Origin of the sequence: Aquimarina sp. U1-2 (genome assembly GCF_017897595.1) — a bacterium.
Lineage (GTDB): Bacteria > Bacteroidota > Bacteroidia > Flavobacteriales > Flavobacteriaceae > Aquimarina.
Window position 1 is genome coordinate 461,372 of the sequence record NZ_JAGKIK010000001.1, and the last position, 115,343, is coordinate 576,714.

At 36.2% G+C, this 115,343-nt stretch carries 91 protein-coding genes (2 of these 91 running past the window's edge); 53 read left to right on the forward strand and 38 right to left on the reverse strand.

From position 1 onward, the window contains the following. Positions 1–226, reverse strand: the 5' portion of a protein-coding gene (gene rpsL / locus J8281_RS02020; RefSeq protein WP_024770883.1) for a 30S ribosomal protein S12. 149 nt of this gene lie to the left of the window's left edge; the window shows 226 of its 375 coding nt (coding positions 1–226); the start codon lies at positions 224–226; its stop codon lies off the left edge, out of view. 431 nt (positions 227–657) lie between these two features. Here rpsL and J8281_RS02025 point away from each other — a divergent pair, with 431 nt between their 5' ends. The 7 genes from J8281_RS02025 (at position 658) to rlmB (ending at position 14,211) form a co-directional block, all read left to right on the forward strand. Then, positions 658–3,924, forward strand: a complete 3,267-nt coding sequence (locus J8281_RS02025) for a SusC/RagA family TonB-linked outer membrane protein (RefSeq protein ID WP_210195906.1) — start codon at positions 658–660, stop codon at positions 3,922–3,924. Between the two features lie 21 nt (positions 3,925–3,945). After that, positions 3,946–5,664: a SusD/RagB family nutrient-binding outer membrane lipoprotein gene (locus J8281_RS02030; RefSeq protein WP_210195907.1), complete on the forward strand. Its 1,719-nt coding sequence runs from the start codon at positions 3,946–3,948 to the stop codon at positions 5,662–5,664. 47 nt (positions 5,665–5,711) lie between these two features. After that, positions 5,712–6,761, forward strand: coding sequence for a hypothetical protein (locus J8281_RS02035; protein ID WP_210195908.1), 1,050 nt, complete (start codon positions 5,712–5,714; stop codon positions 6,759–6,761). Between the two features lie 520 nt (positions 6,762–7,281). Beyond that, a complete protein-coding gene (locus tag J8281_RS02040) occupies positions 7,282–10,458 on the forward strand; it encodes a SusC/RagA family TonB-linked outer membrane protein (RefSeq protein WP_210195909.1) in 3,177 nt (1,058 codons plus the stop codon). Positions 10,459–10,468: 10 nt separating this feature from the next. Further along, entirely contained in the window at positions 10,469–11,860 is a 1,392-nt protein-coding gene (locus tag J8281_RS02045; RefSeq protein ID WP_210195910.1) for a SusD/RagB family nutrient-binding outer membrane lipoprotein, read from the forward strand. A gap of 60 nt (positions 11,861–11,920) precedes the next feature. Further along, positions 11,921–13,168 (forward strand): hypothetical protein, encoded by a 1,248-nt coding sequence (locus tag J8281_RS02050; RefSeq protein ID WP_210195911.1) that lies wholly within the window; start codon positions 11,921–11,923, stop codon positions 13,166–13,168. 308 nt (positions 13,169–13,476) lie between these two features. Further along, positions 13,477–14,211, forward strand: coding sequence for a 23S rRNA (guanosine(2251)-2'-O)-methyltransferase RlmB (gene rlmB / locus J8281_RS02055; RefSeq protein WP_210195912.1), 735 nt, complete (start codon positions 13,477–13,479; stop codon positions 14,209–14,211). Positions 14,212–14,221: 10 nt separating this feature from the next. Here rlmB and J8281_RS02060 read toward each other — a convergent pair whose 3' ends face one another. Further along, positions 14,222–14,968: a rhomboid family intramembrane serine protease gene (locus tag J8281_RS02060; RefSeq protein ID WP_210195913.1), complete on the reverse strand. Its 747-nt coding sequence runs from the start codon at positions 14,966–14,968 to the stop codon at positions 14,222–14,224. Positions 14,969–15,115: 147 nt separating this feature from the next. On the opposite strand from J8281_RS02060, the gene J8281_RS02065 reads away from it, so the two are divergent. Next, positions 15,116–16,399 carry a replication-associated recombination protein A gene (locus J8281_RS02065; RefSeq protein ID WP_210195914.1) on the forward strand — a complete coding sequence of 428 codons (1,284 nt, stop codon included), beginning with the start codon at positions 15,116–15,118 and terminating at the stop codon, positions 16,397–16,399. A 15-nt stretch (positions 16,400–16,414) separates the two neighbouring features. On the opposite strand, the gene J8281_RS02070 is transcribed toward J8281_RS02065, so the two are convergent. From J8281_RS02070 to radC, 6 genes are all read right to left on the reverse strand, one after another. After that, positions 16,415–17,251: a hypothetical protein gene (locus J8281_RS02070; RefSeq protein ID WP_210195915.1), complete on the reverse strand. Its 837-nt coding sequence runs from the start codon at positions 17,249–17,251 to the stop codon at positions 16,415–16,417. 6 nt (positions 17,252–17,257) lie between these two features. Then, positions 17,258–18,664: a DUF5723 family protein gene (locus J8281_RS02075; protein WP_210195916.1), complete on the reverse strand. Its 1,407-nt coding sequence runs from the start codon at positions 18,662–18,664 to the stop codon at positions 17,258–17,260. 132 nt (positions 18,665–18,796) lie between these two features. Beyond that, positions 18,797–19,372, reverse strand: a complete 576-nt coding sequence (locus J8281_RS02080) for a hypothetical protein (RefSeq protein WP_210195917.1) — start codon at positions 19,370–19,372, stop codon at positions 18,797–18,799. A gap of 42 nt (positions 19,373–19,414) precedes the next feature. Next, entirely contained in the window at positions 19,415–20,101 is a 687-nt protein-coding gene (locus J8281_RS02085; protein ID WP_210195918.1) for a YjjG family noncanonical pyrimidine nucleotidase, read from the reverse strand. Beyond that, complete coding sequence (locus tag J8281_RS02090; RefSeq protein WP_210195919.1) at positions 20,094–21,398, reverse strand: hypothetical protein; 1,305 nt, start codon at positions 21,396–21,398, stop codon at positions 20,094–20,096. The genes J8281_RS02085 and J8281_RS02090 overlap by 8 nt, the downstream gene beginning before the upstream one ends. Positions 21,399–21,410: 12 nt before the next feature. Then, positions 21,411–22,109 carry a DNA repair protein RadC gene (radC, locus tag J8281_RS02095; protein WP_210195920.1) on the reverse strand — a complete coding sequence of 233 codons (699 nt, stop codon included), beginning with the start codon at positions 22,107–22,109 and terminating at the stop codon, positions 21,411–21,413. 228 nt (positions 22,110–22,337) lie between these two features. On the opposite strand from radC, the gene J8281_RS02100 reads away from it, so the two are divergent. The 3 genes from J8281_RS02100 (at position 22,338) to J8281_RS02110 (ending at position 23,923) form a co-directional block, all read left to right on the forward strand. Continuing rightward, entirely contained in the window at positions 22,338–22,781 is a 444-nt protein-coding gene (locus J8281_RS02100) for a hypothetical protein (RefSeq protein ID WP_210195921.1), read from the forward strand. 95 nt (positions 22,782–22,876) lie between these two features. After that, a complete protein-coding gene (locus tag J8281_RS02105) occupies positions 22,877–23,320 on the forward strand; it encodes a DUF1569 domain-containing protein (protein WP_210195922.1) in 444 nt (147 codons plus the stop codon). A 3-nt stretch (positions 23,321–23,323) separates the two neighbouring features. Continuing rightward, positions 23,324–23,923 carry an FMN-binding negative transcriptional regulator gene (locus J8281_RS02110; RefSeq protein WP_210195923.1) on the forward strand — a complete coding sequence of 200 codons (600 nt, stop codon included), beginning with the start codon at positions 23,324–23,326 and terminating at the stop codon, positions 23,921–23,923. A gap of 13 nt (positions 23,924–23,936) precedes the next feature. On the opposite strand, the gene murC is transcribed toward J8281_RS02110, so the two are convergent. Further along, positions 23,937–25,289 (reverse strand): UDP-N-acetylmuramate--L-alanine ligase, encoded by a 1,353-nt coding sequence (gene murC / locus J8281_RS02115; protein WP_210196077.1) that lies wholly within the window; start codon positions 25,287–25,289, stop codon positions 23,937–23,939. A 592-nt stretch (positions 25,290–25,881) separates the two neighbouring features. On the opposite strand from murC, the gene J8281_RS02120 reads away from it, so the two are divergent. Beyond that, positions 25,882–31,950, forward strand: a complete 6,069-nt coding sequence (locus J8281_RS02120) for an alpha-2-macroglobulin (RefSeq protein WP_210195924.1) — start codon at positions 25,882–25,884, stop codon at positions 31,948–31,950. A 387-nt stretch (positions 31,951–32,337) separates the two neighbouring features. On the opposite strand, the gene J8281_RS02125 is transcribed toward J8281_RS02120, so the two are convergent. Beyond that, positions 32,338–32,931, reverse strand: coding sequence for a fasciclin domain-containing protein (locus J8281_RS02125; RefSeq protein WP_210195925.1), 594 nt, complete (start codon positions 32,929–32,931; stop codon positions 32,338–32,340). Positions 32,932–33,156: 225 nt separating this feature from the next. Between J8281_RS02125 and J8281_RS02130 the strand changes: the two genes are divergently transcribed. Further along, positions 33,157–33,477, forward strand: coding sequence for a GNAT family N-acetyltransferase (locus tag J8281_RS02130; RefSeq protein WP_210195926.1), 321 nt, complete (start codon positions 33,157–33,159; stop codon positions 33,475–33,477). Position 33,478: 1 nt separating this feature from the next. On the opposite strand, the gene obgE is transcribed toward J8281_RS02130, so the two are convergent. Then, on the reverse strand, positions 33,479–34,477 hold the full coding sequence (gene obgE / locus J8281_RS02135) for a GTPase ObgE (RefSeq protein WP_210196078.1): 999 nt from the start codon (positions 34,475–34,477) through the stop codon (positions 33,479–33,481). 175 nt (positions 34,478–34,652) lie between these two features. Next, a complete protein-coding gene (locus J8281_RS02140) occupies positions 34,653–35,759 on the reverse strand; it encodes an adenylate kinase (protein WP_210195927.1) in 1,107 nt (368 codons plus the stop codon). A 156-nt stretch (positions 35,760–35,915) separates the two neighbouring features. Between J8281_RS02140 and J8281_RS02145 the strand changes: the two genes are divergently transcribed. The 3 genes from J8281_RS02145 to J8281_RS02155 all read left to right on the forward strand — a co-directional run bounded on the left by J8281_RS02145 (position 35,916) and on the right by J8281_RS02155 (position 40,234). Beyond that, the gene (locus tag J8281_RS02145; protein ID WP_210195928.1) at positions 35,916–37,073 is read left to right on the forward strand and encodes a 5-(carboxyamino)imidazole ribonucleotide synthase; all 1,158 of its coding nucleotides are present in this window, start codon (positions 35,916–35,918) and stop codon (positions 37,071–37,073) included. A 131-nt stretch (positions 37,074–37,204) separates the two neighbouring features. Next, positions 37,205–37,690 carry a 5-(carboxyamino)imidazole ribonucleotide mutase gene (purE, locus tag J8281_RS02150; RefSeq protein ID WP_210195929.1) on the forward strand — a complete coding sequence of 162 codons (486 nt, stop codon included), beginning with the start codon at positions 37,205–37,207 and terminating at the stop codon, positions 37,688–37,690. 522 nt (positions 37,691–38,212) lie between these two features. Continuing rightward, positions 38,213–40,234 (forward strand): M3 family metallopeptidase, encoded by a 2,022-nt coding sequence (locus J8281_RS02155; RefSeq protein ID WP_210195930.1) that lies wholly within the window; start codon positions 38,213–38,215, stop codon positions 40,232–40,234. 377 nt (positions 40,235–40,611) lie between these two features. Here J8281_RS02155 and J8281_RS02160 read toward each other — a convergent pair whose 3' ends face one another. Next, complete coding sequence (locus J8281_RS02160) at positions 40,612–43,143, reverse strand: M20/M25/M40 family metallo-hydrolase (RefSeq protein WP_210195931.1); 2,532 nt, start codon at positions 43,141–43,143, stop codon at positions 40,612–40,614. 261 nt (positions 43,144–43,404) lie between these two features. Here J8281_RS02160 and J8281_RS02165 point away from each other — a divergent pair, with 261 nt between their 5' ends. The 6 genes from J8281_RS02165 to J8281_RS02190 all read left to right on the forward strand — a co-directional run bounded on the left by J8281_RS02165 (position 43,405) and on the right by J8281_RS02190 (position 46,818). Then, the gene (locus J8281_RS02165; RefSeq protein WP_210195932.1) at positions 43,405–43,908 is read left to right on the forward strand and encodes a GbsR/MarR family transcriptional regulator; all 504 of its coding nucleotides are present in this window, start codon (positions 43,405–43,407) and stop codon (positions 43,906–43,908) included. 170 nt (positions 43,909–44,078) lie between these two features. After that, the gene (locus tag J8281_RS02170) at positions 44,079–44,522 is read left to right on the forward strand and encodes a hypothetical protein (RefSeq protein ID WP_210195933.1); all 444 of its coding nucleotides are present in this window, start codon (positions 44,079–44,081) and stop codon (positions 44,520–44,522) included. 5 nt (positions 44,523–44,527) lie between these two features. After that, on the forward strand, positions 44,528–45,409 hold the full coding sequence (locus J8281_RS02175; protein ID WP_210195934.1) for a cyclopropane-fatty-acyl-phospholipid synthase family protein: 882 nt from the start codon (positions 44,528–44,530) through the stop codon (positions 45,407–45,409). 4 nt (positions 45,410–45,413) lie between these two features. Further along, entirely contained in the window at positions 45,414–45,680 is a 267-nt protein-coding gene (locus J8281_RS02180; protein ID WP_210195935.1) for a hypothetical protein, read from the forward strand. A gap of 304 nt (positions 45,681–45,984) precedes the next feature. Continuing rightward, complete coding sequence (locus J8281_RS02185; protein WP_210195936.1) at positions 45,985–46,539, forward strand: sigma-70 family RNA polymerase sigma factor; 555 nt, start codon at positions 45,985–45,987, stop codon at positions 46,537–46,539. A 9-nt stretch (positions 46,540–46,548) separates the two neighbouring features. Beyond that, complete coding sequence (locus J8281_RS02190) at positions 46,549–46,818, forward strand: hypothetical protein (RefSeq protein WP_210195937.1); 270 nt, start codon at positions 46,549–46,551, stop codon at positions 46,816–46,818. A 68-nt stretch (positions 46,819–46,886) separates the two neighbouring features. Here J8281_RS02190 and J8281_RS02195 read toward each other — a convergent pair whose 3' ends face one another. Next, a complete protein-coding gene (locus tag J8281_RS02195) occupies positions 46,887–47,714 on the reverse strand; it encodes a hypothetical protein (protein ID WP_210195938.1) in 828 nt (275 codons plus the stop codon). Between the two features lie 135 nt (positions 47,715–47,849). Between J8281_RS02195 and gcvP the strand changes: the two genes are divergently transcribed. The 3 genes from gcvP (at position 47,850) to J8281_RS02210 (ending at position 52,651) form a co-directional block, all read left to right on the forward strand. Continuing rightward, on the forward strand, positions 47,850–50,705 hold the full coding sequence (gcvP, locus tag J8281_RS02200) for an aminomethyl-transferring glycine dehydrogenase (protein ID WP_210195939.1): 2,856 nt from the start codon (positions 47,850–47,852) through the stop codon (positions 50,703–50,705). Positions 50,706–51,146: 441 nt separating this feature from the next. Further along, complete coding sequence (locus J8281_RS02205; protein WP_210195940.1) at positions 51,147–51,671, forward strand: methyltransferase; 525 nt, start codon at positions 51,147–51,149, stop codon at positions 51,669–51,671. A 119-nt stretch (positions 51,672–51,790) separates the two neighbouring features. Next, positions 51,791–52,651: a glycosyltransferase family 2 protein gene (locus J8281_RS02210; protein ID WP_210195941.1), complete on the forward strand. Its 861-nt coding sequence runs from the start codon at positions 51,791–51,793 to the stop codon at positions 52,649–52,651. Here J8281_RS02210 and pafA read toward each other — a convergent pair. Then, positions 52,631–54,271 (reverse strand): alkaline phosphatase PafA, encoded by a 1,641-nt coding sequence (gene pafA, locus J8281_RS02215; protein WP_246848936.1) that lies wholly within the window; start codon positions 54,269–54,271, stop codon positions 52,631–52,633. The two genes, J8281_RS02210 and pafA, sit on opposite strands and share 21 nt — an antisense overlap. Positions 54,272–54,384: 113 nt before the next feature. Between pafA and J8281_RS02220 the strand changes: the two genes are divergently transcribed. Next, positions 54,385–55,122, forward strand: coding sequence for an ABC transporter permease (locus J8281_RS02220; protein ID WP_210195943.1), 738 nt, complete (start codon positions 54,385–54,387; stop codon positions 55,120–55,122). Next, positions 55,122–55,886: an ABC transporter ATP-binding protein gene (locus J8281_RS02225; protein WP_210195944.1), complete on the forward strand. Its 765-nt coding sequence runs from the start codon at positions 55,122–55,124 to the stop codon at positions 55,884–55,886. The genes J8281_RS02220 and J8281_RS02225 overlap by 1 nt, the downstream gene beginning before the upstream one ends. A gap of 220 nt (positions 55,887–56,106) precedes the next feature. Here the strand turns inward: J8281_RS02225 and J8281_RS02230 are convergent, their stop codons facing one another. From J8281_RS02230 to J8281_RS02260, 7 genes are all read right to left on the reverse strand, one after another. Continuing rightward, positions 56,107–57,438, reverse strand: a complete 1,332-nt coding sequence (locus J8281_RS02230) for a dicarboxylate/amino acid:cation symporter (RefSeq protein ID WP_371812568.1) — start codon at positions 57,436–57,438, stop codon at positions 56,107–56,109. 337 nt (positions 57,439–57,775) lie between these two features. Then, the gene (locus tag J8281_RS02235; RefSeq protein WP_210195945.1) at positions 57,776–58,417 is read right to left on the reverse strand and encodes a hypothetical protein; all 642 of its coding nucleotides are present in this window, start codon (positions 58,415–58,417) and stop codon (positions 57,776–57,778) included. Beyond that, positions 58,401–59,132 carry a hypothetical protein gene (locus J8281_RS02240; protein ID WP_210195946.1) on the reverse strand — a complete coding sequence of 244 codons (732 nt, stop codon included), beginning with the start codon at positions 59,130–59,132 and terminating at the stop codon, positions 58,401–58,403. Before J8281_RS02240 ends, J8281_RS02235 begins: the two co-directional genes overlap by 17 nt. Before the next feature lie 134 nt (positions 59,133–59,266). Continuing rightward, positions 59,267–59,872, reverse strand: a complete 606-nt coding sequence (locus J8281_RS02245; RefSeq protein WP_210195947.1) for a DinB family protein — start codon at positions 59,870–59,872, stop codon at positions 59,267–59,269. Between the two features lie 560 nt (positions 59,873–60,432). After that, the gene (locus tag J8281_RS02250; protein ID WP_210195948.1) at positions 60,433–61,875 is read right to left on the reverse strand and encodes a DUF389 domain-containing protein; all 1,443 of its coding nucleotides are present in this window, start codon (positions 61,873–61,875) and stop codon (positions 60,433–60,435) included. A 5-nt stretch (positions 61,876–61,880) separates the two neighbouring features. Next, entirely contained in the window at positions 61,881–62,960 is a 1,080-nt protein-coding gene (locus tag J8281_RS02255; RefSeq protein WP_210195949.1) for a mannose-1-phosphate guanylyltransferase, read from the reverse strand. After that, a complete protein-coding gene (locus J8281_RS02260) occupies positions 62,960–63,556 on the reverse strand; it encodes a SprT-like domain-containing protein (protein WP_210195950.1) in 597 nt (198 codons plus the stop codon). The genes J8281_RS02255 and J8281_RS02260 overlap by 1 nt, the downstream gene beginning before the upstream one ends. Before the next feature lie 315 nt (positions 63,557–63,871). On the opposite strand from J8281_RS02260, the gene J8281_RS02265 reads away from it, so the two are divergent. Further along, positions 63,872–64,261 (forward strand): hypothetical protein, encoded by a 390-nt coding sequence (locus tag J8281_RS02265; RefSeq protein WP_210195951.1) that lies wholly within the window; start codon positions 63,872–63,874, stop codon positions 64,259–64,261. Between the two features lie 21 nt (positions 64,262–64,282). Here J8281_RS02265 and J8281_RS02270 read toward each other — a convergent pair whose 3' ends face one another. From J8281_RS02270 to porV, 6 genes are all read right to left on the reverse strand, one after another. Continuing rightward, complete coding sequence (locus J8281_RS02270) at positions 64,283–64,963, reverse strand: SDR family oxidoreductase (protein WP_210195952.1); 681 nt, start codon at positions 64,961–64,963, stop codon at positions 64,283–64,285. Between the two features lie 32 nt (positions 64,964–64,995). Next, on the reverse strand, positions 64,996–65,967 hold the full coding sequence (locus J8281_RS02275) for a M20/M25/M40 family metallo-hydrolase (RefSeq protein WP_210195953.1): 972 nt from the start codon (positions 65,965–65,967) through the stop codon (positions 64,996–64,998). 193 nt (positions 65,968–66,160) lie between these two features. Beyond that, positions 66,161–67,804 (reverse strand): pyruvate dehydrogenase complex dihydrolipoamide acetyltransferase, encoded by a 1,644-nt coding sequence (locus J8281_RS02280; protein ID WP_210195954.1) that lies wholly within the window; start codon positions 67,802–67,804, stop codon positions 66,161–66,163. A 6-nt stretch (positions 67,805–67,810) separates the two neighbouring features. After that, positions 67,811–68,809: a pyruvate dehydrogenase (acetyl-transferring) E1 component subunit alpha gene (gene pdhA / locus J8281_RS02285; RefSeq protein WP_210195955.1), complete on the reverse strand. Its 999-nt coding sequence runs from the start codon at positions 68,807–68,809 to the stop codon at positions 67,811–67,813. A 149-nt stretch (positions 68,810–68,958) separates the two neighbouring features. Then, positions 68,959–69,441, reverse strand: coding sequence for a cytidine deaminase (locus tag J8281_RS02290; RefSeq protein ID WP_210195956.1), 483 nt, complete (start codon positions 69,439–69,441; stop codon positions 68,959–68,961). A gap of 180 nt (positions 69,442–69,621) precedes the next feature. Beyond that, positions 69,622–70,785 carry a type IX secretion system outer membrane channel protein PorV gene (porV, locus tag J8281_RS02295; RefSeq protein ID WP_210195957.1) on the reverse strand — a complete coding sequence of 388 codons (1,164 nt, stop codon included), beginning with the start codon at positions 70,783–70,785 and terminating at the stop codon, positions 69,622–69,624. Positions 70,786–71,221: 436 nt separating this feature from the next. On the opposite strand from porV, the gene gldJ reads away from it, so the two are divergent. Together gldJ and murF are read left to right on the forward strand one after the other, a co-directional pair. Further along, a complete protein-coding gene (gene gldJ / locus J8281_RS02300) occupies positions 71,222–72,898 on the forward strand; it encodes a gliding motility lipoprotein GldJ (RefSeq protein ID WP_210195958.1) in 1,677 nt (558 codons plus the stop codon). 184 nt (positions 72,899–73,082) lie between these two features. Beyond that, the gene (murF, locus tag J8281_RS02305; RefSeq protein WP_210195959.1) at positions 73,083–74,372 is read left to right on the forward strand and encodes a UDP-N-acetylmuramoyl-tripeptide--D-alanyl-D-alanine ligase; all 1,290 of its coding nucleotides are present in this window, start codon (positions 73,083–73,085) and stop codon (positions 74,370–74,372) included. 6 nt (positions 74,373–74,378) lie between these two features. Here murF and J8281_RS02310 read toward each other — a convergent pair whose 3' ends face one another. The 6 genes from J8281_RS02310 to J8281_RS02335 all read right to left on the reverse strand — a co-directional run bounded on the left by J8281_RS02310 (position 74,379) and on the right by J8281_RS02335 (position 82,358). Continuing rightward, positions 74,379–75,494: a GNAT family N-acetyltransferase gene (locus J8281_RS02310; protein ID WP_210195960.1), complete on the reverse strand. Its 1,116-nt coding sequence runs from the start codon at positions 75,492–75,494 to the stop codon at positions 74,379–74,381. Positions 75,495–75,641: 147 nt separating this feature from the next. Continuing rightward, positions 75,642–76,655, reverse strand: a complete 1,014-nt coding sequence (locus J8281_RS02315) for a polysaccharide deacetylase family protein (RefSeq protein WP_210195961.1) — start codon at positions 76,653–76,655, stop codon at positions 75,642–75,644. A 576-nt stretch (positions 76,656–77,231) separates the two neighbouring features. Further along, positions 77,232–77,450: a hypothetical protein gene (locus J8281_RS02320; RefSeq protein ID WP_210195962.1), complete on the reverse strand. Its 219-nt coding sequence runs from the start codon at positions 77,448–77,450 to the stop codon at positions 77,232–77,234. 351 nt (positions 77,451–77,801) lie between these two features. Next, a complete protein-coding gene (locus J8281_RS02325; RefSeq protein WP_210195963.1) occupies positions 77,802–78,182 on the reverse strand; it encodes a hypothetical protein in 381 nt (126 codons plus the stop codon). A gap of 11 nt (positions 78,183–78,193) precedes the next feature. Then, positions 78,194–81,886, reverse strand: coding sequence for a hypothetical protein (locus J8281_RS02330; RefSeq protein ID WP_210195964.1), 3,693 nt, complete (start codon positions 81,884–81,886; stop codon positions 78,194–78,196). A 40-nt stretch (positions 81,887–81,926) separates the two neighbouring features. Then, positions 81,927–82,358, reverse strand: coding sequence for an organic hydroperoxide resistance protein (locus tag J8281_RS02335; RefSeq protein ID WP_210195965.1), 432 nt, complete (start codon positions 82,356–82,358; stop codon positions 81,927–81,929). Positions 82,359–82,693: 335 nt separating this feature from the next. Between J8281_RS02335 and J8281_RS02340 the strand changes: the two genes are divergently transcribed. The 16 genes from J8281_RS02340 to J8281_RS02415 all read left to right on the forward strand — a co-directional run bounded on the left by J8281_RS02340 (position 82,694) and on the right by J8281_RS02415 (position 99,098). Beyond that, positions 82,694–84,079 carry an OFA family MFS transporter gene (locus J8281_RS02340; RefSeq protein ID WP_210195966.1) on the forward strand — a complete coding sequence of 462 codons (1,386 nt, stop codon included), beginning with the start codon at positions 82,694–82,696 and terminating at the stop codon, positions 84,077–84,079. Between the two features lie 5 nt (positions 84,080–84,084). Beyond that, positions 84,085–85,428 carry a porin gene (locus tag J8281_RS02345; protein ID WP_210195967.1) on the forward strand — a complete coding sequence of 448 codons (1,344 nt, stop codon included), beginning with the start codon at positions 84,085–84,087 and terminating at the stop codon, positions 85,426–85,428. Between the two features lie 135 nt (positions 85,429–85,563). Next, positions 85,564–86,508: a formate dehydrogenase accessory sulfurtransferase FdhD gene (gene fdhD, locus J8281_RS02350; protein WP_210195968.1), complete on the forward strand. Its 945-nt coding sequence runs from the start codon at positions 85,564–85,566 to the stop codon at positions 86,506–86,508. Positions 86,509–86,528: 20 nt separating this feature from the next. Continuing rightward, entirely contained in the window at positions 86,529–86,930 is a 402-nt protein-coding gene (locus tag J8281_RS02355; RefSeq protein ID WP_210195969.1) for a hypothetical protein, read from the forward strand. Beyond that, complete coding sequence (locus tag J8281_RS02360) at positions 86,927–89,254, forward strand: FdhF/YdeP family oxidoreductase (protein ID WP_210195970.1); 2,328 nt, start codon at positions 86,927–86,929, stop codon at positions 89,252–89,254. The genes J8281_RS02355 and J8281_RS02360 overlap by 4 nt, the downstream gene beginning before the upstream one ends. 351 nt (positions 89,255–89,605) lie before the next feature. Then, complete coding sequence (locus tag J8281_RS02365; protein ID WP_210195971.1) at positions 89,606–90,193, forward strand: hypothetical protein; 588 nt, start codon at positions 89,606–89,608, stop codon at positions 90,191–90,193. A 464-nt stretch (positions 90,194–90,657) separates the two neighbouring features. Next, positions 90,658–91,089 (forward strand): ester cyclase, encoded by a 432-nt coding sequence (locus tag J8281_RS02370; RefSeq protein WP_210195972.1) that lies wholly within the window; start codon positions 90,658–90,660, stop codon positions 91,087–91,089. 337 nt (positions 91,090–91,426) lie between these two features. Beyond that, on the forward strand, positions 91,427–91,849 hold the full coding sequence (locus tag J8281_RS02375; protein ID WP_210195973.1) for an ester cyclase: 423 nt from the start codon (positions 91,427–91,429) through the stop codon (positions 91,847–91,849). 151 nt (positions 91,850–92,000) lie between these two features. Next, positions 92,001–92,612: a TetR/AcrR family transcriptional regulator gene (locus tag J8281_RS02380; RefSeq protein ID WP_210195974.1), complete on the forward strand. Its 612-nt coding sequence runs from the start codon at positions 92,001–92,003 to the stop codon at positions 92,610–92,612. An 81-nt stretch (positions 92,613–92,693) separates the two neighbouring features. Beyond that, positions 92,694–93,950: a TolC family protein gene (locus J8281_RS02385; RefSeq protein ID WP_210195975.1), complete on the forward strand. Its 1,257-nt coding sequence runs from the start codon at positions 92,694–92,696 to the stop codon at positions 93,948–93,950. Further along, a complete protein-coding gene (locus J8281_RS02390; RefSeq protein ID WP_210195976.1) occupies positions 93,950–94,861 on the forward strand; it encodes an HlyD family secretion protein in 912 nt (303 codons plus the stop codon). Before J8281_RS02385 ends, J8281_RS02390 begins: the two co-directional genes overlap by 1 nt. Next, entirely contained in the window at positions 94,861–95,778 is a 918-nt protein-coding gene (locus J8281_RS02395) for an ABC transporter ATP-binding protein (protein ID WP_210195977.1), read from the forward strand. Before J8281_RS02390 ends, J8281_RS02395 begins: the two co-directional genes overlap by 1 nt. 5 nt (positions 95,779–95,783) lie before the next feature. Continuing rightward, on the forward strand, positions 95,784–96,542 hold the full coding sequence (locus J8281_RS02400) for an ABC transporter ATP-binding protein (protein WP_210195978.1): 759 nt from the start codon (positions 95,784–95,786) through the stop codon (positions 96,540–96,542). After that, positions 96,539–96,832: a hypothetical protein gene (locus J8281_RS02405; RefSeq protein ID WP_210195979.1), complete on the forward strand. Its 294-nt coding sequence runs from the start codon at positions 96,539–96,541 to the stop codon at positions 96,830–96,832. Before J8281_RS02400 ends, J8281_RS02405 begins: the two co-directional genes overlap by 4 nt. A gap of 50 nt (positions 96,833–96,882) precedes the next feature. After that, entirely contained in the window at positions 96,883–97,989 is a 1,107-nt protein-coding gene (locus tag J8281_RS02410) for an ABC transporter permease (protein WP_210195980.1), read from the forward strand. Further along, positions 97,986–99,098, forward strand: coding sequence for an ABC transporter permease (locus tag J8281_RS02415; RefSeq protein WP_210195981.1), 1,113 nt, complete (start codon positions 97,986–97,988; stop codon positions 99,096–99,098). The genes J8281_RS02410 and J8281_RS02415 overlap by 4 nt, the downstream gene beginning before the upstream one ends. A gap of 360 nt (positions 99,099–99,458) precedes the next feature. Here the strand turns inward: J8281_RS02415 and J8281_RS02420 are convergent, their stop codons facing one another. From J8281_RS02420 to J8281_RS02435, 4 genes are all read right to left on the reverse strand, one after another. Then, positions 99,459–100,442, reverse strand: coding sequence for a type II toxin-antitoxin system HipA family toxin (locus J8281_RS02420; protein WP_210195982.1), 984 nt, complete (start codon positions 100,440–100,442; stop codon positions 99,459–99,461). Continuing rightward, a complete protein-coding gene (locus tag J8281_RS02425) occupies positions 100,439–100,768 on the reverse strand; it encodes a HipA N-terminal domain-containing protein (RefSeq protein WP_210195983.1) in 330 nt (109 codons plus the stop codon). Before J8281_RS02425 ends, J8281_RS02420 begins: the two co-directional genes overlap by 4 nt. Then, entirely contained in the window at positions 100,765–101,061 is a 297-nt protein-coding gene (locus tag J8281_RS02430) for a helix-turn-helix domain-containing protein (RefSeq protein WP_246848938.1), read from the reverse strand. The genes J8281_RS02425 and J8281_RS02430 overlap by 4 nt, the downstream gene beginning before the upstream one ends. A gap of 82 nt (positions 101,062–101,143) precedes the next feature. Then, positions 101,144–107,095 carry a sigma 54-interacting transcriptional regulator gene (locus tag J8281_RS02435; protein ID WP_210195984.1) on the reverse strand — a complete coding sequence of 1,984 codons (5,952 nt, stop codon included), beginning with the start codon at positions 107,093–107,095 and terminating at the stop codon, positions 101,144–101,146. 100 nt (positions 107,096–107,195) lie between these two features. Between J8281_RS02435 and J8281_RS02440 the strand changes: the two genes are divergently transcribed. The 7 genes from J8281_RS02440 to J8281_RS02470 form a co-directional block, all read left to right on the forward strand. Beyond that, positions 107,196–108,599 (forward strand): TIGR00366 family protein, encoded by a 1,404-nt coding sequence (locus tag J8281_RS02440; RefSeq protein ID WP_210195985.1) that lies wholly within the window; start codon positions 107,196–107,198, stop codon positions 108,597–108,599. Positions 108,600–108,898: 299 nt separating this feature from the next. Next, entirely contained in the window at positions 108,899–109,855 is a 957-nt protein-coding gene (locus J8281_RS02445) for an AraC family transcriptional regulator (RefSeq protein WP_210195986.1), read from the forward strand. 362 nt (positions 109,856–110,217) lie between these two features. Next, positions 110,218–110,640 carry a hypothetical protein gene (locus J8281_RS02450; RefSeq protein WP_210195987.1) on the forward strand — a complete coding sequence of 141 codons (423 nt, stop codon included), beginning with the start codon at positions 110,218–110,220 and terminating at the stop codon, positions 110,638–110,640. A 10-nt stretch (positions 110,641–110,650) separates the two neighbouring features. Continuing rightward, complete coding sequence (locus J8281_RS02455; protein ID WP_210195988.1) at positions 110,651–111,829, forward strand: efflux RND transporter periplasmic adaptor subunit; 1,179 nt, start codon at positions 110,651–110,653, stop codon at positions 111,827–111,829. A 6-nt stretch (positions 111,830–111,835) separates the two neighbouring features. Then, on the forward strand, positions 111,836–112,204 hold the full coding sequence (locus J8281_RS02460) for a hypothetical protein (RefSeq protein WP_210195989.1): 369 nt from the start codon (positions 111,836–111,838) through the stop codon (positions 112,202–112,204). A 145-nt stretch (positions 112,205–112,349) separates the two neighbouring features. Next, entirely contained in the window at positions 112,350–113,573 is a 1,224-nt protein-coding gene (locus J8281_RS02465; protein WP_210195990.1) for an efflux RND transporter periplasmic adaptor subunit, read from the forward strand. A 68-nt stretch (positions 113,574–113,641) separates the two neighbouring features. Continuing rightward, positions 113,642–115,343: the 5' portion of an efflux RND transporter permease subunit gene (locus J8281_RS02470; RefSeq protein ID WP_210195991.1), read on the forward strand. It continues 1,484 nt past the right edge of the window; 1,702 of the gene's 3,186 nt are visible here — the first part of the coding sequence; the start codon lies at positions 113,642–113,644; its stop codon lies beyond the right edge, outside the window.

The following is a 115,343-nucleotide window of genomic DNA, read 5'->3' on the forward strand; positions in this document are numbered from 1 at the left end:
CTTGGAGGTTGTGACCTTCGCCACCGATGTAAGCGTTTACTTCTTTACCATTAGTTAACCTAACTCTGGCTACTTTACGCATAGCTGAATTTGGCTTCTTAGGTGTAGTAGTATAAACACGCGTACAAACACCGCGACGTTGCGGGCACGAATCCAAAGCAGCCGATTTACTCTTCTTAGTTATTTTGGCTCTACCTTTTCTTACTAATTGTGAAATTGTTGGCATAATTTGCTTTACACTATTATTAAATTTTAAATATCCCTTCTAAAAGGGCTGCAAAGGTAGAATTTTTTTTCAGTAAATCAAATACTAAGAAATTAATTTTCAAATAGATTTAAATTGTTTGATAATACCAGGGTATTTTTATAAAGATTCAAATACACACAAGTTTAGGGTTACATTGATTGATAAAAATTCAAAATTTGAGAAGCCAGAAGCCGATCAGTCGACTTCGAGAAGATGTCATCCTTACCATATCTAAAATCATATTCTCAGTTTATTTCATCTTATTTTAAGAAAATAACATTACACTATTAAATTATATTAATTTAACACATCTATTAGTTAATAAATGTTAAAATAATCAAAATTATCATGTGATGTTTCATATTTATTATCAATTTTATACTCAACAAATTATATAAACACACAAATCAATGAATGTAACAAGAATGCAAATTCTAATACTATTCCTAGTATTAGTCGTGCAAGTTTCATTTGCACAAGAAAAAACGATCACAGGTAAAATTACTGATGAACAAGGCTCACCGCTTCCTGGTGTAAATGTTGTAACAAAAGGAACAAACTCAGGAACTCAATCTGATTTTGACGGACTTTATAGTTTGCAAGCTTCAGCAGGAAGTGTAATAGTCTTTAGTTACTTAGGATTCGATACTAAAGAGGTAACTATTGGAGACAATACAACTATTGATGTGCAACTTGATGCTTCGACCTCAGAACTCGAGGAAGTTATCGTAACAGCCCAAGGAATAAAACGTGAAAAACAAGCGCTTGGATATGCAGTAGCCGAGGTCAAAGATGAGCAACTAGAGCAACGAGCCGAAGGTGACATTGGTCGTGTTTTGTTTGGCAAAGCATCTGGTGTTAACATTACGCAACAAAATGGTCTATCTGGTTCTGGAACCAATATTGTAATTAGAGGTCTAAGTTCTTTTAGCGGAAGCAATCAACCGCTGTTTATTGTTGATGGTGTTCCTTTTAGCAGTGATACCAACTCGCAAGGGGCAAACGATGGGAATGATCAAAATGACTTTGTAGACGGAAACTCGGGGTCCAGTCGCTTTCTTGATCTTGATCCTAACAGTATCGAAAGCGTGAATGTTTTAAAAGGACTTGCGGCGGCAACCCTGTATGGTACCGCAGGTAGAAATGGTGTCATTTTAATTACTACCAAAAACGGCTCTTCTGGCAGTGCCATTAAGAAAAATGAGGTCACCATAACTTCTTCTTTCTTTTTTAATGAAATTGCCTCATTACCTGATTATCAAGATCAATACGGTAATGGATTTGATCAGGCTTTTGGTTGGTTCTTTAGTAACTGGGGACCCAGCTTTGAAAGAGATGGGGTTGCCGGATGGGGTAATGGAATAGATGCCCGGCCTAATGTAGGTTTTGATGAAAATGGAACACTAGCACACCCCTACAGCACAGCAGCAGCAGCTACAGGCATCCCTTCAGATTTTCCTGAATTCGCAGGTGCACGCTACGAATGGAGACCCTATGACAGTGTAGAGAACTTTTTCAGAACCGGGGCTGTGTCTAATACCGCTATTAACTTTAGAGGTACTACACCTGATAATACACTAAGCTACAATGCTAATTATAGTTACCTTGAAGATGAGGGGTTCACCCCGGGAAACACATTAAGAAGAAATACGCTTGGGTTTGGTGGACGAGCTGTACTTTCAAATAAAATTACCATCTCAAATACGCTAAACTATTCAAAAACAGATTTTAGGACTCCGCCTGTTTCAGCAAGTAATGGTAATGGAGCATTCGGAACAGGATCTTCTGTATTTGGAGAACTGTTTTTCACACCAAGAAGTGTCGACCTGTTAGGGCTACCTTTTCAAAGTCCGGTTGATGGTCGAAGCGTTTATTACAGACAGAATAATAGCATTCAGCATCCATTATGGACAGTTGCTAATGCATTAAATAGACAAACTACAAATCGAGTTTTTGGAAACGGAACATTACAATATGATTTTTCTGAAAACTTAAACCTGGTGTATCGCTTTGGACTTGATAACTATACTGAAGCTAATATAAATCAGCAAAATCGAGGAGGTGTTAGCGATGATGCTGCACTTCGTAGTGGTATTTATCAAACCTGGACCAACATCAACACCATTTATGACCATAACTTTATACTGAATGGAGATTTTGACCTGACTGATAACATTGGAATGACCTTTAACCTTGGAGCTACGAGCAGAAGAGAACTTTTTGAACGTAATGGAGTAGCTAGTAGTGATCAACAGGTATTCGGCTTTTTTAGACATGTGAATTTTGCTAATCAGGATGAAATCGAATTCAAGCAAGAAAGAAATATCGTTGGTTTATATGGGCAAGCTGATTTCGATTACAAGAGAATGCTATATGTAACCCTAGCTGGAAGAAACGATTGGGTATCCAATTTAAGTACCGAGAATAGGTCTATTTTTTATCCAAGCGCCAGTTTATCTTTTTTACCAACCACGGCTATCCCCGGCTTGAAATCTGAAAATGGAATCAATTATCTTAAGTTTAGAGGGGGATATGGTACTTCTGCCAATTTCCCTAGTGGTTATCCTATTGCAGCTACTTTGGATATAGAAACACAATATTTCCAGGATTCTGATACAGGAAGAGATATAGTAACCAACTCTATCCCTTCGCGACTAGAAAACCCCAATTTAAAACCCGAAAGGCTTAATGAGCTAGAATTTGGTATAGAGTCAAGATTTTTTAGAAATAGAGTAAGTCTCAACGTTTCCTATTACAACAGGACTACTCAAGATCTAATAGTTGACCGTCCGCTAGATCCTTCAACGGGGGCTACTATTAAAAGTGAGAATATAGGAGAAATAGAAAGCGATGGTATCGAAATAGATCTGGGTGTCGATATATTAAAATCACTTGAAAGTGATGGATTCTTTTGGAATACCAGTATCAATTTTACCGCAAATGAAGCGATCGTTAAAGATCTTGGAGCAGATACAGACATTATAGTGTATTCTGGTTTTTCAAACCTTGGTAATGCTGCTATAGAAGGTGAACCATTAGGTGTAATCGTAGGAAGTAGAATCCAGAGAGATGATGAAGGTAATTTTTTAGTTAACGATGCAGGAAATTATAGAGAAGAAGAAGGTACTTTTATCATCGGTGATCCTAATCCTGATTATTTATTAAATGTATCAAATTCGTTTTCATTCAAAAATTTTAACCTCAACTTCCTATTTACTTTTGTGAAAGGAGGCGATATCTATTCTAGAACGGTTTCTACATTACTAGGTCGCGGATTAACAACAGATACGGTAGACAGAGAAAATACATTTATCCTACCTGGAGTTCGCGATGACGGATCGCCTAATAACATACAAATTAATAACTCAACCTTCTATTTTACAAATGTACTGTTCGGACCCGATGAATTAGGAGTTTTTGATGGTACGGTATTAAGACTACAAGAACTTTCTTTGGGCTATAGTTTGCCTGCAAAATTTTTAGACAACACCCCTTTTGGAGCACTTAGCTTAAATCTTACCGGATACAATCTATGGTTTAACGCTTTTAATATTCCCGATGGAACAAATTTTGACCCCAACGTAACCGGAACCGGTGTAGGTAATGGTAGAGGATTCGATTTTCTTAACGGACCAAGTTCAAGAAGATATGGTATGAGTATTAAAGCATCTTTCTAAAAAAAATTAATCATGACGACAATGAAATTGAATATAAATAAACATCTTTTGACGTTTATCCTAATGATAAGCTTGCTTCTTACTTCTTGCGAGACTACAGAGTTGGACCTTACTAAAAACCCTAATGATTTAGAACAAAACCAGTCGAATCCTGATCTGTTTTTAAATTCGATCCAGATAGATTTTGGTAAAGTTGTAGAGCGTTTTGGTGCCATCGGAGGACAAGTTACTCGTATTGACAATATGAATGGAAGGGATTATGAAAATGTATATGCTCCCGCAGAATTTAATGACGTATGGAGTGGATCCTATCAGTCCACAGGACTTTCTTTTGCCGATCAAAACGGTCATAACCAAACATTTAATGGGATTTTAGCCGATGTTCGAGCGCTTGAACCTATTGCCGTAGAGAATGAGTTATATCAACATCTGGCCATAGCACAAGTTATCGAAGCCTACATTATCGTAACACTTGTAGATTTTTTTGGAGATATTCCTTATACTGAAGCTCTTCAGCGAAATGATAATTTAAATCCTAGAGCCGATGACGGATCAATAGTATACGATGCTGCTTTAGATTTACTTGATGAGGCCATTATAAATTTTGAAAGAGATGCCTCAGCCCAACCCGAGAATGATTTTTATTATAGAAAAGATTGGCAAAAATGGATTAAACTTGCAAATACAATTAAAATGAAAATTTATTTGCAAAAAAGATTAGTAGATCAAGAAGCATTAACGAGATTCAATGAAATCGTTAACACCAATAATTACATCCAGACTTCAGATGAAGATTTCCAGTTTTCCTGGGGTACTAATGAAATTCAGCCAGACAATCGTCACCCAAGGTATGCCAATAACTTTGAAGCCGATGGCGCAGATGAATATATGTCGAATTGGTTGATGAATTTAATGTCTACCTCTAATGATCCTAGAATTCGATACTATTATTATAGACAAACTAACGTTGTTCCCGGGGCTGAAACTGCACCGAATGAAGAAACATTAAGTTGTTCTCTCGAAAGTGCTCCACAACATTATATCGACGGTAATTTTACTTTCTGTTACTTAAATAATGGATACTGGGGTCGTGATCATGGAGATGATGATGGAATCCCACCAGATGGTTTTCTTCGAACTACCTTTGGAGTCTATCCCGCCGCTGGTCGTTTTGATGATAGCAGCTTTCAAGGAACCTCTCAAGGAGATGGAGGTCAAGGACAAGGCATTACTCCTATCCTATTATCATCGTGGGTTGATTTCATGTTGGCAGAAGTAGCAATGCAACAAATGAACGATGGAGCCGCATTAAGTGCTTTACAAAACGGAATTACAAAATCAATTAATAAGGTAAGAACGTTTGGAGTGCTCGATAATAGCGCAAACCTATCCTTTGAACCAGACAATACACAGATTTCTACTTTTATAAACAATGTAACCAATGATTTTGCGGCAGCAACCACACCAGAAGAGAAATGGAATGTTATTGCCGAGCAATACTGGGTTGCACTTTTCGGAAATGGAATTGATGCTTATAACTTTTATAGAAGAACGGGGTATCCAACGACCTTACAACCCAATATAGAACCTTATCCTGCTACCGGGGATTTTATAAGATCCTTCCCTTATCCGGCAGATTTAACAACAAATAATTCTTCTGTTGGTCCAAAACCTAACCAAACACAAAAAGTATTTTGGGATAACAATCCCGATTCACCAGCTTTTCCCATAGCCAATTAATTTTACTATGGAAAGATAAAGACATTGAAGTTTTAAAAGACACGATTATGAAAAAAATGATTAAAAGCTTAAACCTGATCATACTTATCGGTTGCATAGTAAGCTGCTCTAGTGATGATAAAACAGTAGATATCATATTAGACCAAGTTACTAGCGGTGGTGTTTTAAGAACCATAGACATCGATAATAATATGATATACAATAACCTCACCACACAATTTGAAGAGGATGCCAATTACATACTTACCATAGAAGAGCAGGATAAAGAAGGCGGTGAGTTACTTAAAGAAGTTGATATTTTTGTTAGTTTTATAGACAACACCAGAGTCGACACGAATGGTGATAACAAAATAGATGAAAATGATGTTAATCTTACCACCGAAGAAGCATTATTTAAAACATTGACACCATCAGATTTTCAACCTGGCGAAAGAGGTGTTCCTATATCCATCATAACGTTTACCGCGGAAGAACTGATCGCATTTACTGAAGTTGCCGAAGGTAGTATCCAAGGAAAAGATGATTTTAAACTTAGATTTGCACTCGAATTAACAGATGGAAGAACATTTTCTGTAGATGATGCCAACGGTAATGTGTCTGGGGGGTCATATTTTTCTTCGCCATACACCTATCGAACGACTATAGGCTGTACCATTACCGAAACGCTGGCAGGAACTTATGATTACGAGGTTATTTCATTAACATCGGCTCCCGGAGGGCTAAGCAATTGTAGCGAAACTACTTTTCCTACTGGACAAGTAACTTGGTCTGAAACTGATGACAGGGGCAAATACAAAACTACTGATATAAGCTTTGGACAATTTAACAACTGTTACACTGAGACTTTTGAAAGAATAGATTTTTCTGACGGTAGTGTAGTTTGGGATTGTACAAAATTAATCGCTGATGGTGAAATTGTTGCTGAACAAGACAACGGTGATGAAAAAGAATTTACTTATGTCTATACAATTACAGAAATATCAGAAGCAAATATCACCTTAGATTTCAGTAATTCTGAAGGAGACAGAGGGACAGTAGTGCTTACAAGACCAGATAATAAAATTTGGCCTGAACTTTTTGAAGCACAAGAAGATTAAACCCGGTTTATGCATTAGAATTTCGTTATGAGGTTTGAAAATGCACGACAAAGCACTGTTTTGGGCGAGATGTAGCGTTGGAAGAGTGTTTTCTAAGTTTCAGCATAGCATCGCTACGGTGAAACTTAAAAATACAACGTAGTGCTTGGTTTTGCAGCAGTTTAAAGCCGTAATAGATTTTCTAATGCATAAAGCGGGTTAAACTCCTAATCACAGATAATTACTTCATATTTTTTATGTTGAGGCTTCCTTGTGGAAGCCTCACTCATTCTAGCCATATTTGTAAATTAAAATCCTGCTCGATCGTATTCTAAGTTCTTAAGAAGTGCTTCATAATGTGACACTTACTCCATAAAAAAAACATAACAAAACTTGTCTACACCCCACCAGCATAACCTTAGCAAAGACTTTAAATTTGCGCGTTTGATAAGGGATACTCTCTAAATTTTAATACTAAAAAGTTGTTTAATAAAGATATTATTATGATTTTTGGAACTGGCTAATTCAAATAAATTGTAAAATGAGAACAAAGTTTAGTGGAATTTTAACGCTATTACTAGCGTTTGTTGTGCAATTCACTTTTGCACAAGAAAAAACAATTTCAGGAACTGTAACCGACGATAAAGGGTTACCTCTTCCTGGAGTTAATGTTGTTGTAAAAAATACAGCAAGCGGTACACAGACCGATTTTGATGGTAATTATACCATTCAAGCGAACCGAGGTGCTGTACTATCTTTTAGTTATGTTGGTTTCGAAACACGTGACGTAGCAGTTGGAGATGGAGACTCCATCAATATACAGCTTGCTGCTTCAGCTTCCGAATTAGAGGAGGTAGTAGTTACGGCACAAGGAATCAAATCGAAACCGAAATCTCTAAGTTATGCAATAGCTACTGTGGGAGATGATGAAATTGAAAATACCGGAGAGGTTAACGTCGTCAGTGCTTTAACCGCCAAAGCTCCCGGGGTTTCTGTAGTTACTTCTTCTGGTTCTGTTGGTGCTTCGGCGAATATTAGAATTCGCGGTAATACTTCTATCGTCAGAAATAATTCTCCATTATTTATTGTAGATGGTGTTCCTATTGACAATTCTAGTGTGGGTAATGAAACTAACGGTGTTGACCAATCAAACCGAGCAATAGATATCAATCAAAATGATATAGAAAGTATTTCTATCTTGAAAGGTATAGCTGCTCAGACACTTTATGGTTTGCGAGCTGCTAACGGTGTTGTTATTATTAACACTAAAAAAGGAAGAACTGGCGCTCCAACAGTTTCAGTGAATACAACAGTACAAATGAGTGAGATCACTCAGGTTCCTGATCTTCAAAGAGAATTCGCTCAAGGTAATAATGGTGTTTATTCAGGCCCAGAATCGTTTAATGGAAATAGCTGGGGTCCTAGAATTTCTACACTCGAGTATGATGGCGACACTTCCTATCCCTATCATAGATTCGGGCGTTTAGTTCCGGTAGGAGAAGGTAATGGTCGTGCTGCAGAGAGTTATGATCATTATGATTTTTTCGTAAAAGGTCTACTTACAGATTTAAATGTGTCTGTTAGAGGTGGGACAGAAACCGTTCGTTATTATATTTCTGGTGGTAAACTAGATCAAACCGGTGTAGCACCTACTGAAAGTTTCGGGAAAAAATCATTTAGAGCAGATATCACTGCAGATCTTTCTGAGAAATTTGAAATTTCTGCAAGTGGTTCTTATGTAAATTCTGGAGGACAAAGAGTGCAGAGAGGTTCTAATATTTCAGGGATAATGCTCGGACTGTTAAGAACGACACCTACATTTGATAATGGCAACGGACTAACGGGAAGAAATGCTGTTGGAGTAACCGATGTTTATGAATTAGAAGATGGTTCACAAAGAAGTTATAGAGCAGGTGTGTATGATAATCCATATTGGACGGTCTCAAAAAATCCAGCTACTGATGATGTTAATAGATTTACAGGTCGTTTATCGTTTGAGTATAGGCCTACAGACTGGTTGACCTTACAAGGTAGATATGCTTATGATAGATATAGTGATATTCGTAAGAGAGGAATAGACGTTAATTCTGCTGCTAATAGAGCAGGTAGTGTATTTGACGATAATATTTTTAATGAAGATATTACAACTAACTTCCTTGCACTTTTTAATAAAGATATTTCCGAATCTATCACTTTTAATGGTTTAATAGGTTACGAAAATTACTCTAGTGATTATTTAAGAAGAAACGTAGAAGGTATAGGACTTACAATTCCAGGATTCTTTGATATATCAAATACATCAAATCAAGTAAATAGTAATCCAACTTTTTTCTATTCTCGAAGAAAGAAAACTGATGCGGTTTTCGGAGAAGCTAAGTTCGGAATTAACGATATGTTATTTGTAACAGGTCGTGTAAGAAACGATTGGTCCTCAACTTTACCAGAAAACAATAACGATTTCCTATCATACAGTATTGGTGGTAGTTTTGTATTTAGTGAATTAATAGAAAGTGACGTGTTTAATTATGGTAAATTAAGAGCATCCTACGGTAAAACTGGTAATGATGCAGATATTTATGCAACACGAACTTTTTTCCAAGCTGGTAGTGCAGGTGGAGATGGATTCATAGGTAATCTTGTAAATCAATTCCCTGCATTCGGAGTGGTTTCATTGGAAAGAGGTGCGGCATCAGGTAGTAGTGAGCTAACTCCCGAAGAAACAACCGAATTTGAGATTGGTGGTGAACTAAAGTTTTTCAATTCTAGAGTTGGTTTAGATATTACATATTACGATAAAGAAACTACTGGAGTAATTTTTCCAGTTGATGTAGCTCCTTCTACTGGTTTCAATGGCCGTAATTCCAACGTAGGGGTGATTGATAATTATGGTTTCGAAGTGGCGGCTAATTTCACTCCCATTCAAACTGATAATTTTTCATGGGATGTGAACCTAAATTGGACTACCTTTGAAAACGATGTAATAGAATTAGCTCCAGGTGTTGAGTCATTCACATTAGAAGGATTTACATCAGTGTCATCTAGAGTATTACCAGGTGAAGCATTTGGTGCTATATTTGGTAACCGTTGGTTAAGAGACGATAGCGGGAATATACTAATCGATGATAATGGATTCCCTATTGCGGATAGCACATCTGGAATCATTGGTGACCCAGTTCCAGATTGGACAGCGGGTATATCAAATACTTTCTCATACAAGAATCTATCTTTATCTGTATTATTTGATATCAGAGAAGGCGGTGATGTATGGTGTGGAACTTGTGGAATTTTAGATTTCTTTGGAGTAAGTCAAAGAACTGCTGATCAAAGAGAAATTACAGATTTTGTATTTGATGGCGTAGTTCAATCTACAGGAGAAAGAAATACTAGAGCAGTTGCACTAGCAGATAATGCAACTGGAGTGAACCGATGGACTAGATATGGCTTTGGTGGTATAGGTGAAGACAATGTATATGACTCTTCTTGGGTTCGTTTACGAGAAGCTTCGTTAACATACAACTTTGGGGATAAAATGTTGAATGGAACACCTCTGTCTTCAGGTTCTATTACTTTTTCTGGAAGAAACTTATGGTTAGATACAGATTATCCAGGGATTGACCCCGAAACTAATTTAACTGGTGATTCGAATGGAGTAGGCTTAGAGTATTTTAATCAGCCCAACACTAGAAGTTATGCTGTTTCACTAAAACTTAACTTTTAAAAAAGTAAAAATGAAAAGAATATATAAAATAAACATCACTTTTATTCTATTGATGACTATAACCACATTATTTATATCTTGTGAGTATGGTGATACGAATAATGATATTACTCGACCAGATGAGAGCATAGTACCTATTAATGCGATTATGCCAGTTATGCAAACACAATCTCATAGAAATATTACAGCTGGACTAGCTCGTTTGGCTGGGATCGTTATGCAACAATGGATTGGAGCAGATGCGCAGCAAGTAGGATATACAAATTATGTGATTGAGGAAACTGATTCTGATAACTTTTGGGATACTGGAATTTATGTTGGATCAATGAGAGATTGTGTTCAAATTATCAATAAAATTGAAGATAGCAATGGTATAAATACGAGAGGAATAGCCAAAATATATTTAGCAGCTAACCTAGGTATGGCTACTAATGTTTGGGGTGATATTCCTTTTAGTGAGGCATTCCAAGGGGAAGATAATTTATTTCCAGCTTACGATCCTCAGGAATCTATTTATGAAGCTATATTTCGTATACTAGATGAAGCAATTGCTGATTTGACTGCTGAGGATACTTCCGGAGGAATTCAAGGAAGTTTAGTAAGTCTTACTAATGCACAATGGATACAAGTAGCAAATGCATTAAAAGCTAGATATTACTTACAATTAACAAAAGTTAATCCGCAAGCGGCTTCGAATGCCCTAGGTGCATTGGAAAATGCTATGACTAGTAACGATGATCAAGCTGTTTTTGATTGGAGAAATAATCAAAATGAAGGAAACCCATTAGCCCTATTCGGTGTAGGTAGACCTGAAACCATGATTGTGGATTCTAGATTTGCAGACCTTATGGATGGAGATCCTAGAAAATCGAGTTATATGGTTTTAGTTGAAGGTTCGAATTTATTTTATCAACAAGGCAATGATAATCTGTTTTGGGGTAGACTAGAATCTCCCGGAATATTAATACCATACTGGGAACAAAAATTTATTGAAGCTGAAGCTTTAGAACGTACCGGTGAAGATGGAAGTGATGCTCTCGTAGCAGCGGTTACAGCCAATATGGAATATATAGGAATACCCTCGCCTCAAATAGCAATTTACACAAGTGAATTAGCTCTAGGAGGAGCATTAGAAGCCGACTTGGAAACTATTATATCAGAAAAATACAAAGCACTCTATGGCGTTGCACCAATTGAAGTATGGAATGATTACAGAAGAACTGGAATTCCTGAGTTAACTCCTTCTAGCGATGGCTCAAATGGATTAAACCCTTCTGGTATTATTCCTAGACGTTTATTATACCCAATTTCTGAAAGAGTTTCAAATCCTGAATCATATGCTGATGCTATTTCTAGACAAGGAGGACATTTATTAGACGATGGCACATGGGCTTTTCAATAAAAATGCAATATACCTTAAAAATAAAACGCAGTTTAATAACTGTTTATAAATAAAATTTAAATGAAAACATTAATAAAAAGTATATTTATTGCTTCAATTATTATCACGACACACTCTTGTTCTGATGACGATGAAGCGATAGGAGCTACAGGTTCAACAGCCGGAGCTACCATAAGAATTGAGGATAGTGAGATTACAGCCTTAGACGCCAATTCAGATTTAACTTTGAATTTGTCAGGCAATAATCAAATCACTAGTATTTCTATAGTTAAAGAAGGTCAAGAATTTGAAGATGGTGACACTTTTTCTGAAGATGAAAATATAGGTACGGCTACTATATCAGGAGATGTGGCTACTTTTAGCGCATCAACTTTATTGCCATTTGTTTTTCCTGGGAAAGAAGAAGGAGATACTAAATCGACAGGAAGTTTTGATTTGGATATTACGTATGAAGGTGGAGAAATTTCTCCTGCTTTTGTTAGACAAACAGTAACTGTACGAAATGTAACTCAAGTCTCTCAAGAAGTAAAATCTGTAATTGTAAAAGACACTGCAACAAGCGCAATCAAATTTGGTGCTTCGACAGGTGTTGCACCTATAGACAGTTTTGTAGTTACGGTAAGGGATCAAAATGGCACTCAACTGGCAGATATCTCTGATCAATTTGAGATTAGTAATAATAGAGTAAATGATTCTATAGTAATAGAACGCGAAACTTATATTACTGAATATAATAAAAGTAAAGGAGATACTCTTATATATTCATTTACTGCCACTAGTGGTACACTAAGTCAGACAACAGAAACAAAAGTAGCCATAGTACCTCAACCTCTAGGTGAAATCGTTGAAGGTGTATTTGCCAAAGACACTACTAGAAACCAATTAAATTTATTAACAGGTGAAACTTCTATTAAAGATGCATTCTCTGGTGACATTGAATTTGTTGGTCCACAAGGTTTTGAGGCGATAAGCAATACTAATGATGATGGTCAGACGTATACTACTGATATAGAATTTGTAGAATTAAGTATAAATGGTGCAAAAGCCTTTGAAGCCTATAATGATGTAGAGCAAGCCAAAGAAGATTTTGACGCAGGTACGGCTGTAAGTTCGGTACAAGTGCAGAACGGTGACATTTACGTATATAAAATTACTAGAAATGTTGGAACAGCTGAGGAACCTGTAGATAAAGTATTTTATGGCGCTATTCTCGTAAATGAAGTGACTATAACTAACCCATCTGCAGCAGATCCTGGAGTAGAATTCGATATATTGGTTAGGGAAAGTAGTATTATTCCTATGTCTTAAGCATATAAGCTATCTTTTTAAAAAGGTGATCTAATGATCACCTTTTTTTATTTGAAGTATAAAGAACCCTTCACATTTTATATATCTTTATCCACATGAAATTAATATTAAGAATTTTAAAAATCACATCACAGGGTGGAGCGTTAAAAAAATATTTAGTAAACATTTTTAGCGAACTAGCCAGGTGGCGGGCAGGATTTAAAATTCTAAATGTATGAACGGAGTGGTTACAAGGTTTCTCAACCTACCTGCCGCCAGGCAGGTTTCATAATCAATTTATTAACATATAACTACTAAAATTTAAACATGTGAAAGAAGAATCCTTAATTTTTGGCATTAGAGCAATCATCGAAGCTATTACAGCCGGAAAAACTATAGACAAACTGTTTGTTCAAAAAGGACTGCAAGGTGTTTTAGCAAAAGAATTAACTGCGCTAGCAAGACAACGAAATATAACGATTACTTATGTGCCTAATGAAAAATTAAATCGATTAACTCGTAAAAATCATCAAGGTGCAGTAGCCTATACTTCTCCTATCGATTATTATAAATTAGAAGATCTTGTTCTTAACGTAGTTGAATCTGGCGATATACCTTTATTTTTAATATTAGATCAGCTTTCTGATGTACGTAATTTCGGAGCTATTATTAGAACTGCTGAGTGCACTGGAGTTCACGGAATTATTATACAAAAGAAAGGAGGTGCCCCAGTTAATGCAGATACTATCAAAACTTCTGCTGGTGCAGTATTTCAGGTTCCAATCTGCAAAGTTGATCATATCAAAGATGCTATGTTTTATTTACAGGCTTCTGGAGTCCAGGTTATCGCTGCTACAGAAAAAGCAACCGATACCATTTATGCTACCGATTTGAGAATACCTACAGCCATTATCATGGGGAGTGAGGGTAAGGGCATATCTAATTCTGTTTTAAAATTAGCAGATAAGCGAACAAAACTACCTCTTTTTGGAACTATTGGTTCGCTTAATGTTTCAGTTGCTTGTGGAGTCTATTTGTATGAAGTGATAAGACAACGATTGTAACCCTTACTTTTTAGTCAGTTTCTTTTGACTTTTTAGAATTGGCTTTGTAATTGTAGATGATCTCAATATCAATAGAATTTTCTTCTTTTTCTATAGGTTTGCTTTCTATAAAATTTCCGTTTTCATCAAAATGCTTTAAAAACTCATCTTCCTCAGGATTATAATCAGGTGATTGCCAATTATACCTCTCGGGTTTTGCGACGCCTTTTCGTATTAGAAATGCTAAGCATGTTCCTACAACTAATCCAGACAGGTGACCTTCCCAAGAAATTTTGGGGTCAATAGGCAAAATATACCAAATTAAACTTCCGTAAATAAATACCACTATAAAAGATAAAGCAATTAATCGAAAATGCTTTGCAACAATACCTTTAAAAAAAAGAAAACCAAATAACATATACACTACTCCGCTGGCACCAATGTGATTTGCTGGCCTACCTAATAACCAGGTAACTGCTCCCGTTAACAGTAGGCCGATAATTAAAACTTTAAAAGCGTTTGATTGATAGAAATAAAATAAAGCTGCAGATAGAATAAGTAAGGGTAGCGTATTGTGCCATAAGTGCGTAAGATCGGCATGAATAAATGGAGAAAATAATATACCTCTTAACCCCTCCAAAGTTCTTGGTAACACTCCGTAATCACTAAAATTGAAACCGAAACGTATTTCGATCCAAAAAATGATCCAGATACTTAGTACAAAAAGTATGGGATACCCTATTACACCTGTATTAAAATTAAAATCTTCAGTTTTCATATCCCTTATAATAAATATATCAAAAACAATTCCAAAAGTCTTTATTCAGAAAAATTGACAGTTCTCCTCTCTATTTAACTTTATTATTTTAATATTATAAGAGTTATCTATCCTATTCTGTTTGTAAAGCTTTGTAACTTTGTACATATGGATTCAAATAAACCACTTGCAGAAAGAATACGACCTTCATCTTTGCTATCGTATTTAAGTCAGGAACACCTGGTAGGAAAAAATGGTTCGCTGACACAACTTATTCAAAAAGGTAGTATTCCATCTTTAATTTTATGGGGACCACCAGGAGTTGGTAAAACGACTTTAGCACATATTATTGCTCAAGAATCGCAACGCCCTTTTTATACACTAAGTGCTATAAACAGCGGTGTAAAAGATGTACGAGAGGTGATTGAAAAGGCAAAACAGAGCGGAGGCTTATTTACTGCGAAGAATCCCATACTATTTATCGATGAGATACATCGTTTTAGTAAATCGCAACAAGATTCTTTATTAGCCGCTGTAGAAAGAGGTTGGGTTACCCTTATCGGAGCAACCACCGAAAACCCAAGTTTTGAAGTTATTCCTGCATTATTATCGAGGTGCCAGGTGTATATTTTAAATCCTTTTAATAAAGACGATTTAGAAGCTTTACTTCAAAGAGCAATACAAGAAGATGAGTATTTAAAATCAATACCTATTGAGCTTAAAGAAACTGACGCCTTATTAAGGCTTAGCGGTGGCGATGCAAGAAAATTGTTGAATATTTTTGAACTCGTAGTTTCGAGCCAGGAACAAAATAGTGTAATTATCACGAATGATCTTGTATTAAAGCAAGTACAACAAAATACGGTACGATACGATAAGACGGGAGATCAACATTATGATATTATTTCTGCGTTTATAAAATCTATTCGAGGAAGCGACCCCAATGCCGCAGTTTATTGGCTGGCACGAATGACTGAAGGAGGAGAGGATCTCAAATTTATTGCACGACGTATGATTATTTTAGCTTCTGAAGATATCGGCAATGCCAATCCGACTGCTTTGATATTGGCTAATAACACATTTCAGGCTGTAACTACTATTGGATATCCCGAAGCCCGGATAATTTTGAGTCAGTGCGCTGTATATTTAGCTACTTCATCAAAAAGCAATGCGTCGTATTTGGCTATCAATAAAGCGCAACAACTCGTCAAAGAAACCGGAGATCTATCGGTACCGCTATCGATTCGTAATGCACCAACAAAACTAATGAAAGAGCTTGGATATGGTGAAGATTACCAGTACGCTCACAATCACGAACAAAATTTTGCAAATCAGGAATTTTTACCTGAAAAGATTAAAAACACAAAACTTTATGAGCCTGGTGATAATCAACGCGAAAACGCATTAAGAACTTTTCTTAAATCCAGGTGGGGTGAGAAATATGGGTATTAGCAATATCTGATAATGTTACCGTCTGGCAAAAGTGTCGAGAATTATCTTTTGAGTAGCAGGATTAATCCTCTCTAAAATAAAATTTCCAAAACTATCAAAATGTCCACTACCGCTCCAGTCCCCTCCTTCTACCAGATACGTGTTATCTCTTTTAAGTTTATAGATCTTAGCACTAGAAATTGTACTTTCCTTTAGATTTTCCAAAAGCTCGAATCCGTATTCTTTTTTCTCAAATACGTACTCCTTATCATTTAATATAAAGGTCTTAGAATTGGAATCTTCCACCTTTAACTCCTGTGATGTTATGGGAGCTTTGCGTAATGCCTCACCTTTTTGAGCAGGCTGCATTGAAGTCGATGGTTTTTCTTTTAAAGGAATAGGAGTTACTTGAACTATATTATTTTCGCTCCCTTCTCCTGCCCCATTGTATTGGTAATTCAAATTTTGAATATCCTTAAATGCATCTCGTAATGCTTCTTGATACGCTTTTTTAAAATCTTTCTCCCTACTTGTACCAACAGATGATAGAAATACAACGTTGCCCTGACAGTCGGTTAATTCTATCATCAATTTACTTACAAAAAGGCTAGATTTTTTCTTTAGGTCTACCAATAAACCCTTGCAACTATTTTCTGCCAGATCATTTGGCATATCTTTACCTCTCACATATGCATTAAAACCATATTTATTAAATAAAAACTGAGTTAAAGAATTGAGTTGATAGGCATCTTCTTTTGTTAGAAACTCGAAGCTTTTAGGTATTACAATATATTTAAAATCATTTATACTTTTTTGGGCAAAAACACCCAGACTAAAAAAGGTTAGTGTAACAACAAAAAGAAATCGAATCATAACTGTTTATAGTATAAAATTAAAACCAAATTGCATAGATACTCCTCTTGCCTTTGCAAGATTAGCATACTCTAGTATATTATTAGTCGAAATATAAAAATTAATTTTTTGAATATGGCTGGAAATTAAAAATCCTACGTTATACAATGAATACTCATCTATTGTATATGCAATTTTTGTTCTTAAAAAATTAAACCACCGTTTGTAATAAAATACAGAAGCCGCATATTGAGGTCTTTTAGGCCTAAATTGTGTGAACAATTGTAGTCCAAAGGCGTCTTGATACGGCGGACTTTCTCCTGCAATGCAATAATAGCATGTACCATCATCATATTTATTAAACGAATATTTGATAGAACCGTTTAATTTTAAAGGGCGCATGGTAAGATAATTAGTTCGCAATGTATCCAAAGGAACGGCCTCTTCCAGTTCTTCAAGAAAGTTTTCAGGATCCTGTCCAGAGAATTGAATAGGAGTTTCGAAACCTTCAAAAACATAATTTCCGCGAGCGCTATAAGTTTCTATATCCTTTGTATAGTATACCAAACCTAAATCATTAAAACTTCCGGTAATCGAGAGTTGATCGTTAATCATATGTGTAAAACCAGCGTCAAGTCCAATACCCAGATTACCCCCGAGCAACGCTCTTCCCAAAAGTTTATTTATGCCTTCTTTAATTTCTGCTGAAGTTGATTCTGCTTCAATTTCTCTAAGCGAAGATATTCCAGAAGAACGCACAATTACATCTGCGTTACTAATGATGTGTTGGTAAACGTTATTTCCTTGAGGGGTTTCTACGGTGGTGAATGTACCACTATTTCTTGCACTTCGAAGATGCAGCATACTGGAATAGAGTTTGGCTCTCGCTCCAAACGTAAAATTTTTACTCACTTTTTTAGAGTACCCAAAATGATATGTCATTAATAATTCTCCTGAGCCACTTATATTAGAGAGTTTAAACGGCTGATTAATGAAATCCTGATTACCTTGATATGCCAAAACGGCAAAATCTTTTGGAAAATATCCAATAAAATCCAATTCTTGATATATCCCAGCCGAATAATAAATATTTTCATTCCTTTTATTTCTCCAACCTATAGTTAAAATTTCAAGCTGTTGTGTGAACGTTAGGTAATCCTTACTTGAAAGTTGTGCGAGCGTGATTTCTATTTTTTCGTTGATATTTCTACCATCATCTGCAAAAACATCGTGTAATGATGCACCTCTAAGTCCACCGTTGATATGAAATTGAGATAATAATGGAAGTCCAGCATGAAATTTAAAATTAGTATTGGCACCAGGATTGAGTAACAAGGCTTGAGGCACATCAACAAAATCATACAAAAGTTCTTTGTTTTGAGAATTTAAGAGGAAGCCATATAACAAAAAAATCAAACATATAATACCTTTCATCTGTTTAAAAATTTGTAATTCAATGAAAAATAAGTAATTACAAAATTATAAACAGATGTAACCACTTCGTTTTCGCACAAACTTATTTTAAATATATTGGTAGGGGTATGCTGAAAAAAGTTTATGCTCATTTCATAATTCGTAAGTAATGAAATACGTTCCTTTTGACTTCAACTCTAAGACACCACTTAAAGAAACATTAACATTTTGTACCCGTATCTCGGTAATTAATTTTGTAGCGGCACTTAGAGTTGTAATATCGCTCTTATCCAATAGAATTACTTCGCTTGTTAACACAGGATCTGTGTTAGATCCCTCGCCTGCGCTCGCAACTACAGTGTATGATGAACCGATTCTTTGATTGGAATCATTTAAAAACCCAAAACTAAAGGTAAACTCTCGTTCAATAGTATTGCGAAATTCAAAAGAAAGTATGACTTGCTCTAGATTTTCGACTACAAAATCTGTGCCTAGTAAATCATAATTAAGAGTATCGCTAATAACGACTTCTGGTAAAGTTACTGTAGGAGGAATACTAGAATCTATGAATTGGCTTGTATCAAACTTAGAGTAAATAAAATCTACCTCGTATACAGGAGTCAGAACTACGTCTTCTATTTGATCAAAATCCACATCTTTTACACACGCAACGATACATGCAAAAAAACCTATACAATAAAAGAATGTGCATACTTTCTTTAATTTCATAAAAGGGTAGAAATATTTTCAACAAAAGTACAAATTTTTGATTCAAAGATACTTCGTAATCTCACTTAAAGATGAAACCTGTAGATTGTTTAAAGGCAGCTCTGTTTGATGATAGTTAAAACATATCGTTTGTAAGCCTACTGCCTGGGCACCTAAAATATCTGCCTCGTAATTATCGCCAATCATCACACTATTTTCTACTGCCGCTCCAGAGATTTTGATGGCATGTTCAAAGATTATCGGGTTAGGTTTTTTTACTCCGGTTTCTTCACTATTAGTCACAGTCGTAAAAAATTCTTTGATCCCCGATCTTTCTAATTTGTTATTTTGAACTTCTCTAAAGCCATTAGTAATAATATGTAATGTGTACAGGGGCTTGAGATATTCTAATAACCCTAATGCTCCATCAATCAAATGATTATGAAGAGGCAAAAAAGCGATGTAGTCTTGAGCCATACTGTCTATAAGATCTAGAGCGTACTCTTTTCCTAAAGCGTCGAATGCTTGGATAAGTCGTTGACGCCTAAGTTCTTCTTTGGTCACTTTTTCTTCTCTATAAAGTTTCCAGTACCTTAAATTAATAGGTTGATATACTTGCAAGAAAGAAACAAGGTCCAGTTTAATTTCAAATTTCTTAAATAATCTATCAAAAGCTAGTGATGAGTTTTTATCAAAATCCCATAAGGTATGATCAAGATCAAAAAAAATATGTTTAATGCTACTATTCATCTTCTGTATTCCAAATTAATTCAAAAATTGATCTCCAAAACGTTTGATTATGAAGCTCACTAAACAGCACATTACTAAACACAGGTATAAATGTACCATCAACTTTTTTAATTTTATTTATATATGCTTGGATCTGCTTTTTGGCAGCAGCTTCGTTATTAAAATCTTCTCTTTTCCCGAGAGGCGCAATACAAAAAGAATGGATAACCAACGGAGTTTGCACCTCGTAATCCAGATCATAAAACATAAACGGAGTACAAGTTCCTGCTCTAAAGCCCGAGTATTTAGAATAACCCATAGAATAATCTTCTTCTATTTCCAACTCTATATAATTTCTATAGGCCTCTGGTAGCTTTATTTTGAAGAATGAACATAGCGCATAATCCAATTTTCTATTTAAAATACCTTCGATCCTTAATTTTTCTTTAGCGAATGTTGAAAGATCACTAAGTGCGTGATAAGAAACTTTTAACCCTACATCAATGTAATCTGCAATATGTTTTATGATAATCCTATGCTGAAGACTATTATAACTGATATTTTTTTCATAATTTGAATAATCCCCCAAACCAAATAGTACTCTGCATTGTCGTTTTTTTCTTTGCTGCAGCCCTATTATAAAATCAAAAGTGTCGAGGGGGTCTTTTTTAAGTCCGAGTATGACTTTTATTCTGTCAGAAAGCTGATCTAGACGAAGTCTCCACAAGTCTCGCATTATCGCACCCAAAGATCTTAAAAATCCTTTGTTCTTATATGCAAATGTTTCACTAACTGAAAGAATAGGAAGTATTCTAAATTTCTTTTTATCAAATTTTAGATGTGCGTATTTATGAATAAGCGCATTTTTAAATTTGAAAGCCCATATGTCGACTACAGGGTCTTCCAAAAAATCATGATTGTAAGCAATACTTTCTGTTGCGGGAAAACGACCTAAATTATCTTTTACATGGGGCATGTACTCTTCATATCGAGTGATTAAGTAGAAAGAAGCTGCAAATATATCAAATGGTAAAGCGCTATTAGGGTGTTTCACCTGAAAGAAACATTTTGTTTCTTCCCAATTCATTACTTGTATCGGTACGGTGGTTAAGCCATGTTCAAAAAGTAGATCGACACTCTGGAAATAGAGTTCTTTCCCTAGCGGTTGTTTTCCATATGAAAACTTAGGGCCATCGTAGGCAATAAAAGCTTCAATTTTTGATGTCAAATCGACTTCAATCCCTAGAATTCTTCTACAAATATGTTTAAAGATATAAGAAACTCGTGGAGTTACTTTTTTTACATGAACTAATACCATCGCAATAGTGCTTTATAATAAGGATTCGTCTGCAAAGCTAAAATAACTCTTTTCGGTAATAATAAGATGATCCAATACTTTGATATCTAAACTTGCTCCAGCCTGTACAAGTTTTTGAGTGAGATCCCTATCTGATGTACTTGGAGTAAGGGAGCCGCTAGGATGATTGTGCGCAATGATAATGGCAGTAGCTCCAAACTCTAAAGCAGCTTTGTAAACCACACGAGCGTCTACTAAAGTTCCTGTCTTCCCTCCAATACTTATCTGTTTCTTCCGTAAAACCGTATGGGCATTGTTTAAAAATAGCATCCAAAATTCTTCGTGATCCAAATCACCTATAACCGTATGCAAAAGATCAAAAGCATCTTTACTGCAAGTTATTTTTGAAATTACTTCTCTTTCCTCTTCCCTCCTTCTGCGCCCTAATTCTAATCCCGCCACGATAGATATTGCCTTTGCTTCACCAATACCCTTAAATTTCATTAATTGACTAATTGACAACTTTCCCAATGCATCAATCTTATGATCTACACTGGCTAATATTCGTTTACTCAAAGTCACGGCACTTTCTTCTCGATTACCCGATCCTATCAGTATGGCAATTAATTCTGCATCAGTCAAAGAGTTTTTCCCTTTAGCGATTAATTTTTCTCTTGGACGATCATTTTCACTCCACTCCTTAATCGAAAAAGAACCGTTTTGTGCTTTCATTTATGTATATGAATTGTTAAAATTAGATCTTTATTTTTAGGTATAAGTATAAAGTATTTATCTCAAAAACAACACATTATTACCTGATAAAATACACATATCTATAGAATTTTGATATTCATATTACAATATTTAACTTAGATATTTGTTTGAAAATGAAAGTTTTACTATATTTGGTCACCCAAAATCCTAAAATGAATAATTTAACAACTTCAAATTAACCTATCTATGAAGAATATTATTACCCTTGTTTTATTTCTCGTAACATTGAGTTTTTACGGTCAGGATAACAAAGTTTCCTTTTTAAATTTGGTAGGAAATAACATACAAGTTCCCAGAGGATGTGAAGCTCAATCTGAATATGAACTACAAGCTTGCGATGGCACTTCAATAAAATGGGATTATTATACAGATGATATGTTATCTGCGGTTTTTGATGCTACCATAAGCGCATTTGCAGAAAGTAATAGTTCTAAAAAAGAAATCACTTTTACTTCTTTTGGTTCTCAATTAAAAGGATATAAATTTAAAATGGGAACTACTTTTCAGTACTTTCTACATGGTACTATAAAAGATCAGCCATTAATGATAAATTTGGGCACTCCCAAAGATATAGCGAGCACAGATGATCTTGACGGTTTTTTGAGCCTATTCTTTGACGAAGCAAGTTAAAATAACAAAATTAGATAGAATATTATAGCAAAAGCGAGTCGTATGATTCGCTTTTATTATTTTTGAGCATGTTTCCATTTAAATGATACATATTTATGAACTCATTATTTGAAGAATCTTCGCTACAAGAAATTAAATCTAGAGTAAACGAGCTATCTCATGACAGCCTCCCGTCTTGGGGGAAAATGAATATTTCGCAAATGCTTCATCATTGTCAGTTTCCTTTAAAAATTGCGCTACAAAAGGAGCACCCAGTACTTCGGCCTAATCTACTGGCCAAATTGTTCTTCAAAAAATCACTGTATAACGATAAACCGTGGAGAAAAAACTTGCCCACCCACCCGAAACTAAAGGTTGTAGAACAAAAGGATTTCAAAGCAGAAAAAGACAAATTACTAGCATTGATAATTGAATTCAATAAACAAAAAGATCTAAAAGAGTGGCCACCTCATCCTATGTTTGGTAAGTTCACCACTATGCAATGGGGACAAATGCAGTACAAGCACCTTGATCATCACCTTCAACAATTTAACGTATAAGTTTTGTATCCACCACCCTATCATCAAGACCATAATTTGCGTAATAGTGAGCACGTTGCTCGAACTTATCCTTTGGCTACAATCATTTCTGCAAAAAACAGCAAATCGTTTGTTACCCATGCTCCTTTAATTTTTCATGACCACAAATTGGTAGGTCACATTGATGCTAATAATCCCCATGTTGATTTGTTAAAAGATGATCATACTGTTTGTGCAGTTTTTCAGGGACCGCAAACGTATATTTCTCCGTCGATTTATCACACAAAACAACTACCTACATGGAACTACATTATTGCTCATGCTACAGGGATTACTAAAGAAATCAAAGATCAAGATGTAATCAAAAACTCGATGGTTGTTATGACAGCATATCTCGAATCACCGGATTATAAATTCAAGTTAGACATTAATGATAAGAGGATGGATAGACTCATCCCTTACATTCATTGTTTTGAAATCGAGGTACAACATTGGGAAGGTAAGTTTAAACTAAGCCAGGATAAAACTCCTACAGATATAGAAAATGCTAAACAAGAGCTTATTCGAAACAATCAAAAATCTATAGCAGATTTTGTAAACACTATGTTTGAGAAACATTTTTAAGCATTTGAATAGTTTAAAACCACTCTTTAACTTCATCAAAATCGAGTCCGCCATAACTCCCGCTACTCATTAATACCAACACTGTATTCGAGAAATCTTTGTTTCGTAAATAATCTTTAAATTGCTTAGGATCGGTATAAACAAGTAGATGTTGCCTAGAAAATGCTTTTTCAATTTGAGCTATAGATACTTCTTCTAATTGTTTAAGTTTAACCGCGTTGGGAGAATAAAAAACTACCGCTTCGTCTGCAGCATCCAAAGCGCCTTTATATTCTTGTAAGAATTCAGCATTTAAGCTACTATACGTATGCAATTCTAGACAGGCAATAATAGTCTTGTCCTGATATTGATCTTTTACAGCTTTTGTAGTTGCACTTACTTTTGAAGGGCTGTGCGCAAAATCTTTGTAGGCGATAGACGTAGCATTTTCGGCTATTTTCTCTAATCTTTTTGAAGCGCCTTTGAATGAGGCAATCGCTTCATAAAAATCATCTTCGTCAACACCCATGTGCTGACAAATCCATTTTGCTCCGGCCAGATTGCTTACGTTGTGAGCACCAAAAACTTCGATAGGCATTTCTCCTTCTGGGGTTTGTAATAAGGTTTCTCCCTCGATAATAGTATATTGAGGTGTGGCATATGGAAATTTCCGAATTGGATTTTCTGAAGCTTCAGCTAGCTTCCTTACCGTATCATCCTCTTCATTATACACCAAAGCTCCTCCATTAACAATAGCATTTACGAATATCTTAAACTGTTCGACATAATTTTCAAACGTTGGAAAAACATTAATATGATCCCAAGCAATACCGCTTATTAATGCAATGTTAGGCCGATACAAATGAAATTTCGGTCTACGGTCTATAGGAGAAGATAAATATTCATCCCCTTCTAGCACCATAAAATCATTCTCTTCGGTAAGATGCACCATAGTATCAAAACCATCCAATTGAGCGCCAACCATATAATCTACCTCTTTATCATGATAGTGCAAAACATGCAAAATCATAGAGGTAATTGTCGTTTTACCGTGTGAGCCCCCAATAACGACACGAGTTTTATTTTTAGACTGCTCAAATAAAAATTCAGGATAAGAATAAATGGTAATCCCTAATTTTTGAGCCTTGAGTAGTTCTACATTATCCTCTTTTGCGTGCATACCTAAGATAATGGCATCGATAGTATTAGTTATTTTATCGGGAAACCAACCAAAAGCATCGGGTAACAATCCATAGCTATCCAATCGGGATTTTGAAGGTTCAAAAATCATATCATCACTTCCTGTAACTTCATATCCCTTTTTATGTAGCGCAATGGCAAGGTTATGCATCGCACTCCCTCCTATCGCAATAAAATGTACTTGCATCATATAGTGTTAAATCTGATTGTAAAGATACAATCTACATCTAATACTATTGTAAGAAATTAAAAAACCACTTTTAACCCGCTTTACGCATAACTTTAACCTTAGTATTAACCTGAACACTATTTCGTTCATTTTACAGATGTTGAATTATTTACGAATAGAGTTCCCTAATTCATATGCTTCATTCCCTCATGTATTAAATAATCTAACATCTGTATTCTTTATCTTTAAGTCTTTATAACACCATTAAATTGCTTTATGAATATCCGTAATCTATAATATCGCATTGTTTTCTCGAGCGCAGTGGAGAGGTTAGTAAATCCAACGAGCTCTAAATCAGGTCTCGACTGCGCTCGACCAGACATTAAAGTTAATATTATGATGTATAGCAGATATTCAAAAATTACTTTTATATGATACGGCCAAAAGATGTAGAACTTAATTAATATGTAGTTTTATATAAATATTTGCAAATAAAGAAGAATTCTGTAATACATTTATTGAACTGATTTAGACTTTTTCGCTTAAATCAAAAGCGTATAAACCAGTTTGGTATGGCTTTGGCTTATAAAAAAAATCTAAAACCTAAATAATGAAGAAATATATCATTCTTATGATCATCTGCATCACAAATTTGAACGTTGTCAACGGTCAAAATGAATATGCTCCCGATTGGAAAAAAGTAACATCTTTTGAAGAGCAAGGATTACCAAAATCTGCATTAGAAGTTGTCGACAATATTTACAATAAAGCCAAAAAAGAAAATAATGACAACCAGGTCATAAAAGCAATGCTACATAAAGCAAAGTATGTACTCACCCTTGAAGAAAATGCTCAACTTACGATTGTAAATGACTTTAAAGATGAGATAAAACAAAGTACGTTTCCTAAAAGGAATGTACTTGAAAGTATACTGGCAAATCTCTATTGGCAATATTTTCAACAAAATAGATGGAAATTTTATAATCGCACACAAACTTCAGAAAAGACAGATCCAGAAGATTTTAGAACTTGGGATCTTGATACTTTATTTGCAGAAATTCATCAATACTTTCAGAAATCTATTACAAATGAGATATTAGCACAACAAACCGATCTTAAAAAGTTCGACGATATTTTAATACACACGGATAACGATTCTAAAAGATACAGACCTACGCTTTATGACTTTTTAGCACATAATGCGCTGCAATTTTATAAAACATCAGAAACTAGTATCACCAAACCCGCCTATGCTTTTACCCTGAACGACCCCAACTTTATAGAAGATCATGTTATCTTTAGTGCGCTAGAGATAGCACCCAAAGACTCATTATCACTTCAAGGCAATGCACTCAAACTTTATCAAAATTTAATCCAATTTCATCGCAGAGACAAAGAACTGGAAGCATTAGTCGAGGTAAACATAGACCGATTAAGGTTTGTATCGAATCATGCGGTATTCGAAAACAAAGAAGCTAAGTTGTTAAAAACACTAACTTCAGAAAAACAAAAAATTGATGATAAAAGTGCCTCTGCTTTATACAACTTCGAAATTGCCACTGTCTATAAGGAACAGGCTTCTACTTTTATTCCTAATAAAAATGAAAAACATCAATGGAAACTTAAGGAAGCGATAGCACTTTGCGATGAAACCATAAAAAGATTTCCGGATTCACGCGGAGCTGAAAAATGCCAATCGCTAAAAGCACAAATACTCCACCCCGAACTTACTATTAAAACAGAAAACTATTTACCAATTCAACAACCGGCACGATTATTAATAACTTATAAAAACCTCAATAAACTTTATATAAAGGCTTTACGAGTAAATCAAAAACAACTACAATCCCTAAAAAAACTATATCAAATTACTGATAAAATTGAGTTTTTTAATAGCTTAAAAGTTCATAAAAACTGGGAATCTGAAATTAAAAATGAAAAAGATTTTCAGACACATACTACTGAAGTGTTGCTCCCACAGCTCGAACAAGGTCAATATTTGATACTTGCAACAGTAAACAAAGATATATCGCAAAATGACCTTTTTTCGTATGGAGATGTTCAAGTCAGCAACTTAGCACTGGTCGAAAATCGCACACCTCAACAATCTATTTTTCAAGTAATTGATCGCAATACAGGCGCACCTGTAGCAAATGCAAAATTACATCTAAAAACAAATAGTGAGCAAGGCTATAGAAATCAATTGGATAAGACTTTACTTACAGACCCAAAAGGTCAGGCTTATTTAAAGTTAAACAACTATTACAACAATGTGACGATTACTGCAACCTATAAAAACGATTCGGCTTATTTTAAAGGATATTATTTAAACCAGTCCTATACCCCTAGGAATGATGCAACCACCAATCAACAAAGTACCTTTCTTTTTACAGACCGAAGTATCTATAGACCTGGTCAGATAGTATATTTTAAAGGTATTATGATGATGTCTAGTGGTAAAGAAAATTCAAAAGTATTAGCCAATCAATCTACGTATGTAACATTAAAAGATGTGAACGGTCAAGACGTGCAAACCTTAACTTTTACCACTAATGAATATGGTTCGTTTGCAGGAGAATTCATACTACCCTCTGCAGGAATTACCGGTAGGTACACTTTACAAACTAATAACTATCAGAGCATTTCAATCACTGTTGAAGAATATAAGCGCCCTAAATTTGAAACAACATTTGATCCTGTAACTGAGACATTTAAAGTTAATGATGTGATAACACTTAGTGCAACAGCAAATTCTTATGCCGGGAGTGCCATTACCAATGCCAAAGTCACATATCGTGTTCATAGAAAAGTACAGTATCCAAGATGGTACTATTGGTATCCAAGATACACATCAGAACCGCAAGAGATTACTCATGGCGAAACCACGACCAACGATAAAGGTGCGTATATAATCAAGTTTAAAGCATTACCTGATCCAGATGTTGATAAAAAAAATCTTCCGATTTTTACGTATGAAATTACTGCCGACGTTACCGATATTAATGGAGAAACCCGAAGTACAACAACCGTAGTCAATGTAGGTTACCATACCATGACAGTAACCCTTTCTGTTAAAAACCAAATGGATAAGGCACAAAAAGATCACCATCTTATTATCAATACCAAGAATCTGAATAATGAAAATATTGCTGCTTCTGGAGACTTAAAAATCTATAAATTAAAAGCTCCTAACAAACCTTTGCGCCAGCGCCCGTGGAAAGCTCCCGATTATCCTGGTTTTTCCGAAGAAGAGTTTAGGCAACTGTTCCCAAATGACGCTTATGATAACGAATCAGACTTTAGAAACTGGGAAAAAGGTGTGGTAGTATTTGATACAACATTTAATACTGAGGCTACTAAAGAAAAGGGAACTCAGAAAATAGCACTAGGTGCTTTAAAGAAATGGGAATCTGGAAAATATGTTATCGAAGTAAAAACAAAAGATCGCTTTGGTCAAGAGGTGAAAGACATACAATACATTTCTGTTTTTGGTCAGGATGATAAAACCGTTAGCGATCAACAATTATTCGAGATTACCACAAATAAATCTTCATATAGCGCCGGTGAAGAAGCTATTGTAAAACTAAGTTCTGCTTCAGAAAATATAACTATAACTGTCGATATCGAAAAAAATCATAAAATTATAAACACGCAGCTTATTCGCCTTTCTACAAATAGCAAAACCATAAAAATACCTGTAGAGGCTAAAGATGTAGGTGGCTTTACAGTAAGTTACAGTTTTGCAAATTACAATGATTACCAAAATGGAACCGTACAAATTGCGGTACCCTATAAACCTACTACACTAAGCATAGAAACTGAGACTTTTAGAGATAAACTCAACCCAGGACAGCAAGAAACTTGGAGTTTTACTATCAAAGGTCCCAAAGGAGATCAAATAGCAGCAGAGCTTTTGGCCAGTATGTATGATATGTCTTTAGACCAATTTATGCCGCATCAATGGACTTTCAATCCTTTGTATCGACCGATATATCATTCACAATATAGTAGACAAGCCTCTCGTAGTTTTGGTGTTGAAGAATTTCAGCTTTACAATCACAATCATTCCGGTTCTTATTCTGGGGATCCAGTATACGATCAATTCAATTGGTTCGGACTATATTTTGGTCAGCAATACTATGCAACCCGCAGTAAAGTAATGAATCGATCTGCTGCTCCTATGTTAGCTATGGAAGCAATCGAAGAGGAATCTGACTCATTAGATGAAATAGTAGTTACAGAGCAGGGTGCTGAAGCAAATACTCGAGATGCAGAAAATAACAATCTACTTTCTAGAGAGGAAGAAAAAGAAGTTTCATTAGATGGTATAAAAATTCGAAAAAACCTTCAGGAAACTGCTTTTTTCATTCCGCAGTTAACTACAGATGCTAGCGGGAATGTAAGCTTTAGTTTTACCGCTCCTGAAGCATTAACCCGATGGAAACTGCAGTTATTGGCACATACCCCAACATTACATGCCGCTACTACCGCTTTAGAAACGGTTACTCAAAAAGAACTAATGGTATTACCCAACCCTCCTAGGTTTCTACGAGAAGGAGATAAAATCATTTTAAGTTCTAAAATTTCAAATCTTGCTGATAAAAATTTAAGTGGAAGCATCGAGCTACAACTCATTAATGCGGTAACCAATGAACCTATCGATACCGAGCTACACAACAATAATGCACGACAGGATTTTGAGGTGAGCGCCAAAGGAAATACAAATGTATCCTGGGAGCTTCACATTCCCGATAATATTCAAACCGTACACTATAAAATCATTGCAAAAGCGGGAGATTTTTCAGACGGAGAACAAAGTGTACTCCCCGTATTATCAAATAGAATGTTAGTTACCGAGACTTTACCAATGTGGATACGTTCTAACGAGACCAAAACCTTTACGCTAAACAAACTGAAAAATAACACTTCGAGTACACTAAAGCATCACAAGCTTACCCTAGAAATGACATCGAATCCTGCGTGGTATGCTGTGCAAGCACTTCCATATTTAATGGAATATCCTTATGAATGTTCTGAGCAAACATTTTCCAGATTCTATGCCAATGCGCTGGCTAGCCATATTGCCACTTCTAATCCTAGAATTCAGGAAGTGTTTAATCAATGGAAATCGACAGATGCACTACTTAGCAATTTAGAAAAAAACCCGGAGCTTAAAGCCATGATCATTCAAGAAACTCCGTGGTTACGCGATGCGCTTAGTGAAACCGAACAAAAAAAGAGAATTGCGCTACTTTTTGATCTCAACAAAATGAACAACGAGTTACAAGCTGCGATTACTAAACTCCAAAACTTGCAATATGGCTCTGGTGGATTCCCCTGGTTTAAAGGAGGACATGAAAACCGATTTATAACGCAACATATTGCAACCGGCTTTGGTCATCTTAAAAAGTTAGGGGTAACAGACTATGATACCAAAGCATATGCCCTATTGCAAAATGCTATTCGATATTTGGATCAAGAATTTATAGAAGAATATGAAACATTAAAAAGATATTGTAAAAAGAATGCTATTGATCTTAATAAAAATCATCTTAGCTATACCCAGGTTCATTATCTATACATGCGTAGCTTTTTTTCAGATATAAAAAGACCAAAAAAAACAAACGAAGCATGGGAGTACTACTTGGGACAATCCCGAAAATACTGGTTAAAGCAAAATTTATATGCACAAGGCATGATCGCTTTAATTTTACACCGAAATAAAAACACATCAACTGCGGCTACCATTACGGCATCTTTAGATGAAAGAAGTATTACAAGTAATGAGCTTGGCATGTACTGGAAGTCAAACGTTGCTAGTTGGTATTGGTATCAAGCACCTATCGAAACACAATCATTAATGATTGAAGTATTTTCTGAAATTGAAAGTGTACCTAAACGAACCGAGATTGTAGATAAGCTTAAAATATGGTTATTAAAAAACAAACAAACCAATCGATGGCAAACCACCAAAGCCACCGCAAACGCAGTTTACGCTTTATTGTTAGAAGGAAGTGACTGGTTGTCGATAACCGACAAGGTCGACATAGTTTTAGGAGATCAACCTGTAGATCCCGCCAAAATTGAAGATATACAAGTTGAAGCAGGTACTGGATATTTTAAAACCTCTTGGACGAACAAAGAAATAGCACCTAAAATGGCTACTGCAAAAATCACCAAAAAAGGCAAGGGTATCGCCTGGGGGGCTTTATATTGGCAGTATTTTGAAAATCTGGATAAAATCACCACAGCTAAAACCCCATTAGAACTCAATAAAAAACTATTTCTGAGAACATATACAGATACCGGAGAGGAAATTACAGAAATTACTACTAAAACTAATCTTCAACTTGGCGACTTAATAAGGGTAAGAATAGAACTTCGATCAGATCGTGATATGGAATTTATACATCTAAAAGATATGCGAGCCTCTGGATTAGAGCCCGTTACTGTAATCTCTCAGTATAAATGGCAAGATGGATTAGGGTATTACCAAAGTACCAAAGATGCGGCAACCCATTTTTTCTTCGATTATTTACCTAAAGGAATATATGTGTTTGAGTATGATCTTAGAGTAAATAATAAAGGAAATTTCTCGAATGGTATTACTACGATACAAAGTATGTATGCTCCTGAGTTTTCAAGCCATTCTAAAGGAGTACGTATAGAAATTAAGTAATGAACGCTATATACACTAGAGCTTTCCTAGACTACGTTAGAATGACATTTTTTTTAACACTGTATCGTGCATTTTACTTATTTCAGTCAAAATCTGTCAATTCAACTCTTATTCCAAATGATAAAAGTGTGGTTTATACCAAAGTGAATTTAACCCGGATTATGTATTAGAATTTCGTAATGAGGGTTGAAATATCAATAAAAACAGGTGTTTTCTCAATTTCATCGTAGCACCGCTACGGTGACATTGAAAAATACAGCGCAGCGTTTGTTTTTGAAGGTATTTTAAGCCGTAATAGATCTTATAATCATATTCCGGGTTTAAAAAAGGGGAATCCTAGTACTGGACTCCCCGTTTTAAAACTATATAAAAATAAGAAGAATGTGGCTACTTATTTGGTTGCATGACAGCATCAATGGTATTAATGAACCCATTTGCTGCCTCTACATCGGTGGTGATTAATTTTCCACCATTTCCCATTTCGTCAATTAAAAATATACTATTTCCTTTCAATGTAGCGGTTAGTTTTTTTCCACCTAATGTTTTTAAAGGAACACTACCTCTTCGTTCATTGATAGCTGCGACTATATCTTCTTTGGTAATTATACTCGGTATAATATGATATTTTACTATCTCGCTAAGTTGTTCTTTATTTTCAGGCTTCAAAAGTTTTTCAACGACACCTTCAGAAAAACCATCAAATGCAGTATTGATAGGTGCAAAAACTGTGTACCCTTGCTTTGTATTGAGCTCTACATCTAATTCGGTAGCTTGTAATGCTTTAACGAAAATAGAGAATCCCTGATCTACTGATACAAACTCGATAATTGTAGGAAGTTTTTCTTCGACTTTCTCTGTATCCTCTATATTCTGGGCAATTAGTTCTTCATTTTGATTAGACTCCTGCTTTTTCACTTGATCACATGAGGCTAAAACTACTATTGAAACCGTGAAAAAAGTAACTACGTTTAATATTTTCATTTTGACTAATTTGAGATTGAAAATTTTATTTAAACACTAAACTGATTAGATCATCAAGTAGTATTATTTATGTTGTTAAATATATTTTAAAACAAGTTAAGAGATGTTAACAAATGAGAATTCGCAACGAGTCGGTTAGTAATCGTTAAACCAGTTTACTATTTTGGCATGTAGAGAACTTTAAGTTTAAAAACTACAACATTAAAACTATACAAACATATACGTATGTCACATAAAGACTGGTCATCATTAACTCTTACAAATAATAAAAACAATCCAAAAAAACGTTTTGAGTTACATGTAGATGATAAAATAGCATTTATAGAATACATTTTGGCAAAAGAAGACACCATTTATTTAACCCATACAGAAGTCCCCAGGCCGCTAGAAGGTAATGGATTAGGTAGTGCTCTTGTAAAAAAAACCTTGGCATTTATAGAAGAGAAAGGATATCAACTTGTGCCTTTGTGTCCTTTTGTAGCCGCATACCTTAAAAGATATCCAGATACTGTTAAGAGGATTTTAAAAAAAGGATATTCGATTTAAGCTAATCAGTAAGCATTTGCCACAAGGTATCTTTTAATTCTTGCAAACCTTGCTGAGCAACCGATGATATAAATACATAAGGAATTACGAAATGTTGATCAAGTTCTGCTTTCAGTTCTTGCTTTAGTTCATCATCAAGCATATCACATTTTGATATCGCAATAAGCCTGTCTTTATCCAAAAGATCAGGATTGTACCGGCGTAACTCGTCAAGAAGTATTTCGTATTGTTCGACGATATCACTAGCATCAGCGGGAATTAAAAATAACAATGTAGAGTTTCGCTCGATATGACGCAAAAAGCGATGTCCGATCCCCTTTCCCTCTGCTGCACCTTCAATAATTCCGGGAATATCTGCCATAACAAAGGTTTGAAAATCGCGATATTCTACTATGCCAAGATTTGGTTTTAATGTCGTAAACTCATAGTCTGCTATTTTTGGTTTGGCCGCTGTAACTACTGATAAAAGAGTTGATTTTCCTGCATTAGGAAACCCTACCAAACCCACATCGGCAAGTATTTTAAGCTCTAAAGTAATATCGTGTTGTTGTCCTTCTATTCCGGGTTGTGCATAGCGAGGCGTTTGATTGGTAGGGCTTTTAAAATGCCAGTTTCCACGACCTCCCATACCTCCTTCGACAACTACATATTCCTGCCCTTCTTCAGTAATTTCTTTGATTACATTTTGTGTATCGGTATCTCGAATTACTGTTCCCAAAGGCACATCGATATACACATCTTCCCCATCAGCTCCGGTGCTACGGTTTTTACTACCGTGTGCCCCGTGTCCTGCTTTGAAATGACGCTTAAACTTAAGATGATAAAGCGTCCACATATTTGGATTGGCGCGTACGATTACATGTCCTCCACGACCACCATCACCACCATCGGGACCTCCTTTGGCAATATATTTCTCTCGGTGTAAATGTGCAGAACCTTTACCTCCATTTCCGGAAGTTACATGCAATTTTACATAGTCTACAAAATTCCCTTCTGTCATAATAATGTTGCCACTTATTATTCTGGCATGATCCAGAATAAATGTATTCGTAGTTAAAGAACTGGTTTCGACATTGTTCAATTTGCTAAAAAATACTATTTTCAGCTAATTATAAAAAAGTTTAGATAAGTTCTATAGGCCTTAAAAACGATACTTTCCTTTTCAAAGATTACATTTAGAGCTGATCTATCACCTGGCTCAATCTTTCAGTAATGTCTTGAATATTGCCTACCCCATCAACCCCGAAGTATTTATTTTGCTTTTGATAATATTCTTTTAAAATAGCAGTCTCTTCGTAATATACTTTTATCCGATTTCGAATTACTTTTTCGTCGGCATCATCTGGTCGTCCCGAGGTTTTTCCTCTTTCTAGTAATCGTTGTACCAGTACCTCGTCATCTACTTCTAATGCGACCATCGCACTTACCTCTGATCCTTTTGTTTTCAACAATGCAGATAAAGCATCTGCCTGTGCTTCAGTTCTTGGGAAACCATCAAAAATAAAGCCATTTGCTTTTGGGTTCTTATCCACTTCAGCATTAAGCATATCTATAGTAACCTCGTCTGGAACCAACTGCCCTTTATCGATAAACGATTTGGCAAGTGTACCCAATTCGGTAGCATTTTTGATGTTGTATCTAAAAACATCGCCCGTAGAAATGTGAATTAGATCATATTTTTCTTTTAAAACCTCTGCTTGTGTTCCTTTTCCTGCCCCTGGCGGACCAAATAACACCAAATTTGTCATTTTAATTGATTTTAGTTGATATACATCCGTAAGATTTCGACCCAGACCATTATAATCTAGTCCGTATCCTACAATAAATTTATTAGGAATACTAAGCCCGTAATAGTCTATCGTAACTTGTTTTTTATACACTTCGTTCTTAAAAAATAAGGTAGCAACTTTAATTTCTTTACAACCTGCATCTTTTAGTGTTTTATGTACCCATGTTATCGTATTTCCTGTATCCACGATATCTTCGAGTACAACAACAGTTCGGTCTAAAATATTTTGACCTAATCCTATACGTTCATCAATTTCGTTGGTCGTTTGTGTTCCCTGGTAAGATGCTAGTTTCACAAAATTAACTTCACAATCAAACTTAAATCGCTTTAGTATTTCAGAAACAAACATAAAAGCTCCGTTTAACACTCCAATAAACACTGGATTTTTATCAAACAAATCAGCATTTAATTGATCTGCAATCGTATCAATAGCGTTTTCGATTGTCTCTTCGGTAATGAAAGGAACAAATTCTAAATCATGAAGTTTGATCATAATTTTATTACTTACCAGTACAATATTTTTTTGATGAAAACGGCAAAGATAGTGATAATAAAAGATTGACTCTATGATTTGCTTCGTATTCTTATGGTTATTCTTTCTGAAAAAATTATTTTTGTTTTTCATTAAAGTAAATACGAAATCCCTGCAATGACAAATTTTTTCTCGTCCGATTTTAAATTAGGAATATTGGGAGGTGGTCAACTAGGTAAGATGATGTTGTACGATACCAGAAAATATGACATTCAAACGCACGTTCTTGATCCGAATCCTGAAGCACCTTGTAAAATAGCCTGTGATCACTTTCAGCAAGGTAGTTTAATGGATTATGAAACGGTCTACAATTTTGGTAAAAAGGTCGACGTGCTAACTTTTGAAATTGAGACCGTAAACACGAAGGCGCTGGCAAAACTAGAGAGAGAAGGAAAAACAATATATCCAAGTTCGAAAACTTTAGAAATTATACAGAACAAAGGAAATCAAAAACTTTTTTATCAAGACCACCATATCCCTACGGCAAAATTTAGAAGATTTTCAAATAAAGCACACCTCACAGAAGGCATTACCGATTATCGCATCAAGCTCCCCTTTGTATGGAAAAGTACTCAAGGAGGGTACGATGGTAAAGGAGTATCGGTTGTTAAAACAGGGGCAGACGTAGCAAAACTACCTGATGTCGAATGTATAGCTGAAGAAATGATTGATTTCAAAAATGAATTGGCAGTTATTGTTGTTCGTAGTGTAAGTGGTGAAATCAAAACATATCCTGTGGTAGAAATGGAGTTTCACCCAGTAGCAAATCAAGTAGAGTATGTCATATGTCCTGCTCGAATAAGCGATAAGATTGCATCAAAAGCCATAGAAGTTGCCAAGAAAGTTTCAAAAAAATTCGAACATGTAGGGGTGCTGGCTGTAGAAATGTTTCAAACCAAAGATGATGAAATTTTGGTAAATGAAGTTGCTCCCAGACCACATAATAGTGGTCACTACAGTATAGAAGCCAGTTATACGAATCAGTTCGAACAACACATACGCGCGATATTAGATTTACCTTTAGGAGCTACCGAAAGTAAGGTAGGTGGTATCATGGTAAACCTGGTTGGTGCCGAAGGTTATAACGGTGATGTATTGTATAAAAACATAGATAAGATTATGAAGCTTCCTGGTGTAACTCCACATATTTATGGCAAAAAACATACACGTCCGTTCAGGAAGATGGGGCATGTTACTATAGTACATAAACAAATTGACGAAGCGCGTAAAATTGCAGAACAAGTCAAAAACACTATTAAAGTAGTATGTAAGTAGCTTTTTTTATGGAAAAAACAACCTATGAATATAGAGTGAAATATACAAATGCACTAGAGCGGGCTTGAGAATAGGATTAGCTTATCAATCAAAGTATCGTTTTAAAGTAGCAATACTAAACACAATAATATATGAGTAAAGTAGGAGTAATAATGGGTAGTACTAGTGATATGCCTGTAATGGAAAAAGCGATAGAAGTATTGCAAGGGTTCGATATTGAAGTCGAGGTAGATATCGTTTCTGCACATCGAACTCCCGAAAAGTTATTCGACTATGCCAAAAATGCGCATAAGAGAGGTATTACAGCTATAATTGCAGGTGCTGGAGGTGCGGCACACTTACCTGGGATGGTAGCATCATTATCACCCTTACCAGTAATAGGTGTACCGGTTAAATCACGAAATTCTATCGACGGCTGGGACTCAGTACTTTCGATCCTTCAAATGCCCGGCGGAGTTCCAGTGGCTACCGTAGCATTAGACGGAGCGTTAAATGCCGGAATACTGGCAGCTCAAATCATTGGTGCAAGTGATTCATGCGTTTTGGATAAAGTCATCGTATATAAAGAAGGGCTTAAGCAAAAAGTTATAGAAGGCGCCAAAACTATTACACAATAATCAAGAGTGAAGATTACATTTTAGTAGTTAAATCCATGATAACAAAAAAGAGTCACCTTTCGGTGACTCTCTAAATATCAGGTCTTACAGAAGAATATAACAATATTTATTAACCAACTTAAATATATTACACAAAAAATTCAAAGTAAGACCATACTCTTAAAACCTATAACAAAGGTAAAACCTTACTTTGATTACACAATACATGTAACACTATTTTTATTAACAATTTCGATGAAAAGCTCATATTTTCGATAAAATGTTTATTTTCTGCATTTTACACTATGATTTTTGCTGAAAAAAATTTAATTAACAGGGTTGTTAACAAAAAATTACATGTTTTTAACAAAAAAAGAAGGAGTTATTATCATTTTGCTTTGCATATCTTTGGATTTTCTACCAAACGGGTTTAAACCAATTCACCTAAAAAGAAATAAACATCATCAAAAACGAAATAAAGATGTTTTAAATTTGCATATAGTGTAGAACTCGAAATTCATTAATTAAGATTTTTAATAAAACATGAGCAATCCATTACTTAAACCCTTTGATATAGCACCTTTTTCACAAATCGAATCAGCACATTTTTTACCGGCAATAAAAAATGGTATTGCTATTGCCAACAAAGAAATAGATCAAATCGTTTCTAATCCTGATGCACCTTCATTTTCAAATACTATAGAAGCATTAGAATATAGCGGAGAATTATTAGGCAGGGTAACCAGCGTATTTTTCAATTTGAATAGTGCAGAAACCAACGATGAAATTCAAAAGATAGCTCAAGAAGCTTCCCCGCTATTGTCTGAATTCAGTAATGATATTGCGCTTAATTTTGACCTATTTAAACGAATAGAAGCCGTTTACCAGCATAGAGAAGAACTTCAGCTTAGTCCAGAACAGCGTACATTACTTACCAAAAGATATAGATCATTCTCGAGAAACGGTGCTAATCTTCCGGAAGATAAAAAAAGTGAGCTTAGGGCAATTGACAAAGAACTTTCAAAATTAAGCCTCAATTTTGGCGAAAATATATTGGCAGAAACGAATGCTTTCGAAATGCTGCTTACCAATGAAAACGATCTTGATGGCCTACCCGAAGGAGCTAAAGAAGCGGCAAAGGCGATGGCAAACACCAGAAATAAAAAAGGCTGGCTATTTACACTAGATTATCCCAGTTTTATCCCTTTTGTTACCTATGCCAACAATAGAGCACTCAGAAAAAAAATGTTACTTGCCTTTGGCGCCAAAGGATTTCATAATGACGAGTTGGATAATCAAGAGCATGTTTTGAAAATTGCAAACCTTCGTCACCAAAGAGCCCTAATTTTGGGATATGCATCGCATGCACATTATATATTGGAAGAAAGAATGGCCGAAACACCAGACAAGGTGTTTTCTTTTCTAAATGAAATTTTACAAAAAGCAAAACCCGCAGCAGAGAGGGAGTTTAAGCAATTAGAAAAGTTCGCAAAAGAGTTAGACGGTATAGATCGTCTCGAAAAATGGGATGGAGCGTACTATACCGAAAAATTAAAACAAAAATTGTTCGATCTTGATGATGAAAAGTTAAAACCATACTTCAAACTAGAAAATGTAATTTATGGCGTTTTTGAAGTAGCACACAAGCTTTTTGGACTTCAATTTAGAGAAACTGATCAAGTAGACACCTATCATGAAGAAGTAAAAACGTATGAAGTTACCAATGCGAAAGGAAATTTTGTAGCGCTATTGTATGCAGATTTTCATCCTAGGCCGGGTAAACGTAATGGTGCCTGGATGACTTCATATAAAACTCAAATGAAAAAAGAAAGTCATGATATTCGTCCGCACGTATCTATCGTTTGTAATTTTACAAAACCGACTCCTAGTAAGCCTTCACTTTTAACGTTTAACGAAGTCACTACGTTATTTCACGAATTTGGTCATGCCTTACACGGTATGCTAGCAAATACAACCTACCCTGGCCTATCTGGAACAAGTGTATACTGGGACTTTGTAGAACTACCTAGCCAAATTCTTGAAAACTGGTGTTATGAAAAAGAAGCACTCGAACTTTTTGCCAAACACTATAAAACAGGAGAAACCATACCGATGGAGCTGATTGAAAAAATTAAAGAATCAGCAACTTTTATGGAGGGTATGGCGACACTACGTCAATTAAGTTTTGGTTTATTAGACATGGGATGGCACGCGAAAGATCCTAGTTCTATTACCGATGTGAAAACATATGAGAAAACAATATTTAAAGAAACTTTGCTATTTCCTGACATTGAAGAAAATTGTATGAGTACTTCATTCGCACATATTTTTCAAGGGGGGTACTCTGCTGGGTACTATTCTTATAAATGGGCTGAAGTATTGGATGCTGATGCTTTTGAATATTTCAAAGAAAATGGAATTTTCAGCAAAAAAATAGCTCAAAAGTTTAGAGATCATGTTTTATCAAAAGGGGGTACCGAAAATCCTATGACCTTGTATAAACGCTTCAGAGGTAAAGAGCCAAAGCCAGAAGCCCTTTTAAAACGCGCCGGACTTATAAAATAACGCCAAGTTATGGTGTATTGATTTTTATTTCAGGCTTTTAAGAAAAAAAATACGAATATCCGTAATTTAATCTAAACGATTTGCGTTGAGCTGAATACTGAAACGAGTTCAGCACAGGCTCGTTTCAGCTTCTAATCTCAATGTATTGATAATGAACGTAATGAGATCCTGAAATGAATTCAGGATGACTTCTCAGTTAAATTTTAGGTATAATAACGGATAATCAATAAAAAAAATTAGAGGTCAGTAGCAAGCTACCTCACCGTGATGATAAGTTCTCGACGCTGCCCAAACAGATAGTAAGTTTAACCCGCTTTATGCATTAGAAAATCTATTACCAAATTCTAATACATAACCCGGGTTAAGTCAAATTTATATTATTTGATTACTATTCTTTCTACTACCGATACTTCACCTTCCGTTTGTAGCTTTAAAAGATAAATCCCTGGTGTTAATTTTAGCTTTTTTGCAGAATAGGTTTGTGTTCCCGACTGTAAAGACAACTGAGTAATTTTTGCTCCTGCAATAGAATAAATCGAAGCTTTTATATCCTTTATACTATCCTGTCCTATTTGTATCGTAAAATTATCTTTTGTAGGGTTTGGGTTGATAACCACCGAAGATAATATTCCTTCGGGCTCATCTCCTAAGTTGCGAGAAACTGCCGTTTGATACGCGTTAGCACCTCTCAAAGTAGCTTGCCCACAGGATCCTTCGTGGATTTTTATATTAGAAAAGGTCGATGTATTGCCACTCCCTGCATCATTATCGTTAATAAATACCAAACGATCCATAGCACCCGTGTAAAAACTTCCTACAGGAATGCGGTATCGTGCAGTCCCACTAGAATAGGTATCATAATTGGTTATTCCATAATTTTGTGTGCCATGAATCTTGAAATATTGTTCAGCAGTTAGAATATTGTCATTTTCAAACCCTATTCCGTGGATTTCACCTTGTGCATTACTATTAAAATCAAATTCTAAAATTGTAGCAGCGGTAACGGTATAATTAAGCACTATATATTTCCAGGTGTTGTTTTGCAATGATAATCTATCACCTTCACTACTTACCAAATAACTACCTTCAGCATCTTGATTTGAAAATGAGGTAATGGTGGCGTCATTAAAATTTATTGTAGTACAATTATCAGGATCAGGATCTACACTGGATTCACCAATATGTATGTCGTCGATAGCCATATCCCCTTGCCAACTACTACCTGTAATAGCATTAAAACGAAACTGTATAGTCGAGCCAACATATGTATTTAAATTGATCCTTGCTTGGTTCCAACGGTCACCTTGCGCACCCGATTTATTAAAGATTGAAACCCAAGAAGAACCATTATCGGTACTAATTGCTAAAGATAAAGTTCCTATGGCGCTTCCTTGCATATGATACTTAAAATTTATTGAGGCCGTAGTCAATCTGCTCAAATCAAAACAAGGAGAATTAAGTATTGCACTTTTATTTGGAAAACCACTGCCATTACCAGAGGCTTCTACATAAATATAAGACGAGCCCTGAGAAGCACTATTGGGTCCGGTACCATTCGACGGAGTACCGCCGGTATTCATGATCCAGTTGATATCATCGGTAGTAGATTGTTTCCATCTTCCTATAGATTCTTCAAATCCCTGTTGATCAGGAAATGCAGTGATTAGAGTGCTACAGTCCTCCCCACCGGGACCTCCTGTTGCTGTTCCGTTAGAAATTTCTATGATATATTCTAGCGCTAACTTGGCAAATTTTGCGGCATGGGTAGCATCAGGTGTAGGTGAGCGATCAAATGTATCCCTGGTTGTATGGATATTAGGATTACTTTCATTAAACCTTGCTTCAAACGGAAAGGCAACATCATATCCTTGCTGTGCCCAACTGTAATGATCAGAACACCCGTAGTTACATTGTGAGGTGCCATATGTTATTTGATGTGTACCTGATGCATTATAATGATTCATTAATAAAATTAGAAAGTCGTTGAGTGCGTCGTCATTATACGAATCTGTAGAAACATAAACATCGTTTGTCGATCCTTTGTAATTTGTCATATCCAATTGCATATAACTGATCACATTTACATTTCGTCTTTTATAATCTTCTGCAATTTCTTTTGAACCTCGTAATCCAACCTCTTCTGCAGCAAAAGCCATAAATTCTACAGTACGTTTCGGTTTAAAATTCATCGTAAACAACACTCTAGCTGCCTCTGTTATGGTAGCAATACCCGATGCATTATCATCGGCTCCCGGTGCATTAGTCGTATTATTATTTCTAGCTGTAGAATCAATATGACCACCAATAATAACAAACTCGTCGGGATCTTCTGTCCCTGTAATAGTCATTACTACCGAAGGCATTGAAGTACTGGTGTGATTTACAATTCTTACCGAAACATCGCTACGATTACTTGCAAGACTTTCCCATTTGGTTTTTAAATCCAATACAGCACGTCTAGCGCTAGCTGTTGTATGATATCGGGTTCCGTAATCTTCTAACTCTTGGATTTGATTCGCAATATTAAAATTATTCACAAGATCCAGGCTTTGTCTTACCAAAGCATCCTGGGTAATTGAAAATACGGCTTGTCGTTTTTGTACAGATTGCTTATGAATTGCAGTAATCGAAGCGATAGCATTTTTTTCTGAAGTTTCGTAAATAAACCCTGGACCGTGTACTAAAACCTTATGATGTAATTCTTCGGCGGCATTCGGACTTAGTAAAACAGCACTATACGCTCCTTTCGAACTAATTATCTTGATATCTTCTGGATGATTGATTTTTAATCCCTGAGCATCTCTGGTTTGCATAGTTGCGAAGAAGTGTTTTGTTGGTGATTGTGCGAAGCCTTTGCTCAAAAACAAGCACAAGCAAGTCATGTAGATGATTAAAATACTATTTTTCATAATTTATAAGTTTGTGTTAGAAGATTAACTTACATAAAATCAACGTCTAACCAAAATGGCTTCTCCACAAAATATTAACTGTATACACCTCTTTTTATAATAAGTAAACTACCCCGGCGCAAGTCCACATGGCATACCTGGAAAATAATTTTTTAATCTTGAAGTAAGCCTTTGGGGTATTATACCCTTTGACAGTACCAATAAATTATTTTAAACTTTCAAAATATTTTGAAAGTTTAAAATAATTTGTATATTTGAAACATGAATTACGATGAAGCAAAAAATAAATTTATCTCTACCTGGGGAGCATTAGGCACATTATGGGGAATTAATAAGGCCATGGCTCAAATACATGCCTTGTTAATGATATCACCAGAACCACTTTCTATGGAAGATATTATGGAAGAATTACAAATTTCAAGAGGAAATACGAGTATGAACTTGCGCCAACTAATGGACTGGGGAATCGTTTTTAAAGAAAATAAGATGGGTGAGCGTAAAGAGTTCTTTACTTCAGAAAAAAATGTTCAAGAACTTGCCAGACAAATTGCAAAAGAAAGAAGTCGTAGAGAATTACAACCTACCATTAAAGTGTTGAACGATGTATCAAATATTGAAGAAGATGGTACTGCAAAAACTAAAGAACTCATACAACAAACAAAAGCTTTGCATGAGATGGCCAATAATTTAGATATTATGATGAATAAAGTTATAGGTCAAGAAAATAATTGGATTACAAAAGCTTTGGTTAAATTGATTAAATAATAATAAAACTGTTGAGAAAATTTCAAATCTCATCACTATTGAAATTTTTACGATGAAGTAACCTATTAATTACGAATATATCTCAAAGGTTCTTCACTTCCTAGAATTACAAACTATAAATAGTCTTAATATTAACTTTCAATATTTTCTGAAAATTTAAAACATTTAATATGAACTTTACTATTCCTAACTGGCTAATTATCACAGGAGGCATCGGTCAAATATTTACTGCTTTGATCTATCCATATATTCGACACAAAGTTTTTGATTGGTATACCGATGTAAAACAATTAAAACCACTAAATCAAGAAATCGCCAAGACCTACGGAAGATACATTCAAGGTCTTAATTTTTCGTTCGGTTTGATTGCCATTATTCTTACATCACAACTAAAAGAACAATCTGAACTGGCCATTGCAATCACAGGTCTTATTGCTGCGTACTGGGTAGGTAAAGTCTTAACTCAAATTGCCTATTACCCAATGTATGAAATTCCTAAAAAAACTATTTTTAAAATTGGTAGCTATTTCATGAATTGCCTATTTGTACTTTTTGCTGTAGTCTATAGCTTACTATTAATTTATAATTGTATTGGATTTTTCAATCTTAATTAAAAACTATGAGCACACTTACACTACTGGAAAAATTAAGAATCAAACGTTCTGCAACCCAAGAAAAAATTAGTAATTTTTATAATGAAGCAACTGAAGATTATGAATTTTGGAGTAAAGACCTAAATATGCATTTTGGATATTACATTCCTTTTAAAACAAGTTTTTTTAAAAGAGATTCGATGCTTAATGAAATGAATAATCAGATCTTTAATCGTTTACAAGTTTCCAAAAAAAACTCATTGCTAGCAGATTTGGGTTGTGGTATGGGTGGTACCATGCTTTACGGTCTAAAAAAATATCCTCTACTTCATATTATAGGTAGTACACTTTCTTCATTTCAGGTAAAAGAAGGAAATCAACGATTTAAAAATTGTAACGGACTCATACTTGAAGAGAATTATGAAAACACCTCATTTTCAAACTGCAGTGTTGATGGCGCTTATGCCATAGAAAGTCTATGTCACTCTGGCCATAGAAGAACAGTTTTACAAGAAGCATATAGAATTTTAAAACCTGGAGCCCGACTAGTGATTGCAGATGCCTTTTTAAAAAAAGATGCAAAAAAACTATGTATGGGGAGTAATTATTGTTACGAACAACTTTGCAAAGGATGGAGTTTAGAAGGATTAGGTAATATTCATAAAGTTAAAAAAACGCTAGAACAAATAGGTTTTAAAAATATCGTGGTCGAAGACATCTCGTTTAGGGTGGCTCCTTCTGTACTACATGTTCCTTTTGCGATTACCGGTTTTGTACTTAAAAAAGTGTTTAAAAATGAACTATTACAACCTCAAAGTCTCAATAATTTGAAAGGTTCTCTATTCGCCTTGCTTTCTGGTCTTCATTTAAAAAGTTTTGGATATTATTTAATAACTGCTCAAAAATAATACGATGAATGAGATCGTACTTCATACACATATCCATGCTTCTGTAGAAAAGGTATTTAATCTATCTCGAGATATCGATTTTCATATGAGTGCTGCCAAGCATACTCAAGAAAAAGCGATAGCAGGACGAACTTCGGGTTTGATAAAACTACATGAAACCATAACCTGGAGAGGAAAGCATTTTGGATTCTACCTAACACACGAAAGCATAATTAGCACTTTCAAATTTCCTGAAAAATTTACAGATGAAACGAATATTAATAAAATTTAAAAATTTCTTCACCAAGTAGCTATGGTTGTTTTTTATTTTGAAGTATAAACGGAAAAGGGCAATTTTTGATGAGCAATTTTAAAGTGGAAATGGTATTACTACTTAAACAATATCTTACTCGCTTTTTGTTACGTAGAAATTCAGCAATTAAAAAATACCTAGAAACATCTACATTATAAATGGTCTTATACGAAATATTGATTGAAATGTTGACAAACTATCTTGCTACTTGCTGTAGATTTGTAAGAGCATTATTAGATTCAACTTTTTATCCTATTTTTGATGAATCCAACACCAAAAGACGATGTCGACACATACTTTAAATCCCAATACATGGGTTGATCAATACAGTGATTACTTATTTAACTATACCATTGTAAGAGTCGATGATAAAGAAATCGCACAGGATCTCGTGCAGGAAACATTTTTTGCAGGTCTTAAATCTATGAAGAATTTTAAAGGTGAAGCAAGCGAGCGCACATGGCTTATTTCTATACTGAAAAGAAAAATTATCGATCATTACCGCAAAATTAATAGCAACAAAGGAAAAGCAGAGATAAGAATAAACTATGCTGCAGACGGTGAAACTGAAGGTGACTGGCTCGAAGAACGAGTTGCAGATCCTTTTGATCGCAACGCCGAAGGTGAGATTGAAAACGAAGAATTGGGCCTGGCCATACATAATTGTATGGGAAAGTTACCTGCAAAACAAGCTACTATTTTTAAAATGAAAACCATACAAGGTTTCGAAACTGAAGCCATTTGTAATGAATTTGATATTACTGCGTCTAACCTGTGGGTTATTATACACAGGGCACGCACCGCTATGGCTGAATGTTTAGAAAAAAATTGGTTTTAGAAGGAAAACATGGATAAAAGTACTAAAAAAGGAATTTTTGTAAGCTGTACAGAAGCAAATCACTTTTGCGACAAAAACCAATATAAAGAAGCATCTTTTTGGGAAAAAGTGAAGCTAAACATACATCTTATTTATTGTAGGGCCTGTAGAAAATATTCTGTAAAAAATTCAAAATTAACCAAACTAGTTAAAGATCCTAAGGTAATTAGTATTGCCCCGCACCAAAAAAACGCAATGAAAGAACGCATAAAAGAAAAGTTGTCTGAGCAAGAACCTTAAATAATTAACTAAAGAAATTGAAAACACTTCAGAAAACATCATATGGATATTTGAACCCTGATGTAGTCTCACATAAATAGATAACTTAGTACAACTATACCAAAGTACCATAGTATAGGTACACTTTCTACCCAAAATGAGCAATAATATTTAGATTGCATTTTTTCGGTTCCCCATAAAAATAACAAACTTATAGTGGTTATAAGAATGGTACTTAAAATCTCAATTGAAGAAATCGTAGTTTTAATAGCGGTTAACAATAAGAATACCACTAGTAGACAGCTACCAAAAACCTTGGTTCTAGTGACCCCAATTTGTTGAGGGATCGTCTCAAGATGAGTCGAATCATACTGAAGATCTCTTATTTCAAAAGGAAGCATGATTACCACTATAAATAGAAATCTTTGTATGATTTCAACCACAAAATCGTAATTCAATACCGCATTTGCGTAGATCATAGGGACCAATACAGTCATACCCGCCCACACTATGGCGATAATAAAAATTTTAATTCCTGCCAAACTGCGTAGGCTGTGATTTCTAGGAAAAATTGGCACTACATACAATAGTGTTAGTGCTGCAAAAGGAAATATATACAAAATGGTTTTTAAAGATAAAGTGAATGTAAAATAAACAAATAACACCATACAAAACCATGTAAAAAATCGAATGCTTTTCATCGATTTGGTTAATCTTTTATGATACAGTTTGGATGTGTTCGAATACTTTACAAAATTATACGCTACTATAGACCCAAAAAATAGGGTAAAAACGAAGGTATGGTCTGTAGTCACCCCAAATTTTATAAACGTTATTTCTATTAGTGCACATATGGATACAGCCACATGAATACTGCTATTGATGTAAAATCTAAAGACACTTTCTAAGGTTTGCACGTCGTTTACTAAAGGTTACCTGTTAATAACCTTCGAAGTTGGTTAAAAACTTGACATGCTCTCGTTAATTAATTGTGAAATTTTTAAGTATTAAATACGTACTTTTGCAATCTCAATTACAACTGTTTTTTTGCTATGAAAACTGACTCTTTTAAGCTGCGTCATATAGGTCCGTCAAAAAAGGATCTTGACAGCATGTTAGAAACTATTAAAGCCGATTCTATCGATCAGCTTATTTATGAAACTGTTCCTGATGATATTCTATTAAAAAAACCTCTTAATCTTGCCACAGCAATGAGTGAGCAGGAGTACTTGGCACACATGCAAAAACTATCTGGTAAAAATAAGGTATTTAAGACCTATATCGGTTTGGGATATCACGAAGCATGTTTGCCTGCTGTAATTCAAAGAAATATATTAGAAAACCCAGGATGGTACACAGCATATACACCGTATCAAGCTGAAATTGCCCAGGGCAGATTAGAAGCGTTATTGAATTACCAAACCATGATTAGTGATCTTACCGGTATGGAATTGGCGAATGCTTCTCTTCTAGATGAAAGTACTGCCGCTGCCGAGGCAATGACTATGTTGTTTGCAGTACGCTCTAGAGATCAGAAAAAAAATAAGGCGAACAAATTTTTTGTTTCTGAAGAAATTTTACCGCAAACCTTAGATTTGCTTAAAACAAGAGCTACTCCTCTTCATATTGATTTGGTCTTAGGAGACCATCAAAAATTTAATTTTTCTTCTGAATTTTACGGGGCTATCTTACAATATCCCGGCAAATCAGGACAGGTATATGATTATGCAGATTTTGTAGAAAGCGCACATCAGGCAGATATAAAAGTAGCCGTAGCCGCAGATATTTTAAGTCTGGTTTCTTTAAAATCACCTGGTAGTTTTGGTGTAGACGTTGTAGTAGGTACAACACAGCGTTTTGGGATACCCTTAGGATACGGAGGTCCTCACGCTGCTTATTTTGCAACTCGAGAGGCTTACAAAAGAAATATTCCCGGAAGAATTATCGGTGTTACTCAAGATATGAATGGTAATAGAGCGCTTAGAATGGCACTTCAAACCAGAGAACAACATATTAAACGAGACAAGGCGACTTCAAATATATGTACAGCACAGGTATTATTAGCTGTTATGGCAGGAATGTATGGGGTATATCATGGCCCTGAAGGACTCAAATATATTGCATCTCATGTTAATAATTCAACATATACCTTATCACAGGCTTTGCAAAATCTGGGATATGAGCAAATTAATACGACGTATTTTGATACCATTAGCATAAAGGCAAATGCCAATAAAATAAAAGAAGTTGCCGAAGCCAATGAGGTTAATTTCTTTTATCCAGATGTTGAAACAGTATCGATATCGTTGAACGAAGCAACAACTATTGAAGACCTTAATACTATAGTTGCTATTTTTGCAAAAGTTTCAGGGGTTAATATTGTTAAAATTTCTACTTTAGACACTTCAAATACTATCAATAAAAACCTTGTTCGAAACACAGATTTTTTAACTAACGAAGTATTTAATACCTATCATTCGGAAACCGAATTAATGCGTTATATCAAAAGACTAGAGCGCAAAGATTTGTCATTAAATCATTCTATGATCCCTCTTGGATCTTGTACCATGAAGCTTAACGCAGCGGCAGAGATGTTACCTCTAAGTGATCCTCAATGGGGTAATATCCATCCATTCGCACCTGTAAATCAAGCTCAGGGATATCACGAAGTGTTAAAAACGTTAGAAGACCAACTCACTGAAATCACAGGTTTTGCCGGCACCTCTTTACAACCAAATTCTGGAGCACAAGGAGAGTTTGCAGGGCTTATGGTAATTCGTGCCTATCACGAATCCAGAGATGATCATCATAGAAATATTTGCTTAATTCCTTCATCTGCACATGGCACCAATCCCGCATCTGCAGTTATGGCAGGAATGAAAGTGGTAGTTACCAAAGCTACAGCAGAAGGAAATATTGATATTGAAGATTTAAAAGAAAAAGCTGTTGAGCACAAAGATAATTTGGCAGCATTAATGGTTACCTACCCTTCTACTCATGGAGTTTACGAATCTGCTATCAGAGAAATTACACAAATTATCCACGACAATGGCGGACAGGTTTACATGGATGGTGCAAATATGAACGCCCAAGTAGGATTAACCAATCCGGGAGCCATTGGTGCCGATGTTTGCCATCTCAATCTACATAAAACTTTTGCAATCCCTCATGGTGGTGGCGGACCTGGTGTTGGACCAATATGTGTAGCCAAGCAGTTGGTACCTTTTTTACCAAATAACCCTGTAATCCCAACAGGTGGTGACCACGCAATAACTTCAATCTCTGCAGCACCTTGGGGCTCATCATTAGCATGCCTAATTTCTTATGGATATATTACGATGCTAGGAGCCAAAGGACTCAAAGAAGCTACTGAATACGCAATTCTTAATGCCAATTACATTAAAGAGCGTCTAGATGGGCACTATAGTGTATTGTATGTAGGTGAACGCGGAAGAGCAGCACACGAGATGATAATCGATTGCCGACCTTTTAAAGCAAATGGTATAGAAGTTACTGATATTGCCAAACGATTAATGGATTATGGCTTTCATGCTCCTACTGTATCTTTTCCGGTAGCCGGAACCATGATGATAGAGCCCACAGAAAGTGAAAGCAAAGAAGAGTTAGACCGATTTTGTGATGCGATGATAGCTATTCGACATGAAATTAGTGAAACTTCTGCTGAACATCCTAATAATGTGCTTAAAAATGCACCTCATACGATGGCAATGCTTACCGCAGACAATTGGGATTTCCCGTACTCTAGAGAGCAAGCTGCTTTTCCTTTGGCTTATGTTGCCGAAAATAAATTTTGGCCAACGGTACGTCGCGTAGATGACGCTTACGGAGATAGAAATTTAATCTGTACTTGTGCTCCAATAGAAGAATACATGGAAGCAGAAGCATAATACCAAATACATATAAGAATTGTAGGAGGATGTCTAAAAAGTTGTCATTCCGAGAGAAGCGAAGGAATCTGTTGAACTTAAGTTTTTGATAAACAGATTACTTCAAAATTAAAATTTTTCGTAATGACGTTTTTTAATACTTTTTAGACACCTTCCTGTTTTTTAAAACACGACCATTACAGTACTGTGAATTGCTTTTTTAGGAACGGAATATTCAAAAAAAATTTGAACATCCGCTATAAATCATAAAATTAACTTTAATGTCTGGTCGAACACAGTCGAGACCTGATTTTAAGCTCGTTGGATTTACTAACCTCTCGACTGCGCTCGAGGAGACAGTGCGATATGACTGATTACGGATATTCATTAAAAAAATAAGTCTTTCAAATAGTTGTCAATCTTCTTAAATCTTTATTTTTATCTTCTATAATCAAAATAACTATGTACGAAGGAGCTTTTCCGCATAAAAGATACCAGAAAACACTAGAATTCCTTAGAACTCACGTCCCTGCACCGGGTACAATTTTGGATTTAGGTGTTCGAAACCCTTTTGTCGAGTTTATGGAAAAAGAAGGGTATCAGGTATCAAACACCTCTGGTGAAGATTTAGACTTACATACCGATGTAGTTAAAAATAGTACTATTGAAATAGTAACTGCATTCGAAATATTTGAACATCTTATTGCTCCTTTTAACATTTTGCAGGATATCAAAGCTAATAAACTAGTAGCTTCAATACCTTTAAAACTATGGTTTTCTAGCGCATACCGAAGTAAAACTGATCCCTGGGATCGACATTATCACGAATTTGAAGACTGGCAATTTGATTGGTTACTAGAAAAAGCAGGCTGGAAAATCAAAGCAAGAGATAAATGGACACATCCTGTAAAAAGATTAGGAATACGCCCTTTATTACGTCTATTTACTCCCCGATATTATATTGTTTATGCAGAACGTAGTGATTAGTAGTCGGTAAAAAATTAATAAAAAAGTTGTAAACCATTTATACGAAGAAAAAATTGAATACTAATGAAAAGCTATTATCGCTAAAATCTGAAACCAGATAAAATAAGCAACTATACAGTTTGAATATTTACATCGTCATACCTGCACATAACGAAGAGCGTTATATTTCTCAAACATTAGCATCATTGGTATCGCAAACACTTCTTCCTAAAAAAATTGTAGTAGTTAATGACCACTCTACTGATCAAACAGCGAAGATAATTCAGCAATTTTCAGAGCAATATCGTTTTATAACACAGGTAAAAACAGTATCAACACAAGATCACATGCCGGGTAGCAAGGTTATTCATGCTTTTTATCAAGGGTTCGCTACTTTAGATGAACATTATGATATCATTTGTAAGTTTGATGCAGATTTAATTTTCCCCTCAAATTATCTAGAACAAATAGCGAAGCATTTTAAACATAACCCAAAGCTAGGTATGGCAGGTGGATTTTGTTATATTAAAAACAAAGATACCTGGATATTAGAAAATTTAACTCGCAAAGACCATATTCGAGGAGCATTGAAGGCATATCGTAAGGCATGTTTTAAAACTATAAACGGACTTAAACCTGCAATGGGTTGGGACACCATAGACGAACTGCTAGCTCAATATCATCATTGGCAAATCAAAACTGATGAATCACTTCATGTAAAACATTTAAAACCAACCGGAAACACCTATAATTCAAAAGCAAAGTATCAGCAAGGCGAAGCGTTTTATCGTATGCGCTATGGATTTTGGCTTACTTTAATTGCTTCAGTAAAATTAGCCGTACTTAAAAAAAGACTACATCTTCTTTTCGATTATATGCATGGTTTTTTTAAAGCAAAAAAATCAAAACGATCTTTTCTCGTTTCCCAACAAGAAGGAAAATTTATACGCAAACTTCGGTGGAATACTATAGTAGCTCTTTTATTCAATTACAAAAGATAAAACATCCCCGGTAGCCCCATTGGGAAATGCTATCCCCAGCAAAACAGAAATGGTAGGTGCTATATCTGTAATTTTCGTTTTACGTGTCGTACTTCCCTTTTTTATGCCTCGACCAAAAAATAGTAAGGGAGCATGGGTATCATAGGTTAATCCTGTACCATGAGTCGAACCTGTTCTAGAATAGCGAACAGTAGCCGGATCTAGTACGATAATCACGTCCCCGCTCCGTTTTTGATTATATCCTTTTTGAATCAAAGCTGCAATCCCTGTAGTATAATCACTGGATTCTAGTTGAGTCCTTGTAAATACTTTATCTACCTGGTCTGCTTGCAGTACACGATGGGCAACAGCTTCTTGTAAATCCTGAGCACGAATATTATTTTTTTCAAGCACATCATAATCGAAAAATATCTGGTAATTGGAGATGTTTTTAATCAAATTCTTACTACCAAATTTAGATGCTACAAAGTTTTCGATATCAGCTTTAAACGCATTAGCATCGTAATACCCAGCAGGAATTTTAACCGACTTTAAATAGGCAGGTACATGAACGGCTCCGTGATCTGCTGTTAAAAAAACTGTATATTTTCTTTTTCCAACTTTACTATCCAAGACAGCGAATATACGTTCAAGATCTTTATCTAATCGTAAATACGTATCTTCAATTTCTTTAGAATTTACCCCAAAATTATGTCCTACATAATCTGTGCTTGAAAAACTGATGGTTAGAAAATCTGTTATTTCATCTGTACCTAGTTGTTCTCCTTCAATAGCAGCTATAGCAAAGTCAGCAGTTAAATTATTTCCGTAGGCAGAGGATTTAATAATATCATATCCTTCATTTTGATCCTTTAACATAGCAAGATCATAAGGAAAAGTTGCTGTTTCTTTTCCTTTATACCCGCTTTCAAATGTATTTTTATCATCACCACTTTCTACGTATGAATTTATATCATATAAGGTGTTCCATTCTTTTAAATACGACTGCACTTTTCCTGATGCATTAAAAGCCGTTACCCATGAAGGTAAATCTTTTCTGTAATAAGTACTTGTAATCCATTTCCCTTCTTCTTTTCCTCTAAACCAATACGCTGCATTGGCTGTATGTCCTGCCGGAAGAATAGCACCACGATCTTTAATTGCAATGCCTATTGTTTTTCCCAGTAATTGTGTATGTAATCTATTTTGATCTGCTACTGTAGTGGTTTTCATACGGTGGGGCGACATTTTTTCTAAATCGCTATCCAAACCTACTGTTTCGACAGAAGGATCACCTGCACAGTATACCCTTTTATTACTAAACTTATCATACCAATGATTAGAAATAATACCATGGTTTTGTGGTGTAGTACCGGTATAAATTGAAGCATGTCCCGGACCCGTGTATGTAGGGACATAATTAAAGTGGTTATTTTTGCAATTAAACCCCTCATTCATCATACGCTTAAAACCATGCTCACCAAAACGATGATAAAAACGAGTAAGGTAATCATATCGCATTTGATCTACTACAATACCAACGACAAGTTTGGGAGGATCAATAATCGTACTTTTCTCTTGAGCATTTACAAAAATTTGTATCCCAAAAATGCATAGAATTAAAAACGCTTTCCTAATCATAATTTTAAACATATGTATAGCAAAAATAGTATGTACACAAATGTAAAACTTTAATCGAAGGATAAATGCTGTCGGTGATTTTTTTTCTATTTTAGCTTATCTAATTGCACAGCATGTTTTATCTAGACGATATCGGACGATATTTTTTAATGCTCAAAGGAGTTTTTAGTCGAATGACCAAAGGTTCGGTTTTAAGAAACCTTATATTTAAAGAAATCGATGATTTAATTATAGGGTCTCTCGGGATTACGGTCTTTTTGGCATTCTTTATAGGTGGTGTAGTCGCTATTCAAACAGCATTAAATCTTACAAATCCTATATTGCCCAAAAAATTGATAGCTTTTGCGTCGAGACAATCGGTTATTTTGGAATTTGCCCCGACTTTTATTTCGGTAATTATGGCAGGTAAAGTAGGTTCTTTCATCACTTCAAGTATTGGAACCATGAGAGTAACCGAACAAATAGATGCACTTGAAGTAATGGGGATTAATTCTCTTAATTATTTAATTTTTCCAAAAATAGTTGCCATGTGCATGTATCCTTTTGTGATTGCTATTGCCATGTTTGCCGGTATTCTAGGAGCCTATGTTGCCGGGGTATATGGTGGATTTGTTCCCAGTACCGATTTTTTAACAGGTTTACGAGAAGAATTTATTCCTTATCATTTAACCTATGCCTTTATAAAAACATTTATTTTTGCTTTTTTACTGGCTACAATACCTTCTTTTCATGGATTTTATATGAAGGGAGGAGCTCTAGAAGTAGGAAAAGCGAGTACTTCTGCATTCGTTTGGACTACCGTCGTTATCATTATCTCTAATTATATACTCACCCAATTACTTTTAAGTTAATGATCGAAGTTATAGATTTACATAAAGGATTTAATGGAGAAGAAATTTTAAAAGGAATTACCACCACTTTTCACCGAGGTAAAACAAACCTTATTATCGGTACTAGCGGCAGTGGCAAAACGGTATTTTTAAAATGCTTACTTGGTCTTTTTACTCCAGAGCAAGGGTCTATTTGTTATGATGGAAGTGTATATTCAGAACTTGGTGAAGAAGAGCAAAGAGACTTAAAAGAGCAGATGGGAATGGTATTTCAAGGAAGTGCACTTTTCGATTCGATGACTGTAGAAGAAAATGTAATGTTTCCGCTTCAGATGTTTACCAAACAGAAAAAAAGTGAAATGCTTGATCGAGTTCATACCGTATTGAATCGAGTAAACCTTGAGAACGCAAACGATAAATTACCTTCAGAAATAAGTGGAGGAATGCAAAAACGTGTTGCAATAGCCCGCGCCATAGTGACGCAGCCCAAATATTTATTTTGTGATGAGCCTAACTCTGGACTCGATCCAAAAACTGCAATTGTTATCGACAACCTTATTAAAGAAATTACAGAAGAGTACGATATTATTACAGTAATTAATACTCATGATATGAACTCGGTAATGGAAATAGGAGAAAAAATTGTTTTTCTAAAACATGGAAACTTAGAATGGGAAGGTGACAAAACTCAAATATTTAAAACAGATAATCAAGCAGTTACCGATTTTGTGTACTCTTCAAATTTATTCAAAAAAGTGAGAGAAGCACAAATCAAAGGGATCTGATTTAACTCGAATGCATATTTAAGCTTGACTCTAAAAATCAGGACCGAACACTATGCATTTATACCATTTTGTAAAGGAAACGGCTTTCTCTCTTTCTTTATTGGCACTGTCAAAGGGAACAATACCACCGAGGCTTGTCTAGAAATTGAAAAAATGTATTCCACAAATGCCTCGTGGGCTTGCCCCTAGGTAGTTTACTGTAAAAAGGTAAATTAGCGTTTTAGCTTGATTTAAGAATAGAGTAAGTTTTATTGACACTACCAAACCACTTGTTAAATATTACACAGGCAACCAAATCACCGGTAACATTGACGGTTGTTCTAAACATTCCCAGAATTCGATCGATACCAATGATTACAATGAGACCATCTGTGGGAATGCCCGAACTTTGTAATACTGATGCTAAAATAATAACTCCACCACCAGGTATAGCGGGAGTTCCGATAGAAGCGCCCACAATTGTAACTGTAATGAGCAGAAGATTAATTAATGACAATTCGATCCCATAGGCTTGAGCAATAAATAAGGCAGAAGTACATTGAAAAAGTGCAGTTCCGTCCATATTAATAGATGCTCCTACCGGAATTACAAAATCGCTTATATTAGAAGAAACTTGCAACTGCTCATCTGCAACTTTCATTGATAACGGCATTACTGCAGCTGAACTGGCTGTAGAAAAGGCCAACAGTTGAGGTTCTCGCACAGCTTTCAAAAAAACTAAAGGATTTTTTCTACCGATGATGGTCAGCAGCACCATATAAAATATGAGTAATATTGCTAGACCCAAAAGCACAACAATCATATAATACCCCAGTCCTAATAATACCTCTACCCCCAAATCAGATAACAAAGCAGCAATAAGACCAAATACCGCTACAGGTACCAATAGCATTGCCCAGGATACCACAATCATACATATTTTTTGAGTTGCTTCTATCATTTTTATTATGGGTAATGCAATATGTTCTTCGAGCTGGGTAATAGCTACACCAATAATTATAGTAAAAATAACAACACCCAACATTTCGCCTAATAAAATTGATTCTAAAGGATTGTCTGGAATTAAATTTGAAATCGTTTGCGGGATATTTTCAAAAGTAAGTACATTTTCTTGAGTTTCTATTTTTTCTTCTTCGGCACCTGGTAAACCACCTAAATCATTTACCAATGCTCCGGGTTTCATAAAAATAGTTAGTGCTGCTCCAATCATTATAGCAACCGCTGTAGTAAAAACAAAATATAATAATAAACGCAAACCCATGGTTTTTAATTGTTCTGGATTATTACTTATGATTCCTGAAATAATAGAAGCAAATATCAACGGGATCATCACCATTTGAACCAATTTCAGGAATATTTTACCAGGAAGATCTAACCAGTTAGATAGCCAGTCGCTAAACGACTGATCAACGATACCAAGGGAAGGATTTAAAAATATGCCCAGACCAATACCCAGAAATAATGCCAAAATTACTTGTAACCATAATTTACCTTTGGTAAGCCTTTTTAAATGTGATGTTAAATCGTTAAGCGGAGTAATTTCTATCATCATATCCAACTATCAAATTACAGATATCGCGAACCTAGACAAAAATTACTTTTGAAACAAGGCTGGGATTGTTAAGGGTTTTCTAATTAACAAAACTCATTTTAAATGAAATGAAATGAAATCAACCTTATGAACATCTTAGCTACACTTATATAAAATGACACAAAAGACTTCGAACATTAATAATGCATATTTTTACAACCTTTTGCGAAGTCGAAGGGTGATAAATACATCTCTCGACTATACTCGATGTGCCCTATTAGTATTGGCTTTTGGTATCTAGGTAATTTAACGAACATTCAATAATCGACACAAAATCAATATCGGGATCGTAATTCGACTACTCAAAAACTATTCTGATGCCTATCGCAGGAGCTAAAGTATGAATTGTTGAAAAAAAACTATCCCTTTGCCCATTGACTTTGATTTGTAAGAAATCGGTAAAATTTGTTAAACCAGCTTTAACATCAAGCCAGGAAAAGACGCTGTACGTAGTATCAAGTTCGAGTGACAAAAATACACCGTCATCTCTACCCTTCTCGTTCAATCTAGTAGGATTTCGCAATAGTAGCGTATGTTTTAATTTAATATATCCAAAATTAAGTGTTGACAAAATTTTTAATTTCCTGTTTACAGTGAATCCATAACCTATTCCTGCAGAAAACCTGGTAAAATTCGTAGTTTCAAAAAAACCCACTACTTCTGGTTTTACTACTTTACCTCGATACACCGCTACATCCATATGCAGATTTAGATGGGATAATAAATTCTCATAGGTTAAACCAATCGAGGTTCCCGAAGACAAATCATACCCCTTTGCTACAAAATTATTTCCGTATGCAATAGGTTGTAAATAATCAATTTTAATAGCGGCAGATGTAGTTCGAACACGAATGCTATCAGAAACTGTACGATCCTGAGCTAGAATGCCACAGGTAGTGTAGAAAATACAAAAAACAGCTAACTTAATAGTTAAATTCATAAATAACTCGCTCTTCATTTATAGGGATTTCTATAGTTGTTGGTTGGGAGGACATATCCCCGGTAAACCAATATGTAAATAAAACTGTTGTTTTTTGCAGCGTAGGAATACTTACTTTAAATACAGCAGGATCGTCTTTAGAAATACCTCCTTGCGGGTTTTGAAAAAGTATAGATTGATCCGGATCCAATCGATGCACCTTCTTTTGACTTTCAAAATTTAATATGTATTGAAGTGTGTCAGAAGTACCAGAAGTTCGGTTCAGGCTAAGTTGCAGGTTGGCTTTTAATCCGAGTTTTATAGTGGGTACCCCAGAATAAGTATCTGTTTGTGATTTTACCTCATAAGCAACACTACCAAATAACGGATTTGTATTCGTAGGAATATTCGTTACCGAGTTGATTAGCTCATCGTTAACGACTGCGTAGATGGAATGGTTTACGTTTATAAGCCTGGGAACAAGAGAAAGTACTGAAGCTTTACCCTCGATATCGGTTATATCTGATCCGACTTGTCCAAGAAAATCTAATGACTGGACATTGTCCCATCGATCATCATTTTCAACGATATGAACATCAATACGAATCCCTTCTAATGATTTTCCTTCAATATCTTGGACTTGTATAGGATATAAAGCTCGTTCATTGTTCTCAATTTTAATTTCGCAACCAACGAACAGTAAAGCAACTATTAGTAATGAACCGTGTATTTTCATAATTAATAGATAAAAAAACCAGCTTAAGTTGCGTATAGAAATGTTAAATAATAAACTTGTATAGTCCTTTAGGAATCATCTAAAACTATGAATTCATCTTGACTTTTAGAAGTAGTCAAGTATAGGTAATACATTTATAGTTTTGTTGTTCCTAAAAAAACATTGACCTTAGGATGCATTGGATTTCCATTGGATCTCCTGAAAGAAACGATTTGCCCTACGTGGTAGATAGCATCAGAGAGTTGACCGTTAATCATATTCCAATACGGAAATTCCCTTTGATTCTTTTCAGACTTAAAAATAACTTTATAATCAGCTATGCTATCTGATGATTTACCTGCTAGAAGCCTACTCGATTTTTCAAGATTTAGTAGCGTATGTTTTCTAAGTTCTTCGAAGGTAAGCTCTGTTTTTTTCGTATTTCTGAGGTTCGGAAGATTTTGTGGTGCATTTAAAATCGCTTTAGACAATTCATAAATATGCACCAAAGTTTGCAGCATACTTCTCCCCTCTTCGCTCGGAGTATATATTAAGTCTTTTTCTGTAAGCCCTTCTGTAGCCCAGTAGTACCGATACCCTAGTCCGTCAATAAATCTAACAATAATATTTCCTGATGTAAAATCTTCTGGATAATCCGGAATTTGTTGATAGGGTAATTGCATAACTTCTGCTGATTTTTGACCAAAGCTTATATTCATAAAACAATAGATTGATACTATAAAGAATGCTTTTATTTTCATTTTTGTATTTCTTTTATTGAATATCCTTACTGTGTCGTAATGCACATGTCATCCTAAATATGAGATATAACAAATAACTATATGTCTTTTTAATCAAATGGAAGTAAGTCGGGTTCTATATATTTACTTTTTGCTTTCTTAAAATTATAAATATCAAAACTATAATGAGAGCTTAAAAGAGTCTTAAAATCATCTTTAAGTTGCGGAAATTCGGTAATAAAATCTTTAAAATTAGAGGCGTTGAATTTCTTCCAAAAATGATATACTGCTTTAGTAGCAGCTATAGTTAAGGTTTTATTGTATTTATGTTTTGCTCCTACAAAAGCGACGAATCCTTGTATTTGATCCTGAATAATACATTCAGCCTGTTGTATACCATAATTATTAAATTAATCCAAGCTAATCGGAGATGTGCTTCATGAGTGAATTCAAAAGGATCTAACTTACGGTCAACGACCTTTTGTAAAAATTCAGAATCGGAATACTTATAATGCATTTCCATAACGTAAATTTTGTTTAAAAGAATACAATGCTAAAGCAATTTAAACATTTTTCACTTACTATTTCACATACAAAGTATCAACCTTTAATTCTTTTATAATCCATTCTTGCAATGCTTTAGTTCTACTCATGTGCACACTATCTGCTACTTGAAACTTCCATTGCGGAAAAATCATGGGTATCGTATCCATTTTTAAGAAATTCGATTGTAACACTTCTGCATACCCTAAAGTTTGAAGATCAGGAAATCGAATTTTGGCATCTTTTGAAATATTGAAATACGGTATTACTGTTACTGGTGCAACTTTATTCGCCTCATTAAGGCTGGTTTCCAATCCGGCAACTTGAATTTTAAGATCTTCAATTTGATCCAGTAATTTGCTATTTTCTTTCTCAATTCGATCCAACTCGACAATTGCGCGATCATATGCTTTTGACACCTGATCTAAGCCTCGAGCTTTGTTTCCATTAACTGTAAGTTCAAAATCACCAATATGGTCGTATTTTTTGATCTCGTTCTTGAGATCACTCATGATAGCCTCTGGCATTTCACCATCAAAATACAATTTTATAGTTTTTTCGTTATAGTTGTAAAAGTCTTTTCTCAAGTATAAATTTTCATTACTATTAATGTCATTTTCAATAAAAAGCTTATAATCATGGGCTGCATTACTTTCTAATAAAGTGGTATAAAATGTATAACTAGCCGGAATCATAACCAGTATAGCTAGCAATGAAGCCAATTGTGCTGTACGTTTGCGTTTAGCAGAATTCGCGTAGCGCAACATGGGAAAACGTAGCAATTTTGCTACAATGAACGTAGCTAAGGCTATAAAAATAGCATTAATAGTAAATAAATAGAGCGCTCCCAGAGCGTATTTAGGGCCTCCTTCTGCGATTCCATAGCCTACGGTACATAAAGGCGGCATAAGAGCTGTTGCAATTGCTACTCCCGCAATCGCATTGGGCATAGTTCCTTTCTTTGATTTTGCCACAATCAAGGCCAACCCACCAAATATTGCCACGAGCACGTCTAAAATAGTTGGAGCCGTTCTAGCCTCAAGCTCCGGAGTTAATTCAGTTAAAGGTGAAACCCAAAAATATAATGTAGCAGCTAAAACACTAAGCCCTACCATTACCCCTAGATTCACCAAAGATCTTCGCAATGTATCGATATCATTAATAGCAATAGATAATCCTACTCCTACAATAGGTCCCATAAGTGGAGAGATCAACATGGCACCAATAACAACCGCAGTAGAACTTACATTAAGACCGATGGAAGCCACAAAGATCGAAAAAACAAGAATCCATGCATTATGACCTTTAAACGGAATATCTTTTTTTACATCCTCTATGGTTTGATCTTTATCCGTTTCAGATTTGATATTTAACAACTCGTCTAAAAACTTAGAAATACTGGCAAAAAGTCCTTTGGCATCTCTTTTTACAGACTCACTTGCTTCTCCTTGAGGTGGTTTTTGATTTGTGTGTTCTTCCATACTTATTAACCGTATTCTTCTCCAAAAGTATCTTTTACCTTTTTGAGCGCTAGCTTGATGTCTTGCTCTTTGCTTTTGGGATAAATTAAAAGGACATTTTCTTTATCTACGATAATATAATCATCAAGTCCGTCGAGGACTACAATTTTATTATTTTCTGTTCTAATCATATTACCAGACGCATTATGCGACAATACTCGGGTATTCACAATGGCGTTGTTTGCTAGGTTTTTATCTAACTTATCATATAACGAACCCCAGGTACCCAAATCATTCCAATCGAATGTAGCTGGCAAAACGTATACATTTTCGGCTTTTTCTAAAATGGCATAATCAATAGAAATATTTTCGGCTTCAGGATAATACTTACTTATAAAATTAGACTCCAACTCGGTATTTAATAGACTCTTACCTTTTTCAAATAAAGCGATCATTTCTTTTTGAAAATTTGAAAAAGCTTCTATGATACTAGAAACGCTCCAAATGAAAATACCGGCGTTCCACAAATAATTACCTTCATCTATAAACCTTTTGGCAGTAGTATAATCAGGTTTCTCGGTAAATTGAGCTACTTTTTTAATTGATGTTTCTTCTTGATTAAATTGAACATAACCATAACCTGTGTTAGGGAAGGAAGGTGTAATGCCCAAAGTCATTAATATATTTTGAGACTGACATGCATCGAAGCATTTTTTCAAATCTGAAGCAAACGCTTGCTCATCCTCTATCCAGTGATCACTTGGCGCAACGACCATAACAGCGTTTGGGTTCTCTTTTTGTATTTTCAACGATGCATATAAAATGCATGGAGCTGTATTACGCATTGCCGGTTCTGTCACTATCTGCCGATGCTCCAACATGGGTAATTGTTCATAAACCAAATCCTGATATCGCTCATTGGTAAGGATGAAAATATTTTCGGGAGGTATGATTTTAGCTAATCTTGAGAAAGTACGCTGTATTAAAGTTTCTCCTGTCCCCAACATATCATGAAACTGTTTTGGGAACGCTGTAGTACTCACTGGCCAAAACCGGGAGCCTACTCCGCCTGCCATAAGTATAGCATAATAATCTTTGTTTTTCATTAGTGTAATAGTTCTACTTCTGCATTAGGATTAAAAAGATATACTCGACCTGTACTTACCTCGACACATTCGTACCGCTTCACTTTTTTATGACCTCTTTTAAAAATTTTACCGTTATACAATCTAAATGTGCTACCAAATGGTATTTCAAAGATATAATTTTTATCATTTTCAGGATCATATTGTTTTAGCGCAAAAGATAATTTTTCATCAGTGTCACTACTGGCTCTGGGGTTCTTAAAATGGTTGGCAATCACGGGAAGTAATTTGGAAGGAAAAACTTCGGGACGAATATAAGGCAACATTAATTGTTGAAAAACATGTTTCCACTCTTTTCCATGTGGTTTAATATAGTTTCCAAATTCTTGAAAAGCTACCAAGTGCGCAACCTCGTGAATTAACGTAATTAGAAATCGATAGCTATTTAAGGAAGCGTTTACAGTAATTTGATGGCTGCCATTGGGCATTTTTCGATAATCTCCATGTCTGGTAACCCTCTCATTCACTATTTTTAAGTGAACATTGTATTTAACTATCAAGTCAAACACCTTATCTACTGCTCTTTCTGGAATATATCTGGCAAGTACTTCCTTCACGAATGCAAAATACAAAATTACTTTATGAGAATACCATGAAGATTACTATTTAACCTGTTGTGAATTTTACTCATGTATTCGCAATGAATCAATTCGAATGTTTCGACTAGAGGAAAATGTGTATTTAGCATAGTGCTTTACAAGAATTTATCTATATCCATTTCGTATCAATCACCCATACATTTTCAATTTCCAAAACTTTAGTTAAAAACGTTTTAAGCTAACTTCTTTACCGATTCAACGCAATGACCTAATCACAATTAATTACATTTAATCTATTGTTTATCAAATACTAACATTTATATCATTACTACAATGTCATATTTAAAAATTAGATCACATAGCATAGAAATACTGGTTTTGCCAATCGTTTTTTTTGTTTATTCTTTGAGTCTAGCACAAACATCTGCAACGAATCCGCTAAACGATAAGCAAATTCTTAAGCAACTGGCTAGCGAAAAAGCAATAGAACTTCAAAAGGATCTGAATCTTACTATAGAGGTACGTAAAATTCTTGAAAAAAGCATATTTGAAAATTCAGTAAAGGCTAACAAAATTTTACAATCCAAAATGTCGGCGAAAGAAAAATCAAAAGGTATAAGTAACTTGGTTTATTTTCAAAATGAAGCGCTTAAAGATATCCTAACTGTAGATCAGTTTTATCAATATTTAAGTTTGCAAAATACTTATGTAGCAGGATTTTAAAAAGCATATTGCATCTTCGAATCACGGCGTGCTGCTTGATACTTGTAATACCTTTCCGTTATAGAATTTATTTCCGGTTAATGCAAAGTTATGTATGTAAGTAGCCATCTCTAACGCAGACAAGGGTGCTTGATAGCCAGGAAAAGCCTCTTCAAGCATTTCTGTTTGTACCGCTCCTATTGCAAGTACATTAAACGCAACTCCGCTTTCCTTATATTCTTCGGCTAATAGCTCATTTAAAGTGATTACTGCGCCTTTACTAGAACTATATGCCGCTAATCCTGGAAATTTTATACTTCCTTGTATACCTCCCATACTGCTAATGGTAACTATATGACTACCAGCTTTTGTAAAGGGAATCAATACCCGGGTCATCTCGGCAACTCCAAAGACATTTACTTTGTAGACAGATTCAAAATCTCGAAGATTTGTATCTTCAAAAGGTTTGTTCAATAACGTACCTGCATTATGAATCAAGATATCCACACTTCCCCATTTTTCCTCTACATAGTTAACCACTTTATTCATATCATCTAACTCACAAATATCGAAAGGAAAAGTCGCTATATTACTATGTTGAAGTTTGGTAATAGGATTTGCATTACGTGAAAGTGCTAATACCCGGTGACCATCATCGGCAAATAGCTTCGCCAATTCAAAACCAATCCCCCGACTTGCTCCCGTAATGATAATATTCTTCATATGATTCAGTAAAATTTTGTCTTTTTAAAAGCCTAGTGTAGTCTCACCTCTCTATTTATTGTATTGGCCATCGTTGCAATAGCAGAAAAACACTGATTTATTAGACCCGTCATAAATTCAAAATCCATTTCAGAGGCTTCATCATCTACATGATGATAATAGTTATAATTTGTAAAATCAAAGGTAGAGATTGTTTGACAGGGAACATTAAACTGTTTGTAAAAGGGATAGTTATCACTTCTTTGAAATAATTGAAATTCTTTGGCTTTAGGAAGAAAACCAATTAATGTAGCATCTACATATTCGTTAATTTTTGTTGCCATGTTCGACATTTCATAACCTGTAATATATGCCTTATACGGTTTATCATTTAATGGAACTCCTATCATTTCAAAATTCACCATTGCATATAAGTTCAGGTTTTTTTCTTTCAATAGCTGCGCCAGATGTTTGGATCCAAGAAGTCCTTTTTCTTCGGCCCCAAATAATACAAATAGTATGCTTCTCTTATTATTATTGTACTTCGCAAATTGTTTTGCCAAAGAAATTACTGCTGTACTACCCGCCGCATTATCGTTGGCTCCATTCGCTATCGTATCGCCATCAACGGCTTTTGCTTTACCAATATGATCAAAATGAGCACCTACTATGATAAACTCTTTCGCTAATGCTTTATCTTTACCTTCTAGATATCCCACAAGATTGTACGTTGGCACTCCCTTTGCATTAAAAGTGTCTCTATAGGTTTCAAAATAAGGTAAAATATCGTGTTGCTTAAATTGTTCTTCTATGTATTGTGCAGCCTTTTCTAAACCTTTGCTTCCTGTATCACGCCCTTCTAATTCGTCACTCGCAAGAAACCGCAACACGTTGTCTACATACGAAATTTGAACGCGATCTGCAGCTAAAATCTCGCTATTCTCTGATTTTGATTGTGCCCGGGTATGCTGCTTGCAACTTAGGCAAAATATAAAAATAAATAAAAGGTAAATATATCTATTCATAAATGTTTTACATTGTTAAAGACAAGACCTAAATTTACAAAAGGATTATATGTACTGGCTTAAGCCATAATTGAAAAAACCAAATTTTAAAATAATCTATATCTGCAACTACATTGCAAGTTGTACATCGATGGCACTGTTTATAACATAGTAATCTTGTAAATAATACCTGATACTATCTTCAAACTACGTATCAAGCTAACATGGTTACCGGGTTTTCAAGATATTGTTGCAAGGTTTGTAAGAATTGAGCTCCTGTAGCCCCATCGACGGTTCTATGATCACAAGCTAAGGTAATTTTCATAGTATTGCCTACAACAATTTGACTATCTTTTACGACCGGTTTCTCTACAATAGCACCTACTGATAAAATTGCAGAATTAGGCTGATTAATAATGGAAGTAAATTCCTGAATACCAAACATACCCAGGTTAGATACTGTAAATGTACTCCCACTCATTTCTTGCGGAGTAAGTTTTTTGTTTCGCGCTCTACCGGCTAAATCTTTTACTTTGGCTCCGATTTGAGTAAGTGACATTTGATCTGTAAAAGGGAGTACAGGAACCACCAAACCATCAGGCACAGCGACAGCAACACCAATACTTATATGCTTTGCGTATTGAGTAGCCTCATCTGTCCATTGGGTGTTTACTTGTGGATGTTTACAAAGTGCCATCGCGCATGCTTTCACCACCATATCGTTAAAAGAGACTTTGGTATCTGGCAGCTCATTAATATGTCTACGCGACACCATAGCATTTTGCATATCAACTTCTATAGTGAGGTAATAATGTGGAGCGGTAAATTTGGAAGCTGAAAGACTTTTTGCAATAGCTTTTCGCATCTGCGAATTTTTTACCTCTTCAAAACTCACTTCTCCTGCAGGTACGAATGCCTGCAAATTGCCGGCAGGAGCCTCATGATTTGCTGGTGATGATGTTTGTGTTTGCTCAGATGAAGTACTTGGAGTAAACGATTCGATATCTTTTTTAACGATTCGACCGTTCTCTCCTGATCCTTTAACCTGAGCAAGATCAATCCCTTTGTCGGCCGCAATTTTTTTGGCTAAAGGTGATGCAAAAATTCTACCTCCTTCAGGAGCTGTGTTCGTCGATGAAGATGAAGATTTTGTATCACTTTTTGTTTCTTTTTCTTTTACGGTATCTTCTTCCTTGGCAGATGGAGAAGAAGAAATCGAGCCTTCTTTAATCCCTGAAACATCGGTGCCTTCAGGACCTATAATTGCTAGAAGAGCATCTACCGGAGCGGTTTTTCCTTCTTCTATCCCTATATGAAGTAGTGTGCCGTTATAAAACGATTCAAACTCCATAGTCGCCTTATCGGTTTCTATTTCGGCCAGAATATCACCTTCTTCTACAGTATCACCCACTTTTTTGAGCCAGGTAGCCACGGTACCTTCTTCCATCGTATCGCTAAGGCGAGGCATGGTTATCACCTCAACACCTTCTGGTATTTCTTTACTTTCTGAAGTAGAAGGTTCTTCTTGCGCTTCTGCTTTTTCTCCTTCTTTATCACTTTTTGATGATTCCTTTTCTTCTGTAGACGCCTTACCATTTACCAAATCAGAAATATCTTCTCCTTCTTCACCAATAATGGCCAACAATTTATCCACAGGTGCAGTTTCTCCTTCTTCAATTCCTATATGAAGTAGCGTCCCATCATAAAAAGATTCGAATTCCATCGTAGCTTTATCGGTTTCAATCTCGGCAAGAATATCGCCTTCGCTAATTTTATCTCCTTTTTTAACAAGCCATTTGGCAACAACACCCTCTTCCATAGTGTCGCTTAATCGTGGCATATTTATAACTGTTGCCATATTCTATTATAATTTATGTGGTAAAAACGGATAATCCTCTTGTTCGTATACGACGTCGTACATTACATTTTTCTCGGGGAAAGAAGATTCTTCGGCAAACTTTTGGCATGCTGCAACTCTTTCTTTCACTCTCTTATCAATTGCAGCTACCTCATCATCTGTCGCATAGTTTTTTTCTTTAATGATATCCAAAACCTGAGTTATAGGATCTATCTTTTGGTACTCTGCGACTTCTTCTTTTGTTCTATAATCTTGGGCATCACTCATTGAGTGTCCTCTATAACGATACGTCTTAAGTTCTAAAAATGTTGGACCTCCTCCTTTTCTGGCCCGTGTAATGGCCTCATCTAAGGCCTCAGCCACTTTTACAGGATTCATGGCATCTACGGGACCACAAGGCATTTCATAACCGAGACCTAGTTTCCAAATATCGGTATGATTAGCAGTTCGTTCTACTGAAGTCCCCATAGCATACCCATTATTCTCTACACAAAATACTACGGGCAAATTCCAGAGCATTGCCAAATTAAATGTTTCATGTAATGATCCTTGTCGTGCTGCTCCATCACCCATAAAAGTAAGCGTTACAGCATCTCTCTTATGGTATTTATCTGCAAAAGCCAGACCTGCACCTAGTGGAATCTGTCCCCCCACAATACCATGGCCTCCATAAAACCGATGCTCTTTTGAAAAGATATGCATCGATCCCCCCAAGCCTTGAGATGTACCAGTGCCTTTACCATAAAGCTCGGCCATCACACGTTTGGGATCAACACCCATACCAATAGGTTGTACATGGTTACGATATGCAGTAATCATTCGGTCTTTTGTAAGATCCATTGCATGTAACGAACCTGCCAAAACAGCTTCCTGACCATTGTACAAGTGCAAAAATCCTCTTACTTTTTGCTGAATATACACTTGAGCAAGTTTGTCTTCAAACTTTCTCCAGAAGAGCATTTCTTCATACCAATTAAGGTACACTTCTTTGGTAACTTTTTTCATCTAAAATTATACTGATATATGAATAACATCCTGATTAAAAAACCAGTACTTATTAAATTTCTTCCCTTGTTTATTAAAAGAACTAAAAACAAAAATAACATATTCGAAATTAAGGAGAAAGGAGTTTGATAATTAAATCCACGAAAACGTTATAAATAAGAACTATCAAAAGTAAGCGGCAGTAAATTTACTAGCGATTCAGATTTCACAACTTTACCGGTTTCCCCCATAAAATAGATCTGTATTGGTGTCTTTTGCTTAAGTTCGTATTCTGCTATGGCTTGCCTGCAAGCCCCGCATGGCGGTGTTGGGGTTAGCAATTGATATTTCAAAGATTTAGCACTAAGCGCCATTTTTAATATAGGAACTTCAGGAAAACTAGCTCCCGCATAATATATCGCCGTTCGTTCTGCACATAACCCTGAAGGATAACAAGCATTTTCTTGATTATTACCTAAAACAACCTTTCCGTTTTCGAGTAAAAGCGCAGCACCCACCATAAACTCTGAATAAGGAGCATAGGCTTTATCCCGTGCATCCATAGACTGGCGCATCAACTCTTGTATATCATCAGGTAATTCTTCAAATGAATCAAAAACCTCTAAAGTTGTTTTTATTTCGATTTCCTTCACACGCTTAAATTTTAGTAATTACCTGAAAATACATTAATTATAGAATTGTTGATATTTGTTATATGTTTTGATCTTATCTTATTTTTTAATGTAGAATACCTGTAAACAAAATACTATAATCAAAAAAAGTATCAAACTTTATGATTTGATACTTTTCATGTTTCTTGATCATCAATACATTTAATCGATATATTCGTCACCAAAGTTAAACGTTAAACCAAAACGCAATGTCCCTTCAAGCGGACTTCTAACTGAGGATGTTGAAAATAAATACGATACATCCAAATTAATAATATTATATCTAAAGCCTGTTCCTAAGGATAAAAACTGACGTGCACCTTTTTCATTGCTTTCGTGAAAAAATCCAGTTCTAAATGCAAATACGTCGCGATACATATATTCTGCACCTAGCGACCATGTAATTTCTTTTAATTCTTCACTAAACCCTCCATCTGCATCTCCCCATGAAGAAAAGATAGCACTAAACTCACTAATATTTTGATATTCTCGAGTATCTTCTTCACTGTTATTTGGTATACCATCACCATCAAAATCCTGAGGGCTAGGTACAAGTAATTTACTAAACTCTAAAGAAGGAGAAATCCTATTATCTTCATTTAATATAAAATCGAAAGCTCCCCCTATTCTAAAATTTGTCGGGATAAAATTTTCTTGCCCTGCATCGTCATAGCTAATTTTTGGACCAAGATTTGATATCGCTGCACCAGCTCTCCATCTTCCGTTAAATGAATTAAAAGCGATTTCTTCACTTCTAAAAAAACCTGCAATATCAACTCCAAAACTTCCCGCAGCGGTAGCATCATCAGCATTTTCTGTTTGTAATCGTAAATCAGACCTCAAGTATCGTCCCGCAACAGCCATAGAAAAATGATCACTTAGCCTTAACGCATAAGACACATCTAAGGTAAGTTCATTCGGTCTTTGTGTATTTGGTATTTCATTGGGATCACCTGATTGTAAAAACTCAATATCACCTAAACTAAAATATCTAAAACTTGCTGCAACAGCACTTCTTTCATTAATTCTATTGTGATAATTAACACTACCTAGAAATATATCGTTAACTAAATTACTGAGATATGGAGTATAATTAATACCCACGCCTTGTTTACTTTTAATAAATGCGTATTTAGCTGGATTCCATTGCTGCGAAAACGCATCTGGAGAGGTAGCAACTCCCTGATCCCCCAAACCCGCAGCTCTAGCATCTGCTGCAATTAATAAAAAAGGTGTGGCTGTAGTGATCGCCCTGTCATCTTGCGCTTTTACATTATACTTAAATAGAATAAGGAATAATAAGCCAAGGATTTGTGTTTTTTTCATACCTGCAAAAATTGAGTTTGACAAATATATAGTTATTTAGTGATTAAAAAATAATGAGCTGTTTAAATTTTAGCGCATGTTGTTGTAAACGCACAATTTACAAATATCTTGTGCAATCCTGGCTTTTTATGTATGTAACATGATAAAAACAATATTTCATTCATACAATTTAGAATTTCATACCTATTTCATTCGAGTGCATTGATCACTAATCAAAAAGACGCATTAGAGTAGCAAAAATGTTATGTAATAAACCTCTTAATTTTTGCAGTTTTTATTTGGTGATCAATAATATTTTTCGAAATATTGCGTTAAACCAAAGTCGTTGGGAATTCATAAATAAATATGAATCGATAATATTTTAAAAAATTTGGGGTAAATTTAACGTTTATTATTATATTGCAAGCCCTAATTCTACTTTAACGAACTTAAGATTATGAAAAACGCGTTTATTTTTAGATCGCTGATGGCACTTTCCGTTAGTATATTACTGTTTAGTTGTTCTAAAAACGACTATGGAAGCAGTTCTAGAGCTACTGGTTGGAAATACAATTCCAAAGAAGGTGGTTTTCAAGTCGCTACAAATTATAAAGAGCAAGAAACGGGACCCGGTTTAGTATTTATCGAAGGAGGTACTTTTACTATGGGTCGCGTACAAGACGATGTAATGCACGATTGGAATAACACTCCTACCCAACAGCACGTGCAATCATTCTATATGGATGAAACCGAAGTAACCAACATCATGTATTTGGAATATTTAGATTGGTTGAAAGGTGTTTACCCTCCTACAGAACCTAAATATAGAAATATTTATTATGGTGCGCTTCCCGATACTCTTGTGTGGAGAAATCGATTGGGATTCAATGAAATGATGACAAATAATTATTTGCGTCATCCTGCATATGCTAATTATCCTGTAGTTGGGGTTAATTGGATTCAGGCAGTAGAATTTAGCAACTGGCGAACCAATCGCGTTAACGAAAGAATTTTAGAAGAAGAACAAGTTATTAAGCAAGGTGCTCCTTTTGAAGATGTATCTGCAGAAAGTACATTCGATACTGAAACTTATTTAAACGCACCGTCGCAAACTTACGGTGGTAATGACGAAGCTATTCGTGGAGGTAAAAAATCTCAGCAATACGAAAAGCGTAATGACTCTACCGGTCTTTACATACAGCGTAAAGATGGATTACTTCTACCTAAGTATAGACTCCCAACAGAAGCAGAGTGGGAATATGCAGCCCTTGGTCTGGTAGAAATCAGAAGTTACAACATTTATAGAGGAAGAAAAAAATATCCATGGAGTGGAAAATATACCCGTTCTGGAAAAAGAGCAACTCGAGGTGATCAATTAGCCAACTTTAAACAAGGTGATGGTGATTACGGTGGAATCGCAGGATGGAGTGATGATGGCGCAGATATTACAGCTCCTGTAAAATCATATGACCCCAACGATTATGGCTTGTATGATATGGCAGGAAACGTTGCCGAATGGGTAGCAGATGTATATAGACCTATTGTTGACGATGAATACAACGATTTTAATTACTACAGAGGTAACGTATATACCAAGAATGCAATTAATCCTGACGGTACAGTAAAAGTTGTAGTAACAGACTCTATAGTATATGATACATTAAGTAACGGTAAGATTATTGCTCGTGTATTACCTGGCGGAATTTTACAAGTTCCAATTACTGACGAGGATACGTACATGAGAACTAATTTTACTGATAGCGATAACAGAGATTATAGAGATGGTGATAAGAGTTCTTCAAGATATTTTGAAGGATACCAAGACGAAAATTTACCTAATCGAAGAATGTACAACGCTCCTATTCACTATGTTGGTCCAGATGCTGAAGACAGTACCAAATTAGATAGACGATACGATGAGTCGAGCAAAAGAACAACTATTGTAGATGATAATGTGCGTGTTTATAAAGGTGGTTCTTGGAAAGATAGAGCGTATTGGTTAGATCCAGCACAACGAAGGTATTTACCTCAAGATATGGCTACAGACTATATCGGATTTAGAAATGCAATGTCGCGTGTAGGTACCAAAGCAAGAAAAAAGAAAACACCTAGGCACCAAAAGCCAAGAGGTTAAAAAATAAAGTTCGTTAGATTTAAAAGACCCTGTACATTCGTGTTCAGGGTTTTTTGATTTATTTTTGTGATATGAAATAAGCCATGACCATGAGGAGGATACCCACCGATATGATGATATGGTGACTCCACCCGCCTACCAGCCGCTAGGCAGGCAGGTCTGACAATTAAAAACATTTAAATGTATGAAAATTAGCCAAATACATCAGATCTTTTTAGAAAGTAAAAGCGTAAGTACAGATACTCGAAATATAAAATCAAATTCAATTTTTTTTGCTCTCAAAGGAGAAAAATTTAATGGTAACGCATTTGCCGATCAAGCGATCACTCTGGGTGCATCCTATGCTATTATTGATGAGGCTAAATTTAAAACATCAGACAAGCATATCTTAGTAGATAATGTACTTACTACACTACAACAGTTGGCCACGTATCACAGAACATATTTAGATATTCCTATTATTGCTTTAACAGGAAGTAATGGAAAGACCACCTCAAAAGAACTCATTAATGTGGTTTTGTCTAAAAAATATCAGACAACCGCTACTAGTGGTAATTTTAATAATCATATCGGAGTTCCTCTTACACTATTGTCTATGTCTAGAGAAACGCAAATAGGGATTGTTGAAATGGGAGCAAATCACCAAGGTGAAATTGATAATTTATGTGCTATCGCCAAACCTGATTACGGATATATAACCAATATTGGTAAGGCACATTTAGAAGGTTTTGGGGGAATTGAAGGAGTGTTAAAAGGTAAAACCGAACTCTACAACTTTATTAGAAACGAAAAAGGTCTCATTTTTTTGAATGAAGAAGATGAAAAACTTAAAAAGGCATCCAAAGGTATTCGAACTTTTACCTTTTCCTCTACTACGCATACGACTTCTGATTGTATTATTCAACTTGTACAAAGACAACCTACAGTTTCTGTAGCTAGTAATGATATAATTTTTAATAGCCAACTTACAGGAGCTTATAACTATAGTAATATAGCGGCAGCTATAACCATAGGAAATTATTTTAAAATATCTGTAGAAAATATAAAATCTGCAATTGAGTCCTATCTTCCGTCAAATAATCGATCTCAGGTTATTCAAAAAAACAACCATACTATTTATCTAGATGCCTATAATGCGAACCCAACAAGTATGAAGGCAGCTTTAAATAGCTTTCATGAAATAAAAGCAGATCATAAAATAGTGATTATAGGAGATATGTTCGAATTAGGGTCTAGTGCTCTTAAGGAACACGAAGAAATTGCAATTTTAGCCTCTCAAATGAGCTTTGAGCGCGTATTTCTTATCGGAAAGGAGTTCTCTGGCACTTCGATCAAACATCCACTCATTACCAAAATGGAAAAATTTGAAATGATCAAAGATTACCTATTGCATACTAAAATTTCAAATAAAGCTTCCATTCTAATTAAGGCTTCAAGAGGGATGCAGCTTGAGCGAATCGTTGAACTTTTGTAAAGACTTTTAGGCAAAACAGCAATCTCCATCTCCAAAATTCATCACAACATCATCAAAATCAGTTTTTTTATACACTTTAGAGATAATAGAACTTTTTATTTTTTTTCTTCGATATAAAAATAAATTCGATTCTTTAAATTGACCTACTACTCCTTCGTCATAACAAATTACCTCGCGTATGTTTTGAGTAATGGCGTGTAATTTAATTACGTCTGAAACCATCTGAGCATTTTCTGTACTCTTAGCATAGTACGCAAATAAAACCTTTAATGTGCTGTTTCTCACTTGTAATACTACAAATGCTATAGGTACTTGATTCTTTATTATTTTTATATAATAATATGAAAATGAGTTATCATACATCGAGAACGCATATTTATTTTTCTCTGTATATTGCAATAAAGGAGCTTCCAGAACCCAAGGACATTTCTTTAACCACTCAAAAAAATCTGAGGTTTTATTCGAAATGTGACCTGAATTATTTGATGCTATAATGTTCGATACCTCTGCATCCGGAATAGAAAGATATTCTAAGCTAATGTTTCTAAGTTTTTTCTGAACGCTTCTTTTTTGTAACGCCAATTTTAAATTAACAAATACGTTGATCAATCTATCTACGTTTAACAAAACAGATTTTAGGGACGTAGTTTTAGGATAAAGTGTAGGAATTACAAAGACCAAATTACTTCGCAAAACAGCTTTAATACCGTTACTCTCTTTTAAAGAAACGAAATATCCTGACTTGTCATATACCCTTCTTGCGCTTTCGGTAAACTGAGAAATACCGATTTTTCCGTTATTTAATTCATACATAGTCTCTAAAATTTTTCTACCTACCCCAGTACCTTTTGTTTTTGGGTGTACCCACCAGGTAGACAGCCATCCTATTTTATCACTTTTCCCTTCTAATTGAATGATATCTGTAAATAACCCCATATACCCAACTAATTCTTCGTTTAGAAATGCTAGCAACAAAACAATATCGTTATTATCACAATTTGGATTATGCAAGTGCGCATGAAGTCTATGTTTAGTTATTGCTAAAAATGACTGATTCCAAAAAAATGAATCATTAAAAAATGTAGGGATATCCTTTTTCCTGATTTCTTCTATTCGTATCATTTTTTTTATTGATTGTCCGTTATTATACCTAAATTTTAACTAAGAAGTCATCCTGAATTCATTTCAGGATCTCATTACGTTTATTTTCAATACATTGAGATGAGAAGCTGAAACGAGTTCAGCTTGACGCAAACCGCTTAGCTTAAATTACGGATGTTCATATTTTCTTTTTATAGTATAACTACCTATAATTTTGTTGTAGTATTTATACAAATGTTCTGTACAAATAACTTTACCTATCTTCTTACTTGGTTTTTCCAAAGAAAATCTTTGTATAATCCTGTTATTGACATCTTTTTTCATTCCTGAATTACCAAAAATGAGTAAATTTTGGTCATAATCCAAGATATGTTGAATTACAGACTTAGAGATTCCTCTATCGGTAAAAGGAAATGCAAAAGAGGGCTGTTTTATATGAAATTGATTTTTCATCCATTCTATAGCATCTATAATCTGCTTTTTTTGTTCTTCTATAGTAAGCTGTTGTAGCGGCGGATGCGACATGGTATGGCTGCCAAAAAAAAATCCATCATTTAACATCTCTTTTATATTTTCGCTAGATACATAAGGTTTATTTTTAGCCAAATACTCTTCAATATTAATTTTTAAGATCTTTGATACCTTTCTCACCATTTCCCTTTCTTGGTACGTAATATTTTTAACTGCTTTTATAGCGCTAGTTGTATTATAATTTTCAGTCGTATTGAACAACATTCTACCAAGTTTTTCTTTTTGCTCATTAGTTACGTTTGATTTTTTAAGATGATTAATCACAATACTAATTTCATGTTTATAAAGTATCTCCTTGTTGTCGACAAAATCAGGATTAATAAAAAAAATCGCTTTAATACCTTTACTTTTTAATATGGGGTAGATATTGGTATAAATTTCACTTAACCCATCATCAAAAGTTAATAAAAATGAATTTTCCGTACATCCGTTGTTCCATAAAGCTTCAGGATCTAACGGTTTGTACGTATGCAGCAAAAAATCGAGATCTTCTTCAAATTGCTTTTTGTTTTTAAAATCATACAAATTGTCAATATGATGCACTGCTTTATCGCTTACAATATGATAATAGGGAAATAAAGGTTGTTTTCTAAAAATGAAAAGCAAATTTTCTGTTGAAATTTTATACAAGAGATTTTTTACAAAGCCCATATTAAGAAGTATTTTCTAAGGAATTAAGAAGTAGGTTTATTTTTCTAAGTCTTTATATAATATGAAGGACGCATGTGTATGGTACTCCCCATCCTTATGATGGCTTAAAGATATTTTTAATTCTTTACGAAGCCATATTTTTCTGATAGAATATTTGATCAGGAGGTATTTTTCCTATTTCTATAGGTATTATTTTGGTAGCACAATTAAAAACATGTAAACGTATGAAAACTCGTTTTTTCAGGCATTACAAAAGACAAGTGTCTAATCCTGGTGTGGTAAGTGGATTCGTTCACTAAATAGGCGGATAAAATTTACTGTAATTTCTAACAAATACTTGTATTAGAATAAAGCCTTACGCATAACGCAGGGGCTTATCTTAGTTTAGGTTTTATAGCATTTTCAACTCCAACTTTTGAGATTCTATAGTTTTTTTAAATTGAAACCATTTTGAAACCAATTACTTTTAGTCGTTTGGTTTACGGTTTTGAAGAGTGTTTTAGGATATCAAAGTTTTTCACCTTTTAAAATATACATTTGACAAGAAAAAAACGACACCAATATTCTAATCATCAATCAAACCCTGGGCATTTTCAATCTCTTTTCTATCTTTTGTTTTTTGGCAGTGAGCCGTTTCATCACATTCATTAGCTCGACGTCTTTTGTTTTTTTATAAACTTCATTAATATTTAGTATCAATTCCTTTGCCGTTCTTGATGCTTCTACACGATCACTTAAAGACATATTGGCCGTACTTAATTTTTCAAACTCTTGTGCTTGGATTAGAAGTTCCATAATCTTTATTATTTTATAGTTTACATTCGTTTTACGTTATGAAAGAAATAGTAAGGAAAAGCATCAATTCGAGTGATTTTTCGTGATAACCTCTCGACTCCGCTCGAGATGACATCAGGAAAAACTTTATCTAGTATAGCTTTTCGGATTCAAAATGCACAACAGGTATTTTCCATTTCACTTTATAAGATATTGGTTTTGTGGCTCTACACCTTTTTTTAACATTTTTATGCTTGCCAAATTATGATGTTAAAAGGGAATACAAGTGCTCTTTTAAATTCTTTTTTAAAGAAAATCTTTCTACTTTTATTTGATTATATAATGTAAGTGTTTCCGTCGTTTGAAACTAGTTTAATATTTCTTTTTACGTGTTGCCAATTCTTGTTGCTGATACACTTTATCACCACTCTTTCGTCTTTCATAATCAAATGATGCTAACGGTTTATCTATTACCGGAAGCCTCATAACCGCATTTTTAAAACTATTGTTCCAAAACTGCGTTCCGCTTATGGCCACATCACTACTTTCTGTAACAAATACCTGATATCGTATTCCTTGCAGTAAAATGAAATAAATAGTATGTCTGTCTTTAGAATAGATATCAAGCAGTAACTGATGGTATTCTATCAATTTTTCCTTTCCATCAAATTCACTGCAAAAAAGAAATTTTGCTTTTTCTTCAACAGAAACTGACTTAAGCATAGCGAATATTACATAAATTTTGCAAGTCACATCATCCACATTTAAAACCCAAAACCCAATAGTATGTTTATCATATTGTCATCATCTGAAGTAAAATAGCCTAACTTCAAGGTCACCGCATTAAGTCCACCAAGCCAGATACCACCGCCTTGTCCGTGATGCCAAGTGTTAGAGTCATCGCCTGGAAGCCAAACCCTACCATAATCGAAACCGCCGTAAATACCGAAAGTTAGCGGCATTATATTCGCCTTAAATTCTTTAATTCTAAGTTTTAGGTCTGAAGTATGATAGAACATTCTTTTGCCTGAAAATCGGTTGATACGGAAACCTCGTAACCCATTGTTCTGACCTAATTGTGCGGCGTGATAGAAGAAAAAGTTATTACCAAAATTCGCCCTTCCGCCTATGGTTGTACTTAATACCAGATGTTCAGACCGTATCAACTTTTGGTCAATTCCCAATGCACCTTCAACAAAGGCAAAGTTGTTATCGCTATCATCAAGATTGGTGCGCCATCCTCCGGATAGATTCATTCTGAATCCTTTGGTAGGATAGCTCAAACTGTTTTGATTTTTATATTCGAATTCGGCTTTTACGCCCAAATAATCTTGCGATTCAAAAACCTCTGGGTTTACATTGTCTGGTGTAGAAATTCGGTTATCGTTCCTGTCTACTTTATACGATTCAAATTCAGGCCCTATTTTGAAAATATTGAGTTTTAAGGCTGGATAAAAACGAATTTGTTGCGTCTCTACCTGATTGAACTCCCTATCGAACTCATCTTCCAGATTAGGTGTATCATTTCCGAAACCAAAAAAGTTCCTCGCAAAAGCCTGACTGGTAAAATAGGCTTCAAACTCAAGATTGACATTGGTAAACACATTAGCAAAATCTGAAGTAACACCAGCTTCTACCGCTGAAAAATCGAAGTAATAACGCGCAAAAACAGAGTGCTGCTGCCGATACGGATTGCCATTGAAACCGTTCTTAGTGTATGTGTTATTTAGTCCAGCGTAAAGACCTTTATCGTTTCCAAAACCAAGTTCTGGATACAAAATATTGTTACTTTTTAACAAATATCGGTAATGAAAAGTATTAACATCATATTGCTCTGAAAGTTGTTTTTGTGGCATCTTGCTGCTTGTGCTACTCAACTTTTCGTGCTTAAAGTCGTAAAATTTCACTTTGCTTTTATTACTTACAGCCAGAATTTCATCACCATGCCCACCAACTAAACGTACTTTTATCTTCCCACGAGCTTCTCCTTTTACTTCAAAAGTGTCATCATCATTCAGTCCATAAATCCATAGTTCTTTAGTTTGCTCAGGCGTATAAGTCTGCTCAAAGAAAGGTGCTTTCTGGGTATCTGTGATTTTTCTGAAAAGCGAAACTTTGGTATCCCCGTTCACAAGTCGTTCTACTACAATTCGATCATCTTTATCTGTAGCGTGTATCACAACGGTTTTGGACAGGAAGCGGCAATAACCCTCAGCAAATTTGGTCAGATTTTTTAAGCGTTCCTGCATCAATGGTAAAAAGTAATCCTTTGTTTTTTGTTGTAATTCTGGCGGAAGGTTTTCAAAGGAATTTTCAAGTACCGAAGACGTTATTTGCTGCTGAATCGCCTCTGCTTCACTACGCCAAATATCAAGATTAAATTCTCGCAAAAGCACCTTGTCCAAATTGAAGACTTCGCCGTTAAACCATTTCAGGCTCTTTATTTCCTCGTCGTAGGTTTGCCAAAAACGGGTGTCTGGCATAATCATTTGTACAAATTCGATGCCCAAACCTTGATATTTTGAAAATGAACCATCCCTATCGCGCGGAATTGGCACATAGACTTTTTTACCATCAGGAAGTTCGTGCTCTGCCCAACGCCATTGGTCTTCGTGCCTATCCCAATCGCCAATAAACATATCAAACATGCGTGCACGTATGTATGCGCGTTGGTCAATACTGTATTTTTCGTCCTCTCGTAATTTTTTGAGCATATCCGTAGTACTTTCAAAATCTGTGATAGGATATTGAAAAAAATTCTTCACCTGATTATAACCAGGATAATCTTTATGCTCCTTCGAAGGTCGTTGTTCAATAAAATATAATGAGTTGGCATACAAAGGATTCAAACCACCTAGAATGTCCTGTTCTGGCACATAAAATAATTTTGTATTGCTATGATTTATTCCTGCCGCTTTCGCCAAATCGGGTATTACTAACTGCATATAGGGATGCGAAGTGGTAAAGAAATCAGACACAAATTTTTCTACGCCTGTATCCTCAAAACTTTCTGGATTATAAGCAATACCTTTAATTTGATATTGTAGAAATCGTAGCCCTTCCTTTTCAAGCCCGCGCATTGCATATTGTCTACCCTGCTTATCTTCCAAACGCAACCCTCTAGACTGGTGACCGCCACCTTCTTTTACCAGTTGTAACCCACTGTAAAGCGTGTCAAGTAATACATTTTTTGCTGTAATGGGTTGTGCATACACGCCACGATGGTTCTTTCCCCAGAAAAACTTATACATTCCACTTTTTATAGTGTCTTTTGGTTCGAGGATAGCTGCCTTAGTTGTTGCATTTACGGTCTTTGATGAAATTGCATACGGTTCGCTTTTTGCAAAAGCGGAATACAAATCATACACAAACGGACTCTCAGGATTCGCACTTTCGTAAAAAAACGCTCTTACTTTACCATCATTTGCGACTTCTAACTTGGTAAAACCAGTCTTACTTGATGTAAAAAGTCCTTCATATTCCAGACGACCACCTATGGCACTTACACTACCATAACCCTTATTAGTCGCTTGAGTATCACCTAAAGCACCACTTATAATTTGATGAACCTTGTCACTCTTTAAAAGTTGCTGACTCTCTTCGTGACCCGAAACGATGGTTACACGGTTGTAACGCTGGGCTAATGAAGACACCTGCACCATCAATGACCTGTATCGAGCAGCACCAGTCGCCTGAGGATTTACCCCTATCAATTGCTCACCAACATAATCAAAAGGCGATAAAAGAGGAACCTGACCTCCTGAAGCAAAGGCCTTATTGCCTGCATAAGCACCGTTGCTAAAAATAGGATGATGCATTGCTACCAGAATGTTTTTGCCACGACCATCTCGAAACATTCCTTCTAGCTCCTCTACAAAACGTCGACGGGTTTTAATGTCTGTGCAATGTTTGTTCATTCCTTCAACAGTATCCCAATTCTGAATATACCATTGTGAATCAATCAAGATGATATCCAGGCCATCATTCACTTCAATTTGTTTAAGAGGACAACCCTGTTTTGGCAAGACGAAATTATCACTTGCCGAAATTGAGGATAAATATTCTTCTAACTCACTTAAGTCCTTCTGATTGTGCTGCTGCCACTCTGTACTACCCGGAACAAAAAGAGTTTCACCTTTAAAACCTTCTAAGAGACTTGAAACTGCTGAAACATCAATACCGTCATTAGTTGAAAGTGAAACGTTATCACCAAGCAAAATAAGTGTTGCATTTGGGGTTTTTTGAAGCTGTTCTTTTAGAAGCGAAAGCGTAGCTGCCTCAGGTTCATTGCCTAAACCACCTACTAAATAGTATGAGTGTGCATCACTTAAGGATGCTTTATTTTTTGCTAATTTTTCAGGTTCGTATTGAGTTTTAAAAGTGGCACAGCCCAAAAGCAAAGAAAAAGCCAAAAAACCACATAACTTTGGGATATAATTTGTTGAGAATACATTCATATGGTGTTAGTTTAAAGTTGGAAACGAGAAACACTTTGTATCAATGCATTTCAGAAACGGCGTGTTCCATCAGAGTAATTTCTACCGGAATGTTATTTCGGGTAGCTTTGGAATATGGACAGTTTTCATGTGCCAGCGCAATGAGATTTTCTGCCTCCTGAAGTTTTAGCTCAGGCAAAGAAACCTCTAATCGTACCGCAATTTCATAACCTCCCTCGTTATTCTGTCCGAAGTCTACCAAACCATTCACACCCGTTTCAGTAAGTTTTAGCTTTTGTTGTCCAGCCATAACTTGAATAGTGCTTTCAAAACAAGCAGCATAACCCGCGGCAAAGAGCTGTTCTGGGTTGGTTGCAGTGCCTTTATTGTCCATTTTTAAATCAAGGGAAATCACACTATCTTCTGAAGTGACTTTTCCGTTTCTTCCGCCTACGGCAAAGGCTTGTGCTGTATATAGTTTCTTGGTTATCATAAGATTGTTTTTTAATTTTTAAAGGTTAGCATTGGATTAAAGTTTTAGTGCTTTTGTGTTTGATATTTACAGTTTTGTTTAATCAAAAGTATAATAGGTTCATTTTATTTTATTAGCACTTTTTACAGTATTGCTGTACATTTTGTGACACTTTTTTAAAAAATCGCCAACAACACTTAAAATGTATTCATTAAACAAAAAGTGCTTTAAAAACTGTAAAAACTGACTAAATACAACTCGTTTTCTAAAGTAGTTTTAGGCTGAATACTTTTCATCAGGTCTGTACCTGTTGTAGAAATACGAGCTAAATCGAAAAACAACAACCATTACACATTATGAAAATTAGCACATTTTTAGACCGTTCTTCCATCATAGCCAAGCCTGGTTTTAACCGATGGTTAGTACCGCCAGCTGCTTTAGCCATACACCTAAGTATAGGTGAGATTTATGCCTATAGTGTCTTCAACAAACCAATGACACAACTTATTGGTATCACAGAATCAACACCCGAGGATTGGTCCTTGGTGCAGGTAGGCTACATCTTTTCCATAGCTATTGTAGTGTTAGGCGCCTCGGCTGCACTTTTCGGCAAATGGTTAGAACGTGTTGGCCCGCGTAAAGCAATGTTTGTGGCTGCTATATGTTTTGGGAGTGGATTTTTGGTTTCTTCTATTGGTATTGAACTTCATAATATTTGGATTGTCTATTTCGGGCAGGGGATTTTGGGCGGTATCGGCTTGGGTATTGGCTATATCTCGCCAGTTTCTACTTTGATAAAATGGTTTCCAGACAAACCTGGATTGGCTACCGGGCTTGCGATTATGGGATTTGGTGGAGGTGCCATGGTAGCCGCACCATTTGGGGTTTCGTTGATGGACTATTTTAAATCAGCAACTTCTGTCGGGTTAATGGAAACCTTTATAGTGATGGGTATTGCTTACTTCATTTTGATGATGTTCGGTATGTGGTTGGTACGCATTCCTGCAAAAGATTGGAAACCGAAAGGATTTGACCCTGAAAAGGAAGCAGGTAAGAAAAAATCTGCAATGATTAGCACTCATCATGTAGATGCCAATACTGCTATTAAAACGCCACAGTTTTATTTACTCTTTGTGGTGCTCTTGGTCAATGTATCTGCAGGTATTGGCGTATTGGGCCAGGCCTCGGTCATGATACAAGAAATGTTTTCTGCAAGTGTCGTAGGCTCAAATGCAGCTGTTACGGCTGCTTCGGCTGCGGGATTTGTGGGTTTATTGAGTCTTTTCAATATGGGCGGGCGTTTTGCCTGGTCATCCTTATCTGACCGTATCGGGCGCAAAAACACCTATTCGGTTTTCTTCTTACTAGGCATATTATTATACTGCCTGATTCCCACTCTTGGGCATATGGCTAATATTGTATTGTTCATACTAGCTTTTAGCATCATCATCAGTATGTATGGTGGTGGTTTTGCTACCATTCCTGCTTACTTACGAGATATGTTTGGCACTTTTGAGGTGGGCGCCATACACGGTAGATTACTCCTAGCGTGGTCACTTGCCGCGGTTATCGGGCCCCAATTGGTCAATAATATCCGCGCTTATCAAATAGACACCTTAGGAATGCCAAAAGCAGAAGCTTACTCCACCACAATGTACATCTTGGCAGGATTACTGGTCATAGGGCTTGTCTGCAATCTACTCGTTAAACCAGTACACGAAAAATACCACTTAAAACAATAATGATTATGAAAAAAATGAGATGGTGTTTCACCCTAATAATATTTCTGATCTGTACCGTAGTTTCAGCACAAGGATCTGATAATTATGAGGGTGGTCTTCGTATACAATTGAATGAAGATGGCAGCAAGTATGTGCGCTTGATCATGCTCCATCAATTCCGTGTTCGCTCTTTAGAAAACAACCCCGGAACGGTGGATAGCTCTGGAAACCCTGATGATGAAAGTTTTGATATCGCCCTACGCAGGTCACGTTTCTTTTTGTATTCTCAACTATCAGACAAATTTCTCATCTTTACCCAATTTGGGATCAACAATCAGGCATTTAATGACAGTGACCGTAAACCACAATTGTTCATTCACGATGCCTGGACAGAATATGCCGTGCTTCCGCAGCAAGAAGACAAAGACTTCTCATTATATCTTGGCGCAGGATTACACTATTGGAACGGCATTAGCCGAATGAGCAACACCAGCGTGCTCAACTTTCTAGCAATGGATTTACCGTTATTCAACTTCCCAAATTTTGAACAGACGGACCAGTTTGCACGTCAGTTTGGGATATATGCCAAAGGAAAACTTGGCAAATTCGATTATCGCTTTCACTTAAACAAGCCTTTTATAGAAGACCAGCGTGATAACGCAACCGAGACCCGCGCCTTTACCGTACCCAGCGATAAAGTCTCTTTGGGTGGCTATATAGATTACGCCTTTTTTGAAAAAGAAGCGAATACGCTTCCTTACAAAACAGGTACCTATTTAGGCACTAAAAAAGTATTCAATCTGGGTGCTGGTTTTTATCATCACGCTGATGCGTCGGGCATTCTTAATTCTGATGGTACCATAGAACGAGAAAACCAGACGGTCTTTGCCGTTGATGCTTTTTATGACAGTCCTATTGGTCAAAAGGATATGGCGCTGACTACCTACGCTGGTTTCTATACTTATGATTATGGCACCAATTTTTACAGAAGTGCTGGTTTTATCAATACGGGCATCGCTCCAGAAGGTGGTTTTGACGGTACGCCAAGTATAGACGGTTTTGGTAATGCCGCACCGCTGTTGGGAACGGGACAAATTTATTATTTACAGAGTGGATTACTCCTACCCAGCTTCAGCGAAAAGGATAAAGTGCGCTGGCAACCGTATGGAACCATTTCGGTAAAGGATTTAGATTTTCTGGATGAAACCGTGGTGCATTGGGACGCGGGCATCAATTGTCTTATCAATGCCCACCACGCCAAACTGACGCTAAACTACGCCTCAAGACCATTAATGGTCAACACCAACGGTCGAAATGTTCAGGATGGCAGACGGTGGGAAATCAACTTACAAGCACAGATATATCTCTAAAATTAAAAATATGGAAACGAAAACATCAAAACAACAATTGTTCTTCACTTGGTTAGTGGTGACCATACCCGCACTTTGGGGTATCATCAGTACAATGATTCAGGCTGCTAAATTATTTACTTAAACCCACCATTTATGACCAAACAATATCCCATAGAGTCCTTACCCGTAACCCGTTTGACACCCAATGGCACGATACGGAATAACGATTTAATTACGGTAGAAGAACCTTTAGAAATTCAATTAATTTTTAATGACGGTTTGCAGCTTTCGCGAAAGAAAATAGCGGTGACTATGCGTACACCCGGAAATGATTTTGAGTTGGCGCTGGGTTTTCTCTTTACAGAAGGCATCATTGAGGATGTTACCCAGGTGAAGGCCATACAATACTGCCAGCAGGTTGAACCTGAATATTTGGGCAATGTTATTACTGTGATTGTAAAGGAAGAGGTAACCGTAAATATTGACACGCTAACGCGAAATTTTTTCACCTCATCAAGCTGTGGTGTCTGCGGAAAAGCTTCCATTGAATCTGTTAATACCGTTTCAGGAAGTCCTTTTTTCCAAAAAGTAGATACGGTCCTATCGCAATCACAGTTATTCCATCTCACGGAAAAACTACGTAAAGAACAAACCATTTTTAAATACACCGGAAGCATTCACGCCGCTGGACTTTTTGATTTTGAAGGTAATCTCTTGTTGATAAACGAAGATGTAGGAAGACATAATGCTGTAGATAAACTCATCGGTAGCGCACTTCAGCAGAAACTCTTACCAGCCAAAGAACGCATAATCGTTGTTAGCGGTCGCGCAGGTTTTGAGTTGGTACAAAAATCGGTAATGGCGGGCATTCCTGTAATGGGAGCTGTGGGCGCACCATCAAATTTGGCGATCAAACTGGCCAAAAAAGTAAATATGGCGCTCATTGGGTTTATTAAAAAAGAGAGTTACAACATGTATGTCACTCAAACTGAAAAAGCAATAGCAAGACCATCTAAAACATATCATTATGAAATGAGCTATAACGATTCATCCTCATTAGAGAAAGATGCTCAATGGCAAATTACATCTGACCAATAAAAAACAATAAAACAGAACAGATGAAACTCAGAATTAAAGGCAACACCATACGATATCGGCTTACAAAAGCAGAAGTCGAGCAGCTCAAGACATACGGCGAAGTGTCGGAACAGATTTCATTCGGACCTGGAAAAGATGCCTCACAAACGCTTAGATATACTATACAACAAAACAGAGAATTGGAAGCTATTGGTATATCCTTCATCAAAGGCGAAGTATGTGTTGAACTTCCAAGAGACATCTTTAAAGGATTTACCGAAACTGAACAAGTAAGCTTACAAAACGATCCCTGGCCTGGTGCTACTCAAACCGTTTTCATTCTTGTTGAAAAAGATTTTCAATGCCTACATAAACGCCCTAATGAAGATGAAACCGACCATTATCAACATCCGCTTGCGGAAGAAAACCCAATCCAGTTATGAAGAAAGTAGAAGACATAGAAACAAAAGTAAATCATTTGACCTCACAAAAGTTAACAGGAATTCAACTCAAAGAGCCCAAAACCAAGGCTGCTGGGATTCCTGCGGTGATGAGTTCGCTTAGACACGGGCATGAAGAAATGGGGCTTTCCAAAACCTTTAAAACACTTCTAAAACTCAACCAGACCGATGGTTTTGACTGCCCAGGTTGTGCCTGGCCAGACCCGAACCCAAAAGACCGCTCTAAAGTTGCCGAATATTGCGAAAACGGAGCCAAAGCCGTTGCCGAAGAAGCGACTAAAAAAGTGTTGGATACTGCATTTTTCAAAAAACATTCGGTTGAAAAGCTATCCCATTGGTCTGATTACGAAATTGGTAAAAGTGGTCGCATCATTGAGCCTATGATTCTTCGAGAAGGACAATCGCATTATGAACCTATTTCCTGGAGCGATGCTTTTGAAACTATTGGAAAAACACTGAACAGTTTGAATTCACCAGACGAAGCGGTTTTCTACACTTCAGGAAGAACGAGTAATGAAGCCGCATTTAGTTATCAATTATTTGCAAGGGATTTTGGTACAAACAACTTGCCTGATTGTAGCAATATGTGTCACGAATCCAGCGGAACAGCATTATCCCAAACTTTGGGTACCGGAAAAGGTTCTGTAACACTTAAAGATTTTGAAAAAGCCGAACTGATTTTTGTAGTAGGGCAAAACCCGGGCACCAACCACCCACGTATGTTATCTGCATTGGTAAAAGCCAAATCCAAAGGAGCGAAAATCATCAGTGTCAATCCATTAAAAGAGACGGGGCTCATCAACTTTGTAGACCCACAAGACCCGATTGCGGTGCTTACCGGTGGCAAACCTATCTCTGATATATTCCTTCAGGTAAAAATCAATCAAGATGTGGCACTTTTTAAAGCTATACTAAAAATACTTTGGGATGAAGAAAAAGCGAATCCGGGCAGCATCTTCAATCTTGATTTTATTGAAAAAGAAACTGCCGGATATGAGGATTTTATTTATGATCTAGATGGTCAGGATTTAAAGGATTTGATGGTACAAACAGGAATTCCAACCCATCAAATACATGAAGTGGCAGAATATGTAAAACATAGCAATCGTATTATTATTTGCTGGGCGATGGGGCTCACTCAGCATAAAAATTCGGTAATGGCGATAAGTGAAGTTGTAAACTTACTATTACTGAAAGGAAGTGTAGGCATTGAAGGCGGCGGCACTTGTCCTGTTCGTGGGCATTCTAACGTACAGGGTGACCGCACCGTAGGTATTTGGGAAAAACCACCCGCGCATATTATCACAGGTTTGAACACACGATTTGGTATAGACGTGCCCACAAAACACGGCTACGATGTGGTATCGACCATTAAAGGGATGCATAAAGGCAAAGCTAAGGTGTTTTTTGGAATGGGTGGCAACTTTGTTTCGGCAACACCCGATACGACTTATACTGCAGAAGCTTTACAAAAATGCGAGCTTACCGTACATGTGTCTACAAAATTAAACCGGAGTCATTTGGTACACGGCAAGACTGCTATCATTTTACCGACCCGCGGTCGAACCGAAAAAGATGTACATGACGGTAAAGAACAATTTGTTACGGTCGAAAACTCAATGGGCATAGTTCACAAATCTTTAGGATTAAACAAACCTATTTCAGACAACCTGCTAAGCGAAACCCAGATTGTCTGCCGAATGGCGAAAGCTACATTACCCAATAGCTTGGTAGATTACACCGCTATGGAACAGGATTATGATGTGATTCGTGACCATATCGAAGCCGTGATTCCTGGTTTTGATGATTACAATACGAGGGTTAGAAAAACAGGTGGCTTTTACTTACCCAACTGCAACCGAGAGGGAAAATGGAACACCGCTAATGGCAAAGCAAACTTCACCATTAATAAGCAAACGCAACATAAGCTCGCCGAAGATGAGCTAATGATGATGACCCTACGTAGCCATGACCAGTACAACACTACCATCTACGGACTGCACGACCGTTACCGGGGCATCTTTAACGAGCGACGTATTATTATGATGAATGTCAAGGACATTGCAAAATTTGGATTGCAGCAAGGAGATGTTGTGGATTTGAGCAGCAACTTCAATGGCGTACTTCGAGAAGAGCCCACTTTTATCGTGGTTGAATATGATATCCCCCAAGGTTGTGTGGGCACTTATTTTCCCGAAGCAAATTCATTGGTGCCGATAGATAGTGTGGCGGAAAAGAGCAATACGCCTACATCAAAATCTGTGATTATTAAGTTGAAGAAAACAGAAAGGAAAGTAGTGTTTTAAAATGTATTGAAAATGAAAACATCGACTTGTTCTCTTAAAGAAATATTAGAAAATGGTCAGTATTACAAAAATTAGTGTCATCACTAAGGATGCAATTCAATATAATTTTGGTGTATCAATTTTTAAGCATCCCGTAAATCCCAAAAATGCAAAAAGCTAAATACTAATCTAAAAAATTAAATAGTATGAAAAACATAGAACTCGCTAAAAATGGTACGAAACCATAGACAAGTAAATGCTAATAGAATTCCTAATTGGAACCATAACAATCAATATCAAATGAATTAATCATTGTCAAAAGCAAAATCTCTAATTAAGTTAAGAACAAATTTACTGGTAAAACTAATAAAAATGAAAAATTTCAAAAAATCTATTTTATCATCGATCCTGTTTACAATAGTCCTTTTTTCAACAGTCTCAACGCAAGTTAAAGCTCAAACTTTGCGTCATATAGATGAAACTGGTAAACCATTTGCACAAATAGAAACCTCAGAACAGGGAATCATTTATAACAACTTGCTAAACTTAGCAGCACGCTGGAACAATATTGTGATTTTTGCCGAAACAGGAAGTGAACAATTAAAAATGATGCGTGAAAGTGGCGTGTTTGCAGATAACTTCACCATTACATTCAATTTGCCAAATGGAACCAAAAAATCGCTCACCGGACTTGACAATGAGGCTGCCAGAGCTTTTTACGACCAAGTAGTCAACGAGGTAGGGAAAAGTAATCGTATGAATCTCTCCAGCAATATCGAAGTCCTTCAATTCACCAAAAATGGAGCAAAAGCGCGATTTAAATATTTGGTATTGATTGATGGCAAAAATGCCTGGGGTGGTGAAAATGTGATAACGATAGGTAAACAAAAGGGGCGTTTTGTGGTAGAAACATCAGAAATCTTCCTATTAATCACAGATACGCCGGGATTAAAGGAATAATAAAATGACCTTATTTTTTCTTATGATTCTATGAATTTCAATGTAATCTATATCTGAAGAAATAACATACTTATAAATCAATAAAGTAGCCCTAAAATTAATACTTGAATTATAAAACAAGGATGCAACAGCGCCATTTAATAAAAATGAAAGCAATAGGAACAAAAAAAGACTTCCAATAAAAGAAGAGCAGAGTCTGATTAAATTTGAAACAGCAAAGCCAGTACCAAAAGGTAGAGGTATTTTGGTTGAGGTCAAAGGGGTATCCATTAACCCTGTAGATTTTAAAGTACGAAAGTCTATCGACACCGATAGTGAGTTGGAAACAAATCAAATTTCTAAAATATAATATCACCCCAATCTTTGCAAACTTTTAAAAAAAACGATTAAAAATGAATTCTAGTAAAAAACACAAAAGATTACTGGTAAATCTGAATAAATAATTTAATTGAAAATTAAAGAATATGGAAAATCAAACAACAGCAAACAAAGCCATACTGAAGAAGCTCATTGATGAGGCTTTCAATAGCCGAAACCTAGATGTACTGGAAGAAGTTTTACATCCGGATTTTATAAACCACCAGGAAGTGTTTCCATTAGAAGCTAAAAAAGGTCCGGCGGTTTTTAGAGAGCTTTATAGTGTATTTTTTAGTATCTTCTCAGATGTAAAGGCAGATTATACGCACGTAATTGCCGAAGATGACTATGTAATGGCTCGTGATTTCATCTCAGGTACCAACGACGGCGAGATTATGGGTAAACCCGCCACAGGTAAAAAAGTGAAATTTGAAGTTTTTCATCTTTACCGAGTGCAAGATGGTAAACTTATCGAAAGGTTTGGCCTGACCGATGATGTAAGCTTAATGAAACAGTTAGGCTTTATGCCAGAGGAATAAGATTATGTCAATTACTAATTAATATTGAAACGATCTACTGGTGATTAATAAAAATTAGATTCCAATCGATATAATTTATCATTGTTGTCCGATAAAAAAGTTGATAAGCTCTGAACACCTCTATTACCATTAAGAATTTATAAGTTTATAGAAAAGACACCTTGCTTTTCTAAAATTTTAGACACCTTGGTTTGAAACTGAATCGTCTTTACTTCAAAAACCATAATAGACAAGTACTTACAAATAAATCTTTGTTCTATTTTCTAGCAGCGCAGCGGTCTATTTTCTTTAACCGGACAATACTGAAAAAAAAGTAATGTAAAAAATGAAAAAACATATGACAAACATAGAAATTGCAAACACTTTTTTGCAGGCATATTCAGCGCATCAGATTGATAAAATGGTGTCTTTATGTACCCCCGAAGCCACTTACCATTATGTACCCTACGGCGAACAAGGTAAAGGAAGTATAGAAAAAGAAGCAAAACATCTCTGGGAAACTTTTACAACCGTAATGCCTGATTTTTATGTACATATTCAAACTTCGATGGAAACCCAGGAGGGAATTATCATCGTCAAAGCATTGCAAGGTGGCACATTAGAAGAAGAGGTGATGGGTATTCCCGGTAACAGCAAAAGAAATGAAGCCCCACATATTTACCTTTTTACTTTTCAAGAACATAAAATTTCTCATATAAAGTGCTATTGGGATAATAACACCATCTATCAGCAATTGGGATATACGGAAGAGCATAGTTAAGAAAAGTTTAGAACCGACTCATTTAAACTACTGTCAATCCTAACATAATATATGGGCTAGACGACAAACCAAAAAATATATATAAAATCAACTACACAATTAAATTCTTAGTTAATCCGTAACTTCGTAGTTTTACTATAAAGTTAACAACATGCCAAAAGAAATATCAACAGAAGCAACTATTCTACAGGCGGCACGAGAAGAGTTTGTGCAGCATGGGTATGCTGGAGCACGTATGCAGGCGATAGCAGATCGTGCGAATATTAACAAAGCAATGCTTCATTACTATTTTAGAAGTAAGGAATTACTTTTTCAAAAAATTTTGAGTCAAACTTTGGATGCAGTTGCTACGATATTTCTATCAGCCCTTGGTAGTAGCGAAACGGTTAAAGAACGGTTACATAACCTAATTGATAATCTTATTGACCATATTTTACATAGTCCCGAAACTCCTATCTTCATTTTAAATGAAATTGCACGTAACAGTCAAAAATACCAATCTCAAATTTCTAACAAAATGAAAGATGCTGGTGTGATCCAAAATTTTTTTTCTCAAATTAAATTAGAGCAAGACCAAGGAATTATGATAAGTACTCCAGCACCGCATATTTTTGTTACTTTAATGTCTCTTATTGTTTTTCCTTTTTTGGCAAAACCTGTAATAATTTCCTCCTTTGAACTATCGGATAACGATTTTGAAGTTTTTATCGAACAGCGTAAAATACTTATAAAGAATCATTTAGAAGTTTTTTTCATAAATTAACCATTTAGTTGAATTTTTTGATTAATATTTTTACATTTGTATCTATTAAGATTAACCATTTGGTTAACTATAGGTACGATAATGAAATATATATTTATTTTTCTAGCAATTTTCTTCAGCCTTTCAACGACTGGTCAAGAAGTGATTTCTCTCAGAGAACTTTATGCTTGGGGAAATACAAATTATCCTTTAGCACAAGATGCTAAGCTTATACATAAAATAGAATCGCTCAATCTAGAGGCCATTACGAGAAAGCGACTTCCACAACTTTCACTTAATGCACAAGCGCAGTATCAATCTGAAAATATCGAATTACAAACAGGTCAGATTTCGCTAGAGGCTCCACAAGATACCTATAATGCTTATGTAGATATCAATTTCAACCTGTACGATGGCGGACTCACTAGAGTCCGGAAACAACTACAACGTAATCAATCATCTGTACAATACAATCAGTATAAAGTACAATTACGAACTGTAAAGAAGCGTATAAACCAGTTGGTTTTTACTATTACACTTTCTCGAAAGCATGTAAAAATCATACAAAATACAATTGATCAATTACAGGAAAATATAGATTTGGCAGAAGCACAAGTAAATAATGGTACTCTACTTGAAAGTGAACTTAATAAACTAAAAGTTCGTTCTCTGGAAGCAAAAAAAGAACGTACTGCGATCAGAGCCAATACTAAGAACTATATTAATTTATTAGAACAACTTACAGGAAAATCTTATGAAATACATACACAATTCGATCTTCCAGCAGAACTTACCATTAGTGTTTCAGATAGCATCAACAGACCTGAAAATCTGCTATATGATAGCCAAAAAAAGCTGCTCGAAACTCAAAAAAACTTGCTCGAAGCCGAATTGATGCCAAAGATTTCCTTATATGGTCGCGGAGGAATAGGTAATCCCAATCCATTAAACTTTGCAGATTTTGAAACGTCTACATATGCTTTAGGGGGTATTCGACTGCAATGGAGCTTTTTTGACTGGGGCAGCAACCGAAAAGAAAAGGCTAAACTGGAAGTAGATCAACAACAGATAGAAGTAGACCGGAACCTTTTTAATTTTGAACTGGAAAATGATCGGCTTATACTACAAAATGAGCTGGATAAATTAGTAACTCAGATTAAAAACAGCGAGCAAATTGTACGATTACAAAACAAAATTCTGGAACAGTCTAAAGCACAATTAGACAACGATGTAATTACCACTTCAGAATATATTACACAACTTAATACCTCGCTAAATGCCCAGTTGCAGTTAGAACTTACGAATACACAGTTATTAAAGGCACGGGTAGGATACTTAACTCTTTTAGGAAAACTTTGATGAAAAATACGTTTATTCCCATACAAATACTTATTGTGTTAACGCTTTTATCTTGCGGTGACGATAACGCATCAGATGCCTATGGCAATTTTATTGCCAATGAAACTACGGTTAGTGCAAAGGCTACAGGAGAACTAATTTCCTATCGCATTACCGAAGGGATAAAACCTAAAGCAGGTGAGCAGGTAGGCCTTATCGATACTGTACGGCTACACCTTGAAAAGCTCAAAGTACAAGCACAAATCACTGCGATTGATGATAAGTTGCAAACCGCTGCACCTGAAGTAGCTGTATTACTTGAGCAAAGGGAAAATCTACAGCGTGAACGTAATCGTACTGCACGACTGGTCGCACAGAAAGCTGCTACACAAAAGCAACTTGATGATTACGAAGGAGACTTAGATCAAATAAACCAACGTATCAGTTCTACACGCCGTATGGTAAGTGTAGCAAATCGGGGTATCCTTGCAGAACGTAAACCCCTAGAAGCACAGATAAGATTACTTAATCGGCGTATACAAGATCATATTATATATAACCCTATCCAGGGTACCATCCTTTCATCATTTGTTGAACCTAATGAATTTGTTACTGTGGGAGCACCCTTATATCAGGTGGCTACCCTTGACACTCTTATTTTAAGAGCGTACACCAGTGCTCTTTTACTACAAAATGTAAAACTTAATGATAGAGTTATTGTAAGAATTGACAAGGATGAAAAAAGGTATACAAACTTGAGTGGAACTGTCACTTTTATTTCAGACGATGCTGAATTCACCCCAAAGAGTATTCAAACCAAAGAAGAGCGAATACAACTAGTATATGCCATTGAAGTAGCTGTTAAAAATAATGGGATCCTTAAAATTGGGATGCCCGGTGAGGTTGTTTTTCCTATAAATAATAAAGAGTAATGTCTGCCATATACACTGAACGTATTACCAAAATGTATAACAAGGTACACGCCCTAAATGGTCTGTCTATACATGTAGATCATGGTGAGATCTTTGGATTAATTGGTCCGGATGGTGCTGGAAAAAGTACGTTTTTCAGGATATTGACCACTTTACTCCTAGCCGATAGTGGTATGGCAACCGTGGCTGGACACGATGTGGTGAAAGAATATAAGGAAATACGTAAAAAAGTAGGCTATATGCCTGGTAAGTTTTCCTTATATCAGGACTTGAGCGTAGAGGAAAATCTCACTTTTTTTGCCACTATTTTTGGAACGACCATTAAACAAAATTATGATTTGGTGAAAGAAATTTATGAGCAGATAGAACCCTTTAAAGAACGTCCCGCAGGTAAGCTATCTGGTGGTATGAAGCAAAAACTTGCTCTTTGTTGCGCCCTTATACATAAACCAGAAGTCCTTTTCTTAGATGAACCTACTACCGGTGTAGATACTGTAAGCCGAAGGGAATTTTGGGATATGTTGGCTTCGCTTAAAGAAAAAGGTATAGGGATACTGGTTAGCACACCCTATATGGACGAGGCAGGGCGTTGTGACCGTATAGGTTTGCTACAGGAAGGTAAGCTGCTTAAGGCCGATACGCCTAAGGGTATAATTGATGGATTCAAAAAATCACTCTATGCTATTAAAACAGAAAGTACCTATAAAACACTGCTTTTTTTACGTAAACAGGAATTTACAGAGAGTGCACTGCCATTTGGTGAATATATTCACTTGAGTACCAAGTGGAAGCTGAACGAAAACCAAATCCTTTCCAAACTAAAGGAAGGCAACTTAATAATTAAAGAGGTAAAGAGAATTATAGCTACTGTCGAAGATGTATTCCTTGATTTATCAAGTAAAAAATCAACTATTTAAAAAGGATGTCTAGAGAAATTGTCATAAAAACAGATGCACTCACCAAAAAGTTTGGTGATTTTGCTGCTGTAGACGAAATCAGTTTCGAGGTTACGAAAGGCGAAATTTTTGGTTTTTTAGGAGCAAATGGTGCTGGTAAGACTACAGCTATTAAAATGCTTATCGGATTAAGTAGACCCACCAGTGGAGAGGCAACTGTAGCTGGTTATGACCTATATAAGGAGACAGAGCGTATCAAGAAACGTATTGGGTATATGTCTCAAAAATTCAGCCTATACAACGATCTCACACCACAGGAAAATATTAAGTTTTTTGGTGGAATCTATTCGCTTTCACGAAAAAGTATCAAAGAGAAAACACAGGAGATTCTAGAAAAACTAGATCTGGTGGATGTTGCTAATACCCCCGTATCAACTATTCCTTTGGGGTGGAAGCAACGGCTGGCTTTCGCTGTTGCGACACTGCACGATCCTGAAATTGTATTTCTGGATGAACCTACGGGCGGAGTAGACCCTATGGTGCGCAGACAGTTTTGGGAAACCATTTACGAAGCTTCTGATAATGGTAAAACTATTTTTGTGACCACACACTATATGGATGAGGCAGAGTATTGCCATCGGATAAGTATTATGGTAGCGGGCAAAATTGCTGCGCTCGATACCCCAGACAGTTTAAAAAAACAATTTGAAGTCGAATCAATGGATGAAGTGTTTGTAAAACTAGTACGAAGAAACGAAAACACAACATCAAAAATTTCAAAATGAAAAAAATAGAGCTTCAACAATTACATATTTTATTGACTTCAAGCCTATTAATCACTATGCTCTCTGCTAAGAATTCAGGTAAGTTTACCGCGACTATAAATACTATTTCAAAACAGAATCAAGACTATATGGTTTTTATGCTCTTTCATAGAAGGGTCGACTTCCCACTAGAGTCTCGAAAGACTTTTAATATAGGTAAAGTAACCAATAGCTATAGGTCTGCACTTATAGGTACAACTAACCTTACCAAAATGGAAAAATGTAATTATAAAAATCACATGTTTCACTAAATAGTAGTTCAAACAACATCACGATCAAATTTGTAGTACTCAATTAGAAGATGAAGGTATTTCTAGCATTTTTAAAAAAAGAATTTTATCATATCCTAAGAGACAAACGTACTTTGCTTATCTTATTTATAATGCCTGTTACACAAGTATTAATTTTTGGCTATGCAGTAACCAACGAGTTTAAGGATGCACGCATTGACGTGCTGGATAATTCAAGATCTCCCCTGAGTAGAGAATATATAAATCATCTCCAAAGCTCGGGTCATTTTCAACTCAATCAGTCAATAACCAATTATAGAGATATCGAAGAAGGTATGAAAGCCGGTAACTCCAAATTTGCTCTAGTTATTCCTCATGATTTTTCGACTGATTTTTTAGCCAAAAAACAACCCGAGGTACAATTATTAGCAGATGGTTCTGACCCTAATAATGCCACTACATTAGTACAATATGTTAATCAAATGTCATATAGTTTTATAAATAACAAGTTTCCTAATAGTACTCAAAAAAGGTCTATTACTGTTTCCTCAAGAATGCTTTACAATCCTCAATTAGAAAGTGCTTACAATTTTATTCCAGGGGTAATCGCTATGATCCTCCTTATTATTTCGGCAATGTTGACTTCCTTAACTATTGCAAAAGAAAAAGAACAGGGTACAATGGAAATCTTGCTGGTCTCGCCATTATCACCTTTCATTATTATCTTAGGAAAGGTAGTACCCTATGCCATTCTTAGTTTTATTAACGCCTTAATCATTCTACTGCTAGGGACTTCAATTTTTGACGTACCCATAAGAGGTAGTATTATTCTGTTGTTACTAATGTGTTTGCTCTATGTAATTGTTGCGCTCGCGCTAGGCATTTTAATTTCAACTGCTGAAGACACCCAACAAGGCGCAATGATGAAATCTATGATGGGATTGATGCTGCCCACAATGATATTGTCAGGATTCATGTTTCCATTATCTAGTATGCCACAAGTTTTACAGGGGTTAGGACATATTGTACCGGCTACCTATTTTATCGAAATTCTCAAAGCTATAATGTTAAGGGGTACAGGACTGCTTACCATTTGGCTTTCTACTCTGGTACTAATAGGAATGGCCATCGTATTGCTAGGGTTGGCTATTAGAAATTTTAAAATACGACTGCAATGAAACGGTTGATATTCCTTATAGAAAAAGAATTTATGCAAATTTTCCGTAATAGGACTATACTGCCTATGATGACTATTTTACCGATAATTCAACTACTGTTACTCAGCAGTGCAGCTTCTAATCAAGTCAAGGAAGTACGTATTAGTATAGATGATCGGGATAAGAGCTTATTTTCTTACGAATTAATTGCAAAAATTGACGCCACTAAAAGATTGATTGTAAAACCATTACCACTAAAAAGCAACGATGCTATGCTAGCCATGCAGAATGACGAGACAGACATAATTCTAAAAATTCCCAAAGGATTTCAAAAAGATTTCTATCGTTCTGACCGACCCGAGTTGCAAATGTTAGTAAACGCAATCAACGGACAACAAGCCACTGTAGGTGCTAGTTATGTCACGACGGTCATTCAGAATTTTAATCGCAATAAGCTTAAACAAACTTCTGCCCTTACGAGTCCAATCCCTATTTTCACAATTAAGGATCGTAGCTGGTACAACCCAGAATTAAAGTATACCCATTTTATGGCAACAGGAATTCTTGCAGAGCTTACCGCATTGCTTACCATCATACTCTCTGCAATGAATGTAGTACGAGAGCGTGAATTAGGAACGATCGAGCAAATTAATGTAACGCCCATTAAAAAATGGCAGTTTATCTTGGGCAAGCTCATTCCATTTCTTTGCATAGGGATGGGGCTGTTAACCCTGGGATTGATTGCGGCAAAAATTGCTTTTAATATTCCAATGGTAGGAAGTGTTAGTCTCCTTTTTTTGTATGCATTTTTTAATATAGTTGCTGTTTTAGGCCTAGGCTTCTTAATATCCAACTTTGCAGAAACTCAACAGCAAGCTATCTTTGTCGCCTTCTTTTTTGTCATGATTTTTATTTTGATGTGTGGTTTATTCACCCCTATAGATAGTATGCCAAAATGGGCGCAATATGCCACAATCCCCAATCCCTTAGCACATTTTATATCCGTTTCGCGCAAGGTATTATTAAAAGGGAGTGGATTATATGATATAAAATGGGAATTTATTTATACCATTATATTAGCTTTCATTTTTAATTTTTTGGCAGTTCGTACATATAAGAAAACAATTTAATTATGGTAAGGTAAAAGCAACATCAATTCAAGACAAATGATAGTGTACACCACTGAATACAATGAATCACAATGATGTGAAAAATAGTATATCCGCCAAAGATTATAATTCATGTAACAAAGAAAAAGTTGGACTAAAAGACTACTTAAACACAGAACAGAAAGCTAGTTTATAGAAAATTGCCAATAAACGAATGTCCTATACATAAAACGCTTTTTCAAGAGGTTAAAATTAAAAACTTCTGTTATGTAAAGGTTGAAAGAATGTTCTGGTAATAACATAACCACATTCAATAAGTACATATGCGTTATGTTATTTTCATTGTCTTTAGTCAATAAATTAAAACATTTCAAACATTAATTACTTCGTTAGCCGCTTCAAGCACGCCAAATAAGCCTGCTCATAATTACGCTTTTTCCTGTCTGATAGATAGGAATTGCCAATCAAACCCAAAACTTTATCTGTGTTCTTGGTCAAAGATAAAAACACACTATCTACCTGCTTTTGCGAAATACCAGCCAGCTCGCCAAGTGTATGGAATTGCTGTTGGATAGTACCTAAGGCTTTATCCCTTGGTACAAGACCATCATCCAACGCAAAGTCCTTATCTTCAATATGAATGCGACTGTTCAATAAATCGTAGGCTGGACTCAATCTGTAATCGCCCAATTCAGTTTCTATCAGTGAAAAGTTTTTAAAATGCGCATCGCCGTTAGAAAACTGATAATTGAAAAGTATCATTTTAAAGAGTTTTGGTGCCTCAACACTGTAAGCTGGAACAAACTTTTTAAGGATATCAAAAAGTTCAGAATAGTTGCCCAAATATTTGTAATGCTCACCGTGGGTTTGGGGTGTTCTTCCTGCCAAGGTGGCAAAATCTTCCTGCGCCCATTTACTTCCATCGTCTTTTACATCAAAGCGCTTGGTAATATAAGCTGGTGCACCGTTACTGAAAAAAATAAGGGCGTTTTCTGCCGTTTCTATGTTGTACACTTGTCGTGCTATTTGCATCGTGAGATGTTCGTTAGCCGGCATTTGGTCAGGATTTTTACCAGCATTGGGTATGGGTTTTAAAATATACTGCCCTTGCTCGCCTTCTTTTATGAGACGTAGTTTATTCTTTTCGAGCAAGACAGAAAACTTTTCCTGCACACCAGAGATGGACATCCGTTTTTGGTTTTCTTCAAAAAGTTGATCGGTAACTTCATTTGTTGCTGGAGATTCATAGGGTAAGACGTGGCTTACCTTTTTACCATCAAACGTACGTCGTAACGCTGTCGCGGAATAGGTGTCGTGACCTTCCTTCAAGGTTCCTGGGCAGTTATGTATCGCTGGTAAACTCATTGGTTTTCTATTTTTTCGATACGCACAGCACCTATGGTGTCATATTTTGCAGTGTTGAGCAAGATGCCAAAATGGTCGTTTTTATCAATGCGCAGCGCAAAACAGACCACCTCCTTGTTAGTGCCTTCGGGCAACATATTGTAAAAAAAAGGGAATAAATATGGTGAACTAAACTCCTTTTGGGTCTTAGGTAATGTCAAACTAATCGAAGGTTTGTTGGCAGCGTTAAACCACACGTCCAAATACTGGAAGATAAACTCTCCATTATCCAATTGGGTCAGCAAACCTGCTTCCTCGTTTTTATAGAACACCTTGGCCTGTCTCATTCATCAGTCTCTAATTGTTTAACTTGTAAAGTGAGTTCCAGGCCCAAAGCATCGGCCAACTTACCCAAAGTCTGAAGTGTGGGATTGCCCTTGCCGCTTTCAAATTGTTTTAAGGTACGTAAGCTCACTCCAGACAAATCTGCGAGCGTCTTTTGGTTGACCTGCAACATTTCCCTACGGGTTTTAATGGCATCTATAATATCTTGAAAGTGCATGATATTGCTCTTTTTATACCAAAAATAGTATAACCAATGGAAATAAACAAGAAAAGAGCAATACAATGCACTTTTCATTAGTTTTTTACTCTATTAGGTATTTGAAAGGCTAAATAGTGCAACATAATGCGCTATTTATATTTTTTATTTAGTCGAATACCTACCGCTTCTCTATCCCCAAACGCTTTAACCGCGATTCTAAAGTCGTATTGGCTACCCCCAACAGTTTGGCAGCTCCGTTGGGGCCGCTTACGCGCCATTTGGTTTTTTCTAAAATATGCAATATGTATTTGCGTTCCAGGTCTTCTTTGCGCTCTTTGATATATTCCATATCGTAAATTTCGGGTACCGGGATACTGGGTGTGGATGCCCCGGGAATGGTATCGTAACTTGTTTTTTGCGGAAAGATCTCTAATACCCTGCCCTTCTGAAGAATCATGGCCTGTTCTAATACATTTTGCAGTTCTCGCACATTACCGGGCCACGGATATTTACGAATACGTTCCATGGATTTTTCGGTATACCCCTTAAAAGGCAGCCCCAGGCTGTGTGATAGCTGCCTGCCAAAATGCTCGGCCAGTAGCACCGCATCGTTACTGCGATGGCGTACCGGGGGCAACTCTATCGGAAAGGTATTGAGTCGGTAGAACAGGTCTGCTCTAAACTCCCCTTTTCTAACCAGTGCTTCCAGGTTCTTATTGGTTGCGGCAATTACCCTAAAGTCGAGTTTCAGGGTTTGGTTGCTACCCACGCGCTCTACTTCCCGTTCTTGCAGTACCCGTAATAATTTAGCTTGTAATTCAAGAGGCATATCCCCGATCTCATCTAGAAAAATAGTGCCCTTATCGGCCAGTTCAAATTTACCAATACGCTGCTTCATCGCGCCCGTAAAGGCCCCTTTTTCGTGGCCAAAAAGTTCGGACTCTACAATCTGTGAGGGTATGGCGGCACAGTTCACTTTGACCAACACCCGCTCTTTTCTGGGGGAATTGTTATGTATCGCACGGGCTATCAATTCTTTTCCCGTTCCCGTTTCGCCTAACACCAATACGGTAGCATTAAGATCGGCTACTTCTCGTATTTTGGTAAATACCTCTTGCATCGTTTCGCTATCGCCCACAATCTCATCAAATCCATAAGTTTGCTCAACCTCATCCAACAGATAGGCTTTTTCTTCCTGTAATCTAAGGTTTAAGGCATTCACTTCGTCGGTAATGATGGCTTTTTCTAAGCTTTCTGCGAGTGCGTAGCGGATGGTCTCAAAAAAGGGTGTCGCCCGTGTATCATAGAAATATTCGGGTTTGTGATACAAACACAGTAAAAAGTTCATCCCACCGGCTAACGGAATGGCCAGATTTGCCACGGCAGGTGCACGGATTACGTCTTGCGTGGCCTTATATAATACCTGCCCTTCTTTGGTGTTCGTCCAGGGATCTTTATACTTTTTTTCAAAAAAATAGTGTTCTACTTTGTCGATAGCACTAGCAATCACCTTTTCGTCCTGGTTGCTGGCACGGGCAAAATCTTTTGGTGTCCACGAGCGATATTCTTCTTTACCGATGCGTTCTACCGCTTGATAGATGTGCATTTGTTTGCCCTTACGTATCGAAAAAGCCGCAAAGGTAAACGGCAGGTGCTCCTGCACAAAATCCAGAAAGTCGCGTATGCGCTCCTGCCAGCTTTTTTTCTGGCCAAAAATAGAAATTACGGCCACCTGCTGACTTTTTTCCAGCTCACGGCGTTCAATTTCTTCTATCGCGAGAATGTTGGATATTGCAGCGGATACCTGATGCGTTATCGCAGCAAATAACGAAATGTCTTTGTCACCATACGTATTAGGCTTTTTACTGTTTAAACTCCAGACTAGCTGTGTGCCGTTAGTAGTTGTAAAAGCCTTGGCGATTATACTATAATAACCTAACTGTTCAAATGCCTCAGCGTAAAAAGTATCTGAATCTTTAATAATTTCATCTCGATTAAAGATGATTACATCTTTACTAGATAGTACCTTTTTCATTTGAGCACCTGTAGGTAGCATATCATTATCATACTCCATAGTGTGCTGTAAAGAATACACATCAGATTCAAGAGAATTAAAATCCAAAAACTCTTTGTAGTTTTCTAATGAATTGCTAAACAGCCCAATTCCTGCATCATCAAAGGGAATTACGTTTTTTATTTTATCAAAGACTACCTTAAATAATTGATTTCTGCTTCTGATGGTCGCAAACTCTTTGGCCAGGTCTACCAGTAAGGACTTTTCTTCTTCTCGTTCTTTTAGGTGTTCTGTGGCTAAAATGTTACTAATGGCTACGGCTAACTGGTCACATACACTTTGAAAGAGCGGTTTAGACACTTTGTTGACATCATCTTCTTTCCTGTAGTTTATCCAAAAGGTACCCAACACTTCATTGCCCAGTTTAAAAGGATAGACCAACGACCTATCGTAGTCGCTTTTTTTCAAAAACCCCATTGTCTTAGCATCGCTTAGATGGCTCCAATCCTTTGTCCAATCAAACACTATGGGCTGTTTTTCTTTAGATGTCTTTTTGATACTCCAGGCAACTCCGGAACCCTTTAACGGATTCCATAAGGTTCCATCCTCATAATGGTCAAAAACTAATGGGTTTATAGCAGATTCGCCAACTTCATAATAAGCACTCCAATCGGTGTATTTCTCCTTTTTCTCATCAAGGATGATAATACCCGTATCGTAAAAATGGAAAATGGGTTTTAGCTTTTGAATGATGTATCGTAGCAACTCTTGCTTAGAACGGATGGATGCAATGCCTTCGCTAATGGTAAGCAGGGTTTCTTTAAACTGTTTTTCTTCGAGTACGTTTTCGTTAGAAATAATATTGGCCAATGCCAATGCCACTTGTTGAGAAAAGTTTTCAAGAAGATTCACCTGTTCTTTGGTGAGTGAAGGTTCATCTGCGTAGACCATTTCTAAGCAACCTAAAAGTGTTCCCTTATGATACAACTTGTTAAGTAGCGTGTGACTGTAGTCATTTTTCTTTAATAGATGTAAGCCTTCATAATCAGGAAATTTTTTGACCCACTCATCGGCTGATGCTAATAAAATATTAGGGTGCTTATCAAAATATTCCTCAAAGGGTGAACCACTAAGGGGTATCGTGTTTTCAAAGAATTTCGTATTGAGTGGTCCAATAACATCCGGGTCGTAGTAAACCACCGAAAAATTATCTTCTTTCAACAATACAATATTCAGATAGACGAACCCAAACAAAGGTTGTACTGTATCACTTACGACTTTAAACAACGAATTTGTATCCTGTATTTGGGCGATAGATGCTGTCACTTCCAGAAGTTGTTCTGTTAGTCGTTTTTCTTTCAGCACCTGCTCATTGGCCAATACGTTATTAACGGCCACCGACATTAAATCTGAGATGGCACGGAATTTTACGATATCTTCCTGTGTATAAAAGTTTTTTGAAAAAGAAGAAAAAATCAGCACTCCATAAGTCTTTCCTCTCGCCTGTAGTGGCCCAGCTAAAATTTCTTTAATACCTGCATTGCGCATCGCCTCATATTGCGGATATCCTGGTATTTTTTGGGTGAGTTCCTTAAAATCTACAATCAATGGACCATTGATAGCAAAGTACTCTGTTGGCGAACCGGGATGCTCAAAGGGCCCGTAACCTACCGAATTTTGCAGTTCTACTTCAATTGGGGCTTCAATGGCGTCTTCAGTTAATTCCTGATGGTATTTTCCGTCTTCTGAAAAGACGAATATGCCGTGGTTATCAAAACTAATAACGTCTTTTACCCGAGTGAGCACCTTGCTGAACAGTTCCTTTCTGCTCTGTGAATCAGCTACCGCTTCGCTAATGCCGAGCAGGGTTTCTTTAAACTGTTTCTCTTCCAGAACCTGCTCATTGGCCAGAATTTTTAACACAGCGGTTGCCATTTGCTCGGCGATGGGTTTAAAGAGATTGAGATGCCGCTGGTGGTAGCGAATATCACTATACGAATTAAAACATAACATCCCAAAGGCACTATCGCCATCCCACAAAGGGCCACCCAGCAACTGCTGTAGCCCCGCTTGTTTTACAATTTTCTTTTGCGGATGGTCAGCCAAATCATCAAGATGGTAAACCGCGGGTTCATTTTCCATTATTTGTGCAATGGCCGAGTTTTTATGCAAAAACCTGGCGTGGGCTCCAAATTCTGCCTCCACTTCACTTTGTACGGTGGCTTCACCGATGATCTCCGTATTTACTAGTTCATAATGGTATTTTCCTGTTTCGTCCAGTACAAAGAGGCCATACTCATCATAGGGGATGATGGCCTTTACTTTTATGAAAAAGGTTTGTAGCAGCTGCCTGCGGTCTTGTATACCAGCTACGGACTCGCTGATTTCCAGCAACTGCTCGGTAAATTGCTTCTCCAGCAACAGGTTTTCATTGGCCAAAATATTCAGTACCGCTAGGTTGATTTGATTGGCGATGGAATCAAAGAGCGTGAAGTCCTTTTCGGTATAGAAACCCTCTTGCTTGCTGTTAAAACAAAGCATCCCAATCTTTTCGCTTTCCTTCCTGTCGGCAGACGTGGCGCGAAAGAGTGCCCGGCAGATAAACTGCTTCGTGCCCTGGGCTTTCATCTCTTCATATTGTTCGTGCCCTGGATGTTGTTGGTTGATGTCTTCAAAGGATAACAGTGTAGGTGTGTCCTGCATCATTGCCTCGATGACCGAACCTTTGTGTGGCAAGTAGCCTGAGATCCCCTTTTTTAGGATTTCGGTACTGGCTTTTGTGATTCCGTCATCCACCACCCAATCGATATGATTTTCGCCGGTTTCATCTAATGTGAACAGGCCTGCATCATCGAACGGGAAGATTTCGTGAATGCGTTCATAAATAATAGTAAGCAGTTCTTTGCGGTGACGCACTTTGGCTATGGGTTCGCTAAGGGCTAATAATTTTGTTTTCTCTTGTTCGCGTCTTTGTATCTCTTCGTTAGCTAAAAGATTACTTACCGCAACCGCAATCTGATCTGCCACGCCCTGAAACAGGGGGAAATAATCTTGAGTATAAAAATTTTTTTCTAAAACATTTACACAAAAGAAGCCAAGGGTCTCGCCACCGTACGTGAGTAAGGTTTGTAGGCTATCGCGGTGGCCTATTTTTAAGATTGCCTTGCTTTGTTCGTACTCTGGAAAACGCATTGCCATATCTTTGATATCGATGATCGCGGGCCCGTTTGCTTTTTTCAACAGGTCTAATTCCCAAGCCATATTACTTCCTTCGTGAATCGGAAGAGGTACATTAACGGCATTGTCATAGTGCATCATCAAATTGGCTTCTTCCAGGTGAAACTCTTCGTACTTGGTAGCCCAGTCCTCTAGGTGTGTTTTTTCTTTATTGAAAATGAACAAGCCAATATCATAAAAGGAAAAGAGCGGTTTTACTTCATCTACGATAATGCGCAGCAAGTCTCGACCATTTTTAATCGTCACTAGGAGTTCGGTAATACGAAGTAAGGTGGCGTTAAGCGTTTTCTCGCTCTCAATATTTTCTTTATCTAGAATATTATTCACCGCTATGGCCAATTGGTCACAGATAAGGCTAAAAAACTCAAATTTTTCTTTGGGAAAGAAGTCTTTTTCTAGCGCATTAAGGCAAAACATTCCCAAGGTCTTGCCCTGAAACACTAATAAACCTGTAAGGCAATCGCGGTAGCCAGTCTCTTTAGTATATACGAATTGAGGATAATCGGGAAATCTCTGATGAAGCTCCTTATAATCTAACAACAAAACATCACCCGCTTCTTCCACTTCTTTCATACAATACGCTACCGAAGAACCTTTGTGCTTCATCTTGGCATTCCCCTTTTGCTGATGCTGGTAATTAACGTCTGAGGGCTCTATTTCCGGATCTTGTGCCGTAAGGTCAATGTGGTAGTCTTCTTTTTCGTAAACGACAAAAAGTCTTGCACTATGATAGCCGAACACAGGTTTTATTTGCTCTAAAATGGCTTTTAACAATTCTTGGCGCGTAGATGTGCCTGAAAAGGCTTTTGCAACTTGGTATAGGTGATTATAGCCAAAAGGAGCTGCTTCCTCTGATACAAACTCTTTATCTGAAGACATAGCACTAATTTTTTAACAAATTTACGCTATTTTCGTAAATAGTAATACGGTTACGAAATTTTAGTATTTTTAAATTCGAATAATAGTCCTTACTATCCTTATGAATCTCTCAGGCCTAGGCGAACGCTTTGCCAATTTTTATCGAAAATACATTCCAAATAGTATGGTATTTGCCTTTACAATGACTATACTGGTTATGTTATTGGCATTGATTTTTACCGATTCTAATCTAATAACCCTTCTAGAATCCTGGTATACTGGAATGTGGGAATTATTGGGCTTTAGCATGCAAGTAGTATTAATGCTCATACTGGGATATGCGATGGCGGTAAGCCCGCAATTTAACCAACTTATCAAACTACTGGCACGTTATCTAAAGACACCACGACAGGTATACTTTCTTATTCCATTAATCGGTGCTTTGCTGTGCTTAGTGAATTGGACCTGGTTAATTTTAACAGCAGTTTTAGCCAGGGAAATCGCCAAAGAAGTAAAAGGCATTCATTATCCGTATTTAATGGGCATTACGTATTTCTCAGGATTGAGTTGGGTTTCTGGTATTTCGAGTACCGTTTTGCTCCTTCTTAATACACCAGATAATTATCTAATTCAAAATGAAGTCATTACTAACGTGCTTCCAACGGCTTTAACCTTGGGTTCCAGGGTTAATTATGTGATGGTTGGCTTTTTTGTAATCGTTGTGCCTGTGATTTGTTGGCTATTAGCGCCTGTATATCATAAAAAACAGTCATTAGATGCCTTGCTTATTACAAATACCAATGTTGCTAAAAAAACGGATCCTAAGCAGAAAAACGAAAGAATTGAAGCCAAAAAGCATCTGTCTGGCTGGGTAGAAAATGTAGCTTTATTCCCGTATATCATCGTTACATTAGGATTGAGCTATATTATTTATCATTTCTACAGCAACGGTTTTGAGCTCAACCTAAACATCGTAATTTTTATCTTTATGATGCTGGCGCTGTTACTACACAGAACACCTGCCCAGTTTGGAAAAGCTATTAAAGAAGCCAGTGGTAATATCTCTGGAGTGATTATTCAATATCCCTTTTATGCAGGTATTATGGGTATTTTTACGTTTGCCGGACTGGGTGAAGTATTTGCCAACTCTCTTAGCGAAGTAATGACGCTAGACAATTACATCTTTTATTCTTATGGTATAGGCGGTGCGGTTAACTTTGCGATACCTGGTGCCGGTGGTGAGTTTGCCATAATTGGTCCTGGTATTTTACAAGCGGTTACCGATTTAAGTGCCAGACTACCACCAGAAGTAGTCAACGAGAATCTGGCACGCGCAACCCTTGCCATTACCTATGGCGAAAACTGCACTAATATGCTACAGCCCTTTTTCTTTATGGTGTTTATCATCCCAATTATGGGTGTAGGCACTAACATTCAGTCCAAGGATATTATGGGGTATTTATTTCTTCCTTTTGTACTTTCGGTAGTGTTTCAGCTGTTGATTGTTGCCTTTGTGCCTGTTTAGAGCAAAGTAGTATTCAAAATCAGCGTATACAAATCTGGATATCCGAATCATTGCTTTTATTTACAGCTACTACAGCTATTTGATAAGACTCAATTCGTTATTTACGATAATCTCGTAAAAATTACAGTACTTTTTTTCAAAAATATCGTAAAATTCAAACCGTCAAATCCTATCTGGAAAATTTACAATTTTAGAAAACCACAATAATGGCGTGGGTTTGTAGCTTTTTGGGTTCTATATGAAATCAATTGGTATCGTCTATGCCATTACTACTAGCAAAAACAAAACTAGTAGTACTCATGACAATTTCATCAGACAATTTAACTCCGCTCACCTTAGAGGAGTATGTAGAGGAGCTATCCCCTATCGTTAATCAACAGCAAGAACTTAAATCGTTTAAAAAGGAATTTTTCATTTATAAGTTAGAAGATTTTACCTTAGAAGAAAATCAATTTCCTTTTCCGTTCATTGCTGATTTCTTTTCGGTATTCTTTATCGAAAAAGGAAAAATGAATAAAATCGTACAGTTAGACGCTGTAGAGCTCAAAAATCAGGAAATCTTTTTTAGCAAACCAGGAGAAGCCAAAACCTGGAAACTCAATAACAGTTGCCACGGCTATTTTGTAGGCTTCACCCGAGAATACCTTCTTACGTTGGTCGATAATAAGAACATCTTAAACTCTTTTGATTATTTATTACCTGATGTACGTAAAAAGTTTGTCTTGCAGCGCGCAGAACACGAACTGTTGCGTACCGTTTTTAAGGAGATGCTCTGGGAAACTCGTAAACCCAGAAAATACTCTGACGATGTGATCAGGCTCTGGTTATTCGTTCTGCTTATTAAGGCAAATCGTATTTATGCCAACGGCAATGGCAGTAATGGCTTGGGCACCACCAAAGAATCATCACACTTTGTGTATAATTCGTTTCTAGTTTCGTTAGAAGATAATTTTACACGATTACTCAAAGGCGAAATAGACAGGCCCTATAATGTTGCCCAATTTGCAGAAAGCCTGAATCTAAATCCGTCCTACCTTAATGAATGTGTAAAGAAAACGAGCGGCAGAACCACAAAAGACTTGATTTCTAGAAGGTTACTACTTACAGCGAAATGTCAACTTTTACATACAGGTAAAACCGTTTCTGAAATTGCCTTTGATCTCGGTTTTGAAAGCCCAAGTTACTTTGCCCGCTTTTTCAGAAAATATGAAAAAATGTCGCCTCTAGACTACCGAAATATGGATCCTTTAGCATAAACCGAAATACTATTAAAAAAAGTACAAAACTCAATTTTACGTTGTACGCATCTACTGTAGGTGCTATAGTAACTTTCTAAAGTCTGAATGTCAATTTTGTTTAACCTTCATTACACAGCAAAAAATTTCATTAATAGTTCTTTTTAATAATAAATCATTTAAAATAAGAGTATTATACATAATTATTCCTATTGTAAAAATACCAATTACCACACGAGATAGTAAACAAAAGTGGTCTATATACTATGAAAAGTACTCTATTCTCTTGCAGATAAATTAAGAGATTTGATAGTGTAAAGTTATTCTTCTCTATGAAGGAGCAGTTTAAATTGATTTGGATAACCCTTAATAAACGTATAAAAATGCAATTCAAACCTGTTAACATCATTCAAAATTATCTCATCGGGCTTGAGATGGATAATGAAGCCCTTGTAGCGACGTGCATTTCTCACGATGTATTGTTTTATCTCAAAAAACTCAACAGCGCACCACTACTTTTTGTAGGAAAGGAAAATTTTTTTAAAGCTTTTAGACAGCATCTCTCTTTTATGGGTAGAAAGCTCAATCTGCACAATCAAGGTACCTGGGTACTTGATAAAAATCTTTCTATCCAGATTTTACGAGGTGAATTTTTAGGGAATAAAGACTACTCGCACCTTATCATTGAATATAAAACCGAAAAGGAAAAAATAAAGAGTATACAGGTTGTAGAGTCTAACCCTATCCCTGCAAAATATAACAAGATCGTTAACCAGGATACCGAAGATTTATTAATAACACCATAAGCCATTAAAAATGAAACAATGTAATTTGCACCTTAAGCCCCATAATTCTTTTGTATTTGCTATAGTTTTACTGACTGTTTTTTTGATTTTTAACGGATGTAAAGAAAAAGATGAAAAACAAGAGCAAGCCTTATTAGAAGCCAAAGTTTGCAAACCTAAAGCAGAAAAAATTACAGAATGGGACGAGTACACCGGCCGTTTTGAAGCTACAGATTTTGTAGAGGTACGTGCGCGCGTAAGCGGATATATCGACCACGTAAACTTTACAGATGGACAAACTGTAAAAAAGGGTGATGTTTTATTTATCATAGACCAGCGCCCTTTTCTTATAGCTCTACAACAAGCAAAAGCTGCCTTTGGCGAAGCTAACGCCAATTTAAAACAAGCGCAGGATAACTTTACACGTGTAGAATCTCTGCGGGAGAGCGGAGCAGTTTCTATAGAAGAATATGATAGAAGACAACAAGGAAGGGCGAGGTCTCAGGCAAGTTTGCAATTGGCACAAGCACGAGTAGATGAAGCGAAATTAAATTTAGAATTTACAAAAGTGCGTGCTCCCATTTCAGGTAGAATAAGTCGTGACCTTGTTAATGAAGGAAATTTAATTAACGGCGGTACAGCAAACTCTACTATACTCACCACCATCGTTTCTACCGATCCTATTTATTTTTATTTTACGGGTAGCGAAGCAGATTTTTTAAAGTACTCGCGTCTTGACCAAAAGGGCGAACGCAATTCATCACGAGAAGAGGCAAACCCCGTTTTTATACGATTGCAAGATGAAAAAGAGTATGCTCACGAAGGCAAAATGAATTTTGTAGACAACCAGATAGATCAAAATACAGGCACTATCGAGGCAAGAGCCATACTGGATAATAAAGATGGACTCTTAGAACCCGGAATGTTTGGCCGTGCACGATTACTTGGCAGTGCAGAACATCAAGCCATAATGATACCCGACGAAATCATTGGCACCAACCAATCGGTACGCTATGTGTATACGGTTAATGACGCCAATGAGGTATCTGTAACCAATGTAGAACTGGGACCATTGCATACCAATGGGTTACGCATTGTGCGAAATGGGCTAAAGGCAAATGACAAAATCGTAACCTCAAACATTCAAAAGATACGACCTGGCATAACCATTAGTCCTGTAGAAGGACAAATAGTAGCTGTAAATGAATAAATAAAAATGACGGGGAAAAAACTTATTCAAAGACAACCGCTTCATATAAAAGAGCGTATAGAAAAAGGATACGGTAGCACGGGCAACTATTATAACGAGCTTTTTCAGATGATGACAGATATTCATTATATCGAAGAAAAAGGATATTCCCAAAAGCTATTGCAATTGAAGGAAAATGCACTCAAACGCAGGCAAAATGAACTTGAAAATTTTGGCGTTGCTTACGCAAACGATATTATCAATGCTATACGTATCGATGTAGAAGTTTACTTTAATAAACGTGAGATTGAAGCCCTTCAACACGAGCAAACTAAATACGATGAGTATTTGCATTCGTTTTGGCAGAATTTAAAACAATTTTTTGTCTCAAAGTGATTACAAAATCCATAAATATAACATCCAAAAACGCAAATATAAGATTTTGGTCATTTCTCAAAACATAATGGTTAACTACAAGGTAGCATCTCGAAGTAGATTTGTACTGTAAAATTAAATATCAACAATTTAAATACAGTATATCATGAAAACAATACATTTTAAAACATCGAGACGAAGCAGCAGATTTTTTATCCTATCCCTTTCTTTAATCGGGATAGTAGCCTTAGTTACCCTCTTCGGCTTTATGAATAAGGAAGAAGCCAAAGAAACAGCACCTCAATTAATGGCGGTGAATGTGTCTAACCCACTTTTTGAAGAAATTACAGAATGGGATGAGTACACCGGCCGTTTTGAAGCCAGTAACAAAGTAGAGATTCGCGCTCGTGTGAGTGGTTACATTGATAAAGTAAATTTTGAAGATGGCCAAATGGTCAATAAAGGTGATATCCTTTTTGTCATCGACCAGCGTCCTTTTAGAATTGCATTAAGTCAGGCACGTGCGACGTATAATCAGCAATATGCAAACCTTAAGCAAGCAGAAGACAACTTTGCCCGTGTAGAAACCCTAAAAAGTAGCGGAGCGGTTTCTGTTGAAGAATACGGCAGACGACAGCAAGCCCTAGCTGGTGCAAAAGCCAGTTTACAACTCGCAAAAGCACGTGTTGATGAAGCCCGACTTAATTTAGATTTCACGAAAGTAAAAGCTCCTATTGCAGGTAGAGTAAGTCGTGATTTGGTGAATGAAGGCAACTTGATTGATGGTGGCAACTCGAACGCAACGATGTTAACTACCATTGTTTCAACAAGTCCTATACATTTTTACTTTACAGGAAGTGAAGCCGATTACCTAAAGTATGTAAGAATGGATCAAAAAGGGGAACGCAGCTCTTCGCGCACAGCAGCTAATCCGGTATTCATTAAGCTACAGGATGAAGAGGATTTTGTACATGAAGCCAAAATGAATTTTGTAGATAATCAAATCGACCAAAGAACAGGTACTATTGAAGCACGAGCTATTCTTGATAATAAAGATGGCCTTTTTGAGCCTGGAATGTTTGGCAAAGCCCGCCTTCTGGGTAGTGCACCACACAACGCAATTATGATTCCAGATAATATTATAGCAACTAATCAATCAGTACGCTATGTGTATGTACTTGATGAAAATGATACAGTACAGACCCGTAATGTCACTTTAGGTCCTTTACATACTAACGGACTAAGAATTGTACGCGACGGTCTTCAGGATACTGACCGTTTGGTACTAAACAATATTCAGAAAATACGCCCATCGGTAGTGGTTGATCCCACGTTGGTTGCCATCATAACAGATGACAGTCCTATTACTACCGAGTTGGCAAGCAATTAATAGTAAAATAAAAGGGTAATGGATTCATCACCTTACCCTTTTTGTAGAACAACCTAAAAAATAAAACAATGAAATTCAGTAGAATATTTATCGATAGACCCATATTTGCAGCGGTACTGAGCGTACTTATAATGATTGTAGGTGGTCTGGCTTATTTTTCACTATCCTCTTCACAATTTCCAGAAGTGGCGCCACCTACAGTACAGGTAAGAGCCTCTTATCCTGGTGCAAACGCACAAACACTTTCTGAAACGGTTGCAGCACCTATAGAACAAGAAATTAACGGCGTCGAAGGGATGATTTACATGACCTCTCAATCGACAGCAGATGGTGTGGTGACTATAGAAGTCGCATTTGAATTAGGAACGGACCTCGACATAGCTCAGGTACAAGTACAAAACAGGGTCGCTGTAGCGGTTCCTAGATTACCAGAACCTGTTAGACAATTAGGAATTACCACCCGAAAAGTATCACCAGATATTCTCTTGGTTGTTAATATGTTTTCACCTAATGATACCTACGACAATATTTTTATAGGAAACTATGCCTGGCGTAATTTAAGAGACCAGATATCAAGAGTTGAAGGAGTAGGTGACGTAGGTTTGTTCGGTACTTCGGCTTATGCTATGCGTGTTTGGTTAGACCCAGATAAAATTGCAAGTTTAGATATGACACCTGGTGAAGTTATTGGAGCACTACGTGACCAAAACGTAGAAATCGCCAGCGGTACACTTAACCAAAGACCTTCAGCACAGCAAAACGCCTTTGAAGTAAACATTCAGGCAAGAGGAAAACTCATCGAACCTGAAGAATTTGAAAGTGTTATCATTAAATCTGGTGACGATGGTAGAGTTGTACGTTTAAAAGATGTAGGTCGTGTAGAATTAGGGTCTGAAAACTATTCTACGCTGGGATATTTAGATATGAATACAGGTGTTGCGATGCCTATATATCAAAGACCAGGTGGTAATGCCCTAGAAACTGCAGCTCGGGTTCAAGACTTGGTTGCTGAAATTTCAGCAAACTTTCCAGAAGATTTAGAATATGAAATCGCCTATAACCCAACAGAATTCATCCAAGAATCTGTAGATGCGGTATATCACACCATTTTTGAAGCGGTGCTTCTTGTTGTTTTCGTAATCTTGTTATTCCTTCAATCTTGGAGAGCATCTATCATTCCAATTCTCGCTATACCCGTATCTCTTATTGGTACGTTTGCCGCTTTACAGGCACTCGGTTTTTCGTTGAATAACCTTACCCTTTTTGGGCTTGTATTGGCTATTGGTATTGTAGTAGATGATGCTATTGTAGTGGTAGAAAATATGGAACGGTATCTCGCGCAAGGACTTTCGCCTAAAGAAGCTGCTCGAAAAACGATGGATGAGGTTGGTGGCGCCTTGGTAGCTATTGGTTTAGTATTGATAGCCGTATTTATTCCAACTACATTTTTAGAAGGTATTTCAGGACAATTTTATAAGCAATTTGGTATTACCATTGCTGTAGCAACTGCTATTTCAGTATTTGTATCGCTTACGTTAAGTCCTGCAATGGCTTCATTATTAATGAAACACGAAGAACACGATAAAAAGAAAAAAACATTTGTACTCCTTAGGCCTTTTGCATTTTTAGGTAACAAGTTTAACCAATTTATGGATGCACTTACCGAACGATATGGAAAAGCAGTGACCAAACTTGTAAGAACAAGTGGTATCGTAATGCTTGTCTATGGTGGATTGATTATGCTAACAGGGTTCCAATTCAATAAAGTAC

Bases quoted from the DNA above. Each gene is read 5' to 3' on its own strand.
- J8281_RS02075 (WP_210195916.1), bottom strand. From the start codon at position 18,664: ATGAAAGGTATTATATGTTTGATTTTTTTGTTATATGGCTTCCTCTTA.
- J8281_RS02420 (WP_210195982.1), bottom strand. From the start codon at position 100,442: ATGAGTTTACCAGCGATACATAACTGCCCAGGAACCTTGAAGGAAGGT.
- J8281_RS02185 (WP_210195936.1), top strand. From the start codon at position 45,985: ATGTCGACACATACTTTAAATCCCAATACATGGGTTGATCAATACAGT.
- J8281_RS02090 (WP_210195919.1), bottom strand. From the start codon at position 21,398: ATGGTATTAGTTCATGTAAAAAAAGTAACTCCACGAGTTTCTTATATC.
- gcvP (WP_210195939.1), top strand. From the start codon at position 47,850: ATGAAAACTGACTCTTTTAAGCTGCGTCATATAGGTCCGTCAAAAAAG.
- gldJ (WP_210195958.1), top strand. From the start codon at position 71,222: ATGAAAAACGCGTTTATTTTTAGATCGCTGATGGCACTTTCCGTTAGT.
- J8281_RS02145 (WP_210195928.1), top strand. From the start codon at position 35,916: ATGACAAATTTTTTCTCGTCCGATTTTAAATTAGGAATATTGGGAGGT.
- J8281_RS02255 (WP_210195949.1), bottom strand. From the start codon at position 62,960: ATGAAAAACAAAGATTATTATGCTATACTTATGGCAGGCGGAGTAGGC.
- murF (WP_210195959.1), top strand. From the start codon at position 73,083: ATGAAAATTAGCCAAATACATCAGATCTTTTTAGAAAGTAAAAGCGTA.
- J8281_RS02160 (WP_210195931.1), bottom strand. From the start codon at position 43,143: ATGAAAAATAGTATTTTAATCATCTACATGACTTGCTTGTGCTTGTTT.
- J8281_RS02175 (WP_210195934.1), top strand. From the start codon at position 44,528: ATGAGCACACTTACACTACTGGAAAAATTAAGAATCAAACGTTCTGCA.
- J8281_RS02370 (WP_210195972.1), top strand. From the start codon at position 90,658: ATGGAAAATCAAACAACAGCAAACAAAGCCATACTGAAGAAGCTCATT.
- J8281_RS02065 (WP_210195914.1), top strand. From the start codon at position 15,116: ATGGATTCAAATAAACCACTTGCAGAAAGAATACGACCTTCATCTTTG.
- J8281_RS02265 (WP_210195951.1), top strand. From the start codon at position 63,872: ATGTCATATTTAAAAATTAGATCACATAGCATAGAAATACTGGTTTTG.
- J8281_RS02045 (WP_210195910.1), top strand. From the start codon at position 10,469: ATGAAAAGAATATATAAAATAAACATCACTTTTATTCTATTGATGACT.
- J8281_RS02235 (WP_210195945.1), bottom strand. From the start codon at position 58,417: ATGAATTTAACTATTAAGTTAGCTGTTTTTTGTATTTTCTACACTACC.
- J8281_RS02070 (WP_210195915.1), bottom strand. From the start codon at position 17,251: ATGATTCGATTTCTTTTTGTTGTTACACTAACCTTTTTTAGTCTGGGT.
- J8281_RS02245 (WP_210195947.1), bottom strand. From the start codon at position 59,872: ATGAAAATAAAAGCATTCTTTATAGTATCAATCTATTGTTTTATGAAT.
- J8281_RS02450 (WP_210195987.1), top strand. From the start codon at position 110,218: ATGCAATTCAAACCTGTTAACATCATTCAAAATTATCTCATCGGGCTT.
- J8281_RS02080 (WP_210195917.1), bottom strand. From the start codon at position 19,372: ATGAAATTAAAGAAAGTATGCACATTCTTTTATTGTATAGGTTTTTTT.
- J8281_RS02415 (WP_210195981.1), top strand. From the start codon at position 97,986: ATGAAACGGTTGATATTCCTTATAGAAAAAGAATTTATGCAAATTTTC.
- J8281_RS02230 (WP_371812568.1), bottom strand. From the start codon at position 57,438: ATGATGATAGAAATTACTCCGCTTAACGATTTAACATCACATTTAAAA.
- J8281_RS02400 (WP_210195978.1), top strand. From the start codon at position 95,784: ATGTCTAGAGAAATTGTCATAAAAACAGATGCACTCACCAAAAAGTTT.
- obgE (WP_210196078.1), bottom strand. From the start codon at position 34,477: ATGACAGAAGGGAATTTTGTAGACTATGTAAAATTGCATGTAACTTCC.
- J8281_RS02460 (WP_210195989.1), top strand. From the start codon at position 111,836: ATGACGGGGAAAAAACTTATTCAAAGACAACCGCTTCATATAAAAGAG.
- J8281_RS02100 (WP_210195921.1), top strand. From the start codon at position 22,338: ATGAAGAATATTATTACCCTTGTTTTATTTCTCGTAACATTGAGTTTT.
- J8281_RS02140 (WP_210195927.1), bottom strand. From the start codon at position 35,759: ATGATCAAACTTCATGATTTAGAATTTGTTCCTTTCATTACCGAAGAG.
- J8281_RS02220 (WP_210195943.1), top strand. From the start codon at position 54,385: ATGTTTTATCTAGACGATATCGGACGATATTTTTTAATGCTCAAAGGA.
- J8281_RS02395 (WP_210195977.1), top strand. From the start codon at position 94,861: ATGTCTGCCATATACACTGAACGTATTACCAAAATGTATAACAAGGTA.
- J8281_RS02365 (WP_210195971.1), top strand. From the start codon at position 89,606: ATGAAAAATTTCAAAAAATCTATTTTATCATCGATCCTGTTTACAATA.
- J8281_RS02425 (WP_210195983.1), bottom strand. From the start codon at position 100,768: ATGAGACAGGCCAAGGTGTTCTATAAAAACGAGGAAGCAGGTTTGCTG.
- J8281_RS02380 (WP_210195974.1), top strand. From the start codon at position 92,001: ATGCCAAAAGAAATATCAACAGAAGCAACTATTCTACAGGCGGCACGA.
- J8281_RS02035 (WP_210195908.1), top strand. From the start codon at position 5,712: ATGAAAAAAATGATTAAAAGCTTAAACCTGATCATACTTATCGGTTGC.
- pafA (WP_246848936.1), bottom strand. From the start codon at position 54,271: ATGATTAGGAAAGCGTTTTTAATTCTATGCATTTTTGGGATACAAATT.
- J8281_RS02405 (WP_210195979.1), top strand. From the start codon at position 96,539: ATGAAAAAAATAGAGCTTCAACAATTACATATTTTATTGACTTCAAGC.
- J8281_RS02440 (WP_210195985.1), top strand. From the start codon at position 107,196: ATGAATCTCTCAGGCCTAGGCGAACGCTTTGCCAATTTTTATCGAAAA.
- fdhD (WP_210195968.1), top strand. From the start codon at position 85,564: ATGACCAAACAATATCCCATAGAGTCCTTACCCGTAACCCGTTTGACA.
- J8281_RS02330 (WP_210195964.1), bottom strand. From the start codon at position 81,886: ATGAATGTATTCTCAACAAATTATATCCCAAAGTTATGTGGTTTTTTG.
- J8281_RS02225 (WP_210195944.1), top strand. From the start codon at position 55,122: ATGATCGAAGTTATAGATTTACATAAAGGATTTAATGGAGAAGAAATT.
- J8281_RS02320 (WP_210195962.1), bottom strand. From the start codon at position 77,450: ATGGAACTTCTAATCCAAGCACAAGAGTTTGAAAAATTAAGTACGGCC.
- J8281_RS02040 (WP_210195909.1), top strand. From the start codon at position 7,282: ATGAGAACAAAGTTTAGTGGAATTTTAACGCTATTACTAGCGTTTGTT.
- radC (WP_210195920.1), bottom strand. From the start codon at position 22,109: ATGAAAGCACAAAACGGTTCTTTTTCGATTAAGGAGTGGAGTGAAAAT.
- porV (WP_210195957.1), bottom strand. From the start codon at position 70,785: ATGAAAAAAACACAAATCCTTGGCTTATTATTCCTTATTCTATTTAAG.
- J8281_RS02125 (WP_210195925.1), bottom strand. From the start codon at position 32,931: ATGAAAATATTAAACGTAGTTACTTTTTTCACGGTTTCAATAGTAGTT.
- purE (WP_210195929.1), top strand. From the start codon at position 37,205: ATGAGTAAAGTAGGAGTAATAATGGGTAGTACTAGTGATATGCCTGTA.
- J8281_RS02375 (WP_210195973.1), top strand. From the start codon at position 91,427: ATGACAAACATAGAAATTGCAAACACTTTTTTGCAGGCATATTCAGCG.
- J8281_RS02085 (WP_210195918.1), bottom strand. From the start codon at position 20,101: ATGAATAGTAGCATTAAACATATTTTTTTTGATCTTGATCATACCTTA.
- J8281_RS02205 (WP_210195940.1), top strand. From the start codon at position 51,147: ATGTACGAAGGAGCTTTTCCGCATAAAAGATACCAGAAAACACTAGAA.
- J8281_RS02050 (WP_210195911.1), top strand. From the start codon at position 11,921: ATGAAAACATTAATAAAAAGTATATTTATTGCTTCAATTATTATCACG.
- J8281_RS02445 (WP_210195986.1), top strand. From the start codon at position 108,899: ATGACAATTTCATCAGACAATTTAACTCCGCTCACCTTAGAGGAGTAT.
- J8281_RS02130 (WP_210195926.1), top strand. From the start codon at position 33,157: ATGTCACATAAAGACTGGTCATCATTAACTCTTACAAATAATAAAAAC.
- J8281_RS02465 (WP_210195990.1), top strand. From the start codon at position 112,350: ATGAAAACAATACATTTTAAAACATCGAGACGAAGCAGCAGATTTTTT.
- J8281_RS02310 (WP_210195960.1), bottom strand. From the start codon at position 75,494: ATGATACGAATAGAAGAAATCAGGAAAAAGGATATCCCTACATTTTTT.
- J8281_RS02105 (WP_210195922.1), top strand. From the start codon at position 22,877: ATGAACTCATTATTTGAAGAATCTTCGCTACAAGAAATTAAATCTAGA.
- J8281_RS02275 (WP_210195953.1), bottom strand. From the start codon at position 65,967: ATGAATAGATATATTTACCTTTTATTTATTTTTATATTTTGCCTAAGT.
- J8281_RS02030 (WP_210195907.1), top strand. From the start codon at position 3,946: ATGAAATTGAATATAAATAAACATCTTTTGACGTTTATCCTAATGATA.
- J8281_RS02170 (WP_210195933.1), top strand. From the start codon at position 44,079: ATGAACTTTACTATTCCTAACTGGCTAATTATCACAGGAGGCATCGGT.
- J8281_RS02385 (WP_210195975.1), top strand. From the start codon at position 92,694: ATGAAATATATATTTATTTTTCTAGCAATTTTCTTCAGCCTTTCAACG.
- J8281_RS02315 (WP_210195961.1), bottom strand. From the start codon at position 76,655: ATGGGCTTTGTAAAAAATCTCTTGTATAAAATTTCAACAGAAAATTTG.
- J8281_RS02060 (WP_210195913.1), bottom strand. From the start codon at position 14,968: ATGAAAACTGAAGATTTTAATTTTAATACAGGTGTAATAGGGTATCCC.
- J8281_RS02120 (WP_210195924.1), top strand. From the start codon at position 25,882: ATGAAGAAATATATCATTCTTATGATCATCTGCATCACAAATTTGAAC.
- J8281_RS02025 (WP_210195906.1), top strand. From the start codon at position 658: ATGAATGTAACAAGAATGCAAATTCTAATACTATTCCTAGTATTAGTC.
- J8281_RS02435 (WP_210195984.1), bottom strand. From the start codon at position 107,095: ATGTCTTCAGATAAAGAGTTTGTATCAGAGGAAGCAGCTCCTTTTGGC.
- J8281_RS02345 (WP_210195967.1), top strand. From the start codon at position 84,085: ATGAAAAAAATGAGATGGTGTTTCACCCTAATAATATTTCTGATCTGT.
- J8281_RS02240 (WP_210195946.1), bottom strand. From the start codon at position 59,132: ATGAAAATACACGGTTCATTACTAATAGTTGCTTTACTGTTCGTTGGT.
- J8281_RS02280 (WP_210195954.1), bottom strand. From the start codon at position 67,804: ATGGCAACAGTTATAAATATGCCACGATTAAGCGACACTATGGAAGAG.
- J8281_RS02430 (WP_246848938.1), bottom strand. From the start codon at position 101,061: ATGAAAAGTGCATTGTATTGCTCTTTTCTTGTTTATTTCCATTGGTTA.
- J8281_RS02165 (WP_210195932.1), top strand. From the start codon at position 43,405: ATGAATTACGATGAAGCAAAAAATAAATTTATCTCTACCTGGGGAGCA.
- J8281_RS02455 (WP_210195988.1), top strand. From the start codon at position 110,651: ATGAAACAATGTAATTTGCACCTTAAGCCCCATAATTCTTTTGTATTT.
- J8281_RS02390 (WP_210195976.1), top strand. From the start codon at position 93,950: ATGAAAAATACGTTTATTCCCATACAAATACTTATTGTGTTAACGCTT.
- J8281_RS02190 (WP_210195937.1), top strand. From the start codon at position 46,549: ATGGATAAAAGTACTAAAAAAGGAATTTTTGTAAGCTGTACAGAAGCA.
- pdhA (WP_210195955.1), bottom strand. From the start codon at position 68,809: ATGAAAAAAGTTACCAAAGAAGTGTACCTTAATTGGTATGAAGAAATG.
- J8281_RS02335 (WP_210195965.1), bottom strand. From the start codon at position 82,358: ATGATAACCAAGAAACTATATACAGCACAAGCCTTTGCCGTAGGCGGA.
- J8281_RS02355 (WP_210195969.1), top strand. From the start codon at position 86,529: ATGAAACTCAGAATTAAAGGCAACACCATACGATATCGGCTTACAAAA.
- J8281_RS02410 (WP_210195980.1), top strand. From the start codon at position 96,883: ATGAAGGTATTTCTAGCATTTTTAAAAAAAGAATTTTATCATATCCTA.
- J8281_RS02155 (WP_210195930.1), top strand. From the start codon at position 38,213: ATGAGCAATCCATTACTTAAACCCTTTGATATAGCACCTTTTTCACAA.
- murC (WP_210196077.1), bottom strand. From the start codon at position 25,289: ATGCAAGTACATTTTATTGCGATAGGAGGGAGTGCGATGCATAACCTT.
- J8281_RS02270 (WP_210195952.1), bottom strand. From the start codon at position 64,963: ATGAAGAATATTATCATTACGGGAGCAAGTCGGGGGATTGGTTTTGAA.
- J8281_RS02180 (WP_210195935.1), top strand. From the start codon at position 45,414: ATGAATGAGATCGTACTTCATACACATATCCATGCTTCTGTAGAAAAG.
- J8281_RS02340 (WP_210195966.1), top strand. From the start codon at position 82,694: ATGAAAATTAGCACATTTTTAGACCGTTCTTCCATCATAGCCAAGCCT.
- J8281_RS02360 (WP_210195970.1), top strand. From the start codon at position 86,927: ATGAAGAAAGTAGAAGACATAGAAACAAAAGTAAATCATTTGACCTCA.
- J8281_RS02250 (WP_210195948.1), bottom strand. From the start codon at position 61,875: ATGGAAGAACACACAAATCAAAAACCACCTCAAGGAGAAGCAAGTGAG.